The sequence below is a fragment of the Agrobacterium sp. rho-8.1 genome (assembly GCF_033957725.1).
Classification (GTDB): domain Bacteria; phylum Pseudomonadota; class Alphaproteobacteria; order Rhizobiales; family Rhizobiaceae; genus Agrobacterium.
Genome location: NZ_CP192791.1, coordinates 115,093 through 228,159, shown reverse-complemented (window position 1 = coordinate 228,159; position 113,067 = coordinate 115,093). Strand labels below are relative to the sequence as shown.

At 55.7% G+C, this 113,067-nt stretch carries 105 protein-coding genes and 4 pseudogenes (1 of these 109 only partly in view); 40 read left to right on the top strand and 69 right to left on the bottom strand.

What is annotated here, in order from left to right; translation table 11 throughout:
* The first annotated feature begins 314 nt into the window (after window positions 1-314).
* The 11 genes from traI to trbI are packed head-to-tail and all read left to right on the top strand — an operon-like array spanning window position 315 to window position 10,408.
* Entirely contained in the window at window positions 315-950 is a 636-nt protein-coding gene (gene traI / locus RMR21_RS24850; RefSeq protein ID WP_498672468.1) for an acyl-homoserine-lactone synthase, read from the top strand.
* Window positions 947-1,918 carry a P-type conjugative transfer ATPase TrbB gene (trbB, locus tag RMR21_RS24845; protein ID WP_498672465.1) on the top strand — a complete coding sequence of 324 codons (972 nt, stop codon included), beginning with the start codon at window positions 947-949 and terminating at the stop codon, window positions 1,916-1,918. The genes traI and trbB overlap by 4 nt, the downstream gene beginning before the upstream one ends.
* On the top strand, window positions 1,908-2,312 hold the full coding sequence (gene trbC, locus RMR21_RS24840) for a conjugal transfer pilin TrbC (RefSeq protein ID WP_498672462.1): 405 nt from the start codon (window positions 1,908-1,910) through the stop codon (window positions 2,310-2,312). The genes trbB and trbC overlap by 11 nt, the downstream gene beginning before the upstream one ends.
* Window positions 2,305-2,604, top strand: a complete 300-nt coding sequence (locus RMR21_RS24835; RefSeq protein WP_498672460.1) for a conjugal transfer protein TrbD — start codon at window positions 2,305-2,307, stop codon at window positions 2,602-2,604. The genes trbC and RMR21_RS24835 overlap by 8 nt, the downstream gene beginning before the upstream one ends.
* Window positions 2,605-2,613: 9 nt before the next feature.
* A complete protein-coding gene (locus tag RMR21_RS24830) occupies window positions 2,614-5,082 on the top strand; it encodes a conjugal transfer protein TrbE (protein ID WP_498672457.1) in 2,469 nt (822 codons plus the stop codon).
* The gene (gene trbJ, locus RMR21_RS24825; RefSeq protein WP_498672454.1) at window positions 5,054-5,863 is read left to right on the top strand and encodes a P-type conjugative transfer protein TrbJ; all 810 of its coding nucleotides are present in this window, start codon (window positions 5,054-5,056) and stop codon (window positions 5,861-5,863) included. The genes RMR21_RS24830 and trbJ overlap by 29 nt, the downstream gene beginning before the upstream one ends.
* The gene (gene trbL / locus RMR21_RS24820) at window positions 5,857-7,065 is read left to right on the top strand and encodes a P-type conjugative transfer protein TrbL (RefSeq protein WP_498672452.1); all 1,209 of its coding nucleotides are present in this window, start codon (window positions 5,857-5,859) and stop codon (window positions 7,063-7,065) included. The genes trbJ and trbL overlap by 7 nt, the downstream gene beginning before the upstream one ends.
* Complete coding sequence (locus tag RMR21_RS24815; RefSeq protein ID WP_498672451.1) at window positions 7,062-7,739, top strand: conjugal transfer protein TrbF; 678 nt, start codon at window positions 7,062-7,064, stop codon at window positions 7,737-7,739. Before trbL ends, RMR21_RS24815 begins: the two co-directional genes overlap by 4 nt.
* 46 nt (window positions 7,740-7,785) lie before the next feature.
* Window positions 7,786-8,607 carry a P-type conjugative transfer protein TrbG gene (gene trbG / locus RMR21_RS24810; RefSeq protein ID WP_498672449.1) on the top strand — a complete coding sequence of 274 codons (822 nt, stop codon included), beginning with the start codon at window positions 7,786-7,788 and terminating at the stop codon, window positions 8,605-8,607.
* The gene (gene trbH / locus RMR21_RS24805; protein ID WP_498672447.1) at window positions 8,607-9,083 is read left to right on the top strand and encodes a conjugal transfer protein TrbH; all 477 of its coding nucleotides are present in this window, start codon (window positions 8,607-8,609) and stop codon (window positions 9,081-9,083) included. The genes trbG and trbH overlap by 1 nt, the downstream gene beginning before the upstream one ends.
* Before the next feature lie 11 nt (window positions 9,084-9,094).
* Window positions 9,095-10,408, top strand: coding sequence for an IncP-type conjugal transfer protein TrbI (trbI, locus tag RMR21_RS24800; protein WP_498672445.1), 1,314 nt, complete (start codon window positions 9,095-9,097; stop codon window positions 10,406-10,408).
* A gap of 76 nt (window positions 10,409-10,484) precedes the next feature.
* On the opposite strand, the gene RMR21_RS24795 is transcribed toward trbI, so the two are convergent.
* Together RMR21_RS24795 and RMR21_RS24790 are read right to left on the bottom strand one after the other, a co-directional pair.
* Window positions 10,485-10,643, bottom strand: a complete 159-nt coding sequence (locus RMR21_RS24795; protein WP_498672443.1) for a hypothetical protein — start codon at window positions 10,641-10,643, stop codon at window positions 10,485-10,487.
* Between the two features lie 7 nt (window positions 10,644-10,650).
* Window positions 10,651-11,840, bottom strand: a protein-coding gene (locus RMR21_RS24790; RefSeq protein WP_498668974.1) for an IS3 family transposase whose coding sequence is annotated in 2 segments (ribosomal slippage) — window positions 10,651-11,588 and window positions 11,588-11,840 — 1,191 coding nt in all. Because the reading frame shifts where the segments join, the coding sequence is not laid out codon by codon here.
* Window positions 11,841-12,525: 685 nt separating this feature from the next.
* On the opposite strand from RMR21_RS24790, the gene RMR21_RS24785 reads away from it, so the two are divergent.
* The gene (locus RMR21_RS24785) at window positions 12,526-13,455 is read left to right on the top strand and encodes a substrate-binding domain-containing protein (RefSeq protein WP_498672441.1); all 930 of its coding nucleotides are present in this window, start codon (window positions 12,526-12,528) and stop codon (window positions 13,453-13,455) included.
* A gap of 16 nt (window positions 13,456-13,471) precedes the next feature.
* On the top strand, window positions 13,472-15,616 hold the full coding sequence (locus RMR21_RS24780) for a methyl-accepting chemotaxis protein (protein WP_498672439.1): 2,145 nt from the start codon (window positions 13,472-13,474) through the stop codon (window positions 15,614-15,616).
* A 319-nt stretch (window positions 15,617-15,935) separates the two neighbouring features.
* Here RMR21_RS24780 and RMR21_RS24775 read toward each other — a convergent pair whose 3' ends face one another.
* From RMR21_RS24775 to RMR21_RS24695, 17 genes are all read right to left on the bottom strand, one after another.
* Window positions 15,936-17,798 carry a TPM domain-containing protein gene (locus tag RMR21_RS24775; protein WP_498672437.1) on the bottom strand — a complete coding sequence of 621 codons (1,863 nt, stop codon included), beginning with the start codon at window positions 17,796-17,798 and terminating at the stop codon, window positions 15,936-15,938.
* 29 nt (window positions 17,799-17,827) lie between these two features.
* Window positions 17,828-18,652 (bottom strand): DUF3667 domain-containing protein, encoded by an 825-nt coding sequence (locus RMR21_RS24770; protein WP_498672435.1) that lies wholly within the window; start codon window positions 18,650-18,652, stop codon window positions 17,828-17,830.
* 350 nt (window positions 18,653-19,002) lie between these two features.
* Window positions 19,003-19,299 (bottom strand): type II toxin-antitoxin system RelE/ParE family toxin, encoded by a 297-nt coding sequence (locus RMR21_RS24765; RefSeq protein ID WP_498672433.1) that lies wholly within the window; start codon window positions 19,297-19,299, stop codon window positions 19,003-19,005.
* On the bottom strand, window positions 19,296-19,562 hold the full coding sequence (locus tag RMR21_RS24760; RefSeq protein ID WP_498672431.1) for a type II toxin-antitoxin system ParD family antitoxin: 267 nt from the start codon (window positions 19,560-19,562) through the stop codon (window positions 19,296-19,298). Before RMR21_RS24760 ends, RMR21_RS24765 begins: the two co-directional genes overlap by 4 nt.
* Before the next feature lie 393 nt (window positions 19,563-19,955).
* Entirely contained in the window at window positions 19,956-20,516 is a 561-nt protein-coding gene (msuE, locus tag RMR21_RS24755) for an FMN reductase (RefSeq protein WP_498672427.1), read from the bottom strand.
* Between the two features lie 37 nt (window positions 20,517-20,553).
* The gene (locus RMR21_RS24750) at window positions 20,554-21,735 is read right to left on the bottom strand and encodes an acyl-CoA dehydrogenase family protein (RefSeq protein WP_498672424.1); all 1,182 of its coding nucleotides are present in this window, start codon (window positions 21,733-21,735) and stop codon (window positions 20,554-20,556) included.
* 107 nt (window positions 21,736-21,842) lie between these two features.
* Window positions 21,843-22,946 (bottom strand): LLM class flavin-dependent oxidoreductase, encoded by a 1,104-nt coding sequence (locus tag RMR21_RS24745; protein ID WP_498672422.1) that lies wholly within the window; start codon window positions 22,944-22,946, stop codon window positions 21,843-21,845.
* A gap of 120 nt (window positions 22,947-23,066) precedes the next feature.
* Window positions 23,067-24,185 (bottom strand): LLM class flavin-dependent oxidoreductase, encoded by a 1,119-nt coding sequence (locus RMR21_RS24740; RefSeq protein WP_498672421.1) that lies wholly within the window; start codon window positions 24,183-24,185, stop codon window positions 23,067-23,069.
* Complete coding sequence (locus RMR21_RS24735) at window positions 24,182-25,900, bottom strand: dipeptide ABC transporter ATP-binding protein (protein ID WP_498672419.1); 1,719 nt, start codon at window positions 25,898-25,900, stop codon at window positions 24,182-24,184. The genes RMR21_RS24740 and RMR21_RS24735 overlap by 4 nt, the downstream gene beginning before the upstream one ends.
* Window positions 25,879-26,724, bottom strand: a complete 846-nt coding sequence (locus RMR21_RS24730) for an ABC transporter permease (RefSeq protein WP_498672417.1) — start codon at window positions 26,722-26,724, stop codon at window positions 25,879-25,881. Before RMR21_RS24730 ends, RMR21_RS24735 begins: the two co-directional genes overlap by 22 nt.
* On the bottom strand, window positions 26,721-27,731 hold the full coding sequence (locus RMR21_RS24725) for an ABC transporter permease (RefSeq protein ID WP_498672415.1): 1,011 nt from the start codon (window positions 27,729-27,731) through the stop codon (window positions 26,721-26,723). Before RMR21_RS24725 ends, RMR21_RS24730 begins: the two co-directional genes overlap by 4 nt.
* Before the next feature lie 33 nt (window positions 27,732-27,764).
* Window positions 27,765-29,420 (bottom strand): ABC transporter substrate-binding protein, encoded by a 1,656-nt coding sequence (locus RMR21_RS24720; protein WP_498672414.1) that lies wholly within the window; start codon window positions 29,418-29,420, stop codon window positions 27,765-27,767.
* 453 nt (window positions 29,421-29,873) lie between these two features.
* On the bottom strand, window positions 29,874-32,210 hold the full coding sequence (locus RMR21_RS24715) for a molybdopterin guanine dinucleotide-containing S/N-oxide reductase (RefSeq protein ID WP_498672412.1): 2,337 nt from the start codon (window positions 32,208-32,210) through the stop codon (window positions 29,874-29,876).
* 35 nt (window positions 32,211-32,245) lie between these two features.
* Window positions 32,246-33,622 (bottom strand): FAD-binding oxidoreductase, encoded by a 1,377-nt coding sequence (locus RMR21_RS24710; RefSeq protein WP_498672411.1) that lies wholly within the window; start codon window positions 33,620-33,622, stop codon window positions 32,246-32,248.
* Window positions 33,623-33,624: 2 nt separating this feature from the next.
* Window positions 33,625-34,227: a 2-hydroxychromene-2-carboxylate isomerase gene (locus tag RMR21_RS24705; protein WP_498672409.1), complete on the bottom strand. Its 603-nt coding sequence runs from the start codon at window positions 34,225-34,227 to the stop codon at window positions 33,625-33,627.
* 14 nt (window positions 34,228-34,241) lie between these two features.
* Window positions 34,242-34,811 carry a TetR/AcrR family transcriptional regulator gene (locus RMR21_RS24700; protein ID WP_498672408.1) on the bottom strand — a complete coding sequence of 190 codons (570 nt, stop codon included), beginning with the start codon at window positions 34,809-34,811 and terminating at the stop codon, window positions 34,242-34,244.
* On the bottom strand, window positions 34,808-35,839 hold the full coding sequence (locus RMR21_RS24695; RefSeq protein ID WP_498672406.1) for a ketopantoate reductase family protein: 1,032 nt from the start codon (window positions 35,837-35,839) through the stop codon (window positions 34,808-34,810). Before RMR21_RS24695 ends, RMR21_RS24700 begins: the two co-directional genes overlap by 4 nt.
* A 613-nt stretch (window positions 35,840-36,452) precedes the next feature.
* On the opposite strand from RMR21_RS24695, the gene RMR21_RS24690 reads away from it, so the two are divergent.
* Together RMR21_RS24690 and RMR21_RS24685 are read left to right on the top strand one after the other, a co-directional pair.
* Window positions 36,453-36,902 carry a MarR family winged helix-turn-helix transcriptional regulator gene (locus RMR21_RS24690; protein WP_498672677.1) on the top strand — a complete coding sequence of 150 codons (450 nt, stop codon included), beginning with the start codon at window positions 36,453-36,455 and terminating at the stop codon, window positions 36,900-36,902.
* 55 nt (window positions 36,903-36,957) lie between these two features.
* A complete protein-coding gene (locus RMR21_RS24685) occupies window positions 36,958-38,154 on the top strand; it encodes an FAD-dependent monooxygenase (protein ID WP_498672404.1) in 1,197 nt (398 codons plus the stop codon).
* 131 nt (window positions 38,155-38,285) lie between these two features.
* On the opposite strand, the gene RMR21_RS24680 is transcribed toward RMR21_RS24685, so the two are convergent.
* The 3 genes from RMR21_RS24680 to RMR21_RS24670 all read right to left on the bottom strand — a co-directional run bounded on the left by RMR21_RS24680 (window position 38,286) and on the right by RMR21_RS24670 (window position 39,988).
* The gene (locus RMR21_RS24680; protein ID WP_498672402.1) at window positions 38,286-38,717 is read right to left on the bottom strand and encodes a type II toxin-antitoxin system VapC family toxin; all 432 of its coding nucleotides are present in this window, start codon (window positions 38,715-38,717) and stop codon (window positions 38,286-38,288) included.
* Window positions 38,717-39,016, bottom strand: coding sequence for a hypothetical protein (locus RMR21_RS24675; protein ID WP_498672400.1), 300 nt, complete (start codon window positions 39,014-39,016; stop codon window positions 38,717-38,719). Before RMR21_RS24675 ends, RMR21_RS24680 begins: the two co-directional genes overlap by 1 nt.
* Window positions 39,017-39,265: 249 nt before the next feature.
* Entirely contained in the window at window positions 39,266-39,988 is a 723-nt protein-coding gene (locus RMR21_RS24670; RefSeq protein ID WP_498672398.1) for an SDR family oxidoreductase, read from the bottom strand.
* A gap of 62 nt (window positions 39,989-40,050) precedes the next feature.
* On the opposite strand from RMR21_RS24670, the gene RMR21_RS24665 reads away from it, so the two are divergent.
* The 3 genes and pseudogenes from RMR21_RS24665 to RMR21_RS24655 all read left to right on the top strand — a co-directional run.
* Entirely contained in the window at window positions 40,051-41,037 is a 987-nt protein-coding gene (locus RMR21_RS24665) for a LysR family transcriptional regulator (RefSeq protein ID WP_498672395.1), read from the top strand.
* Window positions 41,034-42,194 (top strand): AAA family ATPase, encoded by a 1,161-nt coding sequence (locus RMR21_RS24660; RefSeq protein WP_498672392.1) that lies wholly within the window; start codon window positions 41,034-41,036, stop codon window positions 42,192-42,194. The genes RMR21_RS24665 and RMR21_RS24660 overlap by 4 nt, the downstream gene beginning before the upstream one ends.
* A 10-nt stretch (window positions 42,195-42,204) precedes the next feature.
* Window positions 42,205-42,567, top strand: a pseudogene (locus RMR21_RS24655) (IS66 family transposase); the annotation flags it as partial.
* 158 nt (window positions 42,568-42,725) lie between these two features.
* Here the strand turns inward: RMR21_RS24655 and RMR21_RS24650 are convergent.
* The 4 genes from RMR21_RS24650 to RMR21_RS24635 form a co-directional block, all read right to left on the bottom strand.
* Window positions 42,726-45,002, bottom strand: a complete 2,277-nt coding sequence (locus tag RMR21_RS24650; protein ID WP_498672389.1) for an FdhF/YdeP family oxidoreductase — start codon at window positions 45,000-45,002, stop codon at window positions 42,726-42,728.
* 55 nt (window positions 45,003-45,057) lie between these two features.
* Entirely contained in the window at window positions 45,058-46,134 is a 1,077-nt protein-coding gene (locus tag RMR21_RS24645; protein ID WP_498672387.1) for a catalase family protein, read from the bottom strand.
* A 271-nt stretch (window positions 46,135-46,405) separates the two neighbouring features.
* Window positions 46,406-47,479, bottom strand: a complete 1,074-nt coding sequence (dinB, locus tag RMR21_RS24640) for a DNA polymerase IV (RefSeq protein ID WP_498672386.1) — start codon at window positions 47,477-47,479, stop codon at window positions 46,406-46,408.
* Between the two features lie 97 nt (window positions 47,480-47,576).
* Window positions 47,577-49,643 carry an ATP-dependent helicase gene (locus RMR21_RS24635; protein ID WP_498672384.1) on the bottom strand — a complete coding sequence of 689 codons (2,067 nt, stop codon included), beginning with the start codon at window positions 49,641-49,643 and terminating at the stop codon, window positions 47,577-47,579.
* A 193-nt stretch (window positions 49,644-49,836) separates the two neighbouring features.
* Between RMR21_RS24635 and RMR21_RS24630 the strand changes: the two genes are divergently transcribed.
* Together RMR21_RS24630 and ligD are read left to right on the top strand one after the other, a co-directional pair.
* Entirely contained in the window at window positions 49,837-50,148 is a 312-nt protein-coding gene (locus RMR21_RS24630; protein ID WP_498672382.1) for a hypothetical protein, read from the top strand.
* Window positions 50,149-50,182: 34 nt separating this feature from the next.
* Complete coding sequence (gene ligD / locus RMR21_RS24625; RefSeq protein WP_498672380.1) at window positions 50,183-52,855, top strand: DNA ligase D; 2,673 nt, start codon at window positions 50,183-50,185, stop codon at window positions 52,853-52,855.
* A gap of 7 nt (window positions 52,856-52,862) precedes the next feature.
* Here the strand turns inward: ligD and ku (RMR21_RS24620) are convergent, their stop codons facing one another.
* Both ku (RMR21_RS24620) and ku (RMR21_RS24615) read right to left on the bottom strand, forming a co-directional pair.
* The gene (gene ku, locus RMR21_RS24620) at window positions 52,863-53,675 is read right to left on the bottom strand and encodes a non-homologous end joining protein Ku (protein WP_498672378.1); all 813 of its coding nucleotides are present in this window, start codon (window positions 53,673-53,675) and stop codon (window positions 52,863-52,865) included.
* A gap of 12 nt (window positions 53,676-53,687) precedes the next feature.
* Window positions 53,688-54,572 carry a non-homologous end joining protein Ku gene (ku, locus tag RMR21_RS24615; protein ID WP_498672376.1) on the bottom strand — a complete coding sequence of 295 codons (885 nt, stop codon included), beginning with the start codon at window positions 54,570-54,572 and terminating at the stop codon, window positions 53,688-53,690.
* A gap of 200 nt (window positions 54,573-54,772) precedes the next feature.
* Between ku (RMR21_RS24615) and RMR21_RS24610 the strand changes: the two genes are divergently transcribed.
* The 3 genes from RMR21_RS24610 to RMR21_RS24600 are packed head-to-tail and all read left to right on the top strand — an operon-like array spanning window position 54,773 to window position 55,980.
* The gene (locus RMR21_RS24610; protein WP_498672374.1) at window positions 54,773-54,949 is read left to right on the top strand and encodes a hypothetical protein; all 177 of its coding nucleotides are present in this window, start codon (window positions 54,773-54,775) and stop codon (window positions 54,947-54,949) included.
* A 9-nt stretch (window positions 54,950-54,958) separates the two neighbouring features.
* Window positions 54,959-55,759 (top strand): exodeoxyribonuclease III, encoded by an 801-nt coding sequence (gene xth / locus RMR21_RS24605; RefSeq protein WP_498672372.1) that lies wholly within the window; start codon window positions 54,959-54,961, stop codon window positions 55,757-55,759.
* Window positions 55,756-55,980: a hypothetical protein gene (locus RMR21_RS24600; protein WP_498672370.1), complete on the top strand. Its 225-nt coding sequence runs from the start codon at window positions 55,756-55,758 to the stop codon at window positions 55,978-55,980. The genes xth and RMR21_RS24600 overlap by 4 nt, the downstream gene beginning before the upstream one ends.
* A gap of 149 nt (window positions 55,981-56,129) precedes the next feature.
* Here RMR21_RS24600 and RMR21_RS24595 read toward each other — a convergent pair whose 3' ends face one another.
* Entirely contained in the window at window positions 56,130-57,032 is a 903-nt protein-coding gene (locus RMR21_RS24595) for a LysR family transcriptional regulator (RefSeq protein WP_498672368.1), read from the bottom strand.
* A gap of 90 nt (window positions 57,033-57,122) precedes the next feature.
* On the opposite strand from RMR21_RS24595, the gene RMR21_RS24590 reads away from it, so the two are divergent.
* Together RMR21_RS24590 and RMR21_RS24585 are read left to right on the top strand one after the other, a co-directional pair.
* Window positions 57,123-58,139 (top strand): NADP-dependent oxidoreductase, encoded by a 1,017-nt coding sequence (locus RMR21_RS24590; RefSeq protein ID WP_498672367.1) that lies wholly within the window; start codon window positions 57,123-57,125, stop codon window positions 58,137-58,139.
* Between the two features lie 188 nt (window positions 58,140-58,327).
* Window positions 58,328-58,684: a cupin domain-containing protein gene (locus tag RMR21_RS24585; protein ID WP_498672365.1), complete on the top strand. Its 357-nt coding sequence runs from the start codon at window positions 58,328-58,330 to the stop codon at window positions 58,682-58,684.
* A gap of 47 nt (window positions 58,685-58,731) precedes the next feature.
* On the opposite strand, the gene RMR21_RS24580 is transcribed toward RMR21_RS24585, so the two are convergent.
* Complete coding sequence (locus tag RMR21_RS24580; RefSeq protein WP_498672363.1) at window positions 58,732-59,622, bottom strand: LysR family transcriptional regulator; 891 nt, start codon at window positions 59,620-59,622, stop codon at window positions 58,732-58,734.
* A gap of 118 nt (window positions 59,623-59,740) precedes the next feature.
* Between RMR21_RS24580 and RMR21_RS24575 the strand changes: the two genes are divergently transcribed.
* Complete coding sequence (locus RMR21_RS24575) at window positions 59,741-60,808, top strand: alkene reductase (protein ID WP_498672675.1); 1,068 nt, start codon at window positions 59,741-59,743, stop codon at window positions 60,806-60,808.
* 86 nt (window positions 60,809-60,894) lie between these two features.
* On the opposite strand, the gene RMR21_RS24570 is transcribed toward RMR21_RS24575, so the two are convergent.
* Entirely contained in the window at window positions 60,895-61,791 is an 897-nt protein-coding gene (locus tag RMR21_RS24570) for an AraC family transcriptional regulator (protein ID WP_498672362.1), read from the bottom strand.
* On the opposite strand from RMR21_RS24570, the gene RMR21_RS24565 reads away from it, so the two are divergent.
* Window positions 61,790-62,197, top strand: coding sequence for a DUF2000 family protein (locus RMR21_RS24565; RefSeq protein ID WP_498672360.1), 408 nt, complete (start codon window positions 61,790-61,792; stop codon window positions 62,195-62,197). The genes RMR21_RS24570 and RMR21_RS24565 overlap by 2 nt on opposite strands.
* A 118-nt stretch (window positions 62,198-62,315) precedes the next feature.
* Here the strand turns inward: RMR21_RS24565 and RMR21_RS24560 are convergent, their stop codons facing one another.
* The 3 genes from RMR21_RS24560 to RMR21_RS24550 are packed head-to-tail and all read right to left on the bottom strand — an operon-like array spanning window position 62,316 to window position 63,890.
* On the bottom strand, window positions 62,316-62,741 hold the full coding sequence (locus RMR21_RS24560) for a DUF1810 domain-containing protein (protein ID WP_498672358.1): 426 nt from the start codon (window positions 62,739-62,741) through the stop codon (window positions 62,316-62,318).
* A 55-nt stretch (window positions 62,742-62,796) separates the two neighbouring features.
* On the bottom strand, window positions 62,797-63,117 hold the full coding sequence (locus RMR21_RS24555) for a hypothetical protein (RefSeq protein WP_498672356.1): 321 nt from the start codon (window positions 63,115-63,117) through the stop codon (window positions 62,797-62,799).
* Window positions 63,114-63,890: an exonuclease domain-containing protein gene (locus tag RMR21_RS24550; RefSeq protein WP_498672354.1), complete on the bottom strand. Its 777-nt coding sequence runs from the start codon at window positions 63,888-63,890 to the stop codon at window positions 63,114-63,116. The genes RMR21_RS24555 and RMR21_RS24550 overlap by 4 nt, the downstream gene beginning before the upstream one ends.
* Window positions 63,891-64,260: 370 nt before the next feature.
* Between RMR21_RS24550 and RMR21_RS24545 the strand changes: the two are divergent.
* The 4 genes and pseudogenes from RMR21_RS24545 to RMR21_RS24530 all read left to right on the top strand — a co-directional run.
* A pseudogene (locus RMR21_RS24545) lies at window positions 64,261-64,980 on the top strand (OB-fold nucleic acid binding domain-containing protein); the annotation flags it as partial.
* A 188-nt stretch (window positions 64,981-65,168) separates the two neighbouring features.
* Window positions 65,169-67,379, top strand: a complete 2,211-nt coding sequence (locus RMR21_RS24540) for a PAS domain-containing sensor histidine kinase (RefSeq protein ID WP_498672352.1) — start codon at window positions 65,169-65,171, stop codon at window positions 67,377-67,379.
* A gap of 562 nt (window positions 67,380-67,941) precedes the next feature.
* A complete protein-coding gene (locus tag RMR21_RS24535) occupies window positions 67,942-69,348 on the top strand; it encodes a sensor histidine kinase (protein ID WP_498672349.1) in 1,407 nt (468 codons plus the stop codon).
* Window positions 69,348-69,722 (top strand): response regulator, encoded by a 375-nt coding sequence (locus RMR21_RS24530; protein ID WP_498672347.1) that lies wholly within the window; start codon window positions 69,348-69,350, stop codon window positions 69,720-69,722. Before RMR21_RS24535 ends, RMR21_RS24530 begins: the two co-directional genes overlap by 1 nt.
* A gap of 166 nt (window positions 69,723-69,888) precedes the next feature.
* On the opposite strand, the gene RMR21_RS24525 is transcribed toward RMR21_RS24530, so the two are convergent.
* The gene (locus RMR21_RS24525) at window positions 69,889-71,613 is read right to left on the bottom strand and encodes a putative bifunctional diguanylate cyclase/phosphodiesterase (protein WP_498672346.1); all 1,725 of its coding nucleotides are present in this window, start codon (window positions 71,611-71,613) and stop codon (window positions 69,889-69,891) included.
* A gap of 174 nt (window positions 71,614-71,787) precedes the next feature.
* Between RMR21_RS24525 and RMR21_RS24520 the strand changes: the two genes are divergently transcribed.
* Window positions 71,788-72,875, top strand: a protein-coding gene (locus RMR21_RS24520; protein WP_498668958.1) for an IS3 family transposase whose coding sequence is annotated in 2 segments (ribosomal slippage) — window positions 71,788-72,037 and window positions 72,037-72,875 — 1,089 coding nt in all. Because the reading frame shifts where the segments join, the coding sequence is not laid out codon by codon here.
* A 314-nt stretch (window positions 72,876-73,189) separates the two neighbouring features.
* On the opposite strand, the pseudogene RMR21_RS24515 reads toward RMR21_RS24520, so the two are convergent.
* Both RMR21_RS24515 and RMR21_RS24510 read right to left on the bottom strand, forming a co-directional pair.
* A pseudogene (locus RMR21_RS24515) lies at window positions 73,190-73,804 on the bottom strand (dihydrodipicolinate synthase family protein); the annotation flags it as partial.
* Window positions 73,805-74,148: 344 nt separating this feature from the next.
* Window positions 74,149-74,520 (bottom strand): nuclear transport factor 2 family protein, encoded by a 372-nt coding sequence (locus RMR21_RS24510; protein ID WP_498672343.1) that lies wholly within the window; start codon window positions 74,518-74,520, stop codon window positions 74,149-74,151.
* Between the two features lie 185 nt (window positions 74,521-74,705).
* On the opposite strand from RMR21_RS24510, the gene RMR21_RS24505 reads away from it, so the two are divergent.
* Window positions 74,706-75,104 (top strand): (R)-mandelonitrile lyase, encoded by a 399-nt coding sequence (locus tag RMR21_RS24505; RefSeq protein WP_498672673.1) that lies wholly within the window; start codon window positions 74,706-74,708, stop codon window positions 75,102-75,104.
* Window positions 75,105-75,297: 193 nt separating this feature from the next.
* Here RMR21_RS24505 and RMR21_RS24500 read toward each other — a convergent pair whose 3' ends face one another.
* Entirely contained in the window at window positions 75,298-75,888 is a 591-nt protein-coding gene (locus RMR21_RS24500) for a suppressor of fused domain protein (RefSeq protein WP_498672341.1), read from the bottom strand.
* Between the two features lie 205 nt (window positions 75,889-76,093).
* Between RMR21_RS24500 and RMR21_RS24495 the strand changes: the two genes are divergently transcribed.
* On the top strand, window positions 76,094-77,059 hold the full coding sequence (locus tag RMR21_RS24495; protein ID WP_498672338.1) for an alpha/beta hydrolase family protein: 966 nt from the start codon (window positions 76,094-76,096) through the stop codon (window positions 77,057-77,059).
* 144 nt (window positions 77,060-77,203) lie between these two features.
* Complete coding sequence (locus RMR21_RS24490) at window positions 77,204-77,287, top strand: phosphotransferase-like protein (protein ID WP_498672671.1); 84 nt, start codon at window positions 77,204-77,206, stop codon at window positions 77,285-77,287.
* A gap of 381 nt (window positions 77,288-77,668) precedes the next feature.
* On the opposite strand, the gene arsH is transcribed toward RMR21_RS24490, so the two are convergent.
* The 12 genes and pseudogenes from arsH to RMR21_RS24430 all read right to left on the bottom strand — a co-directional run bounded on the left by arsH (window position 77,669) and on the right by RMR21_RS24430 (window position 87,595).
* The gene (gene arsH, locus RMR21_RS24485) at window positions 77,669-78,379 is read right to left on the bottom strand and encodes an arsenical resistance protein ArsH (RefSeq protein ID WP_498672336.1); all 711 of its coding nucleotides are present in this window, start codon (window positions 78,377-78,379) and stop codon (window positions 77,669-77,671) included.
* Complete coding sequence (gene arsC / locus RMR21_RS24480; RefSeq protein ID WP_498672334.1) at window positions 78,372-78,797, bottom strand: arsenate reductase (glutaredoxin); 426 nt, start codon at window positions 78,795-78,797, stop codon at window positions 78,372-78,374. The genes arsH and arsC overlap by 8 nt, the downstream gene beginning before the upstream one ends.
* A gap of 2 nt (window positions 78,798-78,799) precedes the next feature.
* Window positions 78,800-79,858 carry an ACR3 family arsenite efflux transporter gene (gene arsB, locus RMR21_RS24475; RefSeq protein WP_498672332.1) on the bottom strand — a complete coding sequence of 353 codons (1,059 nt, stop codon included), beginning with the start codon at window positions 79,856-79,858 and terminating at the stop codon, window positions 78,800-78,802.
* Window positions 79,858-80,208 carry an ArsR/SmtB family transcription factor gene (locus tag RMR21_RS24470; protein WP_498672330.1) on the bottom strand — a complete coding sequence of 117 codons (351 nt, stop codon included), beginning with the start codon at window positions 80,206-80,208 and terminating at the stop codon, window positions 79,858-79,860. Before RMR21_RS24470 ends, arsB begins: the two co-directional genes overlap by 1 nt.
* Window positions 80,209-80,267: 59 nt before the next feature.
* Window positions 80,268-81,641, bottom strand: a pseudogene (locus tag RMR21_RS24465) (ISNCY family transposase).
* 121 nt (window positions 81,642-81,762) lie between these two features.
* Window positions 81,763-82,773, bottom strand: a complete 1,011-nt coding sequence (locus tag RMR21_RS24460; protein WP_498672328.1) for an IS30 family transposase — start codon at window positions 82,771-82,773, stop codon at window positions 81,763-81,765.
* A gap of 126 nt (window positions 82,774-82,899) precedes the next feature.
* Complete coding sequence (tnpC, locus tag RMR21_RS24455; RefSeq protein ID WP_498672327.1) at window positions 82,900-84,492, bottom strand: IS66 family transposase; 1,593 nt, start codon at window positions 84,490-84,492, stop codon at window positions 82,900-82,902.
* Between the two features lie 73 nt (window positions 84,493-84,565).
* A complete protein-coding gene (tnpB, locus tag RMR21_RS24450; RefSeq protein WP_498672324.1) occupies window positions 84,566-84,910 on the bottom strand; it encodes an IS66 family insertion sequence element accessory protein TnpB in 345 nt (114 codons plus the stop codon).
* Complete coding sequence (locus RMR21_RS24445; RefSeq protein WP_498672322.1) at window positions 84,907-85,254, bottom strand: transposase; 348 nt, start codon at window positions 85,252-85,254, stop codon at window positions 84,907-84,909. The genes tnpB and RMR21_RS24445 overlap by 4 nt, the downstream gene beginning before the upstream one ends.
* Window positions 85,255-85,598: 344 nt before the next feature.
* Complete coding sequence (locus RMR21_RS24440) at window positions 85,599-86,006, bottom strand: hypothetical protein (RefSeq protein WP_498672320.1); 408 nt, start codon at window positions 86,004-86,006, stop codon at window positions 85,599-85,601.
* 132 nt (window positions 86,007-86,138) lie between these two features.
* Window positions 86,139-86,951 (bottom strand): hypothetical protein, encoded by an 813-nt coding sequence (locus RMR21_RS24435; protein ID WP_498672319.1) that lies wholly within the window; start codon window positions 86,949-86,951, stop codon window positions 86,139-86,141.
* A gap of 98 nt (window positions 86,952-87,049) precedes the next feature.
* Window positions 87,050-87,595, bottom strand: coding sequence for a GrpB family protein (locus tag RMR21_RS24430; protein ID WP_498672318.1), 546 nt, complete (start codon window positions 87,593-87,595; stop codon window positions 87,050-87,052).
* A gap of 200 nt (window positions 87,596-87,795) precedes the next feature.
* On the opposite strand from RMR21_RS24430, the gene RMR21_RS24425 reads away from it, so the two are divergent.
* Window positions 87,796-88,299, top strand: coding sequence for a P-loop nucleotide/nucleoside kinase family protein (locus RMR21_RS24425; protein WP_498672316.1), 504 nt, complete (start codon window positions 87,796-87,798; stop codon window positions 88,297-88,299).
* Between the two features lie 168 nt (window positions 88,300-88,467).
* On the opposite strand, the gene RMR21_RS24420 is transcribed toward RMR21_RS24425, so the two are convergent.
* The 3 genes from RMR21_RS24420 to RMR21_RS24410 all read right to left on the bottom strand — a co-directional run bounded on the left by RMR21_RS24420 (window position 88,468) and on the right by RMR21_RS24410 (window position 91,741).
* The gene (locus tag RMR21_RS24420; protein ID WP_498672314.1) at window positions 88,468-89,634 is read right to left on the bottom strand and encodes an MFS transporter; all 1,167 of its coding nucleotides are present in this window, start codon (window positions 89,632-89,634) and stop codon (window positions 88,468-88,470) included.
* A 144-nt stretch (window positions 89,635-89,778) separates the two neighbouring features.
* On the bottom strand, window positions 89,779-90,171 hold the full coding sequence (locus RMR21_RS24415; RefSeq protein WP_498672313.1) for a cupin domain-containing protein: 393 nt from the start codon (window positions 90,169-90,171) through the stop codon (window positions 89,779-89,781).
* 142 nt (window positions 90,172-90,313) lie between these two features.
* Entirely contained in the window at window positions 90,314-91,741 is a 1,428-nt protein-coding gene (locus RMR21_RS24410; protein ID WP_498672312.1) for an ISNCY family transposase, read from the bottom strand.
* A 449-nt stretch (window positions 91,742-92,190) separates the two neighbouring features.
* On the opposite strand from RMR21_RS24410, the gene traR reads away from it, so the two are divergent.
* Entirely contained in the window at window positions 92,191-92,895 is a 705-nt protein-coding gene (gene traR / locus RMR21_RS24405) for an autoinducer-binding transcriptional regulator TraR (protein WP_498672309.1), read from the top strand.
* A 3-nt stretch (window positions 92,896-92,898) separates the two neighbouring features.
* Here traR and RMR21_RS24400 read toward each other — a convergent pair whose 3' ends face one another.
* The 7 genes from RMR21_RS24400 to RMR21_RS24370 form a co-directional block, all read right to left on the bottom strand.
* Complete coding sequence (locus RMR21_RS24400) at window positions 92,899-93,204, bottom strand: transcriptional repressor TraM (protein WP_498672307.1); 306 nt, start codon at window positions 93,202-93,204, stop codon at window positions 92,899-92,901.
* A gap of 226 nt (window positions 93,205-93,430) precedes the next feature.
* Window positions 93,431-94,696: a peptidase T gene (gene pepT / locus RMR21_RS24395; protein WP_498672306.1), complete on the bottom strand. Its 1,266-nt coding sequence runs from the start codon at window positions 94,694-94,696 to the stop codon at window positions 93,431-93,433.
* A 71-nt stretch (window positions 94,697-94,767) separates the two neighbouring features.
* Window positions 94,768-96,003: a CapA family protein gene (locus tag RMR21_RS24390; RefSeq protein WP_498672304.1), complete on the bottom strand. Its 1,236-nt coding sequence runs from the start codon at window positions 96,001-96,003 to the stop codon at window positions 94,768-94,770.
* A gap of 45 nt (window positions 96,004-96,048) precedes the next feature.
* Window positions 96,049-97,719, bottom strand: coding sequence for a dipeptide ABC transporter ATP-binding protein (locus RMR21_RS24385; RefSeq protein WP_498672302.1), 1,671 nt, complete (start codon window positions 97,717-97,719; stop codon window positions 96,049-96,051).
* Window positions 97,716-98,600 carry an ABC transporter permease gene (locus RMR21_RS24380; RefSeq protein ID WP_498672300.1) on the bottom strand — a complete coding sequence of 295 codons (885 nt, stop codon included), beginning with the start codon at window positions 98,598-98,600 and terminating at the stop codon, window positions 97,716-97,718. The genes RMR21_RS24385 and RMR21_RS24380 overlap by 4 nt, the downstream gene beginning before the upstream one ends.
* Window positions 98,601-98,611: 11 nt before the next feature.
* Window positions 98,612-99,589, bottom strand: coding sequence for an ABC transporter permease (locus RMR21_RS24375; protein WP_498672298.1), 978 nt, complete (start codon window positions 99,587-99,589; stop codon window positions 98,612-98,614).
* 4 nt (window positions 99,590-99,593) lie between these two features.
* Entirely contained in the window at window positions 99,594-101,183 is a 1,590-nt protein-coding gene (locus RMR21_RS24370) for an ABC transporter substrate-binding protein (protein WP_498672297.1), read from the bottom strand.
* A gap of 588 nt (window positions 101,184-101,771) precedes the next feature.
* On the opposite strand from RMR21_RS24370, the gene RMR21_RS24365 reads away from it, so the two are divergent.
* Together RMR21_RS24365 and RMR21_RS24360 are read left to right on the top strand one after the other, a co-directional pair.
* Complete coding sequence (locus RMR21_RS24365; protein ID WP_498672669.1) at window positions 101,772-101,966, top strand: helix-turn-helix transcriptional regulator; 195 nt, start codon at window positions 101,772-101,774, stop codon at window positions 101,964-101,966.
* Window positions 101,967-102,150: 184 nt separating this feature from the next.
* Window positions 102,151-102,357 carry a hypothetical protein gene (locus RMR21_RS24360; protein WP_498672295.1) on the top strand — a complete coding sequence of 69 codons (207 nt, stop codon included), beginning with the start codon at window positions 102,151-102,153 and terminating at the stop codon, window positions 102,355-102,357.
* Between the two features lie 15 nt (window positions 102,358-102,372).
* Here the strand turns inward: RMR21_RS24360 and RMR21_RS24355 are convergent.
* Window positions 102,373-103,562, bottom strand: a protein-coding gene (locus RMR21_RS24355) for an IS3 family transposase (RefSeq protein WP_498672293.1) whose coding sequence is annotated in 2 segments (ribosomal slippage) — window positions 102,373-103,310 and window positions 103,310-103,562 — 1,191 coding nt in all. Because the reading frame shifts where the segments join, the coding sequence is not laid out codon by codon here.
* 144 nt (window positions 103,563-103,706) lie between these two features.
* On the opposite strand from RMR21_RS24355, the gene RMR21_RS24350 reads away from it, so the two are divergent.
* Window positions 103,707-104,678, top strand: a complete 972-nt coding sequence (locus RMR21_RS24350; RefSeq protein WP_498672291.1) for a hypothetical protein — start codon at window positions 103,707-103,709, stop codon at window positions 104,676-104,678.
* Window positions 104,679-104,753: 75 nt separating this feature from the next.
* On the opposite strand, the gene RMR21_RS24345 is transcribed toward RMR21_RS24350, so the two are convergent.
* The 8 genes from RMR21_RS24345 to traA form a co-directional block, all read right to left on the bottom strand.
* Window positions 104,754-105,308, bottom strand: coding sequence for a GNAT family N-acetyltransferase (locus RMR21_RS24345; RefSeq protein ID WP_498672290.1), 555 nt, complete (start codon window positions 105,306-105,308; stop codon window positions 104,754-104,756).
* Window positions 105,309-105,433: 125 nt separating this feature from the next.
* Window positions 105,434-106,837: a hypothetical protein gene (locus RMR21_RS24340; RefSeq protein WP_498672287.1), complete on the bottom strand. Its 1,404-nt coding sequence runs from the start codon at window positions 106,835-106,837 to the stop codon at window positions 105,434-105,436.
* A 30-nt stretch (window positions 106,838-106,867) separates the two neighbouring features.
* Window positions 106,868-107,917: a class I SAM-dependent methyltransferase gene (locus RMR21_RS24335; protein ID WP_498672285.1), complete on the bottom strand. Its 1,050-nt coding sequence runs from the start codon at window positions 107,915-107,917 to the stop codon at window positions 106,868-106,870.
* Between the two features lie 226 nt (window positions 107,918-108,143).
* Window positions 108,144-108,881 carry a helix-turn-helix transcriptional regulator gene (locus RMR21_RS24330; protein WP_498672284.1) on the bottom strand — a complete coding sequence of 246 codons (738 nt, stop codon included), beginning with the start codon at window positions 108,879-108,881 and terminating at the stop codon, window positions 108,144-108,146.
* Between the two features lie 69 nt (window positions 108,882-108,950).
* Window positions 108,951-109,580 carry a TraH family protein gene (locus RMR21_RS24325; RefSeq protein WP_498672282.1) on the bottom strand — a complete coding sequence of 210 codons (630 nt, stop codon included), beginning with the start codon at window positions 109,578-109,580 and terminating at the stop codon, window positions 108,951-108,953.
* 15 nt (window positions 109,581-109,595) lie between these two features.
* Window positions 109,596-110,765 carry a conjugal transfer protein TraB gene (locus tag RMR21_RS24320; RefSeq protein WP_498672667.1) on the bottom strand — a complete coding sequence of 390 codons (1,170 nt, stop codon included), beginning with the start codon at window positions 110,763-110,765 and terminating at the stop codon, window positions 109,596-109,598.
* A 16-nt stretch (window positions 110,766-110,781) separates the two neighbouring features.
* Window positions 110,782-111,309 carry a conjugative transfer signal peptidase TraF gene (gene traF / locus RMR21_RS24315; protein ID WP_498672280.1) on the bottom strand — a complete coding sequence of 176 codons (528 nt, stop codon included), beginning with the start codon at window positions 111,307-111,309 and terminating at the stop codon, window positions 110,782-110,784.
* Window positions 111,306-113,067 carry the 3' portion of a Ti-type conjugative transfer relaxase TraA gene (gene traA, locus RMR21_RS24310; RefSeq protein ID WP_498672657.1) on the bottom strand. It continues 1,541 nt past the right edge of the window, so 1,762 of the gene's 3,303 nt are visible here — the last part of the coding sequence; its start codon lies off the right edge, out of view; its stop codon occupies window positions 111,306-111,308. The genes traF and traA overlap by 4 nt, the downstream gene beginning before the upstream one ends.

Here is a 113,067-nt window from a genome sequence, read left to right as displayed (position 1 = left end):
AGTTAGCTCCGATTCTGAGATGTGGGCAAGAGATTTTAGGTTAACCAAACTTTAACGACAGGGGATGGTCTGCCAGTCATGCCTGTGGTTTTCCCCTTGATAAACAGACATTTACATCACTTTTCTAAAAGCCCGAGTGCCAAAGGGATGTGCAGATTTGCACATGAATCTCGTCTGCCGAGCTCATCGCGCGCTCAAATCCTACGCGAGGGACTAGCGACTCGCTAGAATCACCTGAGGTGCAGATCTGCACATAGGCACACGCTCAACGAGATGATTTCTGTTCGCATGACCCAAATCAAGCGGAGATCATCATGCGGATACTGACCATCGCACCCGACCAATACGAGCGCTATCGCGACGTCCTGAGACAAATGCACCATCTTCGCGCGAGGGTATTTGGCGGACGTCTGGCCTGGGACGTCTCCATCAGCGACGAAGAAGAGCGCGACCAGTACGATGATTGCAAGCCGACTTATCTTCTGGCAATTGCCGACGGTGGAAACGTGGCAGGTTGCGTTCGTCTTCTTCCAGCTTCGGGCCCGACCATGCTGGAGCAAACCTTCCCCCAGCTTCTTGGTACGGGTTCGCTCCGCGCTCATTCCGGCATGGCCGAGAGTTCGCGCTTCTGCGTTGATACGGCCCTGGCTGCGGGAAGGGGAGGGAGCCAGCTCCATCTTGCGACGCTCACCTTGTTCGCCGGTATCATCGAGTGGTCGATGGCAAGTGGCTACAGCGAGATCGTCACGGCCACCGATCTCCGCTTCGAGCGCATCCTGAAGCGAGCGGGATGGCCGATGCAGCGTCTCGGCGAACCGGCTCCGATCGGCAACACCATCGCTATCGCCGGAAGCCTGCCAGCCGACCGCGCCAGCTTCGAGCAGGTATGCCCACAGGGCTATCAGTCAGTTCCCCGGACCGACGGAGCAATGCTCAGGAGCGCTGCGTGACCCAGCTCCGCTCCCATCCTCGCCTGGTCCGCAAACTACAGGACGCACTTGGCGACCAACTCTGCATCGCCCTCGATGACACCACCGTCATCGAGATCATGCTCAACCCGGACGGCCGCATTTTCATCGAACGGCTGGGACATGGCGTTGCACCGGCTGGCTCGATGAGCTCTGCTGCAGCCGAAGTTGTCATCGGCAGCGTTGCGCATGCCCTGCAGTCTGAGGCCGACGACGAGCGGCCGATCATCTCTGGCGAACTTCCAATTGGCGGACACCGCTTCGAGGGGCTGTTGCCACCTGTGGTCTCCGGACCGGCATTCACTATCCGCCGTCGTGCCTCGCGTCTCATTCCACTGACAGAGTATGTGACGTCGAAGGTGATGACGGAAGCACAGGCATCGGCCATTCGAAGCGCGATCGAGGCACGGATGAACATTGTCATTTCTGGGGGTACGGGATCGGGCAAGACCACACTTGCAAATGCCATTATCGCCGAGGTCGTCACTGCGTCGCCGGACGATCGAATGGTCATCCTCGAAGACACGGCAGAAATCCAATGCGCGGCGGAAAATGCAGTGTCGCTGCATACCAGCGAGACCATCAACATGGCCCGCCTGCTGAAAAGCACGATGCGCCTGCGTCCCGACCGCATCATCGTCGGCGAGGTCCGTGACGGTGCGGCGCTGACGCTGCTCAAGGCCTGGAACACCGGCCATCCGGGCGGCGTCACCACGATCCATTCCAACACGGCGATGTCAGCCTTGCGCCGACTGGAGCAGCTGACGGCGGAAGCCAGCCAGCAGCCGATGCAGGAGGTCATCGGCGAAGCCGTCGATCTCGTCGTCTCCATTGAACGAACGGGGAAAGGGAGGCGGGTCCGCGAGGTCATCCACATAGAGGGATACCGCAACGGCCGCTATCAGACCGAACATTATGCCCAGATCGATGAGGACAGCCATGTCGTGTAAAACCAATACCATTCTCACCTGTGCAGCACTGGCCGCGTTCTGTGTTGGCCTGGCAAATCCGGCGCTCGCATCCTCGGGAGGCGGCGGTCTTCCGTGGGAATCGCCGCTGCAACAGATCCAGCAATCGATCACGGGGCCAGTCGCCGGGTTCATCGCGCTGGCCGCCGTCGCCATTGCCGGCGCCATGCTGATCTTCGGAGGCGAGCTGAATGATTTCGCGAGACGGCTTTGCTATGTCGCGCTAGTCGGCGGGGTACTCCTCGGAGCCACCCAGATCGTCGCTCTCTTCGGCGCGACCGGAGCATCGATCGGCGGGGCTACCGCGCAGACCAAGCACAGCATGGCTCAACCCACGACGACGCCCGCCCCGGCAGTGGAGGGCGCTCATGGCTGAGACCGGCTCTTCTTTGGCGCGCTCGCGTGTGCACCGGGCACTCTCCCGGCCAAACCTCCTCATGGGTGCCGACCGCGAGCTCGTGCTGCTGACGGCGCTGGCCGCCAGCATCCTGATCTTTGTCGTCCTAACCTGGTATGCGGCTCTGTTCGGCATCGTGATCTGGCTCGTAGCCGTCGCGGCGCTGCGCATGATGGCCAAATCCGATCCGTTGATGCGCCGGGTTTATCTTCGCCACATCTCCTACAAGACGTCCTATCGCGCGACGTCGTCGCCGTGGCGCAAGTTCTAAGGATTCCAGATGGTAGCGCTCAAATCCTTCCGCCATTCCGGACCGTCGTTTGCGGATCTGGTGCCTTATGCCGGACTCGTTGAGAATGGCGTTATCCTGCTGAAAGACGGTTCCCTGATAGCCGGCTGGTATTTTGCCGGCCCCGATAGCGAGAGCTCGACCGACGCCGAGCGCAACGAGGTGTCGCGACAGATCAACGCGATCCTGTCGCGGCTGGGCTCGGGATGGATGATCCAGGTCGAGGCTATCAGGGTGCCAACGGGCGATTATCCGACTGAGGCTGAATCCCACTTTCCCGATCCGGTGACGCGCGCCATCGACGATGAGCGGCGAGCGCACTTTCAGACGGAAAGGGGGCATTTCGAGAGCCGTCATGCTTTGATCCTGACCTGGCGGCCGCCGGAGCCGCGGCGCTCCGGGATAACGCGGTATATCTATTCGGATGCCGCAAGTCGCTCCGCCACCTACGCCGACAAGGCACTGACAAGTTTCCTGACCTCGATCCGGGAGGTCGAGCAGTATCTCGCCAATGTCGTGTCCATCCGCCGGATGATGACGCGGGAAACCTCGGAGCGCGGCGGCTATCGCGTCGCGCGCTACGACGAGCTGTTCCAGTTTATTCGTTTCTGCGTCACCGGCGAGAACCATCCCGTGCGCCTGCCTGATATTCCAATGTATCTCGACTGGTTGGTGACGGCCGAGTTGCAGCATGGCTTGACACCAATGGTTGAGAACCGCTTTCTTGGTGTCGTGGCGATCGACGGTCTGCCGGCCGAAAGCTGGCCGGGGATCCTCAACACGCTCGACCGCATGCCGCTCACCTATCGCTGGTCGTCTCGCTTCGTCTTCCTCGACGCTGAGGAAGCAAGGGCACGGCTCGAACGAACCCGCAAGAAGTGGCAGCAGAAGGTGCGGCCTTTTTTCGACCAACTGTTCCAGACGCAATCACGCTCGGTCGATCAGGACGCCATGCTGATGGTGGCGGAAACCGAAGACGCCATCGCCGAAGCCTCCTCGCAGCTCGTCGCCTATGGCTATTACACTCCGGTCATCGTGATATTTGAAGAAGACCCCACCCGCCTCCAGGAAAGGTGCGAGGCGATCCGCCGCCTGATCCAGGCCGAAGGTTTTGGCGCACGGATCGAGACGTTGAACGCCACGGATGCCTTTCTCGGTAGCCTGCCCGGCGTCTCCTACGCCAACATTCGCGAGCCACTGATCAACACCCGCAATCTCGCCGACCTCATCCCGCTGAACTCCGTCTGGTCGGGCAGTCCGGTCGCCCCTTGCCCGTACTATCCGCCGGCCTCGCCGCCACTCATGCAGGTGGCGTCTGGCTCGACGCCGTTCCGGCTGAACCTGCACGTCGACGATGTCGGACACACGCTGATCTTCGGCCCGACCGGCTCTGGCAAGTCAACGCTTCTGGCCCTGATTGCCGCTCAGTTTAGGCGTTATGCCGATGCCCAGGTGTTCGCCTTCGACAAGGGCGGTTCAATGCTGCCACTGACGCTCGGCCTCGACGGCGATCACTACCAGATCGGCGGCGATATCGGCCCATCGACTAGTGATGAGGTGAAGGCGCTTGCCTTCTGCCCGCTCGCCGAACTGTCGACTGACGGCGACCGCGCCTGGGCCTCGGAGTGGATCGAGATGCTGGTGGCACTGCAAGGTGTGACCATCACCCCGGACTACCGCAATGCCATCTCAAGGCAGTTGGCGCTGATGGCAGAATCCCGCGGCCGCTCGCTGTCTGACTTCGTTTCAGGGGTCCAGATGCGCGAAATCAAGGACTCACTGCATCATTACACCGTCGACGGTCCGATGGGCCAGTTGCTGGATGCCGAGCAGGATGGTCTGGCGCTCGGTGCCTTCCAGTGCTTCGAGATCGAGGAACTGATGAATATGGGCGAGCGCAATCTCGTTCCCGTTCTCATCTACCTGTTTCGGCGCATCGAGAAACGCCTGACCGGCGCCCCAAGCCTGATCATTCTCGACGAAGCCTGGCTGATGCTCGCCCATCCGGTATTTCGCGACAAGATCCGGGAATGGCTGAAGGTGCTGAGAAAGGCCAACTGCGCCGTTGTTCTTGCCACCCAATCGATTTCGGATGCGGAGCGCTCCGGGATCATCGACGTGCTGAAAGAATCCTGCCCGACGAAGATCTGCCTCCCAAACGGCGGAGCACGCGAACCGGGCACGCGCGAGTTCTATGAGCGCATCGGTTTCAACGAGAGGCAGATCGAGATCGTCGCAACTGCCATTCCCAAGCGCGAATATTACGTCGTCTCAGCCGACGGCCGAAGGCTCTTCAACATGGCGCTCGGTCCGGTCGCGCTCTCGTTTGTCGGGGCGACTGGCAAGGAGGATCTCAAGCAAATACGCGCCCTGCATTCCGAACATGGGGCCGGCTGGCCTCTTCACTGGCTCCAGCAAAGGGGGATCGCCCATGCCGAGACACTCTTTCCGACCTCTTGAGGTTCACCCTGCGGTGTTCCTCGTTGCAACTGCGCTTGCGATTGCACAGCCACTTCCCGCCCGAGCCGGCGGCGTGACGGGCGAGGCAACCGAATGGACGCAGCTCGCCAACAATGCCGAATTGATCTCGCTGGTGGGCAAGTCGGCTGAGCAGGTGAACAACCAGATCACCCAGATCTCGCAGCTTGCCGAGCAGATCCAGAACCAGATCAACATCTACAAGAACATGCTGCAAAACACGGCGCAATTGCCAAACCACGTCTGGGGTCAGGTCGAGAGCGACCTCGAGAACCTGCAGAGCGTCGTCGCCCAGGGGCAGGGGGTCGCGTTTTCCATGGGAAATATCGATGACGTTCTCAAGCAGCGTTTTCAGAGCTTTTCCGAGATGAAGAGCAATTTGCCTGATGGAGCGAGTTTCTCTTCCACTTATCAAAACTGGTCCGATACCAATCGCGACACGATCGCCGGTTCCCTGAAGGCCGCAAACCTCACGGCGGACCAGTTCTCAAGCGAGGAAAGCACGATGTCGTCGCTGCGGTCGATGTCGGAAACGGCCGACGGGCAGATGAAGGCGTTGCAGGTTGGACACCAGATCGCTGCACAGCAGGTCGCGCAAATGCAAAAGCTGCGTGGGCTCGCTTCCCAGCAGATGACGATGATGAGCACGTGGTTTCAGTCGGAACAGGCGCAAAAGGATCTCGCTCAGGCACGCCGGGAACAATTCTTCAGCGGAAGCGAACGCGATATCCGCGCCGGTCAGGAGATGAAGCCGAGATGGTGATCGTTCATCCCGCCCGGCGCATTGAGCTCGCCCTTATCGCGATCGGCCTCTTTCTGATCGCGAGCACGCCGGCTCTGGCGCAGCAGGGTCAAGTGCTGACGACTTTAGAGAGCTCCGTGGTTGCAGCCGCAAAGGGCTGGGAGGCGACCGTCATGAATGCCGCGCGCTCGTTGTTCTGGATCCTGGCAGGTATCGAGGTTGGTATCGCCGCGGTATGGCTGGCGATTAACGCCGCATCGCTTGACAGCTGGTTTGCCGAACTCGTGAAACGCATCATGTTCATCGGGCTCTTCGCCTTCATCCTCGATCAAGGACCTACCTTCGCCAAAGCGGTCGTCGACAGCCTCTATGTAATCGGTGCCGGCGGTGGCTCGGCGTCGCCGGCCAATATTTTCGACGCCGGTATTCGTGTCGCAACCAAGATGTCGGAACAGGCGAAGTTCGGTCTTTGGGAAGACAACGCGCTGGCGATCGCCGCCGTTTTTGCCATGGTCGTGGTCGTCGTCTGCTTCTCGCTCGTTGCCGCCATCTTCGTGTCGGTGATGGTGGAAATGTATGTGGGACTGCTCGCCGGCATGATCATGCTTGGATTGGGTGGTACGTCCTACACCAAGGACTTTGCCATCAAGTATCTGGTCTACGCCTTTTCCGTCGGTATGAAACTGATGGCGCTGGTCATGATCGCCAAGATCGGCTCCGACATCCTGCTGGGCCTGGCGGAAGCACCGACAGCAACCTCTGAGCAGTTCATCACCACACTGGCGATCGCCGGCATATCAGTCGTGGTTTTTGTCATCGCCATGTATGTGCCACCAATTCTGCAGGGTGTCGTTCAGGGCGCCTCCGTCTCTGGTGGCATGGAATCGATCCGCCACGGCGGTCAGGCCGCATCCTTTGCGACAGGCGCAGGCTTTTTGGCGACGGCAGCAGCCAGCAGAGGATTTCAGGCGGCAAGTGCGGCGAGGGCAGGGGGAGCGTCCCTCGGTAGTGCCGCCATGCGTGGCATGGAGGCAGGCATCGGCGGTGCGACCAGTGCGGTCGGCTCAGCCGCGAAGGACAAGGCGGTCGGGTCACCCGGCGCCTATGCCGGATCTCTGCTGGGCTTGGCCAATGCCAAACTCGACAAGCAGCCGGGTCGGACCGCATCGCCTCCACCACCGCCACATAACGAGAACATATCACTGGAGGCCAATCAGCCATGACTGGGCCCAATCCGCTTGATAATCCCGATCTTTCAAATCCCTATCTCGCCGCCCGCAACGAATGGAACGAGCGCTATGGATCCTATGTTAGATCTGCCGCCGCGTGGCGCATTGTCGGCATCGCCGGCATCACCATGGCTGTGATCGGTTTTGGCTACGCGCTGTATCAGAGCACCCAGGTAAAGCTCGTTCCCTATATCGTCGAGGTCGACAAGCTCGGCACGGCCGTCAATGCCGGGTTTCCGCAGCAGATCGAATATGCCGATCCACGTGTGGTGCGCGCCACCCTCGGCAGCTTCGTGTCGAATTTTCGAAGTGTGACGCCGGACGCCGTCGTTCAGAAGCAATATATCGACCGCACCTATGGGCTGCTAAGGACATCCGATCCCGCGACCGAGAAGATCAATGCCTGGTTCCGCTCGAACTCGCCCTTCGAGAAAGCGAAGAACTCGACTGTCGCCGTCGAGGTTAACAATATCGTCGCGCTGTCGAACCAGAGCTACCAGCTTGACTGGACCGAATTCGAGCGCGATCGGCGCGGCAAGGAAACCGCCGTCCGCCGTTTTCGCGGCATTGCCACCGTGACCCTGACGCCGCCGCAGGACGAGGGCGTCGTCCGCTTGAATCCCATCGGTCTCTATCTCCGCGACTTCGACTGGACAGCGCAGCTTTGAAAGGCATGGCCCGAACATGATCATCCTACGCACAAGACCACGAGCCATGCTGATAAGCGCTCTCGCCTCGGCAACATTGGCGTATTCACTGGTCGTTCCTCTCCATGCTATTGCTGCCGAAGGCGTCACCGCCAACGAAGCAAAGGGCATGGGAATCTCAACCCAGTGGCGCGGGTCGCGCGGCTTGGTGACCAAGGGGGCCGACGGCAAGGTGATCTTCCTCTACGGCGAGGTCCAGCCATCCGTCGTCTGCTCGCCGCTGCAGGTTTGCGACATTGAATTGCAAGGCGGCGAGGTGGTTCGCGATGTGCTGGTCGGCGATACCGTGCGCTGGAAGGTAGAGCCCGCGACGTCGGGTGCTGCTGGCGGTCAGGCGATCCACCTGATCGTCAAGCCATCGGAGCCGGGTCTTGTGACCTCAATGGTGGTGACGACGTCCAGGCGGACCTATCACATTCAGCTCAAATCCCATTCGACCCAGTATATGGCACGCGTCGGGTTTGAATATCCGGAGGACGTTTCGGCAAAGCTGGCCGACATCAACGCCCGGATCGAGGCGAGCACCATTCCGGGTGCAGGCGTCCCTGCTGGACAGTTGAACTTTTCCTATTCGGTCTCGGGCAACGCAGGCTGGCGGCCTACGCGGGTCTATTCCGATGGGTCGAAGACCTACATCCAGTTTCCACGCTCGATCACCAGTCAGGATGCGCCGGTTCTGTTTGTCACGTCAGGCGGGCAGAACCGGATCGTCAACTACCGCATGAAGGGCGACATGATGGTCGTTGATTACCATGTCGATCGCGCGGTGCTCGTGTCGGGGGTCGGTTGGAAACAGGAAAAGATCACCATCAAGCGTGGAGGGCGGTAATGAACATTACTCTCTCCCATTCGCGCGCCTTGCAACCGCTGCGCAACTTTGCAGCAGCCTGCGCCATCGCCGCCCTTCTTTCCGGATGCCAGTCGATCGGAACAGAAGGGCTCGTTTCCAGCACCGCGCCGCCAGAAATCTCCGGTCCGGCGGCGAGTGCCATAGCCGGCGATATGGTGAGCCGCCTTGCCGAACAGATCGGGCCGGGAAAAGCCACCGTTGCGCTGAAAACTGATACCTCGCCCTTCGGTCAGGCGATGGAAGCGGCGCTGAAGGGATGGGGTTATGCCGTCGTCACCGACCAGAAGACCGACAGCGGCGCAACGGTCATCCCGCTGGCCTACGTGATCTTAGACCTCGATGGTCAGGTATTGGCTCGGCTTTCGACAAAAAGCGTCGAGCTCGGCCGCGCTTATTCCGTCACGGCAAGTGGCGCAACGCCCGCGAGCGCCTTGTCGCTGATGCGGCGTGGGTGAGGGAGAATCCTATGCTGCAATCTCTCAATCTCGGCGGCGCGCGTAATAGCGAGGCCCAATCCACTATCCGGCGGATCAACCGCCTGCCGGTCGTCGTCGTCATCGTTCTGGCACTCGCGTTTCTGTGCGTCATCTTCTACGGGCTTGCATCCAGAGGACTGTACTTCGGCAGGGACACCGGCCCGGAGACGAGCTCTGGCAACCCGGCCTCAACCTTTGCCGACCAGATCAAACGCGGCGTCACCGATGGGATTATCGGCGAGCCGCAGCAGCAGACCTCATTTCAGCCGACGCCGATAGAGACAAAGAAAACGGAAGAAAAGACCAACAATCCCTTCACGCCGCAGCCAGGGCAACGCGAGGTGCAGCAGCGCGGCCAAGAGATCGAAGCGGAAGCCGTCTGGCGGGTCCGTCTTCAGCGGGAACAGCAGGAACAGGTTCTACGGGAGCAACAGCGCCAGCGCATGGCCCGCCTGCAGGCGAATAACGCTGCCTATGATGCGCCGCTTGCCATTGATCGCGGCAAACTTGAAGCGCGTGCGGATACGACCGTAGGCGCGGCTGCAAGAGCCGCGACAGTTCCGACAGATACCGCAAGCTCCCCCGATCTCTATGCGGCGGCGCTGCGCGCCGGGCTCGGTGGTCAAAACATTGATCCCAACGCACAAGGTGCCAAGGAGGACTTCTTCAACGCCGATCTGAAAGAGCTTGGCTACCTGCCGAACCGTGTCGTGCCACAACGATCAGCCTTCGAACTGAAGCGCGGTTCGGTCATTCCGGCAACACTGATCACTGGTATCAATTCAGATCTGCCGGGGCGGATCACCGCCCAGGTGAGCCAGAGCGTTTACGACAGCGCGACAGGGCGTCATCTGCTCATTCCGCAAGGCACGAAGCTCTTCGGTCGCTATGACAGCAAGGTGTCCTTTGGACAGAAACGCGTTCTTGTCGTTTGGACCGACATCGTCTTTCCGAACGGCTCAACACTGCAGATCGGCGGCATGTCGGGAACGGATGCGCAAGGGTATGGCGGGTTCCAGGACAAGGTGAACAATCATTATTTGAAGACGTTCGGCTCGGCGGTGCTGTTTGCCCTGATCGGAACAGGGATCGACATGGCCGTTCCGGAAAGCTCGACGCTCGCGACCCAGGACACGGCCTCGGATGCGACGCGGCGGAATTTCGCAGAAACGTTTGGTCGCGTCGCCGATCGTACCATCCAACGCAATATGGATGTTCAGCCGACCCTGGAGATCAGGCCCGGCTACAAATTCAATGTCCTTGTCGATCAGGACATTGTTTTCCCGAGGATTGATAGAAACTAACACCGGTCAGCGGTTTATAGCGCGTCAAACCCAAAAAATGTTCTGGCTGTCTGTTGCCTTGTAGAATTTTGGTGGATTAATCGGCCCGTTGGCGATTTCGACTTGGTAGCGACTTTGCATAAGCAGCCGCCTCGCCGGAATACGGAAAATCATCACCAATCTGGACATCGTTGTCGTAGACTTTAAAAACAGGTCCATCTGCTTCGACGATCTTGTAGCCGTTTTGACCTGCCACTGAAGTTTCATCCGGCTGCGATTAGAGCCTCGGCGGTTTTTGATACGCCAAATGGCGCGGTGGGAGCAACCGGCGGCAACGCGAAGCTTCCACTTTGCGTAGCGTTGGAGCCGGTTGCGGCGATGATCCCGGCATAGTCCGCCGGGGTCTGGTATCCGAGCGATGAGTGCGGCCGGAAATTGTTATAGTCGTCGGCCCATTCCGCAATGGCGCTGCGGGCATGATCGAGCCCAAAGAACAAACTTTCATTGAGCAGTTCGTCGCGCATGCGGCCGTTAAAACTCTCGACATAGCCGTTTTGCATCGGTCTTCCCGGCGCAATGTAGTGCCACTCAACCTTATGATCCTTTGACCAGGCAAGGATGGCATTCGAGGTTAGTTCGGTCCCATTGTCTGAGACAATCATGCCGGGCTTGCCCCGTCGCTCGATAAGCGTCGTCAGTTCTCGCGCGACACGGCGGCCGGAGATCGATGTGTCCGGGATCGCCGCCAGGCATTCGCGCGTGACATCGTCGACCACATTGAGGACACGGAAGCGTCTGCCGCAGGCGAACTGGTCGTGGACGAAATCCAGCGACCAGCGGGCATTTGCCTTTGCTTCGACGAGGATCGGCGCACGCGTACCGACAGCACGACGCCTGCCTTTCCGCTTGCGCACGGAAAGACCTTCCTCGCGATATAGCCGGTAGATGCGATTGATACCAGACGGCTCTCCGTCTCGTCGAAGCAAGACGAACAATCGACGATAGCCGAACCGGCGGCGCTCATTGGCCAGATCGCGCAACTTCGCTCGCAGCTCTAACTCAGGTGGTCGACTGGATTGATAACGGACCGTCTTGCGGTCGGCAGATATGATCTGGCAGGCCCGCCGCTCCGAAAGCCCCATTGTGACCTTCAGATGCGTGACGGCTTCACGCTTGGCGGCAGGCCCTACCATTTTTTTCCAAGAAGCTCACGAAGAGCGGCAACATCCAGCATCTGCTCGGCCAACAACTTCTTCAGCTTTGCATTCTCGTCCTCAAGCGCCTTCAGACGCTTGGCCTCCGACACCTCCATGCCGCCGTATTTGGCCTTCCAATTATAAAAGGTCGCCTCGGAAATACCGTGCTTGCGGCAAAGATCAGCGGCCTTAACGCCCGCCTCCTGCTCCTTCAGCACACCAATAATCTGCTCTTCCGTAAATCTCTGCTTCTTCATAAGTCCGTCCTCGATGAGCCGGACTATAATCGAATCTGGAGGAAATTCTCAGTGGCAGGTCAGTTTACGTACTCGATACTCGGCGTTTTCCAACCCATGCTTAGCTCTCCTATCTTGCTGCCGTTCTCTATCCTATTTCGGAACTAGAAACGGCTATTCGATGATCTGATGAAAGCATATTGCTAAAATTTCTTAGATGTGGGTGCGCGCAGGTCCGTCCTAAATGTCTATTTCTCCCGTCCAACACTCTATATAGGGCTGAGACGAGGCTTAGATTCGATCTGACATCTTTCATCCTCCTGTCAATCAGCACGGGACATTCGCCCCTTTGAATTGTCAAATCCCCCCTTAACCTACTGGACAATCCGCCAGGACTCGAAATGCCTCACGTTGAATTCATCCTTCGATCTTCAATCTGGCTTTTCGGAAGTAGTGTTAAGTATCATCGGCTCGTTCCGTAATTATATGAGCAAACAATCCCATTCCTGTGATCAATATAGGGTACGCAGAAAATTTGCGATAGGACCGCTTCCAGTGTGATTATGTAGAATGGTGAAACGAGAGCTTCGTGGTGATTGCATTTTCGAATCCATCAACAAAAAATCAATATGAAAGATAATTTTGCAGTAAAACTTTAAGAAATATCTGGAATATTCTCGTGAAAATCCATAACTGGACGGGAACCATGAAACGTAGCGCACTTGCCTCTATTGCATTGACCATCTCCATGTCTGCTGCAAATGCTCAGACGATTGGTGTGTCGATGTCGGATTTGGACAAATTTAGAACGGCGTTGGTCGATGGCGTGAGTGCGCACGGAAAGACAATTCCTGGCATCAAGCTCGTGACCGAAAATGCCAAAGGTGACGGAGAGCTTCAGAAGAAGCAAATTCAGAAATTTGTGACTGACAAGGTTGACGCTATCATCGTGGTGGTTTCCGACGGAGACCTTGGACCTCAGTTGACGAAGATTGCGGCCGATGGCGGCGTGCCATTGGTCTACCTCAACAATGTGCCCTCCAACCTCGAAGACTTGCCAGCCACTCAAGCTGTCGTCGCCTCCAACGAAAAAGAGTCGGGTACGATGCAGACGAAGGAAGTCTGCTCTCGCCTTAAGGGCAAGGGTCGCGTCGTTGTCTTGATGGGTGAACTATTCAGCCCCGCAGCGCGCACACGGACCCAGGATATTGTCGATGTTATTGCCACACCAGAATGCAAGGGGCTCGAGATCGTTGAGCGACAGGCTGCCTATTGGTCGCGCGACTATGCCGACCAGCAGATGCAGGAATGGCTGGCTGCTGGCGTAAAGTTCGATGCCGTCATCGCCAACAATGACGAAATGGCGCTTGGCGCAATTCGAGCCTTAAAGAAGGCAAACGTGCCCATGAAGGACGTTGTGGTTGCCGGTATCGACGCGACGGACGACGCTTTGGCTGCGATGGTCGCCGGCGAACTCGATGTGACCGTGCTTCAGAGTGCGACAGGACAAGGCGCCGGCGCACTGGATGCAGCTGTTAAGCTTGCCCAGAAGAAGACCTTGCCGCGAGAGAACAACATTCCGTTCGAACTGGTCACGCCGCAGACCGTCACAAAATATCTGCCGAAGAGCCAGTAAATAGAAGAGGTCTGACATGCTTTCTTTATGGAATAAGCGCGGTATTCGTGCGCAGATCACCGCCGGATTTGTACCCTTGATTCTTCTGATGAGCTTGCTGACAGCAATGGCGATTTCGGGATTGAACGGGCTCGCCTCTATCTTCACATCCTACCGCGCGACCACAAGCCAAAGTCTTGCGATTTCGGAGTACAGCGACCGCTTGAACGACATTCAGATGTCAGTCGAGGCGTTCCGCGCAACGCCCGGCGAGGCGATCGTGGAACGCTTTCGTTCAGGTGTGAAGGGTTTTGAAGGCACCAACCAGCGCTTTGAGGGCAACGGTGAACTCGCGGCCGGTCTTGCGACGATCCGTACGGATATCGCCTCCTACAGCCAAGCTTTCGAGCAAATCGTCGTACTGCAGGCTAAGCGCGATGCATTGTTGTCCAAGGTCACCGAGTTTGGTCCGTGGACGAGCGTCGCGCTTAACGATGTCATGACCAGCGCGGGACGCCAGGGTGACGTACAGCTACTGCGAAAAACAGCCGCAACACTGGAAGAGCTGAACCGCAGCCTCTATTACTCCGAGCGCTTTGTGCACGGCGGAGACTTTGCAGCCTACGATACGGCGCAGACAGCACTTGCCGAAGCTGTATCCCTGAATGAGGGTGCGGTGAAAGCTGCGATGAATGAGCTGCAGAAAAAGCGCCTTCTCGGTGCCAACCAGCTCATGCAGAACTACACAGCTCGCCTTGCAGACCTGAAAACTGTGCTCCAAAACAGCGACACTATTCGTCAGACGCAGCTCAGTGTGCTCGCGCCGAAGATCTCCGACGAATTTAAGAAACTGCAAGCCAGCATAGCCGGCGCACAAAAAACACTTGATGGTTCAGTAGACGATACGGTGGCTTCCGCCAGCAATACGACGCTTGTCATCAGCGGTATCCTGATTATTATTGGACTTGTCCTGTCCTATTTCATCGGTAAGTTGATATCCTCTGCTGTGAGCAAGATGGCCCATTCCATGGAACGGCTGGCGCGAGGCGACGATCAGTTCACGATAGCCGGCACTGAGTTCAAGCATGAGTTGGGTGCCATGGCGCGCTCGCTGAAGGTCTTCCAGGAGACTGGACGCGCCAAGCTGATTGCCGAGACCAACGCCGAACGTGCGCGTCTGGCGGCAGAGGAAGAGCGCCTGCGCCAAGAGGCCGAGCGCCTGAGCGATGCCGATGTGATGGAACATGCTTTCCGTCAGATCTCCTTGGGGCTCGACGCGCTATCGAAGGGTGATCTGACCGTCAGGGTCGGCGAGGTTGATCACCGTTACGTCAAAATCCGGGACCACTTCAATAGCTCGGTGGAAAGTCTCCAGGATGTGGTCGACTCTGTTGTGCGTGCAGTGGGCACCATCCGGTCTGGCCTTGCAGAAATTTCCACCGCCTCCAATGATCTGGCACGTCGTACCGAACAGCAGGCAGCCTCGCTCGAGGAAACCGTGGCGGCACTGGGGGATGTGACACGTGGTGTGAATGAAACGGCCGAAGGCGCAAGCCGCGCCCAGAACGTGGTGACGACGGCTCGAACCACCGCCGAAAAGGGCGGTGACATCGTCTCTCGGGCTATCTCCGCGATGACGGAGATTCAGGGATCTTCGTTGAAGATCGGAAATATCATAGATGTCATCGATGGGATCGCTTTCCAGACGAACCTTCTCGCGCTGAATGCCGGCGTAGAAGCTGCACGAGCGGGGGAAGCTGGGAAGGGCTTTGCAGTTGTCGCACAGGAAGTTCGTGAGCTTGCCCAGCGTTCCGCGAAGGCAGCCCGTGAAATCAAGGATCTGATTTCTACGTCGGCGAAGCAAGTTGACGCTGGCGTCCGGCTGGTGGGCGAGTCCGGGGTCTCGCTTGACCAGATCGTTAGCCAAATCAGCGTCATGAACGCAACCATCACTGAGATTGCCGTATCATCTCGGGACCAGGCCCACAGCTTACGCGAGGTGTCCGCCGCGGGTGACGAGATGGACAAGGTCACGCAGCAGAACGCAGCTATGGTTGAGGAAACCACAGCGGCCGCCCAGAGCCTATCGCAAGAGACCGAAGGTCTTGCTGAACTTTTACGTGGGTTCAAGACAATGACCGGCCGCAGATCAGAAGACGCCTACTACGCGATGGCTTCTTGATAACCGAGTTCATAGAGGATGATGAAGTGGATTTAAGGTAATCGGCCATCCGAGCTTTGCCGTTGCGGGTCTCCGCTTTCAGACGATTGACTAGGTCAACGACATCGTAGAAGCGCCCACACGTGCCGTAACCGATGAGCGTACGCACAGTTGCAATGGCAAACTGGCTCAAATTTAACCGGACAATCAACACCCCGCAAGCGCACCAGGTTAGTGGCTTCTGCCTGGGGAGCCGAGTAAAAACGAGAAAGCTGCAGTCCGTTTTGTGCCGGTGGGCGAACCTGTCAGCACGAACGATCGCGCCGCTGTTCGTTACCTCCTACAACATATCGTAGCTGATCAGGTCGAGTTGTGGCGCACCTGTGTTGAGGATCGTATCACGTGCGATGAAGGCGTAACGTTTGCCTTCTTCCAAAGGCACTGGCATGAGCGTCGGCACTGCGTCGTTGACGTAGAGCACCACATCCTTCCCGTCCGCTGTCCGCACCTGCATTGCCGGACCGATGAAGCGCGAGCGTGGTTCGTTGACCGCCAGATTTCGGTCGTTCTTATCTGGTGACTTGGAAACTATCGTCGCCTCGAACCGCAGAAGCTTCTGGAAGACTGGGTCCTTAGCCGGGTCGAAGGGTCTTCTGCCGCTTGCACGGTCGGACCGGTTTTTCCGTTTCGCCGCATCATAGTCTGCAAAAGTCGGATAGCGCACGGACCACTCAAGTGGCTTTGATTGGTTCATTACACGGTAGGCCGCGCCCGCAAGTGTCGAACTAATTCTCTGTCCAGGTACCTTTTCAGATATCTGGTTCACAAAGCTCTGTAACCGGCGCCTTGGCGAGTCGTCATTTTCAAACAAAACCTGCAGGCCAGGCCCCAGGGCCACGCCAACTTGTTTTGTGCCCGGAGCGACGACAAGAACAGCGCCGTTGCCCACATCCAGCTTGCCAACCCGCATCTGGCGCATAAAGTCCAGCGCATACCGGTCAGGATCCCGACCTTGCAGGTCCTTGACTGCAACTGTGACCACCTCGACATTGGCGGCCGACGCGAACTGAAAGGCGATCGTTTGCAGTTTGTCGCGCACAAGAGGATCGAACGCGCCAGCCTCGTCATAGACAAAACGGTCAAATTTTGATGGCGTAGCCTCGTCTGAAAGCTTCGGCAGACGGTCGATAACAGCGGGGCCAATGGTCTTGGAGCCGCCATTGGGTTTCAACGATGGCATGTCATCGAATGGACCCGGAATGTCTGGTATCTGCGCCGTTTTGGTGTGATCGGATGGGATTGCCGGAGCTTCTGCAACGACGGTCGGCACCTCCGGCACGCTCTGTTCAGCATGTGGTGCAGACGGCTCCGCTAAAGCAAGGGATTGATCATCGTCGCAGCTTTCCCGCTGCTGTTCGCAAGATTGTGCCCAGCCTGCCTGGACGGCATCAAGCCTTCTCTTGCGTCCGGGGTGGGTTGGTCCATCGGCCTGAGGGATAAGCGTGGCAATCGCTTTCTCCGCTTGTGACAAAGTCGCCCCCATCTTGAAGAGAACGAAGCCTGAGAACTTGTCAGCTTCCAATTCTATCGGAGGCTTGCTGCCGCCTTGCAGAAGTGTGTGGCCGGAAAGATGGTGGCCGATTTCGTGAGCAAGGATAGAGGTTCCGCTCCAGTCATAGTCTCCCGTGGCGCGTGCTATCTCCTGCATGAACTGCCGGTTGTATGCAATGACTCGCTTCGGAACGCCGTCTTGCCCCATTACTATGAGTGCCGCAGCATTCGGCACTGCGCTTTCCGTGATCGTGAAATTCTGCGGCAGACCGGTGAAGCGCATGATCCGGGATACAGCGGCGGTCCCATTCGCCTCGGTTGAGATCTTCAATGTGCTCGCATCGACCTTTAACGCCTTGCCATCGTAGGAACAGGCTTGCAGCAGCTCGGAAAGCTGGGTGGTCAGTTCGGTTTCGTCGGCTTTGCTTGCGTCCGAATTATCCTTCCTCGCCTCTTTATCTCCAGAAGATGCCGGAGGCTGGTCCTGCGCAACAAGCACGCCTCGTTCAGCTTCTTCCAGTTTCGAGAACATCGAGTTGCATATCGCCTTGTCGTCCTGCGTTGGCCAGATAGTCGCAGAATTCGCGCCAGCCGCACCTGGTGTCAGGATAGATCCCGCGGCGACGCTTGCGCATAGAAATAGGGTTCTCATGGTGTCTTCCTTTCATGTCTTCGCTTCAGTCAGGAAAGTTGCGCCATGACTATTCGGATGATGGCGCGCGCATAAAGATAGAAGAGACCTTCCTTCGACAAGTAAAATAGGCCTGCTCCGATTGCGGGCCACCACCATTGTTGTCGCCAATCAATGGCGAAAAACTGTCCGAAAGCAAAAAATACGATCCCGACTTCCACAAAAGGCATATAATAGCCGGTGTAAAAGCGGTGAGACTTGACCATCTGTGCATTGGAATCGAGCAATAGAGGTGACAAATTGATGATGTTGGCGACTATGATAACGAACTGGGCATAAGTCGCCAGCACAAGGTGTTCGATAAAACTGAACCCCTGTCGCGTCCAGAAGACGATGTTTGATGCTATCAATATTGCCAGGATACCGAGCGAGAACGACCATTTTGACCAGGATTGCACCAACGCCACTGCCTTGCTGAGCCGCTCGTCCTGGGTGCCGAGATAGTCCACCTGCGCAATAACCAAGAGCAGGACGACAATCGCCGCGAGAAGCAGTTTGAGAGGATTAGTGTGGCTTTTCCGCTGCCCAAGAACATACTTACGGGCAACTGCGCCAGGCCTCGTGACAACGCGAAAGGCAGATTTTGCCATGTCAGCTTCAAACCAGCGAAGCTTCTCCCAAGCCTCGTCGTGCAGGTGCGAAGAGTTCAACCGCTGTGCTTTCTTCTGTCCGCAAATATGACAATATTTATCGCGCAGAGGCTCACCGCAGTTGCGGCAGATTGGCTCCTCAAAGAAACGATCGAATACACGGGAGATGTCGTTCGCCGTAGGTTTCTCATCCAAAACTGATCCGGTTTCTGGCGATTGTTCCATGCAGATCTCCGCGCGTCATTATGTATTTCACTGCGAACCGGGGCGGTACCTCAGTCCATGCAGTGTATAATCGGTTTCGGATCACTGCAGAGCTCACCGAAACAGCCCAGATAATAACTCAATATTAGCTCTAGCTCTGGTGAGTTATTTCACACAGATGGCCTCTGTAACAACAGGTGCGTTGGTTCAGATCCCTTCAAGGTATTCGACTCGGAAAATTCTTGATCGTGCGTTAGATGCCTATGAAATGTAGAGCGCGGCCATAGGGTCTGGGTTTTGACGCTCATAGGTAAGCCGCAGCGGCTCCTCTTGGCTAAAGCGCGAGGGTCGCCGAGCGTGACACATTCTAATCAATCGCCGAAGAGGATGGTGCCATAGTCGGTGGCACCATGCAGAATATGGATGATGACTACCTTTTCATTGTCAACGCGGTAGAAGATCAGGTAGTCGCCGTGAACGCGTCGATGAATTCTATGAAGTTCATAGCGCGGCACGAGGGAGAAGCCGCTGGGGTTATCGACAAGTTCTTCACATTTGCCCCGTAGTTCCCGAATGAATGAGAGGGCGCGCCGTGGATTGCGCTCAGCAATATGATCGACGATTTGCTCAAGATCGTTCTCGGCCTCATCGGAAAACTCGAGGATCATGCCGATTTTTCGGCCTTGTCAGCCATCGCACGATATTTCGTGTCGAGACGACTGAAGACTTCGCTTGCCGGCTTAGTCCGACCAGCGTCCGCATCAGAGATGCCGCGCATTATGGATGCATCCAGCGCAACTAGCCGGGTCTCGCGGTCTTGAACCAGTCGAACACCTTCACGCAGGACTTCGCTTTTCGAGCCGTAGCGACCTGTGTTAACGAGCTCCTGAATGTAGCTTTCTAGCTGCTTTCCCAGATCGGCGCTGATCATGCTCTCCTCCATTATGTTGTGGCGAAAGCAATATACGCGTTTATCAACTATTATCAATGAGAGGCATATTTGTTCTTTCTTTACCGTTAGCCTGTGACCATTCATGCCTCTACGATCGGCGGTATGGACTTTGATGAGCCAAGTTCCGCTGGGCAGGATCCTGCTAACAAGAAATTTGAGAACGCCGTGGCCACATCGTCCTTTGCGCTACGACATACCTAGCGTTTAACCAATGTGTCATAGGTTCGATTTTCATCAAGGCGGTCGACTCGGACTGGTGGGTCGGCGTCCAATTTCCATTAACGGCAACACAACCAATCGAACGATGAAAGTCTACTCCGACTCAAAGTTCCTGATCGAGGGTTTCGGACCTTTAGCCTGACGCCGTTCAAGTCACTCTGCAGCGATCGCTGTAGAGCGGGAGGACGCATTCAAGAGTAAAGACGCTTCCCTGATGGCCTGATCAATCCGCAACTGAATGATAGGGGACGGTTGGCCTTCGATGAAATCCCTGCCGGATGCGTAAATGGCGGTGGGCAACACGAACGCTTCGAAGAATCCGAACAGGGGACGCAGCTGGTGTTCCACCACAAGCGAATGGCGGTCGCCGCCGCCAGTTGCCGTAAGGATGATGGGTTTGCCTCGCAAGTCCGCCGGATCAAGCAGATCGAAAACATGTTTGAAAAGGCCGGTATAACTTCCCTTATAGGTCGGAGATCCGATCACCAGCGTTTTTGCGTCAATTATGGTTTTGACAATCTGTCTCGCCGCTGGATCCAGTTCCGCGACAGATCGCGCGGCTGCAAGGGACGGGCCCAAATCTTCAACGTCGAACACAGCATGGTTGGAGCCAGTTTGCCGCGCGAGTGAGACGGTGATCCGCTCCACGAAGCTGCGAGTGCTCGAAGGGCGGTTGATGTTGCCGGAGAAGCCGACGATCAGATCATCACTCATCTTATTTCCTTATCATATTTCGATGAACACTCAGCGTTTATGCCGATTTCTTCAGGGCTGCGTGGTCGCTGTGAAGAGCACGATTAGCTTCATCTTTGTTCCACCGGCTGAATGCGGCTTTGCCAAGCATTGCGACAGACGTATCTTCCTGGGGTGCGTGAACGAGAACCGACTGAACATCGCGGAAATGACGCTCCAACCCAAGATCTGCGCTGAGGCCTGGATTGCCAATGCCACGAACGGCAATCTGCACGGCATCGCGCAGCTGACGACCGGCGAGAAGGCGTGCCCTAATCAGTCTTTCCGCTTCGGGCTGACCATGTTCGAGTGCTCCGAAGATAATCTCTCTGGCACCGGTGACGAGAAGATCGATTTCGCCAGACAGCGTCACGAAACGTTCTGTTTTGGCAATTGCGTGACCCAGATTGGCTGGAACACGCTCATGCGCGAAACGAATGAAAGCAGCCTGCGCAGCTTCCGCCGCACCGAGATAGATTGCAGTCAGCGCGAGATTGAACGCAGCATGGGCGCGATTGTCCTGCTGAGCGACGGATGGATCGATCAGATCCAGCACGTTTTCAGCCGGTATTTCGACATTGACGTATTCGACATCGTGGGAGCCGGTGGCACGCATACCAAGACTGCTCCAGTTCTCGATGACATGAATGCCGGGGAGCTTGTTGGGAACGACGAAGGTGCCGACGCGCTCGGGCGTTTCATCTGTATGTGCCCAGACAAGGAAATGAGTGAGACCTTGCGCCCCGGTCACGAAACGTTTTCGACCGGAAATGGACCAACCATTTGCGGTCCGGTGCGCAATCGTTGCTGGTAAGCCGCCGCGTGCTGGCGAACCGAGTTCCGGCTCGACGCGAGCAGCATTGAGCAGCAGCGGCTGCTGTTTGCTTTCGGATAACAGACGGCGGTAGAGGTCTTCCGGCCAGTGATTTTTGACCGCCTGACCCAAGTGGTTGAAGATCGTCATGGCGCTGATCAGTGCAACCGAAGGGTCGCCACGCCCCAAAGCCGCAAGAATGAAGGCCACATCCTTGAGTGAAGCGCCTTTGCCTCCGTAGCGTGTTGCAACCGTGCTTTCGAGAAGCCCGCTGGCATGCACGGCACGAATGCCAGCCCAAGGAAACGCGCCACTGCGATCTGCCTCCGGTGCGGCCTGCGCTACGATCTGCACTGTGTCTTCAAGGATGGCGGTATCGTAAGGCATGCGCGTCGCACTTTCTGGCTTTGTAATAAGTTCGGTAATCAGCGGCCTTGAGAAGCGTCCCGGAGAGGCCGGTTTCGGCCCGAAAACACCTCTACGGGCCTTCAGCGTCAGGCCGCAGCTTTTTTCTTCGCATCTTCCCGCTCACGAATGCCCTCGCGAACGAGCGGAAGAATGTAGCGACCGTAATCCACGGCATCGTTGTAATTGTCATACCCACGGATCGAAATGAGATCGCAGCCCAGGTCGATATAATCGAGAATGGAGTCCGCAATCGTTCGCGCAGAGCCCACAAGCGCCGTGGTCGCGCCTCCAGCATTGGTGGCGGTCACAGTCGGATACCAGAGAGCCCTGTCATGCACGTCGCCACGTTTGGCGATATCCAGAAGCCGCTGGGAGCCGACATTGGCAGGCGATCCAGCATTGATCGGGGCGCGCCCGAGGCCTTTCTGTCGGTTCGCATTCAACTGATCGAGGACACGATGCGCCTTTTCCCAGGCAAGCTCATCCGTTTCCGCGACAATGGGCCGAAATGTAACCCAAATCCGCGGGCGGTCGGTTCTGCCTGCCTTTTCGGCTTCTGCATAGACCCTGTCAATCTGCTGTTTCGTTTCGGCAAGTGGCTCGCCCCATAGACCGAAGATGTCGCACAGAGAGCCGCCGATACGATAAGCCGCGTCGGAAGAGCCGCCGAGCGAAATCGGGATCAAGCTATTGGTCGGGCGAACATTGCTGCGAAACTGCTTGAACTGGTAATACTTTCCGTCGAAATCGAAAGGTTCTTTCAAAGTCCATGCCAGACGCAGGATGCGGATATACTCCTCTTGCCGCTCATAGCGTTCTTCCTTGTTGAGGAAATCGCCTTCGCGGGCCTGCTCTTCATCGCTGCCACCGGCGATGAAGTGGACGACGACACGCCCACCGCTCAGCTGATCAAGCGTTGCAAGCGATTTTGCGGCCACCGTCGGATAGACCGTATTCGGGCGTAGAGCGACGATGATCTTGATGTTTTTGGTATGGGCAAGCACCGTCGCGCCCAGCGTGAATGGATCGAATGACGATGAAGAATAAGGAATGAGTGTGTAGTTGAAGCCGTAATCATCAAGAGCACGGGCGTAGCGCTCCAGAAACGTAGGATCGACCGGCGCGTCCGGACGTGGGTTCAGGTCGTTCGATTCGTTGGGAAAGCTGACGCTGATGAATTCCGCGGACATGATGGCTCCTTGAAGTCTTTAATGTGATGGCGAGATTAGAACTCGCTCTTCAGATGGGGAAGACAGGTCTTTCTATTTCTATCGAATTGGTAGAAAATATTCCCTGTTGGCACCGGTGACTTAGAACCTCGACGCTTCAGACACATCTGCATGAGGACGAGTATTGGACGTCCATCCGAGAGAGGGAGCGACCGTCTTGGCAAGGTCGGCCAGCAAACGAAGATTCTCTGCAAGTCCAAAGCCAGGTGGAAGGAACAGTACGATTTCATCGGCTGCCGCAAGGCCTGGATCATCGAGCACGGATGCGAGAACCTGCTCGGGTGTCCCTCGAAATACGGGAGATATCTGGAAGCCAGCGGGCTGGATTTCTTGCGCCAGCGCACCCTTGGGACGTGATGCTCCGATTCCCGACGTTCGACGCTCCAAGTCGTAGGCAGCATATTTGTCGCGAAGCTCTGCGCTGGTCCCAACAAGTATCGATGCTGCCACTGAAACCGGGGGCGGCTCGGTTGTCCAGATGTTGTGCCATGTGCTTCGATAGGCCTCAATAATCCGGGCTTGGTATTCCCCGAATGTTTCGCCTTCTGCCGCATCGTGCTGAACGGTGCCGGTTATCAGTCCTATACCCAGTTCTGCCGCCTGAATTGCCGAGTCGACGCTCGCAACGCCCTGTTTGATACGGGAGCGCAAGGTCGGGCTATGGGGCGTGACCCGCAGCTCGGTGCCCTGCGACGTTGTTCCGTCAGACTTGGTTGCCGTATGCAGAACCTCACCGGAGATCGCTGCAAGAAACCGTGCCTGACGACGCTTCGCCTCGGTTCGCGCATCCGTGTCGACGGTGCCGAAAACCGCATCGAACGCTGCCGACGCTCCGGTAGAGATGGCGAGTTCCAAACGGTGGTCAATCAGGAAATCGGTCGTTCCAGCGGCTTCCGCAAGCAGGATCGGGTCTTGGTAGCGCATGGGGATAACGGCAGACCCAAGAGAAATATGTTTCGTGTGCTGACCGACGGCGGCAAAAAAAGGGAGCGGGGACGACAAGTAATGATCGAAGTGGCGTTGATACGCCCAACCGGATTGATAGCCAAGGTGCTCTGCTTGCCTGAACAATTCAATTCCGTCACGCAAGCCCCGCGCGGGACCATCGTCGTCGTTGAAGGAGACGCGTGTATTGAAGCCAAGACGCTGCTTTGGGCGAAACGATGCTGGAATGCTCTTGGAGAGTGTTGCGACGTTCATCCGGCGTATTCCTTTTGAGGAATGCGCTTGACGACAGGTGCGGGCGGGCGGGCTGTTTCGGCAATACCCGAAGGTATCGAATTCAAGAGCGAAGCAGTGTATTTGTGTTTTGGATTCTCGAAGATGTCGGTGATCGCACCGTGTTCAACGATGCGCCCCCGCTGCATCACGGAAACGCTATGGGCAAGTTGTCGGACCAAAGCGAGATCGTGCGAGACGAAAACGTAGGTCAGGCCAAGCTTTGCCTGCAGGTTCAGCAATACCTCTACGATATCGGCCTGAACACTGACATCGAGCGCCGAGGTCGGTTCATCAAGCACGATCACATCAGGTTTCAGAACGAGCGCGCGGGCAATTGCCACGCGTTGACGTTGCCCACCGGAAAGGGCGGAGGGCTTGCGACCCAACAGTTGTTCGCTCAATCCGACATTGGCGAGTGCTTCACGCACGAGGTCTGTCCGTTCTTTCGGCGTTCCTATCTTGAAGCGGTCCAGCGGTTCACGAACGAGGTGCTCAACCTTCCATGTCGGATCAAGCGATGTGTAGGGGTTCTGGTAAACCAGTTGAAGATGGCGCCATACCGCACGAAGCGACGTCGGATTTTTGCCTGTGACCTCGTCTCCTGCGACGGCAATGATGCCGTTGTCCGCGTTTTCGAGACCAAGCAGAAGGCGGATGGTCGTTGTCTTTCCGGATCCGGATTCACCAACCAGCGCATGGGTCGTACCGGCAGGAACCGTAAACGAGATGTCGTCCACCACGGTCAGCACATTGCCATCGACCGTGAAGCGTTTCGTCACACCCTTGACCGCGATCTTTGCCGGCTTGTCGTTGGCATGCAGCCGAAGGCCGGGGTCGCGGAGTTTGGCGTAGCGGTCGGGATTGAGCGCAGGCACATCGCCATGAAGCTTCTTGGCATAGGCAGATGATGGCGATGAAAAGACTGCCGCCGTCTTGCCGGCCTCCTGCACCGTACCGTTCTTGAGAACGACCAGATTATCTGCGCGTTCTGCCGCGATCGCCAGATCATGGGTAATAAGAAGCAGACTGATATTCAGTTCATTCTGAAGGCGCGAAAGAAGATCGAGGATGCGCTTCTGGATGGTGACGTCAAGCGCAGAGGTTGGCTCGTCGGCGACCAACAAAGCTGGGCGTGGCAAAATAGCGAGCGCAATCAGTACCCGTTGAAGCATCCCACCCGAAAGCTGGTGCGGATAGGAGCCGTAAACCCGTTGCGGATTGTCGAGGCCAACCTTGGCGAAGGTTTCGAGGATGAGCGTTTTGCGCAGTGCTGCGTTCGGTTCGTCCGTCAGTGCAGCGGCTTCCAGCGCCTGAGAGCCGATGGTTCTCACGGGATTGAGAGCGTTGCCAGGATCTTGCGGGACGAAACCGATTTCACGGCCACGAGAGGGCCTCAAACGCCGCTCGGGCAAAGTCAAAATATCCTGCTTGCCGAAAATCACCTTTCCGGTGGCCACTGCACCACCGGGCAAAAGCCTGAGCACGGCCTTGGCGATCGTGGATTTACCGGAACCGGACTCTCCGATCAGGGCAAGGCTTTCACCCTGTCCGATTTCGAAACCGACATTGTGAACGACCTCCTGCCGCCCATACGAAATGGAAAGGTTTTCGACTTTCAGCAGCGCCGGTCGCGGTGACGGAACCACCAGTTCTGGAGGGATTGGCGCGGTTTTCAGTGCGTTTTGCGAAGCCATTGGCTGATCCTGTTGACAGAGAGGACGGTCACGATCGTAACGAGCGCGGGGGCATAAACGAGCCAGGGCCACTTGAGGTAGTCCTTGCCGATCGAAATCAGCAGGCCCCAGTCGGAAGAGGGTGGCGGATCGCCGTAGCCGAGAAAGGCAAGGCTAGCGATGACCAGAATGGATTCTCCGAACTGTAATACGGAAAGCGGCAACAGGGAGCGCGAAGCGTTGGGAAGCACATGCTTCAAAACGATGTACCAGCTCGATCCGCCAAGCAGGAAAGATGCTTCCACGAATGTCGCCTGCCGGGTTTTGATAACCTCGGATCTAGCCACGCGGGCAAAGAAGGCGATTGCTGAAATACCGGTGGCAATGGCGGCGTTGATGGTCTCGAAGCCAATGGCGGTAACGACGATGACGGCCAGCAGAAACTTCGGAATGGACAGCAGCACATCGACGAAACGGGCGAAGACGACATCGACCCACCCACCGAGAAATCCGGCCAGCAGACCGATCAAACCGCCCATTAGGACACCGATCACCACGGCAACCAACGCGCTCGAAACCGATGAGGCAGTGCCGTAGACGACACGCGTATAAAGGTCTCGTCCGAGGTGATCCGTGCCGAACCAGTGCGCGAAACTGGGACCAAGCAGCTTGTCTGCCGGAACTCCGTTGACGGGGCTGAGACTGGTGAAGAACTGCGGTGCGATGGACCACGCGATCACGATGGCGATTAAGAGAAAGGATAGCGCAACGGTTGGCTGTATGCGAATGGTTTTCAACCGTTCCAATGGACTGCTGGATGAGCCGAGCTGGGATGTGAAGCTCATGGGTTGGCTCCCGTTTTCAAGCCATCGACCGGTTCATCGGTTCTGGCAAGTCGACGTTTTTTACCGACAAAAATTTTCACCCTTGGATCGAGCAGAGGATAAAGCAGATCGGCGATGAGATTGACTACCACGAAGACGACTGCGCCTAGAGAAACGATGGCTTGCAAAACCGGCAAGTCCTGCGTGCTGACAGAGCGCTGCACCAGACTGCCGATGCCGGTGCGTCCAAACACCGTTTCAGTGATCAGCGAATTACCCAGCAACTCCCCAACGGTCAGCGCTATAACGGTCACGACCGGCAGCGAGGCGGGTTTGAGCAGGTGGGTGGCAAAGAGGCGCTTCGGCCCGATGCCGCGGCTGCGGGCAACCGCCGCGTAATCCTGCTCGGCCTCATGATCGAGATTGGCGATCAGCACTTCCGCGATCTGTGCCGAAAAGGGAATGCCGATGGTGATCGCTGCAAACAGTGTGGCCCAGAAACTGTCCGGTTCGATGACGCGGAAAACCCTGAGCTGGAAGCCGAACAGGTGAATGAGAAACAGGCCGATGACGAAATTGGGCGTCGACAGAAAAAGCGACGGAAAGGCGCGCAGCAATCCCTGTCCGTAGCGCTTCGGCACGACCTGTGTGGCATAGGCAACGCCAAAGGCCAGTATCAGCGCAACAGTCAGTCCGGAGGCCGCCAAAATCAACGTCGATGGCAGAACTTCCGCGATCAGTCTCGAGACAGGCCGGTTAGAGCGCATTGAGATACCGAGATCACCTGTCAGGAACGCTGACAACGAATGCCAGAGTTGTACGATGACGGGCTTGTTCAACCCTTGAGCCGCGATGATCTCGGCGATTTCCTGTTCGCTAAATCCGTTTTGCGGATTGCGCAGAACGCTGGTGATCGGGTCGCCAGGCAAGATAGTGACGACCACGAAGGTGAAGACATAGGCCATCAGGATGACGATAACCGCCTGTCCAAGCCGCTTGCCGGCATAGGTTAAGTAGTCAATGTTCATGCTCGAGCCTTACGTAGATGCGTTGCGAGGGGACTACTCGGCGATGTAGGCCGTGTAGTAGCTGGCATAGGCAACGCCGTTGTAGACTTCACCCTTCAGGTTGGGTGACTGGACATAGATGCGCTGGACGATCTGCGTGCGTGGGATGAAGTAGCCCTGATCAAGAACATATTGCTGCAGGTTATCCAGCAGAGGCGTTCTCTCATCTACCGAAGCCGCTCCCGCAATCTTGTCGCGCAGGTCGTTGAGCTTGGTGTCGCGGTCATCGAGTGCGAACCAGTTTTCACCATTATTGGAGTTCGTCAGGATGCTTGCGACCGTGCCGGCATCGATAAAGCTGCGCGTAACTTCATATGTCGGCACGGCAGCCCCGCCGAACTTGACCTTTTCACCGAACGTCACGACATCGTAGGCTCTGATGTTGACCTTCCAGCCAATCTTCCCGAGCTGCTGGGCAATCAGTTCATCGACGGATTTCGAGGTGGCGAGATAGGGGTTGGAATGGATGGTCAGTTCCAGCGACTTGCCGTCCTTTGTGCGAATTCCGTCAGCGCCTTTTTTCCATCCCGCTTCGTCCAGAAGCGCCTCGGCTTTTTCGGGATCATAGACCAATAGATCGCTGTGATCGGTGGCGCCGGGAACGTTGCTCTGAATGAACGAGGTCGCGAGCTTCCAATCCGGCGTATAAACGGTATCGATGATTTCCTGACGGTTGATACCCGCCTGCAATGCCTGGCGCACCTTCACGTCGTCATAAGGCGGCAGCTTGGTGTTGACCGCCCAACCGTTGACAAAACCGAGGTAGCGTGGGGTCGCGACGGTGAAGCCTTCTTCCTTGAGTGACTTCAGTTCCTGAGGCGAAGCGTTGTAGGCGATATCTGCCTGACCGGACTGAACGGAAGCGACGCGGAGCGACGGTTCCGTCACGAGCTTGTAAGTGATGGTATCGAGATAGGCCGGGCCTGTGTGGCCCACCGCTGCCGGACCCCAATTATAGTCCTTCCGTTTGATCAGCGTGACGTGGTCGCCTTCCTTCCAGGACTCGACCACGTAAGGCCCGCTGCCGGAGGTTTTGGAAAGATCGGCCTGTGCCGTCGCCGGTTGGGCAAGTGTCTTCGGCGATATCAGAATGGAGCCGTGATAACCGAGTGTCGGAATGAAACCGAGCGTCGGTTTTTTGAAGTAGACCTTTACCGTCGATGCATCGATTACTTCGGACCGGTCATAGGTTTTAGGGAAAAGACCAATGGGGTTGATACCCTCGTTTTTGCGGCCCGCGTACCAGATGTCGAGATTGGCAACGACCGCTTTCGCATCCAGCGGTTCGCCATCGGAAAACGTTACGCCATTCTTCAGGTAAAGGGTAAATTCGGTTGCAGTATCGTTCTGCTCCCATTTTTCGGCAATCCATGGGCTGACTTTGCCTTCGGCATCCACATAGAGAAGCTTGTCCGCGACGTGTCCCCAGATATGACCCTGAAAACTGGAGATCGCGCTGTTGTTGGGGATCCAGTTATCGCCCAGAGAATCGATGAGAAACGTGATGTCTCCACCATCCTTGGGGGCATCTGCAGCATGCGCCGCCAGGGTGCCGGTGGTCGATATGAGCAATGCAGCGGACGCCACTATCGAGGCCGCCGTGAGCAGGCGGCGACGAGAAAGAGAAAGCAGCGAGAAACGTTCTGTCATGGTATGATCCTGAAAACCCTGGAATATTGTTTGTCTGGGAGGACTTCGGCTAACGGCGCCCTTCCGCATCGGGCGGAGAATTTTGGCGCAGCAATTCAGCTTCGTTCCACTTCGTGCGGAGCGAGCGATTGCCGAAGATGTGACTGTTTTATGGGCGGGCTTCGCTTGCTTTAGCGAACAGCTTCCGGGCGTTCGCAGCACTGGGAAGCACGCCCGCTTCTACATATTCCGACCATGACGCTGCCCCTTGCATTCGAGTGTCTGTTTATGCCCACAGGGTAACAGGTGAATATAAAGTAGAAAGACTGGTTGTTCTTTTTCTATGGATTTAGTGAACTAATTTGTCGCTTTTCGGCGGACTGTTTGGATTGCTGTTTCAGTTGGATTTTAAGTGCCAACCATCCCGGAATAGTCATGCGCTTTATAGCGGCTGGAATTTCTGTCAGAGGCGGCCTATTGGTCGCCATCGATCACGACTGCATCATCGCTGCGTTGGATAAACGTCATGGCCTCGAAAATACGGACAGGATGTAACGGGCCGGTAAATTGCTCGAGTTCAACCTTGGTCAATTGACCGGTAGATCCCTGAGACAGTTTCGACGTGCCGATATCATGCGTCAGAATATTGGGATTTCCGTGGATGCACATGGTGTTTTCCGCGGACGGATCATGCGGTTCGAACCACGCTCCCGTCGCAAGCTGCATCACGCCCGGTCGCAGGTCTACGCTTAAAATGGCTGCCGCCAGGCAACTGCCGCGCGCGTTGAACAGCCTGACAATATCGCCATCCGAAATACCACGCTCCGCTGCATCTGCTGGATGGATGCGAACCGGTTCCCGACCCTTGATCTTGGTGGAGCGACTGAAATCACCGTAATCTAGCTGGCTGTGCAAACGCTGATGCGGCTGATTACAGATGAGGTGAAGCGGATAGAGGCGCTCTGTATCCGATTCCGCTTTCAGCTTGGATGGATACCACTTCGGATGCCCACTGCAGTCTTCGTAACCGAAGTTTTCGACTGTCTGTGAAAAGATTTCGATCTTGCCGGATGGTGTCTGAAGAGGAAACGCACCGGGGTCGTCACGGAACGCGCTTGCGGGGCCGCCTTGATCTGCTTTCACCGGCAGCAGCAACTCACCGCGTTTCCAGAAGGCCTCGAAGTCCGGCGCGTTATGATCGGTTGCTTCAAGCGCTTTGCGTGTCGTTTCGTACAGGAAAGAGAGCCACTCCCGGCTGCTGCGGTTTTCGGTGAATTCTTCGAACCTTCCGAGTGCATGCGCGATGCCTGAGAATATCTCGTAATCATCCTTTGCTTCGCCGACCGGCTCGATCAACCGTTTCATGGCGATCATGAGCGGGTCCCGATCGGCAGCGCCGATATCGTCCCGCTCTAGGGTCGTTGTGGCGGGTAGCACGATATCGGCGTTTCGCGCCGTCGATGTCCAGGCGGACTCGTGCACGATGATCGTTTCCGGCCGCCTGAACGCCGCTCTCAACCTGTTGAGGTCTTGGTGGTGATGGAACGGGTTGCCGCCCGCCCAGTAGACCAGGCGGATGTCGGGATACTGCAGCGTCCGTCCGTTATAGTGGAACTTGGCCCCGGGGTTGAGGAGCATGTCGGAAATGCGGGCGCAGGGAATGAAGTCCGGCACCGGGTTCTTGAACTGGTTGAACGTGGGCAACGGCACAGCGAGAAGATTTTTACCGATATTGCCGAGCGCACCGAGAGAATAAGAATATCCGCCGCCATCCAGCCCGATCTGCCCGAGCATGGCGGCAAGTACAATGCCCATCCAGACCGGCTGCTCTCCGTAATCTGCCCGTTGCAGCGAATGGCTGACCGTGATCAAGGTTCTGGACCGTGCCATTTCGATGGCCAGTTTCCTGATGCCATCCGCATCGATACCGCAAATGCTTGCCGCCCATTTCGGGCTCTTCATTACCCCATCCGCATGACCGAGAAGATAAGCCTCAAATCGGTCATACCCGACCGTGTAACGGTCGAGAAATCCGCGATCATGAAGCTTTTCCTGAACCAGAACGTGGGCAAGACCAAGCATCAGCGCAACGTCAGTGCCGGGTATGATGGACATCCATTCAGCGTCGATTTCTACTGGAAAATCATCGGAAAGCGGACTGACGGAGACGAACCGCGCACCACGCGCGCTGGCACCGGCGAGCTTTTGCCGGACGTGGTGTTTGCTGATGCCGCCGCCATGAACATCAGCGTTCTTGATCGCCATCCCGCCAAAGGCGACGACCAACTCACTGCTGCGTTCGATTGCATCCCATGTGACACTCTTGCGATCGAAGCTGTCATAAGGCCCGATCACATGCGGGATGATGACCATTGCCGCGCCGGAACTGTAGGTATTGACCGACCGCACATAGCCGCCCAGAACGTTCAAAAAGCGATGTACCTGGCTTTGTGCATGGTGGAACCGTCCCGCGCTGGACCAGCCGTAAGAACCACCGAAAACTGCTTTGGGTCCGTGGTCCGCGTAGACGCGACGAAGCTCGTTGGCTACCAGTTCGTTGGCCTCGGCCCAGCTTACCTCCACGTAGTCGTCTGCACCGCGTTTCTGCTCGTGGCCATTTTTTCTCTCAAGCCAGCCGCGCCTGACCGCCGGGCGCCTGATGCGCACAGGGCTATCCGCTACCGATGCGAGATTGCCAAGCAGCGGCGAGGGATGCGGGTCGTTCGGATGCGGCCGAATTTCCAACCGGCCATTTTCGACGCGACCGGAAAACGCGCCCCAATGGGAGCTGTGTGGTTTGAAGGAATTCATCACGCATCCTTGCGATCAGGCCGGTAAGAAGGGCCCTATTGAGGCAACATCTTGCCGGGGTTCATGATACCGGCAGGATCGATGGCCTGTTTTATGACAGCCATCAGATCGACCGCATCACCATGCTCCTGTCGCATATAGGCAATCTTGCCGGTGCCGACACCGTGTTCACCAGTAGATGTCCCATCCACAGAAATGGCATATTGAACCATCTTCTTGTTGATGGCGGCAACTTCGGCCAGTTCCTCTGCATTGTCGGGATCGACAGCAAAGACGACGTGATAATTTCCATCGCCGACATGGCCGAGAATGGCAGCGGGAACGCTGCAATCCAGCAAGAGCTCACGGGTTTTCAGAATGCAGCCGCTCAGTTCGGATACCGGTACGCAAACATCCGATGACCAGCCCTTGGCATTCGGACGTTGAGACACGACGGCGTAAAACGCATTGTGGCGCGCTTTCCAGAGGCGGTTTCGGTCTTCGGGCGCATTGGCCCACTCGAAATCCTTCCCGCCGTTTTCCTCGATAATCGCGGATACCATGTCAACCTGTTCCTGCACACCGGCAGGCGAACCGTGAAACTCGAAGGCTAAAGTGTCTTCGATCTTGAGGCTGAGCCCGGAATAGGCATTAACTGCTTTGATCAGCCCCCGGTCCATAAGCTCGACGCGGGCAACGGGAATGCCCAATTGCACGACCTGAATCGCAGCAGCGACCGCCTGTTCGACGCTTTCGAACGAGCAAAGTGCAGCGGAGATCGTTTCCGGGATGCCATAGAGCCGCAGCGTCACCTCGGTGATGATGCCAAGCGTGCCTTCCGACCCGACGAACAGCCGCGTCAGATCATATCCCGCCGCGGACTTTCTAGCGCGCCCGCCTGTTTTGATGATCTGGCCATTGGGCAGCACCACGGTCAGTCCCAGCACGTTTTCGCGCATCGTGCCATAGCGCACGGCATTGGTTCCCGAGGCGCGGGTTGCCGACATGCCGCCGATGGACGCATTCGCGCCCGGATCGATTGGGAAGAACAACCCCATGTCTCGCAGATGCGTGTTGAGCTGCTCGCGCGTTACGCCAGCCTCCACGGTGCAATCCAGATCCTCACCGCTGATACGGGTTATCTTCGACATGCGGGAAAGGTCGATGGATACACCACCAAGCACTGCAGTCAGATGGCCTTCGAGAGAGGTCCCCGCGCCGAACGCGATGACCGGCACACCAGACACTGCGCATAGCTTGACGATCTGCGACACCTCGTCGGTCGATTCAGCAAAAACGACGGCGTCGGGAAGCGCCGTTACATGATGCGCCTCACCGCGACCGTGCTGCTCGCGCAGCGCCTGTGAGGTGGAAAAACGCTCGCCGAGAAGCTCTTGCAAAGATTGAACGAGCGTAGGGGAAAGCTGCGTCATGCTCAGGCGACCAGCTTCTTGCCTTTGAGATGAAGTTCCAGGAAAGGGAGGCTGTCCTGCCCCCAATAGAGTTCGTCTTCATATCGGTAAGTTGGCAGGCCGAATACGCCAGCCGTTTTCGCAATTTCCTTATTGGTTCTCCAGACGTCCTGCACGCTTTCGCTCTGTGCTCTCAATTCGAGTTCAGCGCCATTCAGGCCGATGGCGTCGGCGATGGATCGGCGAACGTCGGCATTGCCGATATCTTCGCCACGCTCCCAGGAAGCCTGCTGAAGTGCTGCGGCCAGCTTCAGCCAGTCCTGACCGGCCTCATTTGCCGCGATCACCATGAAGCCTGCGGGTGTCGGATCGGAAAGAGCAGCGCGATTTTCGAAGTTCAGCACTTTGCCGCGAAGGGCTGCCCACCGCTTCAAATCTTTCGTCCAGTATGCGCGGCGCGCCTCAGGACGGTTGCGAGAATAGATCCCGCCATTGTCTTCGATCAGGGGAGTAACGAACGGACGGATCGTCACATCATGTGCTTGCGCCAGAGCGACGAATGGTTCAAGGCCGATGAATGCCCAAGGCGAGCCGAGGCCGAAGAAGTAGTCGATAGTTTTCGTCATGGGTCTTATTGCTTTCATGAATGATGCTTTGAGGATGTCGTCATGTCGAAGACGGAGAGTGCGCAATCGCGTGCGACGAGAACCGCAATCGGATCTCTGTCGACGGCAACGGTCGCGAGTGCTCCTTCGTAGAGAAGTGTCAGATGCGCCGCAGCCTGCGTCGACTGGCTTTGTGTCTGCGACATAATGGAGCTGAAAATCTTGCCGACCGATGCCTTGTGAGCCTGAGCAACGGTGACCACGCGTTCGGAAGCGCCGTGCTCTGCGACCGCAAGTGCGAAGGCACAGCCGCGAAATTCGTGGCTGTTGGCTTTCTCATGGAGTTGTTCAAAAATCAGCCTAATCTGTTCTCTCGGGCTTTCTGCGTTTTCCAGCACGTCCCGCAGCGACTGGATCACCCGTTCGTTTCTCGCTTCGAGATAGGCGGCGACGAGGTGATCCTTGGAGGGGAAGTGCCTATACAACGTCGCCTTGGCCACATTGGCCTCGGCGATGATGCGATCTATGCCGACTGCGCGGATACCTTCCCGATAAAAAAGTACCCCGGCGGAGTTCAAGATGTGGTCCGAAATGGTTTCTCTCATCGGGATGCTTCAGTTCGATTCTGCGATATCGTTTGGGGCAGGCCATTGACCAGCGCATTGATTGCTTCAAGCCGTGGACGGTTCGAAAGATCGCCTTCATTGGCCAGCTTCGCGGCAAGTGCTTGGATCGCTGCGTTAAACGGGGTTGCGACACCATGCAAACGACCGAGCAGAACGACCTCGCCGTTCAGGTAATCGATCTCATTCGAAGTCCCGCGCTTGAAACTTTGCCATGTGGATTGCTGTCCCGCCTCTATGCCGCTGTTGGGAGCAACGCGCCATTTCGAAATGTCCTTTTTGCGCTCGGATGGAGAGGCGAACTGATATCCTGCCGATGTCAGCGCGAGACGGGTTTCTTCAACGATAGCTTCGGCAATCGGGGATCTGAGCTCGGCTGGGCCATCGAAAAGTTCGAGCGCATTGAGAACGTTATGGAGAAGTTTTGCGGATTTCCATCGGCGAATATCCGGCGTGGAGTCGGCAAGATAATCCGCGCGGTTCAAATCTCTGGCAATCTTTTCACTGATTTCGTCTTCCCCGAATGGGAAATGGCCAACCGTAACGATGCCCACCTGCGGGTCGCCCCCGACAACGACCTTGCCCGTCTCAGTAAACCGTGCTGGCGTCAGGATGCTCGCGCCATAAACACGGCTGAACGTACGCAACGCTGCCGCCTCTGTCGCCACTCCGTTCTGGAACGTTACAATCGGGAGCGTGGTTGCCGCCGCAGACTGGGTGTCTGCAATTGTGCGCCATGACCAGTATGCCAAGGCGTCTGTCGCATCCTGCGACTTTACCGTCAGCAGTAGAATATCGTTGCTCGTCAACACGACGAGATCGGCTAGATCGAAAGCATTCAGGCTGACCTGCCGGGTCTCGTTGGGGCGTTGATAGCTCAGGCCCTGCTTTTTCAGATGCTGGATTTGCGCGCCACGTCCGATCAGGGCGTAATTGATCCCCGCGAGTTCGAACTGCGCCGCAAGACTTGCTCCCACCGCACCAGCACCCATTATTACGTAACGTGTCATTTCTCCTCCAGGCCGAACCCTTCGCAGGCAACGATGAATTTGCGTGGCCGTATTGCCGCGAGCCTGGGTGGAAAATTATCGAAGTTTCTCAAATTCAGAAAGACAGGTCGTTCTTATTCTACTCGGTTTATAGAATACTCTTGCTGCGCAAACGAGATCGTCGCGACCTTTTTTCTGTCTTAGATGGGGTAGAGTATGCATGGTTTGCTTACCCACGGCGTTTCATAAGCGTGGAAATAATGCGTCGCAAACAAAGCGTGATTCCTTGCGAAAGGTGTAGTTGTGCAAAAGGTTTCTTCCTGCATCGCCGTTCAAATTAGAATGATGCGCCTTTAGGGTTCCACGCATCCGGTGGCCGTTGATTCCATCCGTCTTGCGAGCTCACCCGTATGCAATGTAGGACCTAAGCCTGATTTATCAGACACTTAGCTTCGCGACTAAAAACGTCGACGGCTCATATCCCGTTCAAGAGCTTTATGAATCTTGAATCTGCGCGAGCCGTACCTGATAAGGCGCGGATGAGGCTGCAAATGAAGGACATGCGGCGGCCTCGGTACCCCTCTCTATTCCTCGATTTTTGGCTAGCTGTATCTATGGGGGTGGCGTAGGAAGGATCATGCCACACCAAGAAGACATTCATCCAGAAGCAGCCGTCGCACCGGGATACTTGGCAAACCATGCAGCCAAAGTTTTCAACAGGCTAGTGGACAACGCTCTTCGCCCGCACGGCTTGTCCATGGCTCTGATTGGCCCCGTTCTTCTCTTATCCTGGAAAGGGCCGATGCTCCAGCGCGACATCGTGCGCTCATCTGCAATCAAGCAGCCCGCAATGGTCGCTCTTCTCGATAAGCTGGAAGCGATGGGATTGATCTTCCGGACGCCTTCAGAAAGCGACCGCCGCGCCGCTATGGTAGAGCTGACCGAAAAGGGAAAGGAAGCTGCGGCAATCGGGCGTGACGTTTTGATCGCGACCAATCGAGAGGGACTGGAAGGCTTCTCAAGGGATGAAGCAGATTTGATGATCGCCCTGTTCCAGCGTCTCATCGCAAATTTCGAGAGATAAGAGCGGAACAAATATATCAGAAGTGATGTTCTTTTGCGAAAAGGAGATCATTTTTATGGGCGCACGCATTCTTATCACCGGTACAAGCATCTCAGGCAATACCACAGCATGGTGGCTTGCCCATCACGGCTTCGATGTCACTGTTGTCGAAAAGGCTCCGGAGTTTCGAGATGGAGGGCAGAATGTCGACATTCGCGGCGTCGGCCGTGAAGTCCTTCGAAGGATGAACCTCGAGCAGACAGCTCTCGAACACGGAACCGGGGAGGCCGGTACGGCCTGGGTCGATGAGGAAGGTAAAACCGTCGCCGAGTTTATCACTGATGATCTCGGTCAGGATGGACCTACCGCTGAAATGGAAATCCTTCGGGGAGATCTTGCGCGGTTGATTTATGAATCTGCTCGCGAAAAGGCGACGTTTCGTTTTGGTGACTCAGTCGAGGGCATAGATGAGATAGAAAACGCGGCCATAGTAGCCTTTTCAAGCGGAGCAACGGAAGAGTACGATGTTGTCATCGTCGCCGAGGGTGTTGGATCATCCACTCGTGAGTTGATTTTTCCAAACGAGAACGAACCGCGCTGGATGGATTTGACGATTGCATATTTCACTATTCCTAGAGAGGTCGATGATGATCAGCGCTGGCGTTGGTATAACGCTACAAAGGGACGAAGCATCTCCCTACGCCCCGATATGGTGGGGACCACCCGCGCCATGCTGTGCGTGCAGCAGCCACCGGGCGGCGAACATGAATGGAGCGTGGGAGAGCAAAAGAGATATCTGAGGGAGCGCTTCCACGATGCCGGATGGCAGGCTGATCGCGTGCTCGAAGGATTGGAACGGACGGAAGACTTCTATTTCGATGTGCTTCGCCAGGTCAGAATGCCGAAGTGGTCGAAGGGCCGCGTTGTTCTGACGGGAGACGCCGCATGGTGCGCCACACCAATTGCCGGTATTGGTGCGACGCTTGCTGTTACCGGCGCGTATGTTCTCGCAAGTGAGCTTCACAGGCATTCCGATATTTTGATCGGCCTTAAAGCATATGAGGAAGCCATGCGACCAATGGTCGAAAACGGGCAAGGCGTTCCGAAGATAGCACCCCGCCTGATGAACCCGCACAGCAAGCTCGGCATCACGTTGCTTCACGGCGTTCTCAATCTGGCAAGCCAGCCCGGTATCAACAAGATTGCTTCGAAGCTTCTTGCGGGCGAACAAAAAGCTCCTGATCTCTCATTTTACGATAATGAGCACTGTTGAGGATTAGATTTAGGACTTTGAGTCAAAACAAAAGGCGCGGCGATTTGGATTTAAGAATGCACAATCGTCGTTTTCACGCCGCCTAAAAATGGTTCGCCGGTTCGAACCCATTCAAGGCGAGTAGATGTTGCTCAGCCTTTACCGGTGCGAAGCGGGTTGATTATCTCTATGCCGTAAAAGTCTTTCTCATTGTCTGTCACGACGATGCATCCGTTCGCCTGGGCGGTGGCCGCGATGATGGTATCAAGGCCACTGCGTGATCGACCGATTGCTTTCCCTTCGGCCATCAATCGCGCCCATATGAGAGCCGCCGTTTCGTCGAAGGGGAGGATACGATTGGCAAAGAGACGCTGCGGCCCTTCATCACCAACAAACCAGCTCTCGAGAGAAATCCGCTTCTTGCCGGCAGGCTTCTCCAAGATGCCTTTGTGGATTTCAGCCACCGTAAGGGAAGCGATAAAAAGATCCTCGTCGTTCTGATCGGCCATCCATGTCATCAAAGCGACCGATGGCTCCGGCTTCGTGATGTTGCTCAGGATATTGGTATCGAGAAGGTAACGCATTAAAGATCGATCTCACGACCTTCTTCACGCTGACGAGAGATTTCAACGTTAGCGCCGACAAGTGGCGAGCGGCGAAGCGCGGCGAGAATTCCGCCTTTTTTGGGCGGTTCACCATTGATAGTATCATTTACAGCCGCACGTAGTTTGGCGGACTCAGGGCTATTTTCTGCGAGGCGGCGCGCTAGCATTCTGATGAGGTCACGATCGGCGTCGCGGCCCAGTACCTCGAAACGAGCGAGCCCGCGGTCACTCAAGCGGGATCTGTAGTTTTGAATTGCGCGGGTCTGGGAACTGGACATTTTGACCTCCTGGCTATTCCCGGTAATATAGCTGGAAAGACTTCACCCCACAAGTCCAGCACTGGACTTTGCTTAAATTTACAAACCGGCAAATCTCCCGGTCGACGGTTCGATTCCGACCAAGGCGGTGGAGATCAGCCTTAAGATCGCAAAACCATGTCGCACAAGCTTAGAATAAAACTGGCTACTCTATGCTTTTATGTTTGGAGCTAACCGGCGCGCAGTTGGTGCGAGTAAGCGAGCGTACAGTCACCATGGCGCTCGGCTTCTTTCGAAAAAGAACCCGCCGGTTGGCCCCGACGCATCTTGGCCCGCCAGCCAGACAATTGTGTCCGCAGCCTGCTCGACTGTCCGATATCCGGTGTGGTTGTTGAAATCCGTCTTCGTGTAGCCAGGATCGGCGCCATTTACCTTGATCCCGTCCTTCGCAAGGTCCTTGGCCAAAGACAGGGTGATCGCATTCAGCGCCGTCTTGGAGCTGTTATACGCGAGAATGTTCACGGCGTGGTAGGGGTGCGTGGGATCAGAAAGCCATGTCAGCGATCCCAGACCGCTGCTGACCATGATGACATTGGCTTGGCCGGACGCACGAAGGATAGGCAAAAACGCCTGTGTCGTTCGGATCGGGCCGAAAACATTGGTCTGATACACAGTTTCGATTTCACTGATTTCCTGTGCGCTCGGAGCGGCATAACTTCCTGGAATACCAGCATTGTTGATTAATACGTCGAGCTTCCCATCGGTGGCGGAAACCGTTGCCGCTGCGTTCTTGACGCTATCGTCATCCGCCACATCAATAGCAATCAGTTGCACATCAACGCCCTGGGAGGCGAGCTTTTGGGCCGCACTTGTACCCCTCTCGGCGTCTCGGCTCCCGAGCCAGACCCGATAACCGAGCCGGCCAAGCTGGCGGGCTGTCTCGTAGCCGATGCTCTTGTTAGCGCCCGTAATCAACACAGACTTAACCGTCATGTGACTTCTCCTGGTTTGAACATGGTTGCAGGTTTCGTTGTTCAACGACTTGCCTAGGCCCGATGGAGGCAAATCTAGCATTGATCGATTGTTTGATAAGATACCCAAAACCGGCTAGTCTGATCGCCATGGCGAACAGTGATCAACTTCCTATGGACGATCTGTCCATCTTTCTTTCGGTCTGCGAGACCGGCGGTTTCCGTAGGACTGCTAAGCGCCTTGGGTTATCGCCATCAACGGTCAGCGAGAAGGTTGCCTTGCTGGAAGCTCGGTTGGGGGCTCCTCTCCTCATAAGGACCACGCGAAGCGTTAGTCTTACGGACGTAGGGCGCACACTTTCGGAACGTCTGTCGCCGCTGATGCGCGAGACACGTGCAGCATTGCAAGACGCCATGAGCTCTCAGGACAAGGTGAGGGGTCAACTCAAGTTGAATGTCACCGGCGCCGTTATGGTCGACATACTACCCCCAGTCATCGATCGTTTCCTGATCCGTTTTCCAGAGGTACGAATTGAGCTTGTCGTTGAAGACAGACTTGTCGACATCACGGCGGCGGGATGCGACGCTGGTATCCGCTACGGTGAGCATCTGGCGCAGGATATGATTGCTGTTCCCATCGGCCCGAAGTTTCAGCGTCTGGCTCTCGCAGCATCACCTGGTTACCTTGATGCGCGGGGCATACCTTCGCAGCCGAGCGATCTTCTGGCGCACGAATGCATTCGCCTCCGGTTCTCAAGCGGTGCGCTCACTGCCTGGGAATTGGAGTGCGGTGACCAGTTCTTGACAGTCGACCCTCCCGGTCGTGTCATAATCGGTGTCGATGCGGCACCTGCTGCTATTGATCTGGCGCGCGGTGGACATGGGATCATCTGTACTTTTGAAAATTGGCTTGATCCCGCGTTGAAGACCGGTGATCTCAAGCCAGTCTTGCCACAATGGTGGAGCACGTTCGATGGCCCCCGGCTATACTTCTCGAGCAGGCTCATGTCGGCACCCCTCAGAGCGTTCATTGATCTGGTGAGAGAACAGAGAAACAAGGATAGCGCATGATCCTGACGATCGCCATTTCGGGTTATCGGTCCCTTCGTAACCTCGTCCTGCCGCTTGAAAAGCTCACCGTTGTAACCGGTGGGAACGGGGCAGGAAAGTCGAGTTTCTATCGTGCGCTACGACTTCTGGCAGATGTCGCGCAGGGACGGGCTATCGCATCATTGGCGGCAGAGGGTGGCCTGCAATCAACGATATGGGCTGGGCCGGAAGCTTTTTCGCGCAGCATGAAGGACGGCACGGTGCCGGTGCAGGGGACGGTGCGGAAACATCCAATCGCACTCAAGCTTGGATTTGCATCAGATGACTACGGTTATGCGATTGATCTGGGATTGCCTGTGGCTCCACCCCAGTCGAGCTATTTTGCGCTTGATCCCGTCATCAAGGCAGAAGCGGTGTGGGCAGGTGAAGCGTTGAGCCGCCGAAATGTGTTCGCAGAACGTGCAGGGCCGGTCGTGACCGCTCTTTCTGCAAGCGGTCAACGTCAAGTGTTGCTGCACGATCTCGCATCATTCGAAAGCATGATGACGCAGTCCGCTGACCCTAAGAACTTACCCGAACTTCTGTATTTGCGTGCCCAAATGAGTGGCTGGCGTTTTTACGATCACTTTCGAACAGATCCTTCTTCGCCTGTGCGACAGATGCAGATTGGAACCCGAACATCGGCCCTGTCATCCGATGGTGCCGATCTGGCAGCAGCTATCGCGACGATCCAGGAAATTGGCGATGCGGCGGGCTTTGATGCCGCTATTGAAGATGCTTTTCCTGGCAGCACAATCGAGATCAAGACGGAGCGAGGGCGTTTCGAACTGCTGATGCGCCAGAAAGGCTTACTGCGGCCGCTTTCGACTTCTGAACTCTCCGATGGCACTTTGCGTTATGTGCTTCTGGTGGCAGCGCTCACCACACCGCGCCCTCCCTCCCTGATGGTGCTGAACGAGCCTGAAACCAGTCTGCATCCCAGCCTCCTTGCGCCCCTGTCTCGTTTGATTGTCCGAGCGTGTGACCGGTCTCAGCTACTCGTCGTCTCCCATGCGGATGAGTTGGTGTCGCACCTTGATGCCGAAGGAAGGGCCTTAATGGTGAGGCTCTCCAAGGTGCTTGGCGAAACGGTGGCTGAAGGGATCGATGAACCTGCATGGAATTGGCCTGCACGATAAGCAGTTCGCCTACATCGCCAATTACTGGGATGGTCTCCAACTCTTCCTGAAAGACGGTCACATCGAGATCGACAACAACACCGTCGAGCGAACCATCCGGCCGATAGCCCTAAATCGCAAGAACGCACTCTTTGCGGGTCACGATGCCGGAGCCGAGAACTGGGCGACCATCGCCTCGCTCATCGAGACCTGTAAACTCAATTCGGTCGATCCGTTGGCCTACATGACCGCCACGCTCACCGCTATCGTGAAAGGACAGGAATTCCTCGCCGATATCCGCACCTGGGATGGTGGTATCCGCCAATTCCTCATCGACGAGCAATGCGATCAGGGAAAGATCGAACGCATCATGGCAGACGAACCGAAATCATAACCCCTGCGGCCCTCGCCGGATGGATACCTTAATCGAATAGGCGATGACCGATATCCGTAACACGATCACAGGTTTGATCAATGTATGAGCAAGACACCGCTTACGATACACCACCACACCGTGTGACTAAACAATCAAGCTTTCGGTAACCTGAATAATCAGGCCTCTATCCGAACCGGGATCGCCTTTGACGCAGGTGTTTTTGATAACATGTCATGGTGGTCGATGGCGTTCAACACGTTGGCTTCTGGATAGTATGCGCCGATAGTGCCCTTTGGCAGATTATGAGAGGTAATGGCCAGCCCGCCAAGTTCACGACGCATGCCGTCCCCAAAATCGCTGACCAGTGTTACAATCTGACCCGGCTTCAATCCTGCGCTTTGAATATCCTCGTCCGACATCAACACGACATTCCGCGTGCCCTCGATGCCGCGAAAGCGGTCGCTGTATCCATAGATCGTGGTGTTGAACTGGTCGTTGGACCTTAGGGTCATCAATCTATAGCGACCGACTGCATCGGTGAACGTCAGCGCGTTAAGTTGTTCAGGAGCCGTGAAAACAGCTTTTTTATCGTCTGTGTTCCAGATGCGATTATGCGCATCGTTGCCACGATAAAAGCCGCCTGGCTGGAACATGCGTGCATTGTAGTCTTTGAAATCCTTAGGATATGTTAGTTCGATCAAATCGCGGACGAGGCTGTAGTCGCCTGTCCAGTCGTCCCATTTCAGTTTCGGGTTGGGATCCAGAGTTGGCTTGGCTATCCCGGTGACGATGGCCAGTTCGCTTTTCAGATGTTTCGAGGCTGGACTATGCTTTCCAACCGATCCGGAGATGTGGGAAAAACTGTCCTCTACCGATACGGCTTGATTTCCCTTGGCTTGGTCGTCAATCTCTGCACGGGAGAGGCAAGGCAGGATGTACGCCTGTTTACCTGGGAAAAGATGGCTGCGGTTAAGCTTTGTTGACACCATGACCGTCAGGTCTTGCGTTGCCCAGGCACGCTCCATTTCCTTCTGCTCTGGAACGGCTCGAACAAGATTTCCACCCAATGAAATGAACGCCTTGATTTTGCCCGCGATCAGGCCCTTTACCGCATCAACGATCGTGGTGCCATCCTTGGTCGGCGGATCGAAATCAAACAATTGCTTGAGTGTGTCCATCGGTATCAGCTTCGTCTTTTCGGCGATGCCAACTGTGCGCTGCCCTTGCACGTTGGAGTGCCCCCGCACCGGGCAGCAGCCAGCACCCTCGCGCCCGATGTTGCCACGCAAAAGCAGGAGATTGACCAGCATTGCGACATTGAGCGCGCCTTGCGAATGCTGGGTCAGTCCCATTCCATACACGCCAATGACCCGTTCAGAGCCGATATAAATGTCTCCAGCACGTCTGAGTGCTGCCTCCGTCAGGCCGCTCTCTCGCTCGATGTCGCTCCACGATACGTTTCTGACGCTGTCGATGAACTCATCAAACCCCGTCGTGTGTTGGGTGACGAAGTCGATGTCGATGATGCGAGGCGCGCCGTTTGCAACCCCTAAGTCGTCCGCCTCTACCACAACCTTGCAGAGGCCCATCATGGCAGCGATGTCGCCTCCGGCTTTGACCTGAAGATATTCGTCAGAAATCTGCGTTTCGTGGCCCGTCAGCATATCGAACGGGCTTTGCGGATTGACGAAGGACACCAAGCCCTGCTCGACAACCGGATTGAAGGTCACGATGCGTGCGCCACGCTTTTTCGCTTGCTGAAGGGGATGTAGAAATCGTGGACTGTTCGATCCCGGATTCTGCCCGAAAAAGAAAAAAGCGTCCGCTTTTTCAAGATCTTCCCAGATGATGGTGCCAACCGGAGAGCCGATGACCTTATTGAGACCGACAGAGGTTGTCTCATGGCACATGTTGGAGCTCTGCGGCAGATTATTGGTGCCGTAGACCCGCGCTAGCAGTGCGTAAAGATAGGATGCTTCCAGTCCCGCATGACCGGACGAATAGAACACCACATCGTCATGGGGCAATTCCTTCAGCGTGGCGCCAATCTTTCCGAAAGCATCTTCCCATGTCACCTCGACATAGCGATCTGTCTGGGGATCATAGCGCATGGGATGTGTGAGCCGCCCGGTCTGCTCCAGATCATAGTCTTTCCAGTCTCTCAGTTCTGAGACTGTGTGCTTATCCCAGAAGTCGGGCTTACAGCGCGCGCTGGTTAAATCCGAAAGTGTGGCCTTGGCACCATTCTCGCAGAACTCGAACGGATGATAATTGACGGGTTTCGGCCATGCGCAGGAGACGCATTGGAAACCACCCGGCTTGTTCTGGCTGGCAAGTGTTTGAAGGATCGCTGGCGAGGGGAACGTGTCGCCAAACATGTGAGCGATGGATTTCACCGACCCCCACCCGCCAGCAGGACCTTCTGACTCTGGGTTGGGGATGCGGTCAGTCATGATTGATCTCACAGTCTGGGGTTATGGATGAGGAAGAAACGGTTTATCTGCCGACCTATTGTTTTGGTTCGTGAATAGGGCAGCCGTTGAAACGCTCACGGAATTTTGCTGAGTGCTCGTAGGGGGCCTTTCGGGCGCGATTGATGTTGCCAAGCGGCTGATGTGCTGTGAGCCCTGTCCAGACACTGAAACGCATCTCTTCATCGACTTTTCGCACCTGCTCATCACTCCAACTATCTTGAGGCCCAGCGGTTATCGTCGCGACCGTGACGAAAGGCGCTTCTTTTTGGTCCCATTCTACGGTTGGGTCTTCAATGGGTTGAGCCTCGATGTCGCGACAGAGCTGAACCTGAAACTCCCATTCTCCAGAAATGGTTTTCATCTCTGCCTGAACCGTGTCGCGGATGGCGTTTTCGCCAACAATTGTGTCAATTTCCTTGCCGGTCAGCTCGGTCAGATAGGAGGAGACGGGTTTTAGACTGAACTTCGCAACGTAATCCCCGTAACGGAAGGGTGTCACGCTATAATAGGTTTCCCCCAACGGATCGACGTTCGGCGCGCCGCCCATGGATTGCACGGTGGAACTGGAAAGGCCGACGGCATCCATCGCGTTATTGACGACCTGCAGCACACTCGACATGACCTTTTTGGTGCCTTCCATCCTGTCGGTCGTTTTGGCGAGCAGTTTCAAGCTGCCAAGAAATTTATCAGCAGTCTTGGCCTGAAATATGGGGCCGTTGACCATGACGAAATCCTGGCTACGCCCAGCCGCGTCGGGAAGGCGGTCGCCATCAACGCCCACCACTTTCAAAGCCAAGCCGCGAGGCAGTGAAATCGCGTCAGGGAGTATGTCGCCAGCATTTGTCGATATGCGCATGAAGACTGTATAGCTGCCAGGATGGGCGAACAGGCCTTGGGCCAATTCAGGTGGAAGGCCGTCTTTGACATGAAGTTTGCCCTGAAGAATTCCGTGCGATTTGGCATGAACAGATCTCACCGCGTGCCCACAATTGTTTGCGGTCTTTTCCAGGATCGTATCGAAGGTTTCGTTGAGACCCTGAATCGTCTCCTGTTCGTCGGGCTGGATTTCTTCAAGATCGGGAGAAAAGCGAACGGGTTGCGACATCGACATTTAAGGCTCCTCTGAACTGAGAAGAAAACGTCATGAGACCGGGTTAGTTCCTGTTCATTAACCCGTATGGCGGTCGCCGAGAGAACAATTGCTATTCGTTACCGGGACCTAAATTCTACTTTCCAACTTTCTATGATCTCGACCAGCTTTCGAAGAGCGTCGTCCTAGTTTGAAGGATCCAGATCAGTCGTTGCCATCAACTGGCTCGGTGTGGGTCATATCGCAGTTCATTTTCAGCATCCGTGTAACCTGACCAGTCGGCCTGCTGCGTTCACAATCCGAGATCAAGCTGTGGAGCTTGGGTACTGTCTTCGGTGCTGAGGGAGGAAAGGGTGATACCCAAAAGACGCACCGACCTTTTGAACGGGAAGACAGACCCCAGCAACGTGTCAGCGATCTCAAGGATCATCTCAACACCTGAAACCCTTGCGGCCAAGGTCTTGCTTCGTGTCGCCTGGGTAAAATCCGAATACTTGATTTTGACGGTCACTGTTTTGCCGTTGATGTCGTGCGCTTCGCAGTACCGCCAGACCTTTTCGGCCAAGGGTCGCAATTCGGCTTGAGCGAGATCGAGCGTGTCGATGTCCTCGACAAACGTATCTTCGGCACCGACGGATTTTCGGATGCGGTTGGCCTTGACCTGCCGCTCATCGATGCCGCGGGCAATGCCGTAGAAATATGGACCTGATTTTCCGAAGTGTTGTTGCAGGAAGGCAAGGGGTTTGGATTTCAAATCCAGACCCGTTTCTATGCCATGTCGCTTCATCCGCTCTGCCGTGGCGGGGCCAACCCCGTGGAATTTCTTGACGGGGAGGGCCTCGACAAAGCCTGGGCCGTTCTTCGGAGTGATCACCGCCTGACCATTGGGCTTGTTCAGGTCGCTCGCCATCTTCGCCAGAAACTTGTTGTAGGAGATGCCAGCAGAGGCATTGAGACCTGTGACCGCCTTGATCTTGGCACGGATTTCGAGTGCTATCTCGGTAGCAACCTCCATACCTTTCAGGTTCTCGGTAACGTCGAGATAAGCCTCATCAAGTGACAGCGGCTCTATGACGGGTGTGTACTGCGCAAAGATCTCGCGGATCTGCTGCGAGACCTGACGATAGACCTCGAAACGAGGCGGCACGAAAATCAGGTCAGGGCATTTTCGTTTGGCAGTGATCGATGGCATAGCTGAATAGACGCCGAAGGTTCTTGCCTCGTAACTCGCGGCTGCCACAACCCCTCGGGCAGCAGATCCCCCGACCGCCAGCGGCTTGCCACGGAGCTCTGGGTTGTCACGTTGCTCCACGGAGGCGTAGAACGCATCCATATCCACGTGAATGATTTTGCGAACCGGGTGCATGTCTGGTCCTTACCGATTGACCTTGTGCTTGCTGGAAAAGTTGATGCGCTCCAGAGGTGGATAGGTGAGCCTCCCATCCTCTTCAACGCGGACGCTCCTATTTCCACATGCCGCGCATGCGTGCGCCGACATCGATGCGGATCTGCTGGGCACTGCGTTCAGATGCTGCGGCCGAGACTTTCGGCCACGCCGTCGGTTCGAAATACTGCAGCAGCGTCGCCGGGATGAACCGCGTACGCGATGCATAGACGTGCCTGTCGCCCTGCGAGTTCTGACCGTGCGTGAAAAATCGTTGCGGCGTGATGAGCGACAGGCTGTCCTTGGCCCGCGTCATGCCGACATAGAGCAGACGCCGTTCCTCCTCGATCTCCTGCGTCGTCCCTGTCCCAAGGTCTGACGGTATGCAGCCATCGACAACGTTCAACATGAAGACCGATCGCCATTCCTGTCCTTTGGCCGAGTGAATTGTCGACAGGATGAGATAGTCCTCGTCAAGCAACGGCACGCCCGCCTGATCGCTGGTCGCATCGGGTGGATCAAGCGTCAGTTCGGTGAGGAACCGTTCGCGCGAGGCGTAGCCGCTGGCAATCTGCTCGAGTTGCAGGAGGTCGGCCTTGCGGGTATCAGCGTCTTCATGGATGCGATCGAGATGTGGTTCGTACCACAGGCGGGCCTGCGCGATATCCGACGGCCACCCTTCCTGGGATTTGCGAAGGCCTCCCAGCAATTGGACGAATGATGTCCAATCCTCGCCCGTTTTTGGTGGTGGCGGAATTTCAGCCAGCGCCAGGAGAGGCTTCGGATCTGAGGCGATCGTGTCAAGAATGGTGCCAGCTTTCTTCGGTCCAATGCCGGGCAACATTTGCAGAAGACGAAAACCCGCAACCCGGTCACGCGGATTCTGGGCGAAACGCAATACGGCCAGCATGTCCTTCACGTGGGCACTGTCGAGAAATTTTAAGCCGCCAAACTTGACGAAGGGGATGTTGCGACGGGTGAGTTCGACTTCGAGCGTTCCGCTGTGACTGGATGTCCGAAACAAGACAGCCTGCTGCTTTAGCGTCATTCCGGTCTCGCGATTTGCCAGCACCTGCTCGACAATGAAATTCGCCTGTTCGGTCTCGTCTTTGACGGTCACGAGTTTGGGGCGCTCCAGCGACTCCCGTTCGGTCCACAGGTTCTTGGTGAAACGCTCACGGGCCAGTTCGATCACTCCGTTGGCCGCGGCCAGAATGGGCTGGGTCGAACGATAGTTGCGATCGAGTGTGATGACATCGGCGGCAGGGCTAAAAGATGTCGGGAAGTCGAGAATGTTGCGAACCGTCGCTGCCCGGAACGAGTAGATTGATTGGGCATCGTCACCAACCACGGTCAAGCCACGCCCGCCGGGTTTGAGCGCCATCAGGACAGACGACTGGAGTTTGTTGGTATCCTGATATTCGTCGACCATGACATGGTCAAAGCGGTTGCCGATGTCGTCGGCAAGATCGGGATCGCTGACCATCTGCGCCCAGTAGAGCAAGAGATCATCATAATCGAGCACGTTCTGCGCCTGCTTGGCCTCCACATAAGCTCCGAACAGTTCCTTCAATTGTTCTTCCCATGTGGCGACCCACGGATAGTGCTGCCGCAGGATCGCGTTCAGCAGCGTTTCCGAGTTGACCGCGCGGGAGTAGATCGCGAGGCAGGTGCCCTTGGTCGGAAAGCGGCTCTCTGTTTTGGAAAATCCGAGCTCGTGCCGCACGAGGTTCATCAGGTCGGCGCTGTCTTCCCGATCATGGATGGTGAAGTCGAGGTTGAGACCGATCTGCTCGGCATACATCCGCAGCAGTCTCGCACCGATCCCATGAAACGTACCGGACCAAGCGAGCGCATCTGTTAGGACGGCGGAATTGGCTCCGAGGACGTTGCGGCAGATACGCTCGACGCGGCGGGCCATTTCCGAGGCGGCTCTGCGCGAAAAGGTCATCAGCAGAATGCGGCGCGGGTCCGCACCATTGACGATCAGATGGGCCACGCGATGCGCTAATGTGTTTGTCTTGCCGGATCCGGCGCCAGCGATGATCAACAGCGGCCCTGCCGTGTTGCCCTCAGCGAGCCCGACGCCATGCTCGACCGCCTTGCGCTGCTGCTCGTTCAGTTTTTCCAGATAGGCAACGGCCATAAGAGCTCGCTTGATGCAGAAAGTGGAAGGGAAGCGTTATGAACAAATGCGGAACATATAATGTCACTGGATGATTTGGAAGATCATTTTTCATATCTCTAAACAATCATTCATCGTGAGAGCCGTCGGTTCGAACCAACCATGATCCAAGGCGTTGAGGTCTGTGAGAATGAGCAATGGGAAGGAAGAAATCATGGCTGACGATAGCACCACCACAATCCGAGCCACGTTCAACACACGCACTGCCGCCGATCTAGCGGTGGAGCACCTCGTCCAGCAGCACGGGATTTCGCGTCCTGACATCTTTATTCAGTCAGCCACCGCGGAGAACACATCAGGGTCAGTTGCATCTGGTGGCGATGTCTCGAAAAGCGGTGCGGTGCGCGACGATGCCCCTCTCGAAGGTGAGATCGAAGTGTCCGCCGACATTCCGTCCGACAAGATTTCTGCGGTTCAGCGTAGTCTTGGCGAGGCTGGGGCACTTCGGGTATCGGGTGCTCCATAAGGCGGTCCCGCGTTGGTGAGGAGGGGTGGATGCCATGGCCGACAATCTTAGCAAGTACCGATCCAAACGCGATTTCAAGCAGACGCTTGAGCCGAGTGGAGAGGTTCAAGTCAAGGCATCCAACCGTCGCCGTTTCGTCATCCAGAAGCATGACGCGACACGGCTACATTATGATCTCCGCATCGAGCTCGATGGCGTGTTCAAATCCTGGGCAGTAACCCGAGGTCCGTCTCTCGATCCTGGTGACAAGCGGCTTTCCGTGGAGGTCGAAGACCATCCCCTTGACTATGGTGATTTTGAGGGAACGATACCGAAGGGTCAATATGGCGGCGGCACAGTCATGCTGTGGGATCGCGGATACTGGGAGCCCGAGGGGAACAAGACCCCCGAGGAGGCGTTGGCGAAGGGCGATTTCAAGTTCACTTTGGAAGGTGAACGCCTGCATGGAAGTTTTGTTCTTGTGCGGATGCGCAACGACCGCGACGATGGCAAGCGTACCAACTGGCTGCTGATCAAACACCGTGACGATTATGCGGTCGACGAGAATGGAGCAGCCGTACTGGATGACAATCTGACGTCCGTCGCTTCCGGTAGAACCATGGAGGCAATCGCCGCTGGCGAAGGGAAAAAGCCCAAGCCGTTCATGACGAAAGGCGATACGGTTAAGGCAGACGCGGTATGGGACAGCAATGACGGTCTTGCCGCCGACGAGCGCAAGGCTGGCACGAAGACGTCGTCGAATAAAAAGTTGGCTCGACCAAAGGCAGCCAAGTCCACCAACGCTGAATCGGCGATGCCGAACTTTATCGCCCCGCAGCTCTGCGAGAGCCTAACACGTCCACCGGCGGGCAAAGGCTGGATCCACGAGATCAAGTTCGACGGCTACCGGGTGCAAATGCGCGTCGCTGGCGGCGAGGTGACGCTAAAGACCCGCAAAGGTCTGGATTGGACATCCAAATGGCCTGCTATTGCGGAGGCGGCGTCGGCACGCCCTGACTGCATCTTAGATGGTGAAGTATGTGCGCTTGACGAGCGGGGTGCGCCTGATTTCGCTGCTTTGCAGGCAGCACTGTCTGAGGGGACGACCGACGATCTTGTCTATTTCGTGTTCGATCTGCTGTTTGATGGTGACGAGGATTTGAGAAAGCTTCCCCTGACGGAGCGCAAGTCGCGTTTGGAAACCCTAATGTCCGATGCGGGCGAGGATCCTCGCCTGAGGTTTGTCGAACACTTCGAGACGGGTGGCGATGCCGTACTGAAGTCGGCCTGCAGGCTGTCGCTAGAGGGTATCGTCTCCAAGGAGGCAGATGCTCCTTATGTGTCCGGCCGGACGAAGACATGGGCGAAATCCAAATGTCGCGCTGGTCATGAAGTGGTCATCGGTGCCTATGCCAGGACCAATGGAAAATTTCGGTCGCTGCTGGTTGGCGTCTTCAGCGGCAAGCACTTCGTGTACGTCGGCCGGGTCGGGACTGGCTATAGCGCCAAGACCGTCGAACAATTGCTGCCGCAGCTTCAAGAGATGGAAACGGCCAAATCTCCTTTCACAGGAATTGGAGCACCAAAGACGTCAGACGATATCGTCTGGCTCAAGCCACAACTCGTCGCCGAGATCGAATTCGCCGGATGGACCGCGGACGGTCAGGTTCGACAGGGTGCGTTCAAGGGGCTGCGCGAAGACAAGCCCGCACCAGAGGTGGAAGCAGAAGACCCCGCGACGCCCTCGGATGTGGATGTCCCCGATCCTGAGACCGACAAGCCTCCACCCAAGCGTTCCCGGAGAGGCGCAAAGGAAGAGGTCATGGGCGTCATGATCTCAAGCCCCGACAAGGCGCTCTGGCCCGACGCGGGTGACAGACAACCTGTCACCAAGGTTGACCTTGCCCAGTACCACGAGGCTGTCGGAGCGTGGATGATAAATCATATCAAAGGTCGGCCATGCTCGATCCTTCGTTGCCCTGATGGCATTGGCGGGGAGCAATTTTTCCAGCGCCATGCTGCCCCCGGCACGTCGAACCTTCTGGAGCTCGTGACGGTCTTTGGTGACAAGAAACCCTATCTGCAGATCGATCGCGTTGAGGGCCTTTCCGCCATCGCCCAGATCGGCGGGATCGAACTTCATCCATGGAACTGCGCACCGGATCAACAGGACGTGCCGGGTCGTCTGGTTTTCGATCTCGATCCAGGCCCGAACGTCGAGTTCCCAGCAGTCGTCGACGCCGCCCGCGAAATCCGCGACCGGCTGGAAGAACTGGGCCTTGTCAGTTTTTGCAAGACCACTGGCGGCAAGGGCTTGCACGTCGTGACACCTCTCGCTGTGCCCAAGGGCAAAAAGCTGAGCTGGGACGAGGCCAAGAGCTTTGCGCATGATGTCTGTCAGGATATGGCGTTAGATAACCCAGACCTCTACCTTATCAAGATGGCGAAGAACCAGCGGGAAGGGCGGATATTTCTGGACTACTTGCGCAACGACCGGATGGCGACGGCGGTCGCGCCATTGTCTCCGCGAGCACGTGAGGGTGCGACGGTATCGATGCCCCTGAACTGGACACAGGTGAAAGCCGATCTCGATCCGACCCGATTCACGGTTAGGACCGTGCCGGGCCTTTTGAAGAAGAGCACTGCCTGGCAGGATTATGGTGAGGGACACCGACCGCTGGAGCAAGCCATTAAGCGCTTGAGCAAAGCCCGGAAGGCCGGTGGCTGATCTCCACTCATTTCTTGTTCCGGGTTTCCCTCGCAACTGATTTCTTGAGCGCGTCCATGATGTTGATGACATTGCTTGTGGCAGGTGATGAAGGCGACAGTGCTTTCTTGCTCTTGGCTGGCTTTTTCTGGGTTTTCTTTTTGGCCTTGATAATGTCGAGCAGGCGGTCCTGGACGGGATCGACAACCATTTTCGCGTCCCACGGTTTGGTCTGCTTCTTTATGAGCTTCTGTATAAGCGGCAGAAGCTCGCTGTCCGGCTTCTCATCGCCAATCGCATCAAAATAGCTGTTCTCATCACGGATCTCGTCGCCATAGCGTAACGTCCACAGAACGATACCTTTACCGCGTGGTTCCAACATGACGGCGCGCTCCCGCCGCGCGATCACGAGCCTCGAAATTCCAACCATGTCCTGAGATGCCATCGCATCACGGATCACGGAAAAGGCTTCCTGTGCCACTTTCTCATTGGGAGACAGATAATAGGGCGTGTCGAGCCAGATCCATTCGATGGTGTCGCGTTTGGTGAATGTCGAGATATCGATCGTCCTGGTGCTGTCCAACGCGACATTATCAAGCTCCTCGTCTTCAAGGATGACGTAGTCGTTCTCGCCACGCTCGTAACCTTTGATCTCGTTTTCTTCCTTCACAACCTTACCTGTGACGGAATCGACATATTGGCTTACGACCCGATTGTTCGTCGCACGGTTGAGAGTGTGAAACTTGACTTTTTCACTGTCCGACGTGGCGGGCATCATCTGAACTGCGCAATTGACGAGGGAGAGCTTCAGGTAACCCTTCCAGTAGGGACGAACAGCCATGTTGATCTCCTCTTAACTGGCGCGGCGCGTGCGCGCGACGGGTTTTGCCGTTGCCGTTGCCTTTTTGACCTTCGCCGTACCGGAACCCTTGTCGACATTTTGCTTTGACTTGGTTTTTCTGGCATCTAGACCTGCACTTTCGCGCAACGCCTGACGGAGATCGATGACATTGTCTGTCGAGCTTTGTTTCTTCTTAGGCACTGAGCGTCCGTCGATCTTGGCCTTGACGAGTTCTGCCAACGCTTCCTCATAACGATCATCGAAGGTGCTGGCATCAAAGCGCCCCTTCTTTTTGTCGATGATCATCTCTGCGATCTCAAGCAGTTCAGGATCGCTCTTCATATCCGGGAGATCCTCAAATGCTTCTTGTGAGGATCGAACTTCGTAATCGAAATTAAGGGTCGAGGCGATCAGACCTTTGCCATGCGTACGGATAAGGACAGTGCGCAGGCGGCGAAAAAGCACTGCGCGCGCGATGGCGGCAACCTTCGCCTCTTTCATGCCGTCGCGCAGCAGGACATAGGCCTCGGCGCCCATCTTGTCGGGTGTCAGATAATAGGGCTTGTCGAAGTAAACGGTGTCGATCTCCGCGCACGGAATAAAGGATTCGATCGTTAGCGTCTTGTCGCTATCGGGGACAGCAGCGGCAACGTCATCCGGTTCGAGAACAATGTATTGTCCATTTTCGGTCTCATAGCCTTTGACCTGGTCTTCCCGTTCGACGGGGTCTCCGGTTTCGCCATCGATGAACTCGCGCTTGACCCGATTTCCGGTCGCTCTGTTAAGCGTGTTGAAAGCGATACGGTCCGACGCCGATGCTGCGGTGTAAAGCGCCACCGCGCATGACACTTCGCCGAACTTGATGAAACCTTTCCAGTTTGCTCTCGGGGAACTCATGATACGCGCACTCCTCACACAACCAACCCGGTTCAACCGAATCAGTGAGCGAATCGTTCCTTGCTAAAACGAATCGTTTTTCAATGACTTAGGCGCACGTGGTCTCCCTTTGCGAGTCTGTCTTAGGTCGCTGATTCGAATGCATCTTTTGACAGCAGCGCGCGTTTTCCTTGGGACAGCAACCAAAAGGGAGATCTGTGATGACCAAGCGCGAATTGATCGATACCGGCACTGACAAGCGTTACGTACGCCGCGATGAAGACGGGAAGTTCAAGGAGAGCGACGATGTCTCCCGTTCGCTTTCGGCCGATGCGCGCCATGACGCAAAGAATGATACGAAGTCAGGCGAGGGCGACAAAGGTGATCGCAAGCGCTGACGCAAGCCGGTGAAGATCGCCACCTACAATGTTAACGGCATCAATGGTCGCCTCGACATCCTGCTTCGTTGGCTGGATGAAGCACACCCGGACGTCGCTTGCCTCCAGGAACTGAAGGCACCGTCCAACAAATTTCCGCGCAAAGAGCTGGAACGTGCAGGCTACGGCGCGATATGGCATGGCCAGAAATCGTGGAATGGTGTCGCCATCCTTGCACGTGGTCAGGAGCCGCTTGAGACGAGACGCGGCTTGCGCGGCGGTCACGACGACGACCAAAGTCGCTACATCGAGGCTGTCATCGACGGAATGGTTGTTGGATGCCTCTATCTGCCGAACGGCAACCCCGTCCCAGGGCCGAGGTTTCAATACAAACTAGACTGGTTTGCGCGACTGCATTCCTACGCGGACGAACTACTCGAGCTCGAGGTGCCGGTGGCGCTCGTCGGCGATTTCAACGTCATGCCGACCGATCTCGATGTCTACAAACCGGAGCGTTGGGTAGATGACGCGCTGTTCCGGCCCGAGGTCAAAGCGGCTTATGCAAATCTGGTGGCTCAAGGTTGGACGGATGCGCTACGGCATCTCCATCCGAACGACCGGCTCTACACCTTCTGGGCATATTTTCGGAACGCATATGCGCGCGACGCCGGACTTCGGATTGACCACTTTCTGCTGAGCCCAGATCTAGCGGGAAAACTCGTGAAAGCCAAAGTCGACAAGCATGTTCGTGGCTGGGAGCACACCAGCGATCACGCGCCTGTCTGGATTGAACTTACGGAGAAAACCGTCAAACAAAGGAGAGAGAAATGACCGATGATTGGAAACGTGAGGTTCGCTCCAAGCTCGAAGAGCTGGTCGATGGTCTCGTTGTAACCGGCGTCAGTTATGAGGACGCTTGCAGTGTCATTGTCGTGGAGGTGAACAGCCTGCTGGTCGCACATGAGCGTGATCCAGATCCTGCAGATGATGATGTGATCGAGGAGCCGGCCAACGACTGGCCAGCGGCGGAAGACAAACGACCTGTCGATTGAAGGTTTGTGTCGGCCCCGAAGAAAAATCCTTCAGGGGCCGTTCGATTTCCTGCTGAGGTGGCTGACTGTTCGACGCCGACACACGCTTCGGCATTCCGCAAAGATGGTGTTCCGGTGCATTCAAGTCAACGTGCATGTCTCGACGTAGGTTATAGGGCTTCCGTCAGGATGCTCAGGAAGGCTCTTACAGCGGGGTTGGTCCGGCGGCTTTCCGGCCAAACGGCTGTGATGTCGTGACGTTCGACAGAGAAATCGGATAGGACAGGGGTCAGTTGACCACGGTCTACCCATGGCGCTGCCATGAAACTTGTCACCATTCCGATTCCCGCTCCCGCTGCGATCGTTGCTATGACAGCCTCGCTCGCATCGACGATGATTGCCGACGACGGCACGATCTCGATTTCTCGCTCTTTGAGCTGGAACGGCCAGCGAAATAACTGCCCACTGCTCTGATAGCGCAGGTTGACCGTCTGGTGCTGCTGAAGATGATCAGGATGGGTTGGCGCACCATTCGCGGACAAGTATTCTGGGGAGGCGTAGCAGCTAAGCAGATGCGGCGAGAGTTTCCGCGATAGAAGCTGGGAGTCGGGAAGGTCGCCGATGCGAACAGCCAGATCTATGCCCTCTTGGATGAGGTCCGCCCTCTGATCATTCAGTCTGAGATCGATCGAAACCTTCGGATGACGTGCGCGAAACCTGGGCAGTAAAGGTGCGATGACATGCAGGCCAATCGGAAGTGAAGCGGCAATGCGCAAGGTTCCCGCCGGTTCGGAACGCGCGGACTTTGCGGCCTGCTCGATCTCCTCGGCATCCCTGAGCAGCCTCAGTGCGCGTTCATGCAGGTCACGTCCTTCATTGGTGAGGGTAAGAGATCGCGTCGTTCGGGTGAACAGCGAAACGCCAAGGTGGCTTTCCAGTCGCTGGACGCTTTTACTGACCGCTGATGGCGAGATGGCAAGCGACCGCGCTGCCGCCGTATAGCTGCCCAGCGATCCGGCGCGCGCAAAGGCGATCAAGCCGGTCAACCGTTCGATTCCGATTTGTTCCTTCATGGCACTATTAAAGCGAAATATAGCGCCATTATCAACCACAAAGGATGCGCGTACATCAGTTCAATAAATCTCAATTTGAAAGAGTTTGATATGACCGAGATGATGAAAGCAGTTCGCCTGCACGAATTTGGTGGCCCGGATGTCCTGCGTTACGAAGAGGCTCCACGGCCTGTTGCCGAACAGGGCGAGGTCCTTGTCCGGGTGCATGCTGCAAGTCTCAATCCCCCTGATCTTTATCTGCGGGATGGCTATCGTGCACTTCCGCCGGAGTGGCGACCCAGTCCGGTTTTTCCGTTGATCCTGGGCACCGACATCTCTGGTATCGTCACCGCAGTCGGGGACGATGTCCAAGCATTCGGCGTTGGCGACGAGGTCTATGGCATGGTGCGTTTCCCCCACGATCTCATGACCGGCAGCAATGCCTATGCCGACTATGTCAAAGTCCCGGCCTCCGACCTCGCAATGAAACCTAAAGGCATTGATCATGTGCAGGCTGCCGCTGCTCCAATGTCGCTGCTGACGGCATGGCAGTTTCTCGTAGAGCTTGGCCACGATGAGCCGAACCCGTTCCAGAGCTTCAACCATGCACCAGTCGCGCTTGATGGCAAGACCGTGCTGGTGAATGGCGCAGCCGGCGGGGTCGGACACCTGATGGTTCAGGTGGCCAAATGGAAGGGCGCTCGCGTGATTGCGGTTGCTTCCGGAAGGCACGAGGAGCTTCTTGCAGATCTCGGCGCAAACACATTCATTGACTACACCAAGCAGCCAGCCGAGACGGTCATGCGGGATGTCGATTTGGTGATCGACGCGGTTGGTGGCTCCAACATGGAGCGCTTCATGAATGTCATCAAAAAAGGTGGAGCGCTCTATCTGGTCAACCCTCTCGGCTTCTCCGGCCATGAAGAGGCTGAACGACGCGGCATCGTCGTCTCAACGGCTCAGGTGCGCTCCAATGATGCGCAACTGGCACAAGCTGGCCGCCTGCTCGATGACGGCACGATCCGGGTGGTGATCGACAGCACGTTCCCAATGGCTGAGGCTTCCGCGGCCCATGATCGGGCAGGGCGGGGAAGCATGCAGGGGAAGGTCGTCCTCATTAACGAATGACGACGTTTGGCGCCGGAAAAGGTTTCCGCCATCTGAAGCCTTTTCCACTCCCCCTGGAGGAAACCAGTCGCGCTTGCACGATCGTTCAATACCCAGTTCGACGTCTGGCGTAACTGTTGTGCTGACTGGCTTTGATTGAATTGCATTCCTTCGTCGCGGTCGCGTTCAAACCCACAAAGGATACGCAAATGGAATCCATTAATCTCGACAAAAAGCTCAGCCTGTTTTCGAGCCACTGGGACCCGCATGTGATCGCTGATTACAATGAAAATGACTTGATGGTCGTTAAGTTCAAGGGCGAATATCCGTTCCACAAGCATGACACGACTGATGACTTCTTCCTTGTGTTGGAGGGAGAGATGGAGCTCGACATCGAAGGCGAGCCGTCTCGAACAGTGAAAGCCGGCGAGCTGATTGTCGTTCCAAAGGGAGTGGTGCATCGACCACGGGCTAAAAACGAGGTGAAGGTTCTCTTGATAGAACCGAAGGGCGAACCGAACTCAGGCGATTCCGGGCGCGCACCAGCGCTTAAACCTCGTCTCTGATAGGCTTGCGGCCGCTTGGACAGGCCATGCAGTGTAGACGCTGTACGTCAGCTCAAATAGGCAGCAAGTTCTTCCGGTATACCTTGCGGAAAGGCTTCTTTAAGATAATCGAGAAAGGCTGATACGCGCGCGCTGAGCAGACGCCGCGAAGGATAGAGCGCCCAGAGCGCCGTTTCGGCACCCTCGACATCGCCCCAGTGGTTGAGACGACCGGAGGCGATGTCTTTGCTGACCAAAGAAAGCGGCAACCGTGCCACGCCCGCACCCATCAAGACCGCATCCCGCAGCATCGTGTTCGACGACATACCAAGCACCGGCGTCGTCGCAAGCTTTGCTGGCCCGGAAGGCGTCACCACATTCCAGGTGTCCGGCCTGCCGACTAAACTGCGAACTACTGATGGCACAGCGTTATCAGGTTCCGGCCAGGCGATGCCTGGAGCAGCGACGACGACCTGTCGGTCACGCAGAAAGGGCCGACCAACGAGATTGACATCGGGTTGAGGATTGAGGCGGATGACAAGATCGTAAGCCTCCTCGATCATATCCACGGCGCGATCTTCCACGACGATCTCGACCCGCATCTCGGGATATTTTAGCAGAAAGCCTGCCGCTAGCTTTCCCAAGGCTGCCTGTGCAAACATGAGCGGGGCGCTGATGCGCAGACGTCCACGCGGCGATTGACCCCCTGATGCGATAGCAGTTGCCGTTTCTTCCAGCTCCGTCAGCAGTTGCGTGGTCCGCTCGAACAGGGCTCGACCTTCTTCCGTCAATTTGAGGTCTCGTGCGCCGCGCTCGAAGAGCCGAAGACCCAGGCTCGCCTCAAGATCGGCCACGCGTCGAGACAAAGTGGCCTTAGGTCGACCAGCCATGCGAGCCGCTTTGCCGAATCCACCATGGCGGGCAACGAGATTGAAGTCAGTCAGTGCTAGAAGGTCCATGCGTTCCACCTGTGAGACAGTGCGTCCATATATAGCGTCTATTGGAAGTGATGTGGACCGATTAATTTCAGGGCGCCTTCTCAATCACGGCCTCAGCGGCTGAACAAGGAGTAATATGATGACCAATCTCTGGAGCCCGATAACACTTGGCGGGATCACTCTGCCGCACCGTTTGGCCATGGCACCGATGACCCGCAGCCGCGCCAAGCCTGACGGGACACCCGGCGACCTCGCGCAGGAATATTACGCACAGCGCGCATCGCTCGGTCTGCTGATCAGCGAAGGAACCCAGCCGTCTGACGATGGGCAAGGATACCTGGCGACGCCGGGTATCTATACTGACGAGCATGTCGCTGGCTGGCGCAAGGTCACTGACGCCGTCCATGTGGCAGACGGACGACTGTTCATCCAGCTCATGCATGTCGGCAGACGGTCTCACCCTGATAACACGCCGCATCATCGCCAGCCCGTCGCACCTTCCGCAATCGCGTCCGGCGATTCCATGTTCACGATGGGCGGGATGCAGCCGGTGCCCCTACCTCGCGCACTGGAGACAGAGGAAGTCCAGCAGACAATTGCGGATTTCGCCTATGCCGCAAAGCGAGCTATCGAAGCCGGTGCAGATGGTGTCGAAATCCACGGTGCGAACGGCTATCTGGTACACCAGTTTCTCGCCCCGGACAGCAACCATCGCACCGATGAGTACGGCGGCACGATGAAAAACCGGGCGCGCTTTGCAATTGATGTCGTCCGTGCGGTCGTTGATGCCATCGGCCCACAGAAAACCGCCATTCGCCTCTCTCCGGGTGTTCCGACGGGTGGCATCGCCGAAGCTCAGGACAATGACGATCTTTACCGGTATCTCGCTTTTGAATTCGGCAAGATCGGTTTGGCCTATCTTCACATCCTCTATGCTCGCACAGATCCGCTTTTAGAAGATATCCGCCGCTCTTTCGATGGCCCTCTGGTCGTGAACCGCCCCGGTCGTTTGCGTGAACAGATCGGTGCCGATGTGGCCGCGGGACTTGCCGATATTGAGGCGCTGGGCGTCATGGCGCTCGCCAACCCCGATCTTGTGCCGCGCCTCAGGACCGGCGCGCCGCTCAATGACGTGAGACCTGCTCTCTTTTATGCAGGTGGCGGCGCTGAAGGTTATACGGACTATCCCGTAATCGATGCAGCATGATGTATAAGCGGGCGGATAGTATTCGCCCGCGACCGTCCTTCAATAAACTTGTATCGCGTCCGATGGCAGGTCGAACACAATCAAACTTAGTCAGAGCTTGCAGAACGCATTACCAGCCAGTGACCTGGCGTCATACCGAAAGCTTTGCGAAAATGGCGGGTAAAATGTGCCTGGTCAGCAAAACCCGCATCTGCTGCCGATTGCGCCAAACCGTTCCCGTTAACAATTGACCGTTTCGCCAATTCAAGTTTGCGCATGATGAGGTATCGATGCGGGCTGGTACCTAGCAACCGGCGAAACTGCCGGGCCAGCTCGTAACGATCCAACCCCGATGCAGCCTCCAGCGCTTCAGAGCGCACGATATCGCTGCAATGCCCTTCGATGAAGTCACGGGCACGAAGAACAGCCAACCGCGCCGACTTGGCGATGCTTTTGGGCGGTGCACCTGCTTGGCGGGAAAGACCCGATGCCAGCCGCACCACAACGTCGTCCATTATCAGGTCACTTGGTTCTTCGCTCAGATCGGCAAGAATCTCTGCCAGTGCCTGCCAGAGGCCGACATCGGCAACCACCGGATCGGGAACAAATGGAAGGGCGTGGCGGTAACCATCGACGGCCCCAATCAGGTCAGGAGGCAAATAGATCATCCGATAGATCAACCCATCCTCGGTACCTGCAGCACCATCATGCAGCTCGTCGGGATGCAGCACGATCACGTTTCCAGGGCTGCTGAAACGCTCGGTGCCGCGATAGCGGAAGGTCTGTACACCATGGAGCGTCAGCCCTAGCGCGTAGGTGTCGTGCCGATGCGGCGAAAAAGCATTGCCATGAAATCTGGCTTCGATCCGCTCGACCCCATGTGAGGGCGCGGCGACACGCATGCCGTCGGCAAATCCGACTTTGCACGAACGTTCAAGACCGCCCGCCTTGTTGGGAGCTAGGTCTTCTTTTCCCTCGATACCCTGAATGGAGTTCAACCGCATGTTTGACACCAAGATCGCAATCGTTATCCGCGATGACCTCGCAACTTGGCAAAGGTTGAATGTCACCGCCTTCCTGACCAGCGGCATCGTTGCCCAGACACCAGCCATCATCGGCGAACCATACCGGGATGCGGTTGGTCATGTCTACAATCCCATGACGATCCAGCCAATCGTGGTCCTCGCCGCGGATCAGGATACGCTGCGCACGATCCATAGGCGGGTTCTCGACCGCGACGTTACAGTCTCGGCTTATATCGAGGAGATGTTTTCAACAGGGCACGACGCTGCCAACAGGGAGGTGTTCGCCCGGTTCGGCCCAGACAATTCGAAACTGGTAGGACTGGCACTTAGAGCCGAAAAGAAGGTGGTGGATAAGATCGTAAAGGGAGCGAAAATGCATCCTTGACGTATCGGAATTCAGGTTTGGGCACTGCGACACCGTTGGAATAGCTGCGCTACAGCACTTTCACGCAGCCGAACCCTTGTTTGAGTCGCGACTTTTGCAAAAGTCGGTAAGGATCTGATCATATATTGTTCTTCAACACTGCAAGCGTGGCTTGATCGCCTTCACCTCCATAAAAGACGTGAAGGGCGGTCTCGAATGACGAACCACTCTGGGCGGCTATGCCAAACAACGTCATGCTGGAATGAAACTTGAGGTCATCGGGAGAGCCAAGAATGTCGTGCGCACTGAGGCGGGGATGGCTGAGCATGGCGCGCGTGCACTCCTCCAAACGGGCGCCCAACACAGGATGTTTCAGGTAGGCTTCGGCTTCAGAACGTCCAGAGATCGCGTAAAAGCGGGCAGTTTCCGATCGACCAAGTCCGTGAATTTGCGGAAAGATGGACCACATCCAGTGAGACCTCTTCTGTCCGTCACTCAACTCCCGCAATGCTTTTGCGTACGTGTCTTGTTGTGCTTTGATGAACCGCGCCAGATCAAATTCCATCCCTGTGTCCTTCGCTCAGCGGGTCAGAGTCTTGTCTTCCGGGTGCCATGGCATCTCAGTCCATTTCCAACTGTTCGAACCAAGCTGCGTAAGGAGTATTCTTGGCAAGGTGCCGGTTAAAATCCGGCGCCTCGTCATGCCACCAGACTGGACCGCGTTCACCAAGCGCGACCTTGGCCGCATCCACTTTCTTGCGGGCTTCGATCATCGCTGGCGAGCCCGCCGATGCATCGCGAACCGCCCGGCGTGCAGCCATCAAATCCTTGACCAGTGCCGCACGAGTGAGTTCATCGAGATTGGGATTGCTGCGACGCCACAGCCGTCCTTTCACGACGAAGTATCGACCATCGGGCGTGTCCGGACACGTCTTGCTCATTCGAACCCAAGCGTCCCTTGCGCTGGTTGCGCATCCTGAGATGGCTTCGCCTCAATCCGCCGGGCCAGTTCGGTCTGTGCGCTGAAGCGCACGTCCACATCCCGATCTGCGATGAAGGCGTTCAGCGCCTCGATGCTGATGCGATCCCACGGTTTCCCTCGATCTGGTCCGGCGGGTACACGCGGTAGAAGGCCTGGTTCGGCGCTCCATGCCAGGCAATTCTCAAGTGAGGTTTGGTTCAACATATCTCGGAGATGATGAGCTGTAACGTAGGCGTCGGGCATCGCTCGATGTGCTGGGAGGCCGATATCATGTACCAGTCCTATGGGCATTCGTTGATAACGCAGCATCTGGTTGGAAAACCGTGGAAGCTCTGGCCAGACACGCAGCGCGCATTTCCATGTGCAGATCCAGGGCGTTTCGCCTGTAAACCGCCGTGTGCAATATCGTTGCTCGAAAGCGGCTCGATGAGCTGCCAAGGCGTCGATACGGCCGGGTGGACGGAGAACGGTTGATGCTATTTCCTTCCAGAACGGAGCATCCGCGACTTGGACATCCAGGATATGATGGATCGCTATCGTGTCGGGCGAGATCGGACGGCCAGGGTTGACGAACAGCGCCCCGCGCTCATTGGTGACCTCCCACTTTCCAGTTTTGTCGATGACGACATCCTGCCAGCCGATCTCACAAACGTCGTGTGGGCCATTGCCGCCTGTTTCGAGATCGATGACGCGTACCCTGGCTTCGACCACTTCGGTGCTACCTTTCTTCAAACTCCAGCATTGGTAAGCGCGATCGGCGTAGGATGGTTCCTGAATATCAGGCCTTACGATCAGCGGGGCTTGCACGCATCGACAGCCAATGCTGAGGGATTGATCAGACTCAACTGAAATTTATTTTGTGCGTGTCACCCAGCATCGTTTCAAATCTTACTCGCTGATTCAATTCGCGAATCTCTCGAGTTGCTAAAAATAGAGGACTGCATTCCTAATTTAGCGCCTCTTGACTCTTATTGGGCGCAGGAACAGAACGTGAACTTCAACATTGAAAACGGCATGAAGCTGCTCCCGTAAACGACACGAACCGTAAGGATTGCGTGAACGATGGCTGCTGCGCGCGAGCATGTCATAGCGGATCTGCGTGATGGCATCGCTTCAACTCGAACGCCGCGATGCGCTCTGGGCGATCAAGGCGTTGCGTAACGAACCGTTACAGCTCTTTGCAGCCGCTGCAAACCGCGAGCAGAAATCAATTGCCGAGCAGGCGGAGCCTGAAGTCGAGCTCCGGCAAATGACCGAAGGCCTTAATGTGGTTGCGGACTACGGACACGTCGGCCTGACATTTCGCGAACATCCAATGGCATTCCTGCGCGAGAGCTTGGCCAAACGCAGCATGGTGACGTGCGAAGAGGCGATGTCCGCCCGCGACGGCCGATGGGTTTATACCGCAGGTCTCGTCCTAGTGCGGCAGAAGCCGGGGAGCGCGAAAGGGGTCATGTTCATCACGATTGAGGACGAGATAGGTCCTGCGAACGTCGTCGTCTGGCCAAGTCTATTCGAGAAGCGACGCCGTGTCGTTCTGGGGGCGTCTATGATGGCGATCAACGGACGACTTCAGCGGGAAGGGGAGGTCGTGCACCTTGTGGCACAGCAGCTGTTCGACCTGTATGCGGACCTCTCTGGTCTCGCTGACATGGATGTGGTGTTTAATGCACCATCAGGACGTGGAGACGAGTTCGCTCACGGCTCGGCAGGTGGTGGGGATTCTCGCGATAGACAAAAACCGGTGCCCGAGGCGCGGGACATCTTCATCCGGGATTTACACATCGATGCGCTGAAGGTGAAGAGCCGCAATTTTCAATAATCAGTGGCAGGAAGATATTCCTTTAGCGCCAGTGTGATCGCTGCATCGCAGTGACTGCGCCTTTGTTCTAATGTTATATCGTCTGTCCGTATTTCCTCTACTCTTCGGCCCGTGATGGATATAACGTGCCGCATTCTCCAGAAGTAGCTCCAGAGGATGACAATTGAAGTTCGTTGATGCAAATCGGCGTGAAACGAAAACCAGGCAGCGCCATGAATCCCGAGTTTCCTCATCCTTCCCAAAATGCCCCGACGATACGAGAGAGGTTTCTCGAAGCCGTGCTGCAAAGCGCGATCGATTACGCAATTATAGCTCTGGACCTCGACGGGCTCGTCACCAGTTGGAACGAAGGCGCACGCCTTATAATGGGGTGGACCGAAGAGGAAATGATGGGAGCACCCGCTGCGGTGTTCTTTACGGACGATGACAAGCGTGAAGGTATTCCGCAAAGGGAGATGACCTCCGCACTCGAGAAGGGGCGTGGCAACGATGAGCGCTGGCACCTGAGAAAGGACGGCACGCACTTCTGGGCATCGGGCGAAATGATGACGCTGAGGGACGACGACGGCCGAGTTCAGGGCTTCATCAAAATCATTCGAGATCGGACGGAGCAACGCGAACGGGACGAAAAGATCAGGGCTGACGCTGAGTTCATGCGCAAGGTTCTCTCGTCCTCGGACGATTGCATCAAGGTCCTCGATCTCGACGCGAGGCTTACCTTCATGTCAGAAGGCGGAAAGCGAGTCATGGAAGTTGACGATTTCGACGCTATCGCCGAATGCCCTTGGCCTGATTTCTGGCAAGACAGCGGCAACGACGCGGCCAAGAAAGCCGTCGAGGCGGCGAAAGCCGGGCAATCAGAACGTTTTATAGGGATGGCGAACACCGCGCGTGGCAATCCACGCTGGTGGGATGTGCAGGTTACGCCAATCCTCGGGGCTGACGGGAAACCCGAGCGCATACTCTCGATTTCGCGCGACATCACCGCGACCAAGGTCGCGGAGGAAACATCGAGAGAAACGCAGGCGAGGTTAAGGTCCACTCTCAAAGCGGGCGGGCTTGGTTACTGGCAACTGAACATGGAAACCATGGTCCTTGAGGCATCTGACATCTGCAAGCTGAATTTTGGTCGGTCGCCGGATCAGCCTTTTACGTACAGCGACCTTAGGGAAGCTGTTCACCCAGATGATCGGACACGGATGGCGGCAGCCGTTCAGGATACCATTTCCACAGGGTCGGACTACGACATCCAGTATCGTATCATCAAGCCGGACGGGGACACGGCATGGGTGTTGATACGCGCTCAGTTGATCCGGGGCGACAAAGACAACCCGACCTATATTGCGGGGGTCTCGCTAGACATCACCGATCTCAAGACAACGGAAGAAAGGCTTGCTCGTAGCGAAGAACGTCTGAATTTGGCGCTCGGCGCGTCGAGCATTGTCGGAATCTGGGACTGGGACCTAAAAACGAACCTTATCTACGCCGATCCGAACTTCGCAGAAATTTACACCGTCGATCCTATCCGGGCCGCCCAAGGTGCTCCTCTCGAAGAGTACGTCAAGAATTTCCATCCAGACGATTTGCCAACTTTCGAGGCAGAGCTCGCTCGATTGTTCGAAGGGCAGGAAACCTTCAACTCTGAATATCGCATCCTTCAACCGGATGGTGGCGTAAGGTGGGTTCATGCCCGCGGCCGCCTTATACGAGATGAGGCAACCAAGCCCATTAGGTTTTCCGGCGCTTCCGTCGAGATCACCGAACGCAAGATGTTTGAGGAAACGCAGTCACTGCTGATGCACGAACTGGGTCACCGGGTGAAGAACACCATGGCGGTCGTGCAGGCTGTAGTGACGCAGTCGCTCAGGAATGTGACCTCTGTTGAAGAGGCCGCAGGTAAAGTCAAGTCAAGACTGGCGGCGATGGCGGTCGCGCACGACATCCTCATCAATCGCAACTGGCTTAGCGCGACGTTGACGGACGTCATTCAGGGGACGGCCAGTGCAACCGGGTTGGGGGACGACAACCGCTTGCGGCTATCCGGACCTGCCGTCAAGCTTGGGCCTCAGCAGGCATTATCAATAGGTCTGGTTATCCACGAATTGCTGACCAACGCCCTGAAATATGGCGCTCTGTCCAACGAGACAGGTTCCGTTAAAATCGCTTGGGAAGTAACTGGTCTACCGACCACTCATTCTCTGAAGTTCGTCTGGCAGGAGATCAACGGCCCTTCGGTCATCGCGCCAGCTCGACGAGGCTTCGGCTCCAGACTGATAGCGTCGAGCCTGCAAGGGTTCGGAGACCTAGATATCCAATATCTGCCAGGTGGTATCCTGTTGGAGCTCGTGGCCGCGCTCTCGAAGCTCGAGCCCCTCAGCGATGAGCCGATGAGCCGGTAACGGAGATACATCGCCGGGCGAAAATATCACGGTCGCGGCGCTACGTCCGCCGCGTTTCCAACGATATACCCTCGTCTGGAAAGGGGTCGCTTCCCCTGCTGCGTATTTCCACACAGTCACACTTCGTTGCAGGCGTGGTGCCCATTTTGTCCCAGAACCCCATACCAACCCTGCTGGCTATTTGGAACAAACTCCGCCTGCTGGGCGGGGAAGATGGAGTCGTGCTTCTGGTCGGGTCGAACTCTGGCGAGCCCGACCCGAAAACGTCGGCACCATCGTTAATTGCCTTCAGTATTCTGGAGAGCATGTTGCGTCCGGGATTGCTTCCCTGATTTGGAAATGCCAACGCGGATCGGGCGCTGAAACGCTCTGATCTTTTCAGTCGTCTAACCTTCGTCGAGTCCGAAATAAACCATGTGACGCAGTAGGGAACCTTTGCACTGATCTCACGTTTGTGCCTACTTGAGTGGCAAGCTTTTACATTCAGTTTCATTATTCCGTCTCCGGGAGACGAGACTGACAACGCTCACGTTTTTTAGATAGCAGTCGAGCGCGGTCCTGAATGCACAACTCCATTACCGATTTTTCCATAATCGTCCAAGGAATGCCTCAGCCTTACCTCGTTCTCGACGCGGAACTTGTTATCGTGGGGGCTAGTGACGCTTACCTCGCGCTGACAGACCGGACACGCGATGACATAGTGGGGCAGAATATCCTTGAGGCCTTTCCCGAGAATCCGGATGCTATCGGAACGGTGGAACAGGGTCCGCTGGAGGTGTCTCTCCGGCACGTCCTCCATACACGCAGGCCTCATGAGATGGCGGTCATCCAGTATGACATACCACAACCGGGAGGCGGTTTTGTCCAGAAATTCTGGACACCTGTCCATACGCCTGTAATCGGGGAGAATGGTGAGGTTCAATACATCATCCAAAATCCCATGGACGTTACCGAAAGCGTCCTGCAGGCCAGGGAGGCGGACGCCCGTCTGCGCGTCGCGCATCATGCCGCAAATCTCGCTTCCTGGGAGTACGAACCAGAGACGGACATCTGGCGGCGAAGCCATGCGGTTGACGAGCTGTTCGGGTTTGCACCTGGAGAAGGTGGTCCCGTGGCAGCGCCGTTCTTTGCACGTATGCACCCGGCTGACCTACCGCGAGTTGCCGAGTTGGTAAATAGTTTCCTCGGGTCGCCGGACCAGACAATCGTCAACTTCGAATACCGCATCGTGTTGTCCGACGGTGAAATGCGCTACGTCACCTCACGTGGCGAGGTCCTCCGGACTTCGAAGGGGAAGGTCAGATTGATCGGCGTGATGATGGATGTCACGGAAGACCGAGCCAGGGAGGCCGCCCTGGCGAACGCAGTCGAAGCCCAAGGCGTGTTGATTGAACAGAAGGACGCCCTGCTTTCCGAAGTCAATCACCGCGTCAAAAACAGCCTTCAATTAGTCGCCAGCACGCTCCGCCTTCAATCGCGTCGTATCACCGACTGGACCACTGTCGAGGCGTTCAGTCAGGCGTTATCCCGTGTAAGGGCGATTATTTCCGTCCACGAGCGGCTGTATCGGACAGATAACTCGCTGACGGTGGAAATCGCCGATCATCTCCGAAACCTTTGCCTCGACCTTACTGGAGACAAGGCCTCCACCCACGTCATGGTCGATGCGGATGAGATGCAACTACCGACAGAACGCGCAATACCAATTTCGGTAATAGTGAATGAGCTGGTTATGGCGGTACTCAACGATACGATCACCAACGGCCGACGACTTACAGTTTCCCTCAAGGAGAACGGCGATGAAGAGCTGGAACTGGCTATCATAGGAAACGAAGGCACCTCTGGGTTATCTGAACTCGGGACTCGCCTTGTCACCTCAATGGCCGCACAGATCGACGGACGCTTTTCAGACGACGTGTTAGGAGATGGATATCGTGTCGCTGTCCGGTTCCCGAAGGCGGTGAGTTGATGCCTTTGCGTGTTTTGATAGTCGAAGACGAAATGCTTTTAGCTCTCGATCTCGAGGACATGTTGACCGATGCGGGTTTCGTGGTTGTCGGACAGGCCTCCGACATGGATCAGGCGCTGACGCTCGCCGATAGAATCGAAGGCCGCATCGACGTGGCGATCATGGACGTAAATCTAGCGCGAGGGACGAATGGCGTTGATACCGCAGCGGCGTTGCGCCGTCGTTGGAACGTGCCGTCACTGTTTGTATCAGGCAACCTTGATGAACGGACTAGAGAACGCGCGATGGAATGGCAGCCGATTGGTTTCGTGGGCAAGCCCTATTCCGAACGCGAAGTATTGTCTTCACTCGGGGCTATCGTCGGCCTTCAGTAGGCGATTGTGTTTCGGCGTGGAATATTGACCCCTCTGGCGGGGTGGTTGGTGCGGACAAAAAGTTGGACTGCTTTATACGTTAAGGCCAAGACTTTTTCGGTCGGATTTGGATCAACGCAAGCTGTAAAACAGGCTGGAATTTGGACGATAGTCAAGACACGTGGGTCTATCTTACAACGGGCCTGATCTTTTTCGGGGGCAGGCTGGTAGGTCCAAGGATATCAACAATAGTTTGAAACGGTGCAGGTTTTCCATAGAGGTACCCCTGACCAAAACGGCAGGCAAGCCCAATGAGTGTCCGCTCCTGCTCAACCGTCTCTATTCCCTCGGCAATTGTCTTGAGACCCATTTCATGGCTCAAGCCAATTAACGCACGCGTAATGGCGACATCACTCGGTTTCTCGTTGATGTTTTGTACGAACCTTCGGTCGATTTTGAGGGTGGTGATGGGATAACGCTGCAAGGAACTCAGGGAAGCGTATCCTGTTCCAAAGTCATCAAAGGCAATTCCAATACCCAAATCACGAGCCAACGTCATGGCTTCGAAGGAGCGATCATCGTCTGCGAGTGCGATGGTCTCGGTAACCTCAAGTTCGAATTTGTCTGCCCTCACCGAATGGCGCTGGAGAGCATTGGCGATTTTGGCAATCAAGTTCGGGGCGCGCAGCTGGGCTGGAAAAAGATTTACGCTGACCTTTATATCATGCCCAACTGCCTGCAACGCGCCAGCGCGCTCAGCGGCTTGGTCGAGGGTCCACCATCCGATCTCCAGCGCCAACGTGCTCTGATCCAATGCCGGTAAAAACGCCCCTGGCGAAAGCAAACCACGTTTTGGATGGTGCCAACGGAGCAAAGCCTCAAGCCCGACGATCCTTTTATTCAGAAGGTTTACCTGAGGCTGATAAAATAACTCCAGTTCGCCTCCACGCAACGCTCGAAGGAGCTCGTCACGTATCTCCCTGCGGGCCGCGGTCTCCCTGCGCATTGTAGGGTCGTAAAGGCGGATGACGTTCCCGCCTTCCGCCTTGGCTCTGTATAGCGCAAAGTCTGCGCTTGCGATCAGCTCGTCAGTGTCAGTTCCATGAGAAGGAGCAAGGGCGATGCCAATGCTTGTCCCTATTTCGTGGATCTGCCCTCCCAACTCAAAAGGTTTACGGAATGCTTTCAGAATGGTTTGCGCCAGCGCGTGGGCTTCAAATGGGTCGTTTACACCCTGAAGAAGCACCGCAAATTCATCACCCCCAATGCGAGCAATTTGCACTTTGGGATCGAGCATATGAGGAAGACGAACACCGATAGCTTGAAGGAGGCAATCACCGACTGCATGTCCGTGGGTGTCGTTGACCTCTTTAAATCCGTCTAGATCAAGGAGGATGACCGAGGCGGTACTGCCAGCCTCCAGACATTCCGAAAGAAGGGTTGAGAACCGATAACGGTTTGAGAGTCCCGTCAGCGTGTCCTGGCTTGCTAGTCTAAGCAGCTTACCGTCTCGTTCCCTTCGACCAGTAATGTCTGTGATGACAGCGCCCGCACAAAACCCCTTTTTACCGCTCCAGACGGAAAGGGTGATCTCAATGGGGAACTCCGTCCCGTCCTTCCTCAGAGCGGAAACCTCTACCGGCCGCCCCTTGAGTTGTGGAGCCTCTCCGCCGGCCACTCGCTGCAACCCTGCCATATGCGCTCCCCGCATTCGCGTAGGGATGATAATCGTGATCGGCTGCCCGATCATCTCGGATTGCTCGTAGCCAAATAATTTGCATGCAGACGGATTGGCGAACTCAATATCGCCTTTGCTATCAATGGAAAGCAGAGACAGGTTCGTTGCCTTTGCGAACTGCGCGATAGTAAAGGCGACCTGTCGGCGGCTTCGTGCGACAACTGTAGTTGACATCGGTTAGGGCTGCCCCGGAAAAAGGTGGCGAGACGAACGTGAAACGATAACGCGACTTACAGTTGCTCTATATCAGTGAAGTTTCATTTAATATTCTGAATGGGTAATCCCCCCGCAAATTAACGGGCTTCAAAAGTAGAATTTTCTCGGGCTTTATGATCGAGGAGATTTTTGATGAAGACGAGCAGATTTAGCGAACCGCAGATATTGGCCATCCTGCGCCAGGCAGAAGGTGGTGTTCCAGTTCCCGAGCTATGCCGGGAGCACGGGATGAGCACTGCCTCATTTTACAAATGGCGGGCCAAGTATGGGGGCATGGACGCATCGATGATCAGCCAGATGAAAGCTCTGGAGGATGAGAACCGTCGGCTGAAGAAGATGTATGCGGAGATGAGCATGCAAGCGGAACTGCTCAAAGAGGCTTTGGGAAAAAAATGACGCGGCCATCTCAACGCCGAGAGATGGCCGGGAAAGCAGTGGCATTACGCGGGGTGAGCATTGCGCTTGCCTGCCGCACCTTCCAGGTCAGCGAGACCTGCTATCGCTACAGCGCCAAGCTGAACGACGAGAACGAGCAGATCGCCGATCTCCTGATCGGGCTGACGCGGGCAAAGAAGACTTGGGGCTTTGGCCTGTGCTTTCTATACCTACGGAATGTCCGAGGACATCGCTGGAACCACAAGCGTGTCTACCGCATCTACCGCGAGCTGGAGTTGAACCTCAGGATCAAGCCACGCAAGCGTTTGAAGCGGGACAAGCCCGATGCGTTGACCGTGCCGGAAGCTCCGAACCTGGTCTGGTCCATGGATTTTATGGCGGATCGTTTGGAGGACGGTCGGCAATTCCGACTGTTGAATGTCCTGGACGACTTCAACCGGGAGGGGCTGGGTATCGAGGTGGACTTTTCGCTGCCTGCTGAACGCGTCATCCGCAGCCTGAACCGGATCATCGAATGGCGCGGTAAACCGTTCGCCATTCGTGTGGATAACGGGCCTGAGTATGTCAGTGGCAAACTGATGGAATGGGCCGAAACGCAAGGAATTGCGTTGAGCCACATCCAGCCCGGAAAGCCGCAACAGAACGCCTATGTCGAGCGCTACAACCGCACCGTCCGACATGAATGGCTTGACCAGTACATCATTGAAAGCATCGAGGAGGCGCAGGAATTCGCCACGCAGTGGCTATGGACCTACAACAACGAACGGCCCAATATGGGCATCGGCGGCATAACGCCTGCACAGAAACTAAAAATGGCCGCGTGAGTTCTACTGCGGAGCCCCGTTAAGAATGGGGGGATTACCAATGAACCTGTCCCAGATGGGAGATAGGAAAGAAAATTTGGTCAGATCGACATTCAGGATTTCCAAAGGCGTAATCGATGATTCATAGGCGACCATGTTTTGCCAGGGGGTCTGTGATGACAGTGAAGCATATGAGCTGAACGAGGTGCAATGGTCGAGAGGATTGCAACTCTTTTGCCCGGAAGGTTGGTGATCCGAGTCGCACAGGTTCGGCTAAGAGGCATTTGCTCGTCCTAGCGCTTGGTCGATCATCAACCAGACAGCGTCGGGAGTTGTCACGCCTTTGCTACCAGAAGGCCATACTTCTTCAGGATTTCCTCAATCTTTTGATCCTGTGCAGCATCGGGAAGCAATGCAGGCTGGCGACTTGCGCCGACAGATGCGTCCTGCAAATAGAGCGAGCGCTTCACCATTGCTGGCGGAAAGCCATGGGCATAGAGTTCCGTTCGGAAGGCCGTGTAGATCGACTGCTGCCGTGCTGCTTGCGCAAGGTCTCCGGAATTGAAGCCGTTGACTATGCCTGCGAGTACGTCCGGCATAGCGTTTCCAAGACCGGAGATACAACCCGTGGCACCGTTTTGCAGCGCCCAGAGTACGAGATGATCAGGGCCGGAATAGACCTCGAAACCTTCGACGTCCTTTGAAACCTGCAAGTAGGCTTCCAACGTTTCTTGCGAGCCGCCGGAATCCTTGATCCCGGCTATATTGCCATGGGTCGCCAGTATTCGCGCAGTCTCAGGTTCGATGTGGTTTTGTGTGCGTGCTGGAATGTCGTAGAGATAGACTGGTGTGCTGACCGCATCTGCAACCGTCGAAAAGTGACGCACCAGGCCGTCTTGGGTGCAGGCGATGAAGAATGGCGTTATCACGGCAATGCCGGTCGCGCCTACCGTATGATGAACATGACGGACTGAGCGAAGTCGACTCCGACAAAAAGCACCAGCGCGCCGGTAGCGGCAAGGACAAACTTGTGTAGCATCTGTACCTTAACAGGGGAAAGTCGCGGGGGCAAAAGTTCGAGGGCACAAACTTTTATCCGGGCGGAGGCTGCCCCCCGCGACGCACGTGAAATGCGCAGAGATCGGATTGGTCCGATGGCTCCTATAACCCATCGCCTTAACCAAGCATCATCTCGCTAAGGGCAACCCAACCCGGCCGATGACCTCTTTCATGGTAGGGTAGTAGTGGTTACTCCTGCGGCGTCGTGGATTGCCACTGGAATAATGTACCAACGCTAAATCACGGTTCCTTGATGGAAGACAATTTTCCAACCAAAATCAGTGGAGCGCCAAATTGTTGAACGGCGACTGACACGGCGGGGTTCATCCAGAATGTAAGAGACCAGGTAGAGATCGTCCGCCAACACAGTCAGGCTGAAATCGCGGCATGGCCAGTCATGTGGCTCGGAGGCAGTCGCATAGCGTTCTATCAGCGTCTCAATGACCACACTGCGTTGATAAACCTTTCCACTCGCGCCTATTTCCCAAAAGTTGGGATCGATCATCGAATCGAGGTCTTTTCTTGAAGTACCGAACTGTCGACGATGAAAGATCGGCTCACGGATAGAGAGCTCGTCCAAGATAGCGGCAAGTTTCTGATCATCCATCGCGCAACTATTACCGCCTCGCTATCATGCGACAAGTACTTTTGTCCGCTGTGGGCCAAGAGAAGACTAGCGGATAGGTGCCACTTTTTTTGTTTTCAGAGGTAGCAGCCTTTGTAGGGGCCTTCATCGGAACTATGGTGGACAAAAGCTCATCAATAAATCCCAACAATGGAAAGGATTTTTCAATGGACATTAAACGTAATGGCTTCAAGCCGTCAGCAAAAGGTCCGGAAGATTGGTTTACTGGAATTGTACGGATTGATAGTCCGTTTCAGGCAGAAGCACCGTCTAGGGTCGGTGGTGCGACCGTCACCTTTGAACCAGGTGCGCGTACTGCATGGCACACTCATCCCCTCGGACAAACCTTGCTCGTTACCTCGGGGCTTGGATTGGTCCAGCGCGAAGGTGGGCGGATAGAAGAAATCCGTCCAGGCGATGTTGTTTGGTTTCCACCCGGCGAGAAGCATTGGCACGGTGCAACCGCCACGACTGCCATGTCCCACATAGCCATCAACGAATTCCAGGACGGCCGGGCGGTAGACTGGATGGAGAAGGTTACGGACGATCAATATCTCGGCAAATAGGTGTTAGCTCAACACCATTGGTCGCGGGACTCTCAAGCCTATCGTGATGTGCTTATCAACGGTGGTCAGGAAATATCCAGTCTGAGGTTTCAAGCAAAATTACTGTTTTCCCCGACGGATGCGGACATGATGGTAGCCGATGTATCGATAGTGGCTATTGCTTCAAAAAATCAGACTGAACGCGCCGTTATAGCTACACGGCGGATAGACGATCAATATTTTCCCATTCGATATCTTCTCTTTCAAACAGGTCCTCTAACACATCAGTAGAATTTTCCTGCGCGTAAGAAATCTCCCTTTCGGATACCGGAAGCACCTGTAGCCAAGACACACGCTGACCAGAAAAGACCTTCTTGTCTTCCAGACCATCATAAGCAAAAGGAGTTGTAAGAAATGCGTGCGGCACATGGCCTGAGTTTCGAAACTGCCCGATCAAGTTGTGCAAGAAGATGCCGGGTCGCGCAAATCCTTTAACCTTCCCTACAAAGACAGCAGCTCGAAACAGCGCTTGCTCCATATCAGCGTCTTGACCTGTTTGTGCAGAGGCAATGAATTCAACTCTGGTGTCCGGATATTCTGCCCCGTCATCTTGGAAAAGAGGGTAACTTGATGTGCCGATTGTGCTCATTGTTACCATACCCGGCGATGGGTAGTCAGCCATGCTTGCAACCGCGATGAAAAATGGATCGTCCTTGGTTTCTCGATGGATGAAAATTTTCGGCCGGTTTCCGAACACCTCTTCGAGATGCTTTGCGATAGCTTTCTCGCAAGGACTGATTTCCATCGTTCCATTTCCTATTGGTTGCATCTTATTGGTTTATCTAACCGCATTTGAGAAATTCCGCTATCATCGACAGTATGCGACCTATTCTCCGAGCAACCCAATTTGGCTGTATTGCGCCAAAATCAGTGATAGCCGCTGTCTAAAAAACAGGAACACAAGTGTCGCTTTAATCGTAACTTCTAGAAAAGGCCCGCAAGGAAGTTTCATGCGTCCATTCAATGTCGTCATTGCGACCCTAGCCTTTTCCATTTTTTCGGGGGGCGCGACCGCTCAATCGTTGCCTGATCCTGAAATGTTCGATCCAGCGAAGGTGATCGCCGGAATCAGGATCGAGCGATCTGATTGCGCGAAGATGGAAGCCCGGCAGACCGCTGTTTGGGTCAAGGTCGAAGGCAAGGGTTATTGTCTCCGCTATTACGCGTCGGGATTCAGTTCGGGCGGGCCAAATCCTGTTGTCGCCGCTTGGTTACCCGGCGACGTCATGGGAGGCCCCAAAAGCGTAGGTCACCAAAAAGGGATCGGGGTTGCCTCAATGATAGCGCAGTCCAAATCCTTATCTGATCGCTACGGGGTTCCTTGGATATTTGTGGCAAGGCCTGGCAGCTACGGCAGTGCCGGGAAGCACTACGAAATCAGGCATAAGCCACTCGAAGCAAAACTTGTCGCCGCTCAGATCGATGCTTTGAAGGAACGGTATCGTATCGAATACTGGGCCTTGGGAGGGCATAGTGGGGGCGGGACCTTGGTTGCTGAGTTCCTCGCACGTAGGGATGATATCCACTGCGCCGTCCTTTCTTCCGCAGCTGCTGCCTATCGTGAACGGCTGAAGCAGCGTGGGTTCACGAAGCGGCTAAATTCGGAAGTCTTTTTTGACCCCTACGACGCGCTCGATCACATACCAGGCCAGTCTGATCGACGCATTTTCGTGCTCGCCGATCCGCGTGAAACGAACATACCATTCGGCACTCAAAAGCTGTATTTTGATGGGTTAAAGGCGAAAGGACATGCCGCTTGGATGTTGCCGCTCCAAAAAGCACTTGCTCCGAAATATCATAGCCTCGTGGACTTTGGAGAAGCCGCCACAGGGATGTGCGCGAACGGCACGCAGACCAACACTATTGTTCAAACCTTACAGGCCATGCCTTCTCAGTCAGAACGCATTACGAATTGATCATTATGAGGTTTTCGCAAAATTAGGACTGTAGCGACGAATCTTCGAAACGACCAATATCCGCGAAATGCGATGAAGGCACTAATGCGCCATTTGCGGACATTGATGTGTGATGTGCCTTCTTGAAAAAGTGGGGAATGGCGAATGACACAAATTATTTCTCTTCATGGCGCGTCGAGCAGCGGCAAGTCAACCATTGCGAGAGTGCTGCACTTTTGCCGCCACTAGCTGATGGAGGCGTCTCCGGTCGGCGAGGGTAATCTGCGTATAGCGTAGGGACATGCCAAAATCTCCAAAGTGAAGCCATTAAAATTACTGGAATGTCGCACTTGGAAATAGAATGTACCCGGCTACAAAACAATGTGGCAGCAACTTTGAAATGTCGCGGATTTCGCAGAGTTAAAATGTCGGTTGTAGCTGTGCCAGCCGGTTAAAGATACAACACTTGCGCCGACGGTCAGCCCCCGACCGGACCGGCTGGGCCGGGTTGCAATGGTAGGGAGGGGGCGGGTGATAGAACACCGCTTCGGCTTTAGCTTCCTCACTTTCATAATCGAGCTATGTCTCGAACCACCATTCAGCGCCTGGCATGGTGGCGGTTTGATCCTGTCAGATCGACCTAAGAGAGACCCGTTTCTCCAGCTCGACTGTTTCTTCTTTCCGCTCACTATAACGATTGGTCAGATAGGACGACGCATCTCGGGTCAGAATCGTGAACTTCACCAGTTCCTCGCACACATCGACTACCCGATCGTAATAGGACGACGGTCTCATTCGGCCTTCAGCGTCGAATTCCTGAAAAGCCTTCGCCACGCTGCTCTGATTGGGGATCGTAATCATTCGCATCCAGCGACCGAGGATGCGCATCTGGTTCACGGCGTTGAACGACTGGCTTCCACCGGACACTTCCATGACGGCCAACGTCTTGCCCTGCGTTGGCCTTACAAAGCCGAGCGACAGTGGAATCCAGTCAATCTGCGACTTCAATATTCCAGTCATTGCGCCGTGGCGCTCCGGGCTGATCCATACCTGGCCTTCCGACCAAAGAGAGAGATCGCGCAGCTCCTGCACTTTGGAATGACTGACAGGCGCTTCGTCGGGAAGCGGCAGTCCGGCCGGATTGAAGATCCGGACCTCACAGCCGAGGTGTTGGAGGAGCCGGCGAACCTCAAAGGAGAGGAAGCGGCTATAGGACACTTCCCGCAACGAGCCATATAGGATGAGGATCCTCGGCTTGTGCGTCGAGAACATCGGACGCAATGGTTCGAGTTCAATCGGCTGGAAATGCTGTTCGTGTAGTGCGGGCAATGTCTCAGACAATACGGTTTCCCTTCTGGTCGAGGACTTGTTCGCCGTCTTCCTTGGTAAAAGGCCCTTTGAGCGCGTCGGCTGGCAGAATATCGAGCACCGCTTCGGAAGGACGTGCAAGCCGGGTACCCATCGGTGTGACGACAAATGGTCGATTGATCAGAATGGGCGTAGCGATCATCGCTTCCAGTAATTGTTCATCGCTCAGCTCCGGATTGTCGAGACCGAGTTCGGCATAGGGAGTTCCTTTCTGACGGATCGCTTCGCGAACGGTTAGACCAGCATTCGCAATTATCTTCGAAAGCTGATCACGTGATGGTGGGTTCTGAAGATAATCAATGACCGTGGGTTCGATTCCAGCCGCGCAGATCAGCGCAATCGTGTTGCGCGACGTTCCGCAGGCCGGATTGTGATAAATGGTTGCGTCCATGGTCAGGTCCTTTCGGGGATGGTGTTACGGGCGACGGCCGGCGATGTCTCGTACCAACCCTTTGATCTGTTCACGATCCAGACGACAGATAGCATCACCGGCACCTCGATCAGGACGCCAACAACCGTAGCCAGGGCAGCACCCGACTGGAAACCAAAGAGGCTGATTGCGGCGGCAACCGCGAGTTCGAAGAAGTTGCTGGCCCCAATCAGCGCGGATGGGCCAGCGACGCAATGCCGTTCTCCGGCCATCCGGTTCAGGAGGTAGGCAAGTCCTGAGTTGAGGTAAACCTGGATGAGGATCGGCACGGCGAGAAGCGCGATGATGGTAGGCTGTGCGATGATCTGCTCGCCCTGGAAGCCGAAAAGTAGAACCAACGTCGCCAGAAGCGCCACAAGCGACATCGGCTGGAGCTTGGCAAGAACGGTATCGAGCGCGCGTGTCGTTCCGTTGATCGTCAAACGGCTGCGCAGCACCTGGGCTATGATCACGGGCACGATGATATAGAGCGCAACCGACAGCACAAGCGTTGCCCATGGCACGGTGATGGCCGACAGTCCGAGCAGAAGACCGACGATCGGAGCAAAAGCGACAACCATAATAGCGTCGTTTAAGGCAACCTGCGAAAGGGTGAAGAGCGGTTCGCCACGTGTCAGGTTGCTCCAGACGAAGACCATTGCGGTGCAAGGAGCCGCCGCAAGAATAATAAGTCCGGCGATGTAGGAATCGATCTGATCAGCTGGCAGATAGGGTCGGAAGAGCCAGCCGACGAACAGCCACCCTAGCAACGCCATGGAAAACGGTTTGATCGCCCAATTGATAATCAGCGTGACGCCGATCCCGCGCCAGTATGAGCCGACCTGGGCCAGCGATCGGAAATCAATCTTCAGTAGCATAGGGATGATCATCAGCCAGATCAGGACTGCGACGGGGATGTTGACCTTGGCAATCTCGGCGGCGCCGATGGTCTGGAAGACACCAGGCATAAAATGGCCGAGCGTCACGCCGACCACGATGCAGAGAAATACCCAAATGGTCAGGTAGCGTTCGAAAGCAGACATCAGCAAGACCCTCCTGGGGCCGCACACGATGTCAGTTCAGCAATCAATGGCGCGCAAAGCTCTGTCGAACCGCCGCAGCAATCCTTGAGCAGAAAAAGTGTGACGTCGCGCAGAGTATCGAGATCGGCACGATAGATGATTGATCGGCTTTGTCGCTCGCTTTTGACAAGGCCGGCGCGTAACAACGTTGCGAGGTGAGCAGACATCGTATTTTGCGGGACGTCGTTGAGCCGCGCGAGCTCACCTGCAGGAATGCCATCGGGTTCGTGGCGCACGAGCAGCCGAAACGTTTCCAGTCGTGTTACTTGGGCGAGCGCGGCAAGCGCTGCAATTGCATCAGTGTTTTCCATATATCCAGAATAATGGATATAATAATTCTGTCAATCTGAAAGACGCCACACGATGAACATCACTCCGCAGCATTGATGCGCGCGAGCGCCTTTTGTCGTCTTGCGATGACTTCCGGATCGTTCATGAAATCTGTCCGCGGACCGGGTTTGCGGCCTCTCGATTTATAGCCGATCTTGTCGCTGTTGGTCTTCACCTCAGGCGCTTGAAATTTATCCTGCTGCTCTTTGATGTAAGCGAGCACATCCCCAAGCCGCTTGTTCTCTACGACCGCTGTATGCGTCACGCGCTGGTCCTTATCGAATATCCTGTATGCCAGAGAGTGACCTTTCCAGCGGATATCCAGACGGCCATCCGCATACGCGTAGGTTTCTACATACTTTCCGGCCAGGCAACGCGTGACATCGTTCTCTTCAAGCATGATGCGTTTGCGCTCATACGAGAATGCCAGCTGCATGCTGACACACCGTAGTTCTCGCTTGCAGAGCACATCCTGCATTCTACTCGCTGCTATGTTGATAGGTCGATGAAGATCGTCGCAACGGGCAGGGGGGACCGCAAAGCGCTCATTGTAACGCTTCATGAACGCGGGAAGAAAGGAGTTGCCGGTTTCCATGTCGCTGATATCCGCAAGCCGTAATTCCTTGACTAGTCGATCCTGCAATGTCCTGTTCATTCGCTCAACACGGCCCTTGGCTTGGCTGGAGTTCGCGCAAATGATCTCGATATGCAATTCCGAAAGTGCACGTCCAAACTGGGTCATGCCTTGGCCGCCCTTGGGATCTTTCCGGGCGACCCGAAAGACCGAGTGCTTGTCAGAATAAAAGGCAACGGGAGCGCCATGTTGCCTCAGATAAAGCTCAAGCGCCTCGAAATATGTAAAGGCACTTTCGGAGCGAACGAAGCGCACCTGCATCAGCTTGCCCGTCGCGTCGTCAACGAATACCAGCAGAGAGCAGGCCGGCCCACGGTCCTCAAACCAGCGGTGGTTTGACCCATCGATCTGAACAAGCTCGCCATACGCTTCGCGTCGCAACCGCGGCTGATGAAATGTTCGACGCTGTTTCCTGGAGAGCCAGATTCCCGCCACCTGCATCCATTTGCGCAAGGTCTCGCGTGAAACCGTCACGCCGTGCTCTTACTGGAGCTTCTCGGCCGCAAGCGTCGGCCCAAAGTCGAGATAGCGTTCGCGGATCAGCATCAACACATAGTCGCGTATACCATGGCCGATCCGGTTGTTCGAAGGCCGACCGATCGCCTGATGTCGTAATGAGGCCGCGCCGGTTTGTTCGATCCGGCAAAGCAGTCGCTGCACATGGCGTATGCTGACTGCCAGAACATATGCCGCAGACACCACAGTCATGCGGCCATCAATGACTTTCGATAGAACCTCGATCCTTTGCAGGTCGCGTTCGCTCATCGTAATCAATCCCATCTGCAATCTCCCAGACGTCAATCAGACGCGGAGAGTGTGACATTCCAACTTTGCAGAAACAGGACACTTTAACTTTGCGGTGTGAGTTCATGCTGAATCGCGACTTACGGGGCATCCAAAGCTAACTTGCGTGCCGCATCTGCGCGAGAACTTTCTTGCGAAAAACTTCTGCAGGCGTTCGATAGCCAAGGCATTTGCGCGGCGTTGCGTTGAGCTGGCTGCAAATTTCTATCAGGTCCGCGTCGGTGACCGTCAGGGGATCGACTTCTCTCGAAAGCCATTTTCGCACCCGGCGGTTGGTATTCTCGACAGTGCCTTTTTGCCACGGCGATTGTGGATCACAGAACCACGTTTGCGTACCGATACTTGCATGAAGATAAGGCCAGTCAGCATACTCTGTTCCGCGGTCGAACGTGATTGATCGGCGGGCGAGGTGGGGCAGGGCTTGCAGCGCACGAACAAGGCCATCCATAACGGGCCGGGACTGTCTGTCGTTGTTGCGTAGAAAGATTGCAAAGCGGCTGACCCTTTCCACAAGCGATGTCACGTTTGCTTTTCCAAACTTCTTTCGAAACTGGATAAGATCGCATTCCCAATGGCCAAATTGTTTGCGATCGGCAACGACATCTGGCCGGCGCAAGATGTTGAGTTCTGGGCTAAATCTTTGTCCGTGCTTGCGTTTTGCATGTCGTGGTCGCCGTCGAGCGCGATGCTCTGGCAGATGCCGCCATAGCTTGATCGCATGTCCATCGGACGAGTATGCAAACTTATAGATCGTTTCGTGACTGACCGAGATAGGATGGCGCTCCAGGCGCATACGGCCAGCAATCTGCTGCGGCGACCAACCATGCATGATGCGTTCGATCACCGACTGTCGAACGTGAGTGAACCGTGCCAACTTGCGGAGTTTCGCACGTCGTTCACACGACATCGCATGCGCAGTCACGCAGTAATAGCCGGTCAGATCTGGCACGACCTTGTCGACAAACGTGTTGCGTTTGATGTCACGAAAAACCGTTGAGCGATGCCGACCGAGCTGCTCTGCGATTGCATCAACACTCAGCCCGGCCGTTCGCCAGCGGGCGATCTTACGACGTTCATCGAGATCGATGTGGGAGTAAGGGCGTTCCATTGCATCTTCCTTGTGGCTGATAACCCATTGGTATCATTCGCAAGTCGCACTTCAAGCTTGAACCCACCCGGCTACATACAATGTCAAAGCTGATTAGAGTTGCGGTAAGCGGCAAGCTGAGACCGTTCAGCGCGTGTAATTCCAGGGCATGAGTGCATCGAGATCGCTGCTGGGCCAACCATTGGCTATGCGCTCGAGTGTCTGGGTGAGCCAGGCCTGCGGATCGACATTGTTCATTTTCGCTGTTTGAAGGAGCGTGGCGATTGTTGCCCAAGTCCTTCCACCGCCATCGCTGCCGGCGAAGAGGCTATTCTTTCTGGTAATTGTCTGGGGCCGGATTGCACGCTCGACTATGTTGTTATCGAGCTCGATGCGGCCGTCGGTGAGAAAGCGCTCGAAGATGGAGCGACGCGAGGTGGCATAGCGGATCGCCTCGGCCAGCTTCGACTTGCCAGAGATCCGCGGTAGGGTCTTCTGCCAGAGGGCGAAGAGCTCCGTGACAACCGCAGCAGATGTCGCCTGGCGCGCGGCGACACGGGCGTCAGGGCTTTGCCCGCGAGCCGTTTCTTCCACCTGCCAGAGCTTCGCCATCAGTTCCACCGTCTCTGTGGCGATCTTGGAGCTGTCTGAGGCGTGGAGCTCGTAGAACTTGCGCCTGCTATGGGACCAGCAGTAGGCCAGCATCACGCCGTCATTGCCTCCGTCAGATCTGGCAAGCTTGTTATAGGCACCATGTCCGTCAACCTGCAGAATACCGCGATAGCCACTCAGATGCCGGGCGACCCGATCGCCAGCACGGCTATCTTCGAAGCGATAGGCAACCATCGGCGGGCTACTGCCACCGAAGGGTCTGTCATCGCGGGCGTAAGCCCAAAGCCAGGCCGTCGTGGCCGATCCGGATCCGGGCGCGAGTGTGGGCAACGTCGTCTCGTCAGCGAAGATACGCTCAGCCTTCTTGATCTCGGCGAGAATGTAGTCGGCGAGGATATCAAGTTCAAAGCCAAGCTTACCCATCCATTGAGCCATCAGCTTCCGGTCAAGCTCGACCTTGTCGCGGGCATAGATTGCCTCCTGCCGATAGAGCGGAAGGCCATCGGCATACTTCGAGACGGCGATCTGGGCGAGAAGCGCTTCCGTCGGAATGCCCGCCTCGATAATGTGCGCGGGTGCGGCGGCCTGAATGACGCCGTCTTCATTTTTGAAGGCATACTTCGGTCGGCGTGTGACGATGACGCGGAACTTCGCCGGCACGACGTCAAGTCGCTCCGAGACGTCTTCTCCGATCAGCACCTTCTGTTTGCCGACGTGTTCGGGCAGTTCATCCGGCTCGATCACCACTTCGACCCGTTCCAGATGCGGTGCGAAGCCTTTGCGCGGCCGCGGCGGACGTTTGCTGTCGGGATGGGTTGCGCCCTTGTTGACCTGGGCTCGGATCGCAGCGATGCCGGTCTCGATTTCCTCGAAGACAAAGGCCTGCTGCTCATCATCGATGCCTGGAGAGCCGAGTTTTTCTGATCGCCGGCCAAAGCGGGCACGATCAAAGGCTTTCAGGATCTGGGTCAGTCGTTCGATGCGTTCATCAGCATCGGCGTTTCTGGCTTTCAGGTCTGCGACCTCGCTCTCAAGAGCATCGGTGCGCGCTGCCTTCTGGGCCATGGCAAGGACCATAGCTTTCAGGGTCTCTATATCATCCGGGAGCTGCAGATCGGGCGGCGTCATGACGTCTACTAGAGCATATTTTGCTCCGATTTTCCTGCCCTTTCAGGCGGTTGATTCACTTTGCCGCAGGCATTTACCCAACAATCTCCGGCGGCTTCACCGCCACCGAACGCACCCGTTTCCAGTCCATGCCGTCAACGAGCGCCATGAGCTGGGCATGGTTGAGCTGGACTCGGTTGTGGCCTATCCGCGGCCAGCAAAACTGCGCCTTCTCCAGCCGCTTGGCGTAAAGGCAAACCCCGGATCCATCCCACCAGACGATCTTGATCCGGTCGGCCCGTTTCGCCCGGAAGACATAAAGCGAGCCGTTGAACGGATCACTGCCAGCATCCTGCACCAGCGACAGCAGGCTGTCCGGCCCTTTGCGGAAGTCGATGGGATGGCTGGCCAGGAAGACCTTTACACCTGCGGGGATCATGCTGAGCGAACCGCTCGGATGACACGCTGCAGATGCGCTTCTTCAACATGCCGGCCGACCCGCACGACGATACCGTCAATGTCGATTTCGACGAGGGGGTCGGGGTCAGGTGCGACGCTCTGCGGATCAACTGGTGCTGCTAGTCCAGACTCATCACTGCCCAACAGTTCTCTACGCCAGCGGTAGAGTTGAGACGGCAAGATACCGATCTGCCGCGCCACGGCAGACATGTTCACACCAGCCTGACATGCCTGCTCAACCGCTGTGGCCTTAAACTCGTCGGACCAGAACCGCCGCAACTGTCGCGGCGACCCGTCAAGGCGATCGGGCACTGCCTCGATCATTCGCATCAACCCAAGGCTAGCCGCAGGTCTAGACATAGATCCTCACATTCAGAGAACTCGTATGCCCGACATACCCTACTCAGCATCAGACGCGCCAGATGGGGTCTCCTTGCCGCTTACGAGTTGCGACGCCGCCAGCCCGTTAGAAATGCGACACTAACCGGCATCTTGCTCTGCCGGTCAGCCCCCGACCGGACCGGCTGGGCCGGGTTGCAAGGGTAGGGAGGGGGCGGGTGATAGAACACCGCTTCGGCTTTAGCTTCCTCAGCCGTTATAACTGCTTTGCGCCGATTTCGGACAAGCACCCTCGACGACTTCGCACTAATGCCGTTATTCGCCTCTCCTCATGAGCGGTCAATTTTTACGGCTCTAGCCAGTACATATGCGCGTTTGATAAATAGACAAATAGACAGTTTTGCTTTTTCCTGTACTGATCTGGCAATGAGAAAGTTTTGGCTAATACCTTTTAATGTTGCTGCTCGCGCCGCCGCAGCCTTTGCTGCCATCTGGTGGATTTTGATATCAATATCGCTAACAACATGGTTCTTTATGATCCAGATCGGAGTTTCGGGCTGCGAGCATGGAGAATTCGGTAATTTCGAGTGCTCGTCTTTTCTCTGGTATGCAGGAATATTTCCAATGCTAACGGGGTTCTGGATCGTTTCGTTTGTTATCTTGTCTGCCACCGTTCCAATCGGGGCGACTGAACTGCAGTTCGCGATTATGTTTTGGATCGGCACGGCAATTCTCATAGTTTGGTGTATCCGAAGTCCGTTGCTATTATTGAAACGCGTTTTGAAGGGATTGCAGTAGGGCCGCCGGCATAAGGTCTTGCGCCCGACAACATATAGGATAGCGGCACGACCGCTTTGGGCCAACAGCGGTCATGCGCAGCAGGCAGCCAGCGCGACAAGATCATTCCTTAAGGGACGGCTTAGTTTGAACCGTTGATGCAAATGCATAACTTGGCCGCGATAAACCACCAATAGCCGACCAAGTGCGCCGAGGATCATATCGGCATCATATTCGCAATAAGAGCCCGCAAGGACGTGGCGTACATCCGGGCTAGACCGTCGGTCAAATTTAGCTATTACCGTGGTCTCAGGAGTTCGGTTGTTAAGCCAATCGTCCGACTTCATCATGTGTTGACGCAGTTCATCCAGCAAAGTCTGTGAGTAAAAGAGTTCTCCGCGCTTGGCTCGCCTGTATGCCTCATGCGCTGCCGCTAGCCCCTTGCTTATGGAAAAATCGATGTCATCTGCCGTTACTGCGAAATTTAGACATTTGGAATGATCAACGAGGCCAGCGACAATCTTTTCAGGGTCGTGATGAATGATCACAGGCAGCCCATACCATGGTGAAGGCGAGAGCGCTTCAGCATCCAGATAGAATATATCGACTTTGTTGAATGGGCTAAAATGCGAAACACAGTGACGAGCGCCCGGTATCCACTCGTTGAACAGGAAGCCAGGCCATTGTTTCGGAAAGTCCCGACGATGGTCTACAAACCAGTTATGGCGTTCATGACGTACAACAACGCGAAGGTCTATATCGGAGTAGGCGTCCGAATTTCCCGCTGCAAGTGAGCCTGAAACGAATAGGCCCAGTACATCGGGATCAATACTAAAGTGCTCAATGGCGACCGAAATCAATCGGTCTCTTGCGTCTGCCAAAGCTGTTAGATCAAGGTTAGCCATAACGCGATCCTACCAAAAGACATGATGACTGCAATGGGCCAAGTTGCGGTCTTCGGCTTTGCGCCAATTGCGGTCATTACCTTTTTGTAGCGCAGTTTTCAGGCATCGCTCGGCGGTGGCTGCCAACCTGTCACAGCCGCCCATCGATCTGCGCGACGAATGACATTCCAGAAAAAATCATCTTTGCCGTCAGTGTAGGCAGCTCTGTCAGTCCCATGGCATTCCGCCAATGTGGACTTCAGTGCCACGTAAGGCGCATGTTCATCAACGTGCTCTCGCATGTAATCCCGGAACAGCAACGCCCATTGTTCGTGCCAACTCCCGGATCGTCGCACATGAATGTGCGTACGTTCGTCGCCGGGGAGTTCTCTGAAGTACCGCTTTGTAAGTTCCGGGTTGGTCGAACGCCATGTGTACCCACATCGTTCCAAGGGGGCGACGAGCGCTTCCACCGGACCGAAAGTCTCAACGGATATCTGAATGTCTATTATCGGCTTGGCGGCGAGGCCATGAATTGCGGTTGAACCTATGTGGTCAATTCGCATCGCCAGCGGCCCAAGCTCGTTTCGGAGGCGTTCGGCTTTGCTACGAAATTTTGAGGTCCAACCACTAGACCATGCATTTATGACGATAAGCTCACTCACAGCCGATTGAAGCTCCGTTTAACTGCCGTATCCGACCCATCATGGCATTAGGCCGAAACCATTTCTAGTATGTTACAGTTGATGAGCCGTATGCTGTAAGAGTGACCGCTTCGGGCTAAAGGCGTCTTCCGCTTCGCGCCAATCGGAGACATTGAAAGATAATTCGGTTAGGTTGGGATTGCCGGGGGCGGGGATGAACAATGCTTATAATTTTTGGCGGACTGCCTGGATCAGGAAAAAGCACCGTTGCTCAATCGTTGGCACAGAGAATTAGGGCGCTTTATCTGAGAGTGGACACGGTCGAACAGGCAATCCGTACATCCGCACCATTGGCGGAAGGACTGGATGTTGGCCCAAGCGGGTATGTAACAGTCTATCGATTGGCAACCGATAACCTGCGGCTCGGGCACATGGTTATCGCAGACTCCGTGAATCCCTTGGTTACAACCCGAAATGCATTTCGAGACGTAGCTACTGAGTCTGGTACGAAATTCATCGAAGTCGAAATTGTTTGCTCTGACGCTGCGGTCCACCGCCATCGCGCCGAGACAAGACCACTGTCTGTCGATGGACTATCCCCGCCATCATGGGCAGCAATCCAGAACAGGGACTATGAGGCTTGGATACCCGATCTGCGCCTAGACACTTCTCTTCTGTCTGTCGAACAAAGTGTTGCGGAGATCGTGAGGAAACTCGCTGGATGACCGCAATGGGCCAACTGCGGCCTTGGCAGCGTTGCGCCAATTGCGGACTTCGCTTTTCAATCGAAACTTAGTATTCTAAGAAGGTTCAGTCATAGTTGATCTTATCGACAACATGGCTGCTCGGGGCTGCATTGCTGACTGATAGTCGCCCTCTTAGGCATCTGATTTTTATCGCGAGTGCTTACGAAACATTGACGTGAAAAGTAGAAGAGCGGCGAAAGCAGCGACAACCGAGGCCACCCGGATAACTGCTCGGAAATCGTAGGCTTGCGCTATTAGGCCGGTCGCGGGGCCCGCAAGAATGCCGCTAACACTCAGAACATTCCAGTAAAGCGCGGTGGCCTGTGCCGGGCGATCACTGGAAAAAGATTGCACGAAACTGATGCCGATGCTGGCATAGAGGCCGTAATACAGGCCCTCCAAGGCCGCGCCTGCCAACATCTGTGGATAGGAGAGCAGCAGGATCGTTACGGTTGCCAGCAGCGCCACTGCGACAAGTGGCCCTTTCAGGCCAAAGCGGGAGATTATCATTGGCGTGGTGAAGATCGCGAGGACCTCCACAAAGGTCTTCATGCTGAAGGCCGTGCCTGGCGCATAACCCGGTAGCCCGACTTCCCGCACGTAGAACAAAGGCAGTGCGCTAAATGTCAGAGAGTGTGCTGAGGAAAGGCAGAACACGAACGCGGCCGCCAACCACAGGCCGACGTCCTTGTTGGAAGAATTTGCGTGCACTGATCCTGACTTCGGACGAAGTGTCATATCGCGCGGGATAATTATCCACCATATCAACGCCCAGCAGCATGCTAGGGCAAAAGCGAGCTTGAAGACGGCAGCTTCGCCGAAGCGCTCAGCGAACAGGAAGGCGACCGCCGGGCCTATCATCCAGGCGGTTGATGTCGTGGCGCGCAGGAATGCATTGGACCGCCCACGCGTAATCTTGCCGCGTTCTGCTACGACCGCCCCGAGGCTGAACATGGTGGATACCGCACTACTGCTCAAACCAAATCCAAGCACGCCGAATGTCAAAACGATCCAGAAGGACGGTGAAATTGACAAGGCACTCGTGGCGAGAAGATAACCCGCCAGTGCGACACCGATCAGCGGAAAAGGAGCAATTCCTGCATCCAGCCAGCGACCAAAGGTGCGGGTGCAGATTATGCCGAGCACGGTAACGCCCGCCGCATAGAGGCTGAGTGTCCACGGCGCGCGCCCCAAACCCTCCACAATGTAGTAAGCCATGAACGGCCCGATCATGGAACTGCAGGTCGTACCGATAAACAACACAAGCAAGAAGGGGTAGAGCGAGAGCGAACGGCTGCTTATCGTCGCACTCATAGAAATGCCTTTCGAGATACTGTCATGCATATTTCCAAAACGGACAAATTCAGATCGGTAGGCAGGAACTATGACAGCCGTATAACAGGCTAGTTGTATATGAAGAAATGGATGGTTGGCTCGTCCGCTTCGGGCCAGTAGCAGTCATTCTGCAGACGGTAGTTCAAGGCCGTTCGGCAATGAAACCCAAATGACTGTCTGGGCCTCCGGTGAGTGCCGCGACAGGTGGCCTCTTCCGTATGTGTCTTCAATGAGCACGAAACTGCCCGCCCCGACGTGACGCACCTCACCATCGCTGGTCTCATACTCCACAGAACCGTCAAGCCTAACGGTCAGCACCGGTTCCGGAACCGTATGCCATGTCACTTCTCGCATCCCGGCAGGAATATGCGTAATGCGCACGCGGGAGGCTGAGTAACTGGCTGTGACATCGAAGGGTTCGGCATCAGGATGAACCGGCCGTTTCGTCGTCGGTAAATCTATCTCTTCAAAATGAGACTCGCCGTCTGGCGTAACGTAGATGCGCAGGCACTTCATCGGAAGGCTCCCTTTGACTAAGAAGAACAAAGGCTCGGAAGAGCAAAGAAATCTAACACAACACACTGATGACACTACTGTTGCAGATCGACAAAGCAATCCAGAAATTATGAGTGGTGGTGGGGCAGGGCAAAAGCTGCCTTCATTCAGCTGCTTCCATTCGCGCGAGCGCCTTTTGTCGTTTCGCGATCACCTCCGGATCGTTCATGAAATCTGTCCGCCGACCGGGTTTGCGTCCGCGCTTTTGATAACCGTTGCTTTGGCTACCGTCTGGAATCTCAAACATACTGTTGGTCTGTCCGGTTCGCCGTGGACCACGCTTGCTGCGCTGTAGGTCGCGGTCTTGCTGAATCTCGGCAACGAGTGACAGCATGTCATCCAGTCGCTTGTTCTCAACCACAGGCGATCGATGAACCGATCGCAACGTGTCGAACGTTCTATAGGGTAGGGTGAAGCTCTCATGCATGATCTCGAGCCGGCCATCCGGATAGTCGCACACAATGACTTTCTGGCCTGCGAGCGCCGTTGCATGTTCCGTAGGATCGAGGATGAATATCACCTTGTCGTAGCGCAACGTCAGTGATTGCGACAGGGTGCGGACTTCCTCGCGGCACATCGCACCGTCAAGGTTCTCATGGGCGGCGAGGGGACGGTGCATATCTTTCGGATTACGTGGTGGCTTGCCGAAACGCGCGTTGAAATCGACAATGAATTCTGGAGCATAATTATTGGCAGCCTCTATCGTGTCGATACCGCGGAGCCGCAGCTCCTTAACCAGTCGATCCTGCAGGGTCTGATTGGCCCGTTCAACCCGGCCCTTGGCCTGTGGGGTATTGGCGCAGATGATGTCTATGTTCAGCTCATAGAGTGCGCGTCCAAACTGCGTCAAACCACTGGTCCGATCTTTCTGCGAAGCATGCGTAGAACGAAACACACCATGCTTGTCGCTGTAGAAAGCAAGCGGTTTACCCCATTGTTGCAAATAAGCTTTTGTCGCATGCAGATAGTCGAATGTGTTCTCAGATCCGGCAAAGCGCAGGTGCAATAGCTTTCCGGTGGCGTCATCGATGTAGACGAGCAGGGCGCATTTTGGGCCGCGGTTCTCGAACCACCTGTGATGGGATCCATCGATCTGCACGAGCTCGCCAAAACAATCACGCCGGCCGCGTGGTTGATAAACTCGCTTCTTGCGTTCTTTCCGTGAGATCCAGATGCCCGCATCAGTCATCCATTGGCGTAACGTTTCCTTGCCGATCGCCAGTTGGTGAAGTTCAATCAGCTTCTCGCGCGCCAACGTGGGGCCGAAATCAACATAGCGCGCTCTGACTAGATCAAGAACCGCGTTGCGGAAATCGTCGCTGTGACGCCGGTTGCTTGGTTGCTGGCGTTTCTTCGAGACGAGACCTGGCGTGCCGTCATTCTCGTATGTCTTCACTAACCGGTGCATCTGGCTTCGGCTGATGCCCAACACACCGGCGGCCTGGACGACGCTAAGACGCCGATCATTGATCTTCTGGATGACTTCGAGGCGATACAATTCTTTCTGCGACATGGTGATCAAAAAGGACATGACGACTCCGAACGCTTCTGACCGCAGTCAGGCTGAACATTGCCGCGCATCCTTGCTCCCAACGTTGATATTGACCAGCGTCGTCGTGCGAGGAGAGTGTCGCATTTCTATCCGGCCCAACTGTTGCATTACTAAATGGGCGCTACATACAATGATTGCATAACAAACATTATGGAACTAACGGCTCATTTTGGAAGTGTTGTTTTTGACGTAAAGCCGTACAAAGTATGGCGGTTAGTGCGCTAGGGAACCCCGGGGCATCCGCACGAAGGAACAGCGTCACCCGACCGACTTCACAAGAAATTGTTTGCCAGTTTCACGCAGCAACGGCAGCCTCTTCTTTTCAACCGTTGACACAGAATACAATTTCACAACAATTTATGGTTTATAATTGTAGTTATTGTTTATCGATGAAACGGAGCCGCCGAGGCGTTCAAAGAGAGCACACAATGCAGCAATGGATTGACAAGCTGACAGATCTCACCGCACTCGAACTCGATCAGGGAAAAATTGAAGACGCTCTGAACCAACTTGCTGAACTGAGCGGTTTCAGTGGATACGCCTATCTCAACATCCAGCCTAGCCATACCCTGGCCTTGTCGAGCTATCATCCAGATTGGCAATCAGCCTATTTCAAGCGGAAGTATGTGTCGATCGACCCAGTCATAAAGCGGGCTAAATCCGTGAAGCGCGCTTTTACTTGGGGTGGGGAACAGGAAATGCTGCGGCTTTCGAAGGCCGAACGGTCGTTTTTCGCATCTGCAGCTGAGTTCGGGATCCGATCGGGCCTCACCGTTCCCGTTAGAACAGCAAATGGGGCGATATCAATGTTTACCATGGCCTCTGAGAGGCCGTCACTCCTTTATGACCAGGAGATCGATGCGATCGCCGCTGCATCAGCGGTCGCACAACTTCATGCCAGAATTACTTGTCTTAAAGCGAAGCCCACAAGCGAGACCGAGGCATATCTAGAACCCAAAGAGGCGACTTACCTCAGATGGATTGCTGTCGGCAAATCGATGGAAGAAGTGGCGACACTAGAAGGGGTCAAATACAACACGGTGCGCGTAAAGCTTGCAGAGACCAAGAAGCGATTTAACGTGCACACGACAACGCATCTGCTGGCACTTGCAATCCGGCTAGAATTAATCTGAATCTTAATTCAGAGATACGTCCGGAATATAGCCAAGAATAATGATCAACGTGTTGACGACACTCTGCTGCGCATGCATCGCAATGCTTGCCTCAATCGAACAAAGATGCTGACTGCCCCCAACCGTTTTCCCCGTCTTATAGTCGTCCGGCAAAGCTTGGAAAAGTTTGTCGGCTTTGTCGACCAAAATCCGGTGGGTGCGGATAGCATCGACTGTCAGTATCTCTAGATCGGTCACTGAAAGTCCACGCGTGAGCCCTACAACGGGTCTAATAAGCTCAGCTTGTTGCATCAAAATATCGGATTTCATTCGATCCCTCCCCGGGATTTTTCTTGGATTCTTCCGCAATCTGCATTTGCTTTGAGCGTCCATCACATGTCGAGGCTGATCATCAGTGGACCCAGACGCAAACAAATGAACTGACATTAGGTCATACAAAACGCCGACCTTTGATTCCCACGCGTAAGAGTTCCGGTTGTTTTTATTTCGTCACTGATTCTACAATGTGAAACGTCTCATACTTTGCAAGATAATTTCATCTTTGGCCCCGAGTGGCACTTCCGTGCTCTGTCGCGAGGCGACACAGCATCAGAGCGGTTTCATAAGATTTTTCGAAAGCAGGAATGGGCAGGAATTCGAAACGCGAATGGAAATTATACGCGCCCGTAAAGAAATTTGGTGTTGGCAATCCCCGGGCAGACAGCTCTGCCCCGTCTGTTCCACCACGCATCGGAATGAGTCTCTTGTCGATTTCTAGTTTTTCGAGCGCATTGAACAGCAGCACAGATGCACGGTTATCGTCCGCAAGATAATCGCCTATGTTGCGATATGTATCGGTGACATTGTGTTTTACTATTCCATTAGGATAGAGCGATCTGATCAGGTCAGCGACCTCACCGATCCGCTTTTTGCGTTCTTCGAATTCATCCTTGTCGAAGTCGCGTATCATGACCTTGAGACGAGCTTCGCTATCATTGGCGCAAAGATCCTTGAACCAGAAATAGCCTTCGCGGTGTTGTGTGCACTCGGGTGTATCCTTGCGGTCGAAATGCGCGATGAAGTCGATCGCCATGAGAAGCGGATTGACCAAAACACCCTTTGCAGACATCGGATGCGCGCTGACACCGGTAAAAACGATTTCCCCGGAGGCGGCATTGAAATTCTCAACAACGACTTCACCCAGTTCGCAGCAATCGATAGTGTAGGCGAAGTCGCAAGGAAACCGCTCTAGATCGAGCGCCTTTGCCCCCCGCAAGCCGATCTCCTCATCGGGCACAAATGCGACGATAATATCGCCATGGATCTGAGTCGGGTCGAGACGCGCGATAAGCGTCATGATGACGGAGATTGCCGCCTTGTTATCCGCACCGAGCACACTCGTTCCGTCGCCGACAATAATATCCTGATCCTGCCATGCGACGATTTCGGGGTGATCTTCAACACGAAGCCAGATATCTTTTTCGTCATGAAGACAAATATCAGAACCATCAAAGCGTTTGATCTGCGGTGAGATGATAGCAGACAGTCCCACATCAACCGTATCGAGATGCGCAATAAACCCGATGCGGGGAACGCCCGGGCAATTGCCACGCTTTGTCGCCGTAACGATGGCATGGTTGTCGACTATAACATCGTCCAGACCAAGGTCTTCGAGTTCCTTGGCCAGCAGTTGAGCGAGTTCCAGTTGACCCGACGTTGATGGCAGATGCGTCGAGCTGGCATCACTTTGACTCTCGATGGCGACGTATCGAAAGAACCGCTCAACAAGCTCCTCCCTGATGGTAGTAAAACTGTGCCGCATCGTAAATAACCCCATTATCAACATTTCAAACTTACGAATACATATCGGTTGTGCAAGGCATGTTCGCAGCCTCACAAACGCAACACCCCTACCCCGTCAACCAGTTCGATTTGGGCGCCAAGCTTTTCTGATTGTGTCTTGAACCGTCGAAGTATTCGATCCGCGCTCTCACCGGCAACAAGATATGGAACCAGTCTTTGCTCCAGCTTGCCATCCTGCAAGCCTTTGTCTCCACCTATGATGACGGGATGAAAATGGATGTCGATGAGAGTATTGTCGTGGCTGTAAGCGCAGATCCCGACCACACTCTCCCAAACCTCTGGCGCATGCCATGCGGATTTCTCCGACCGGACGTGGAAGATAAAATTGCCAAGGCTATAGAAAATCGGCCGCCGACGGTAGATTTCAACCGGTTGCAGCACAGGCGCGCCATGGCTGACGAACATCGCAGCGCCAGCGTCGATGCAATGCCTTGCAACAGCGCCAACCCAGTCGGGCACCTGATACCAGTCGGATGCCCAGTGGTGATGGTGAAGATAGGCAACAACCAGGTCACCGTCACTGGCGGCGGCTGCAATCGCCTGCAGATTGCGCTCGATGTCACGGCCATCGATCCTGACATTCCTGCCAAAGCTGCCGGATTTTTTGAAGATGGCTCGCCCGATCGCCAACTCGTCCTGCGGATGGATTAAGGGCGGGTCATCCGGCTGGCTATCATTGGTCAGATCTATGGCAGTGTAGCCAACCTTCTCCCTGATAGCGCGAAGCTGGTCAAAGGAGGGATCATCGACCTCGATCACCTGCGACAACCGCAGCCGGTTGACACCTGGCCGTTCAGGCCGGTCTTCACCTGGATCGGCGGCATACATAAAGTCGGGACCAGGCCCACCATCCATGGCAACCATCGCCACACGCTTTTGCCCGACCATTCCTCGGGCCGCCCGGGATGCCTCTGCATGATTGCGACCAAGACCCCCATGCAGGAATCCGCGTTTTTCGACCTCTTCAAGAGTAGAAAGAACGCCGGACGGTCCAAGGTCGAATGCATGGTTGTTCGACAGCGACAAAGCCCCAAAACCTGTATCGCGAAGGGCGTCCAGAACGAAAGGTTCACTACAGCCGAAAAAGGAACCTTTGAGTGGCCAACCTCCATGGTTTCCAAGGATCGTCCCCTCGAAGTTTGTGAAGGAAAGATCCGCCTGCCGAAGCAGGGTCTGAACTGCCAGAAACTCTGGCGCTCCCACAGTGCGGAGGTCGTGTTTGATGAGCGACTGGCCAGTGACGGCCAATGTGAAACTGTCAGTCATATGTCACCTGTTGTAACGGCAGGAGCCGTTTATGTCTGGAAAGCATCAGTTCGCGAACCGGCGCGGCCGGGCGTCGATGAGGGTGCGGGTGTAGGGATTTGCCGATTGCGAGAACACATGATCGCAGGAACCACTATCTGCCACGCGTCCATCCCTTAAGATGGTGACGGAGGTGCAAAGCTGCTGCACCACGGCCAGATCATGGGAGATGAAGACCATCGTAATGTCCTGCCCGGCGATCGTTTCCTTCAACAGGCTGACGATTTCGGCCTGTACCGACACGTCAAGCGCCGACGTCGGTTCATCCGCGATGATGATCTGAGGTTTTGCGAGCAGCGCCCGGGCTATGCAGACACGCTGTTTCTGACCGCCGGACAGCTGATGCGGATAACGGGTAAGAAATCCGGTGGAAAGGCCAAGTCGCTCCATCATTGCGGCTGCCTCGTTTGATCCTGCCTCGATTGGCCGGGCTCCACCAAAACGGACGCTTTCGCGTAAAGTCTCGCCAATGCTTCTCCTCGGATTGAGCGACATCGCCGGATCCTGAAAGATCATCTGCACACGACCAAGCAGTCCGCTGCGGTGACCGGATTTCGACACATCGAATGCCTGTCCGCCGAGCGTGATCCTTCCCGCGGATGCCGTTTCCAGTCCAGCTAGGATGCGGCCGAGCGTCGTCTTGCCACTGCCGCTCTCGCCAACGATGCCGGTGATTTCGCCCCGCGGCAGGTTTAGGCTGACATCGTTCAGGGCATACCTCGACGCACCCTGCCCTCGCCCTTGTGGCCATGACAAGCCTCGCGAGGCGAAGGATTTGGAAATACCTTCTGCAACGAGAAACGTGTCACTTTTCTCTCCCTGCGCAGCCGGTCTGTTTACGTTGTCTTGCGCCTTCGTACGGTCGGCTAAAATCCGCAACCGTGGAACGGCAGCGAGAAGGCTACTTGTATAGTCGTGTGTCGGGGTATCCAGGATGATCGCGGTGTGATCCTGTTCAATGACCTGCCCCTTTCGCATTACCAGAACACGATCTGTGACTTCAGATACAACGCCCATGTCATGGGTGACCAGTATGATCGACACCCCCGTCTCATCGACAAGTGTTCGCAGCAATTTGAGGATCTGTTTCTGCACAGTGGCATCCAGAGCCGAGGTCGGCTCGTCGGCAATAATGATATCGGGTGATCCGGCCAAGGCGATGGCGCTCACTGCCCGCTGCCTTTGCCCGCCAGAAAACTGATGCGGGTAGTGGCTGTACCGTCGCTGCGGATCGGGTATTCCGACCTTCGTCAAAAGCTCGACAGCACGGCTCCGTGCCTCGCGTCGCGACAGGGAGATATCATGGGCGAGGATGGTTTCCTCAACCTGCGCACCGACACACATTAACGGGTCAAGCGAGGCGGTATGATCCTGGAAAATAGCGGATACCCTGCACCGCCGTATCGTGTCACGCGGTTCTCCAACAGCATTGATGGACGTCCCATCGAGCTCGATCGTTCCCGACACCTGTTTCATTCCCGGTGGCAGGAGGCCGAGCACAGCATTTCCCAATGTCGACTTTCCGGCCCCGGACTCTCCGATGATACCGAGTATTTCGCCCCGCCGGAGTTCAAAACTCACATCATTCAGAACCGTGGAAGAACCTGACGCTGACACATGGTCCAGACCAAAATTGCGCACCTGAAGCAGGGGGGATGTTACCAATGTCACTGTCATACTGAATAGCTCCCTGGATCGAGACGGCGACGATCATCCTCACCGACGAAGTTGATGCTCGCGATCAGGCCGAAGAGAGCAAGACCGGGAAAGAGGCTGATCCAATACTGGCCAGTCAGAAGATACTGAAAGCCGTTGGCGACAGTTGAGCCAAGCGAGGGCCTGTCGATCGGAACACCAAGCCCAAGAAATGACAGTGTAGCCTCAAGTGCGACTGCATGGCCCACCTCGATCGGGATCAAGGTCACGGCTGGTGCTATGCTGTTTGGCAAGAGATGCCGGAAGATGACCCGCGAGGTTGGTAACCGCAGCAGCCGTGCCGCATCCATATAGGGTTTGTTCGTCTCGCTGAGTGCCACACTGCGGGCCAGCCGTGCATAGGTCGCCCATTGTGCGATCACCAGCGCCAGAATGATGCGGTCAATGCCGGGGCCAAGGGTGACGATGGCAATCAATGCAACAAGAATCGTCGGAAGGCTGAGTTGCAGATCGACAAGCCGCATAATAGTGACGTCCACCCACCGGCCAAAATACGCAGCGCTGACACCAGCCGTAAGACCGATCAGGGCCGCGATGGCAGCACTTGTAACTGACACCACCAAACTGATCCGTAAGCCATAGAGTATGGTGCTGGCGATATCCCTTCCAAGACCATCCGTGCCGAGCAGGTACAGATATCCGCCACTGCCGACAGTGCCGGGGGGAGATGATGCTTCCCACCCATATATCTGCAGCGGATCATAAGGGTTTTGCGGCGCGATCACAGGCGCTGCTATGGCCGCGAGAACGAACATTGCGAGCAGGATTTTCGAGAGGCTTACCTCATACCCCCAAGGACGGATATTGAAACGCTTGTTCAGGGCTTGAATGTGAGCTTTCATATTGGTCACTTTCACGAGGACAGACGCACGCGCGGATCGAGCACGGCGTAATAGAGATCAACGAGCGCGTTCAGCGCCACGAATACGACAGCAATCAATGTCAGCATTGCCATCACAACCGGCCGATCAAGCAACTGGATGGAGTCGATCAGCAGCTTGCCGACACCCGGCCATGAAAAGATCGATTCCACCACGACGGCAAAAGCCAGCATGCCGCCAAACTGCAGACCGATGATTGTGACGATCGGAACACTGATGTTCGGCAAGGTGTGGCGAAATAGGATTCGTCGTGGGGAAATCCCTTTGGCGCGGCAAAACCGCGTGAAATCCTGCGTTTCGACTTCGATTGTGCCCGAGCGCGTGAGGCGTGCAATGAGGGCGATGTTGGGTATAGCAAGCGCCAGCACCGGAAGGACGAGATGCCACACTCCATCCATCGTCAGCGTGCTCCACTCCCGTCCGAAAAGGCTGAGCGTTGCGCCCCGGCCCCCGGCTGGAAACCAGCCCGTGAGAATGGCACCCATCAGGATGAGCATCATGCTCAGCCAGAATGACGGGATGCTCAGCGCAAAAACACTGCCGCGCAGAATGGTCCGATCTAACATCGTTCCGTTGTTTCGTCCCGACAGAAGACCGAGACCCACTCCGGCCGTTGCTGCAATTACCATCGCCACACATGCCAGTTCCAGCGTCGCAGGCAGCTTGCTCATTACCAGTTCGAAGGCTGGCAGGTGGTAAATATATGAGGTTCCGAAGTTGCCGCTCAGGGCGTTTCGAAGAAAAACGCCATATTGGTGCCAGATCGGTTGATCCAGTCCAAGAGCGATCGTCGCACGACGGATATCCTCCGGCGTTGCCGTCTCGATGTTGACGACATTGAACACCGGATTACCAACACTGTGAATGCCAATAAAACCGATCAGCGACATGGCGAAGAGCAAAAGCAAAGCCTGTGACAGCCGTGCAGATACAACGGATATGAGACCCATGTTCCTACTCCGTCGCGGCAAGCGCTTGCATCGCGGTCGTCCATCCGCGGGGATGCATCACGTAGGAAGCAACACGCGGGCCATAACCGACAATGTGGTGGAAGTGATAGAGCGGAATGATCGGCTGGTCGGCCATCACAAATTCGGTTGCCCTGGCAAGCGCTTTGTCACGCTCAGGCCCATCCTGTATGCTTTCTCCTTTTGCAAGCATCTCGTCGAAAGCGGCATTACGATAGTGACCGAAGTTCAAGGCCCCGGTACCAAGCTTGGGGTTCGGGGATGCTAGAAGCGAACTAAGTATAACGTCCACTGCCTCCCCAGATGTTCCACCATACCATAGGCCATAATCGCCAGCCGCCCGCTTGGTGTTGAAGACAGAGAACGGCGATGTCGTCGGCTGAACCTTTACTCCAATGCGCGCCCAGCTCTGGGCGATTGCCTGAAGGCTTTCGCCATCGCCAGGATAGCGGCCTGCTGGGCCTGCCAGCACGACCTTGAAACCATCAGGAAAACCAGCTTTTGCCAGGAGGGCTTTCGCTGCATCGTAATCCGGTGCCTCAGGTTTCAGGTTCTGCGATGTTCCGGGCAAGCCGTTGGGAAAGACCTGTGATGCAGCAGTGCCGTAACCGGCAAGAATTTTTTCGACCATAACACCACGGTCGGTTGCCAGACCAAGAGCGCGGCGCACCTGTGGGTCCCTGAACGGATTTGGTATCGGCGCCCCGGATGTATCGGTCACGCCGGGAAGCGTCTCTTTCTCGACGTCGAACTGCAAGAAATTAATACGCGCAGCACCAACGCTGGCAATCTTCGGCCCACGCTGCGTCAGAGACGCCACGTCGCGTGCCGGGATAGCGTCAGCTATATCGACATCACCGGTCGTCAGCGCCGCGACGCGTGCGGCAGGACTTTCCATCACCCGAAAAGTCACGGTCGGCCATGCAGGTTCACCGCCCCAGTAATCATCATTTCTTGTGAGTTTCAGCGTCTCGCCGGAGCTCCAGCTCTCGAATTTATAAGGCCCTGTACCCACCGGGGCGCGATTTGCGTTGAGTTCCTCCGTTGTCTGAAACCCTTGTGCAGGTCGCTTCATCACGAAAATCGAGGAGAACATCAGGGGTAGATTGGGAACACTGCCATTCGTGTCGACCACCACGGTCAGAGGATCGGGGGCTGAAACAACTTTGATACCGTTCACGTAAGAGCGAAAGCCGCCGCCCGGTGATTGCAGGAAATCTCGGATACGCTCGATCGAATAAACAACGTCATCAGCTGTAAATGGAGCGCCATCATGAAAGTGAACATCCCCCCGAAGCTTAAACATCCACTGCGTATCGGACGTCATAACCCATGAAACGGCAAGACCAGGTTTCAGCGCCAGCTGTTCATCCTGGTACACCAGCCGCTCAAAAATATGCGACAGAAGCGAAGTGTTCTCGTTGAGGTTTGCGTAATGTGGATCAAGCGTCATCAACTTGTAAGACGTCGCGATCGTGAGATCATCTTGCGCCTGTGCGGATAGAACGCTTCCAAGCGTGAAAGATGTCACCAACGCAGACAAAACAAGCTTACGAAATTGATTTCCCGGTTGCATTGAAGAGTTCCCTTTTGTTGAATTGTCGGTAGCCGGAGCCAGCGCGGTGGACTGCGTCCACAGCGGCATCTTTTGCCGGAGGAAGTTCTGGAAGATCAGATTTGTGTGCGAGGAATAGTCGCGCTTGAACCGCGATCCTGACGATAAGTATTCCCGGATCTCGGCACTGACAGCGACGAGCCCTTTATGGGAAAGCAACAGGTCAGATGTCGCGTCATTTGCAAAGGTGACTTGCTGGAATTCTGCTGCGGATCATGAGTGCCACGATGTACAATTGCTCCTACCGCGTCACGAAAAACGTCTGTCGAGACGTCTGTTTTGGCGGCCCGCTTACAATTTGAGAGGACTATGCCCACGAGAAAGGCGTTGAAATCTCTCAGGGTGACGGTAGACAAAGTTCTGCTATTATCGGAATCAGTCATGATCCGAGCTCCATACAGCTTGGTAGTGGTGAGATCGGTTAGATGTCGACGCATCAGACCGTTCGCTATGCGGTGTTTATTCCCTACAAAATGACAGAAGTCAATCAGAAAGTTTGCCTTGACCAGCGAGAACCTCACAATTGAACAATGCCGTGGCGCGCGGGCTATGTTGGGCTGGAGCCAAGCACAGCTTGCTACTGAATCGAACGTTTCTCGTCAGACAATCGCTGATTTTGAGCGAGGTGCGCACATACCAATCAACAACAATATTTTGAGTATTATAACGGCTTTTAAGAATGCAGGGATCGAGTTTATAAGTGAAGAAGGAGTAGGCGTCCGCTTCAAGAAGTCGAAAAGTTAACGAGAACATTTTTAGAATTGATGTTGTTGGCCAGATACCTCTCACCGTTGATTTACACCAAGCTTCTCCCATTTTTTTGGCATCCTTAGGCCAGCTATCGGGGAAAAAGTGGAGAAGTATTTTCACACCATCAACGAGTATCTCCAACCTTTGGGGGAGAGGTCATAAATGACGGAAAATCTTCGTGAAAAAACTCATTTCCCTGATAATCTTGGCAAGCTTCTCCTGTTTCAACCTACCCTCTACAACTCGCGCCGAAAGTGCCGTAACTGAACTGCTTCAAAAATATCTGGCCAATGGCCGCATCGGTGAAGCTGACGAGCAGATGTTGGCTTTAGCTACCAAAGCGACCAAAAATGCTGACGCACAGTTGGGGCTTGGTCTCGTCTGACCTGCCACTGAAGTTTCATCCGGCTGCGATTAGAGCCTCAGCGGTTTTTGATACGCCAAATGGCGCGGTGGGAGCAACCGGCGGAAACGCGAAGCTTCCACTTTGCTTAGCGTTGAAGCCGGTTGCGGCGATGATCCCGGCATAGTTCGCCGGGGTCTGGTATCCGAGCGATGAGTGGGGCCGGAAGTTGTTGTAGTCGTCGGCCCATTCCGCAATGGTGCTGTGGGCATGATCGAGACCAAAGAACAAACTTTCATTGAGCAGTTCGTCGCGCATGCGGCCGTTAAAACTCTCGACATAGCCGTTTTGCATCGGTCTTCCCGGCGCAATGTAGTGCCACTCAACCTTGTGATCCTTCGACCAGGCAAGGATGGCATTCGAGGTTAGTTCGGTCCCATTGTCTGAGACAATCATGCCGGGCTTGCCCCGTCGCTCGATAAGGGTCGTCAGTTCTCGCGCGACACGGCGGCCGGAGATCGATGTGTCCGGGATCGCCGCCAGGCATTCGCGCGTGACATCGTCGACCACATTGAGGACACGGAAGCGTCTGCCGCAGGCGAACTGGTCGTGGACGAAATCCAGCGACCAGCGGGCATTTGCCTTGGCTTCGACGAGGATCGGCGCACGCGTACCGACAGCACGACGCCTCGCTTTCCGCTTGCGCACGGAAAGACCTTCCTCGCGATAGAGCCGGTAGATGCGATTGATACCAGACGGCTCTCCGTCTCGTCGAAGCAAGACGAACAATCGACGATAGCCGAACCGGCGGCGCTCATTGGCCAGATCGCGCAACTTCGCTCGCAGCTCTAACTCAGGTGGTCGACTGGATTGATAACGGACCGTCTTGCGGTCGGCAGATATGATCTGGCAGGCCCGCCGCTCCGAAAGCCCCATTGTGACCTTCAGATGCGTGACGGCTTCACGCTTGGCGGCAGGCCCTACCATTTTTTTCCAAGAAGCTCACGAAGAGCGGCAACATCCAGCATCTGCTCGGCCAACAACTTCTTCAGCTTTGCATTCTCGTCCTCAAGCGCCTTCAGACGCTTGGCCTCCGACACCTCCATGCCGCCGTATTTGGCCTTCCAATTATAAAAGGTCGCCTCGGAAATACCGTGCTTGCGGCAAAGATCAGCGGCCTTAACGCCCGCCTCCTGCTCCTTCAGCACACCAATAATCTGCTCTTCCGTAAATCTCTGCTTCTTCATAAGTCCGTCCTCGATGAGCCGGACTATAATCGAATCTGGAGGAAATTCTCAGTGGCAGGTCACGTCCGCTCGGCGCGAGCGTTCGAAAAGCTATCTCAATCGCTCTACCGTCATGGCTTTGGTTCCAAGTCCGATGGATATGAGATGTTTCTTGGGGGTGGTTCGAGCGAAATTGCCAGAAACGACAATCCCGAACCCATCACATACGAACAATTTCGCGGCATTCTCGCGACTTTCATCGCTGATCTGAGTGCTGCCGACAATGCTCTCGCGGCCGTTGGTGACAAGCCTGCAAAGTTGAAAATCGATCTCTCTATTGCGCACTTTGATTGGAATGGCGACGGGAAGGTGGGGTCGGAAGACCACATTGGACGTCTTGTCTCGAATAAGGACGAGAATGGCGACGCTGTCCCGTTCATTGTTGGTTTTGACACCGCCGACGCAAAATGGCTTCAAGGGTACGACAATTTGCTGATGGCTGTCGCCAAGGCGTGGCTTTCCCATGATTTTTCCGAAAGCTGGAACGGCAGCTTTGGCGTTGTCTTTCCGCGGGCTGTCTCGACTATGTCGCAAGCCAACGGAAAAGGCGCCGAAGACCCTACGATGTTCGGCGTCAACAAGGCACAGGCAGATGATCTCGCCGACTTTGTTACCTTGGTTCATACGATCCGCTGGCCCGTTGCTGACAAGGTCATGTGGGGAGAAATGCGCGATCACCTAAAAAAGGTCATTGTTCTTAACCGAGAAACCTGGGCACTCATCGACAGGGCGACCGATGACGATCATGAATGGTTGCCGGGGCCAAAACAAAAGAGCGGTGTCCTGCCGTCCTTTGACGTCACGCCTGAACGCATTCAGGCATGGCTCGCAGTGCTCTCGCAGTTTGAAGCAGCCCTTGATGGGAAAATTCTTGTTCCTCACTGGCGCTTTGACAAAGGCGTTAACCTTGCAAAAGTTTTCGAGGATCCTAGGCCGCTAGATCTTGTGCTCTGGGTAACAGGACCGGCTGCTGTTCCATTTCTGCAGGATGGCACTGCTATGAGCAGCGATGAATGGAATCAAATCGCCACCATCTTCGAAGGGAATTTCGCGGCCTACGCTTTCTATTTCAATTAGTGGGTATTCCCACTGGAATGCATCCCCCACTATCAGAGCGCTTCGGAGCCGAAACAGGCTTCCCAACTGTCGGATTTAATCGGAAAAATTCTCGTGACCATCTGCACAACGGACATGCGTAGATTGGCCCCCGAGCAAGCTCATCATGCGTATCTCAGCAATTTCCCTACCGTCATCCAGAAATCCGCTGGGATTGCAACCTATCTCTAGAAATCCATGCTGCCGGTAGAAGCGTAAAGCAGCTGGATTTTCGGCGCTGACACTGAGTTCGATCTGCGCTACCCCCTCTTTACGCGCAAAATCCAGCACAGCATCCAGAAGATTTCGAGCGAGACCTGTGCCGCGAAAGCTGCCACGTATGTAGACCATCACAAGCTCGGCACGATGCCTCATCTTTCTCGGACGGTAGCGCAGTAGTCCCATAATACCGACTGGCTGACCCTGATCAATTGCGACAAAGACGGGATCGTTCAGCCTTTGACGCCATTCCTCGTTCGATCGTTTTTCCCAGTCCTCGACATGGCTGGCAAAAGAAGCCGGCTCCTTTCGAAGAGCTTCCAGCCGAATCCGCCGGAAAACATCAACATCTTCGGAAAACATACGCCTGATCAACAATCGATCGACTTCCATGAGGGTCTCCGGAAATAAATCATCCTTGCCAAGGTGGGAATTTCAAACGTGATTTGGCATTTTTCGCCGAACGCGTTTGTCGTTGCAAAGATTTCCAACTTGCAGCCCAACAGGTCACGCAAAAACTAGGACCACTGCCATTCGACGGAGCCACGGTGGATTTTGTTATCACTGATATCCGCTGAAATTTGCGCCCATATGGGATCGCTCGTGAAACTAACCATATCTCCGGCACTATCCATGAGAGAGCAGGCAGCATATTTAGCAGTGCCCCCCGCAAATCCCTGCTCTTCTATCTCCACGAGCGGACTACCATGCTTTGGACGCAAGATACGATGGCCCCACATGCCTGGCATGACATCGGCACGCATCGCTTCAAGAACTTTGAAGTCACCTGCGGATTCAAGCGCGGTAGCAACAACATGCCGCATGAGGGGGTAATATACTGTCTGGCGGCATCCTCCGAGGACACGAACGCCGGGAAGCATTGACGTGACGAGAAACGTCATCAGGAGGTTCGGGACGAGTTTCCGTTGACGCAACGCCGTTGCAATGCTTTCAGGGTCTAAGCAGACTTCAAATTTCCAACGAGATTCACCTGAGAGTACACCCCGCTCCAAGCGCAGAGGAAATATCCTGCCGTCCTGAAGCCCCCAGAATAGATCGGTCGTTCGCCGAACCCATCCTGCCCACGTCCCAGAGTTCAATTTTTCAATCGCGCGCAAAATGCTCTTTGGGAAAGAGAAAGTGTCCATGAACTGCGACGACAACCATGATCCCTGATCTTCCAGATGGTCGGCCACGAGATCGGCAATATCGATATCGTCAAGTTGCAACACGCTGAGAGAGGCCGGAAACGCTTTCTGCCACAAGTCTTGATTGGCGGCCTTGATCGCCTCCGCCGCAGACGGAAAAACACCATCTGGTAGAACAGCCTTCAACCGCGTCACCGCGTCGCTTGAAGCGTTGGCGCCATTGGATGTTATCAACTCAAAACGATATGGCCCATTGAACCCGCAAACACTGTGGGGATCCATCCGGCTTCGGGATAGACCGAAAACATTCACATACTCGTCACCAACGGTCAGCCACCCCGGGCCCTTTCTGGACTTTTCCGTGAACTTTACCGTCGAGCAGCTGTAACAGAGGTGCCAGCGGCGAGCATGGGCAGAAAGACCGAGAGCGCTGAACACATGAGTGTAATAGGCATCTGGATCGATCAGCAAATGGCAATGCGGCCCGGTCTGGATAACAGGGAATTGCGCGACCTGCCGGCTCGCATCTTGTGCATCGATCTGGCAGAAACCTGCCCTAATGGCCGCAGCCTCGATTGTTTTTTGTAGCCGTGCCATCGCATGCTGGCGAATATCATTTTCGCCGCGCACGACATCATCGTAGACAGTATATGCGTAATCCGCGAGCGGAAGCGCCCAAAACCGTGCAAGTTCGGGCATAAGGACGGAGAGTGTTTGCCGCACATGTTCGGCAGTCGTGAATTGCTGTTCAGCGCTGAAATGCTCTTGGCTCATTTCATAACTTTCAAACGAGGACGCAACCGTTCACACTGCACGTCGTACGGTCTGAGGCATCCGCCAGGACCAGCCCGGTGGTATGGGGTCACTCTCGTCATTGATCAGAATAAATGGCAGTTGCTCGTAACAGAACTCCTTGGGTACCGCCGGGTTTGTCATCGATGTGACCAAAGTAGATATGGATTGCTTCGAGTTGGATGAGACAATCGTGTAAAAATTTCCGCTGTTCCATGTAACGACGCTGTAGCGGAAGAACGATTTCAGAGCAGATCGCGATGTCTCCAGATCGACCTGAAAATCAAACATCAAATCCAGAACACCGCGCTTTTTCTCGATGATCTGGTCTGGTGCAAAAAACCTCGTCTTGAAGACCGAATCCTTTTGATGCTCACGCTCACGATAGGCGTCAGGGTCTGATTGGAGAAGCTTCTGCACCTGAACCAAAATGCCGTTATGCCGAACCCGTTGCGCTATGAAGCCGATCTGATTTTTCCTGTCGCGCCCGTACATCTGGAACGTCGTATCTTCAAGCAGTATGTCATATCCGTCGCGGAAAGGCTGAAGCGTATGATCGGCCGCATACCGCTGATCGTCCAGTTCGAAGAAGGGACCGTGATAGAAGCTCGCGTGGTCGCTGCCTCTGTTGGCAAAAAAACAGACGCGATTGCCGTTTGTGGGGCTGCAATTGATCGTTTCGATGCGCCCGTCACCCAGCTTCGCCAGCGCGCGTGCAAGCGTCCCGGCACCAGCACCCAATGTGTAGATCGTCGCGGCACGGCCCATGCGCGCCCATGTCTCAAGCCCGAACGATAAAATCGCGGTGGCCAGACGGCATTCCTCTTCGAGACGATATGGAATGCTTGCGAAATAGTGGCTGTCGAAATGTCCCCAAAGACGTCTATGGGTGTCCCAGAATACCATGGCGTCAAGATCATGCGCCAAAAGATCCACCTCAGGCTCCGGCGCTCCGATGTGAGGAGCGCCATCGATCCCACTGGCTGTTCTCTCAAAAAAGCTTGCAAATGCGTTGAGGCGCGGAGCCCTCTTCCATGCTTCTATGGTCGTGCTGTTCACCATGATGCGATCCTCGACACCGAGTCCAAAACAAGCGCCGCCCCGCTCCATTTTCGAAGTGGCAAAATTCATGGATCAACCAGAGGGTTGAGCTGAGGCGGAACGTGATTGCACAGAGTTGATCGACGGTGCGGCTGACTGCAATCTGTTGACTTCGACAGATTGACTTGCAACTTTAAGGCCGCAAACAGCCTGGGATTGCTGGCCGCGAACGTACAATCCAGTGTGGTTAGATACGGATTACTTCAAGAAAGCTCGCTCTTGCGATCGCTTGATAGATCGTTGCGGCATCAAGTTTGCGACGGGCTGATCCAAGATAAAGTCGCACGGCACTTTCAGACAATTGTAAACTGTAGGCGATGCGTTTTGGGACCACACCTCTCCCAAGCAGTTGCAGGCACTCCTGTTCACGTCGGGAGAGTTTTCGGTAGGCACTGGTAATCCGTAGACCCGACACGGTAAGAACCTGCTCATGCAGGTAATGCGAAAGAAGCTGAAGATCGTGTTTGCTCGAAGCACATAGTTTCAGCCATTCTTGTCTTGGTAAGTTTGACGTTGCGGAAAACAGGCTACGCTGTCCGCCGGGACCTCTGACCGGAACAGTAAAACCGTGCCATCCAATGCTAAATTCGCGTGCTTCCTTGAAAAATTGCTTGGTCTTTGGAGACTTTCGATCAAGTCGCGACCAGTCGACAGGGAGAATACCGCTCTGACAAATATCGAGGACTGGGTCGAGCGCAAAATAGTTCTTCTGGATATACCGAACCGTCCATTCCTCCGGATATGTTGTGCAGTGGAACGGATAGAGGTTTGTGTGACCAGGTGACTGGACCAGCAAAAAAACCAGATGATCGAATTCATAGCGATCTCGGATATCGGATATTGTCTTATCAAGCTCTGTTTTGCTGGCCACCCTTTGCAGGGCGGTTAACGACACGGACAATTTCGAGGGATGTCGATTTTCCATATGTAGTCCTTTAGCAGCCCGGATCGTGACACTCGTCGTAACGTCGCGGGTGCATGGCACAAAAGCGGTTTATCTGGTGTCACCAATCCCGGACAGATCGACGCGTATGCCCGCCCGGTCCGGGTCATTCCCAGGTTTGGCTCCAGAGGAATTCTGGCTTTCATCATTTCGACGCGGATTTTCGACGTCCTCAACGATCTGGTCCGCAGGGACTTGGTCGACCGGCTCAATTGTTGAATGCGCGGGCTCCGCCGCCCGAAAAACAGCAGTCCCCTCGAAGTATCCCGTCTGCCAGGCGATGATTGCGTCATCGAACACCTGTGGCAGGACATCCTTGGCGGTCGGGTTGCCATACCATTTGGTGACGACCCGATAGACCTTGGCGAAGAGTGCCGTGCCCATGCGCATGTTCTCGCAAGCATCAACCAGGTCCGCCTTCATCTGGCCCGCCTCCACGATGCCGAGCCCAGCAGGATATTGCGTGATCCCGACGCGAACGGTGTTGCGGCCGAGGTTGTCTCGGATGAGCGCCAACGCCTCCTCCGCTGTCCTCGGCGCGGGTACGAGCACCACTCGGTAGCCTGAGCGAACCGTGACCGCGAGCGGATCCGGTGCCCCTGCCCGCTCGATGAACTGTTCGACGATCGCCGGCTTCAGGCCGGGATAGCTGCATTCTTTGATGAGAGCGGCATCAACCATCACGAATATCTCTCCTTACGTATTGAGCGCTGTGACGACGGGCAGTGCGAACAGTTTTGCCCAGGCGACCACGCTCGCGTTCTGAATGGCGACGATCGACGTTCCCGCGGTCCACCATCCGTTGCCCGGGGCGACGATTGCGGTGGGGGAATGCAGCATCGACTGCAGGACCGGCCAGAGGAGGAGCTGTTCGTAGCAGATCAGCACGGCGACCTTCCGGCCATCGTTGTGCACAACTGGACTGCCAAAGAGGTTGGCGCGGGCTCCACCATCCTGCCCGGTCCATGCCCGCCATGGCTGCCACATGGACACCGGGACCGGCATGCGTTGGCGATAGATAATTCGTGCCTCGTCAGCCGAAACCGTCACCAAGACGTTGTCGTAGCCGCCCGGATCGATGACGGCCGCGCCGGCGATCACAGTGAGTTCCGAGCCCCGCAAGCCTTGGCTCCAGAGCTTTTCCACGGTCGGCGTCCAGAGGCCGAGCGCGCTTTCGGGAAGAACCACGAAGCGGCTTTCCACTCCCGCGACCGCGCGCACCGTTGCGATCAGGTCGCGGTGATAGCCGAGCGAGCCGTCTCGTCCGAGTTTTTCACCCATTTCGAGGTCGACACCCTTCCATCCTTCCGGTAGATTCGGTGATGTCCACGTAGCGGCGGACCAGAGCCAAAACCCTCCCAGGATGATGGCGGCAGCCGGCCAACATCGTGATGTCATTATCGCGAGGCCGGCTGTCATCGCGACCAGCCCCCACCATCCCCATCCCGGAAAGAGCACACCAGTAGCGGTGAGCGGATGCGCCCAGCCGGTTATGCCCAGGGGCGGCAGGCCTAAGAGCATCGCCGCCGCCAGATAGCGCGCCGCCATTGCCATTCCCGTTCGATCTACTTTCGGAAACTTGCCTTCCGGCCGCGCCTTCCAGAGCGCCGCATGCACGCCGGCGAAAGAGAGTGAAGTAGCTGTCCAGAGCAGAAGCCCAGGCCAGAGATCGGCGCCATAGAAGGTGGCGACACCCTGCGGCAGCCCACGCGAGGCAGCCAGAAAGTATCCGGCCGACACGAACACCGCCGTCAGCCGCGACGGCGACATCGCCCATAGCGTCGGGAACAACACAGCGACAGGAAGGGCCAGCACATGACCGCTCCAGGCAGTCCAGCCGCAAGCGACGGATACCGCGATGAGCAGGCAGGGTCGCCGCCAGTTATGGATCGAACGTGAGGACCGGCCGCGCCAGGCCGAGAAGGCCCGTGTCGGGAACCGGTCCAAAATACCGACTATCATAGGAGCTCGCAAAGGATGAGTGAAGAAACAGATGTCTCAGTGGCACGATGCCGGTTTTGAACGGTGTGATCGGCCGGCCCTCGCCATCGCTCGCTCGAACGATCGATGAGGCAAGAGGCCTGCCGTCGACAGTGACATTTGCGCCAATTCCGAAGTGCTGTCCGGGAAGTGCCGCCACTGTCTTGATCAGCGGCGCAAAGCCACCGGGGCAGAGGCCACGCCTGACATAGCCGCGGCGGCGTGCCTCCTCGAATGACGCGGTCGCCGGTGGGCAGATGAACACGAGATCGCCGGCTGCGACCGGACGCTGCAGAGCGACGATACGCCAGAGCCCAAGCGGCTCGCTCGGTGTCAGGTTCAAACGAAAGCCGCCCATATAGGCGATTGCCGCCAGACCAGCGATCATCACGCCCGCGCCGGCCAGGAACAGGAGCGCGCGCCGCCTCATTGTTTCATCACCGGCGTCTGGCGCTGGGCGAGACGCAAATCCTCGACTTGGCGCAGGGTCTGGGCGGTGCGCTCGTGAGCGGCGAGCTGCTGGGACGTGCGCATGATCGGCCAGGCCTCCTTCAGACGCTCCTTCTGCTCGGGCTGCATCCCGTCGGAGAGTTTGTCGAAGAGCTTTCCGGAGGGTTCGCGCGCGGCATTGGTGAGCATGGTACGCTCGCCAAAGCGTTCGGTGACGGCTTCGTTGAACCTGTCAATTTCCAGCTTGGTTTCCCGATTGCTCAGTGCATATCCAAGAGCCGCTGGCAGATCGTTGCGGTCGATCGCATCACGCACGCGCTCCAGCATCACATGTGCTGCCGGCGACAATGCTGGGATGTCGATCGACACGCGCTGTCGCAATACCTGCTCGTCCGCCTGCAGCCGCTGCACGGCGGTCTCGCGCATCCTCAGATACTGCTCGAGATCGCGCTTCAGGGCCGGAACATTGAGGTCTGCAACGCGACGGTCCTCGCGCTCAGTCTTGCTGGCAAGAATGCCGGTCTTGCCCCTTAGCGGTCCGATCGACGCCGGGGCGGTCGTCAGCGTCTGAAGCGCCAGTTTGGCCGTTTCCTTATCCACGAGCACCGCATTGAAGTTCATCGCCCGGAAGGCAGTCTCCGGATCGGCAAAGACGTAAGAAAAACGGGTCGAGACCTCTTCCCATTGTTTCTTAAGGGCTGGATCGGTGTCGAGCTTGTGCTCCACCGTATCGGCGACGGAACTGGAAAATGTCTTGATGCCTGCGACCATGGGCGCGGCCTCCTTCATCGTTTGGGATTTCGGGGGATGGTGCAGACCGAGACGCTCTGCAAAGACGGCAAGGCGCTGGCCTAGATCGACCAATTTCGTCTTCTGGCGCAGCGTCCAGTCAAGTTGGTCGCGTAGCAGCGTCCGCGCCACCTGGACGATGTTGAGGCCGCGACTTTCCGCAAACCGCAGCGCCTCGCGGTAAAGCTTTCCGCGATCGTAATCGAGCGTGGTCTCCTTGGTATTCTTTCGGGAAAGGACCTTGGCCAGGCCGCCGTTGAAGGAGAAGGACCGGTGGCCGTAATAAAGCTGCAGATCCTCGCGATGGCGGGTCATCGCCACATAGGTCAGATGCCGGTCGAGGGAGAGGCTTGCCAACACCTTCACGCGGTCGACGGTGGCGCCTTGGCTTTTGTGGATCGTGGTGGCGTAACCATGATCGAGATTGCTGTAGAAGCGTTGCTCGACGATGACCTGCCGGCGCTGATCGCCCTCTCCCACGACAGCAACGATCCTGTTCGGTGCGACTTCCACGACATGAGCGATCATGCCGTTCTTGACGCCGAGCGATCCTTCGTTCTTCAGGAAGACGATCTGGTCGCCCGCGTCGAACTGCCTGACACCGTCAGCCGTTTTGAAGACATGGCCCTCACCGACAATTCCGCGTTCGACGAGTTTTTCCCGGGCCATAATGTTCAGCATCCGCACGTCACGACGCAGATGCGCGAGGATCAACGTTGTCTTTGTCTGATCGTAATCATGGTTCCAGTCACCGATCAGCCGCTCGACCGCCTCGGCCTTGAGGCGCATTCCCGTGATCCTGGCATTGGCATCATAGGCGGTCAGTGCCTTTTCCACGTTGCCCCGGGCCAGATCGAGTGATGCCTTGCGCATCCAGTCCTCGCGCTGGCGATAGATCGTCTCGAGTTCGGCATAACCGATGCGGTCGACGATGGCGCGGAAGGCAGCC

Bases quoted from the DNA above. Each gene is read 5' to 3' on its own strand.
- traI (WP_498672468.1), top strand. From the start codon at position 315: ATGCGGATACTGACCATCGCACCCGACCAATACGAGCGCTATCGCGAC.
- trbC (WP_498672462.1), top strand. From the start codon at position 1,908: ATGTCGTGTAAAACCAATACCATTCTCACCTGTGCAGCACTGGCCGCG.
- RMR21_RS24835 (WP_498672460.1), top strand. From the start codon at position 2,305: ATGGCTGAGACCGGCTCTTCTTTGGCGCGCTCGCGTGTGCACCGGGCA.
- RMR21_RS24830 (WP_498672457.1), top strand. From the start codon at position 2,614: ATGGTAGCGCTCAAATCCTTCCGCCATTCCGGACCGTCGTTTGCGGAT.
- trbJ (WP_498672454.1), top strand. From the start codon at position 5,054: ATGCCGAGACACTCTTTCCGACCTCTTGAGGTTCACCCTGCGGTGTTC.
- trbL (WP_498672452.1), top strand. From the start codon at position 5,857: ATGGTGATCGTTCATCCCGCCCGGCGCATTGAGCTCGCCCTTATCGCG.
- RMR21_RS24815 (WP_498672451.1), top strand. From the start codon at position 7,062: ATGACTGGGCCCAATCCGCTTGATAATCCCGATCTTTCAAATCCCTAT.
- trbG (WP_498672449.1), top strand. From the start codon at position 7,786: ATGCTGATAAGCGCTCTCGCCTCGGCAACATTGGCGTATTCACTGGTC.
- trbH (WP_498672447.1), top strand. From the start codon at position 8,607: ATGAACATTACTCTCTCCCATTCGCGCGCCTTGCAACCGCTGCGCAAC.
- trbI (WP_498672445.1), top strand. From the start codon at position 9,095: ATGCTGCAATCTCTCAATCTCGGCGGCGCGCGTAATAGCGAGGCCCAA.
- RMR21_RS24785 (WP_498672441.1), top strand. From the start codon at position 12,526: ATGAAACGTAGCGCACTTGCCTCTATTGCATTGACCATCTCCATGTCT.
- RMR21_RS24780 (WP_498672439.1), top strand. From the start codon at position 13,472: ATGCTTTCTTTATGGAATAAGCGCGGTATTCGTGCGCAGATCACCGCC.
- RMR21_RS24775 (WP_498672437.1), bottom strand. From the start codon at position 17,798: ATGAGAACCCTATTTCTATGCGCAAGCGTCGCCGCGGGATCTATCCTG.
- RMR21_RS24770 (WP_498672435.1), bottom strand. From the start codon at position 18,652: ATGGAACAATCGCCAGAAACCGGATCAGTTTTGGATGAGAAACCTACG.
- RMR21_RS24765 (WP_498672433.1), bottom strand. From the start codon at position 19,299: ATGATCCTCGAGTTTTCCGATGAGGCCGAGAACGATCTTGAGCAAATC.
- RMR21_RS24760 (WP_498672431.1), bottom strand. From the start codon at position 19,562: ATGATCAGCGCCGATCTGGGAAAGCAGCTAGAAAGCTACATTCAGGAG.
- msuE (WP_498672427.1), bottom strand. From the start codon at position 20,516: ATGAGTGATGATCTGATCGTCGGCTTCTCCGGCAACATCAACCGCCCT.
- RMR21_RS24750 (WP_498672424.1), bottom strand. From the start codon at position 21,735: ATGCCTTACGATACCGCCATCCTTGAAGACACAGTGCAGATCGTAGCG.
- RMR21_RS24745 (WP_498672422.1), bottom strand. From the start codon at position 22,946: ATGTCCGCGGAATTCATCAGCGTCAGCTTTCCCAACGAATCGAACGAC.
- RMR21_RS24740 (WP_498672421.1), bottom strand. From the start codon at position 24,185: ATGAACGTCGCAACACTCTCCAAGAGCATTCCAGCATCGTTTCGCCCA.
- RMR21_RS24735 (WP_498672419.1), bottom strand. From the start codon at position 25,900: ATGGCTTCGCAAAACGCACTGAAAACCGCGCCAATCCCTCCAGAACTG.
- RMR21_RS24730 (WP_498672417.1), bottom strand. From the start codon at position 26,724: ATGAGCTTCACATCCCAGCTCGGCTCATCCAGCAGTCCATTGGAACGG.
- RMR21_RS24725 (WP_498672415.1), bottom strand. From the start codon at position 27,731: ATGAACATTGACTACTTAACCTATGCCGGCAAGCGGCTTGGACAGGCG.
- RMR21_RS24720 (WP_498672414.1), bottom strand. From the start codon at position 29,420: ATGACAGAACGTTTCTCGCTGCTTTCTCTTTCTCGTCGCCGCCTGCTC.
- RMR21_RS24715 (WP_498672412.1), bottom strand. From the start codon at position 32,210: ATGAATTCCTTCAAACCACACAGCTCCCATTGGGGCGCGTTTTCCGGT.
- RMR21_RS24710 (WP_498672411.1), bottom strand. From the start codon at position 33,622: ATGACGCAGCTTTCCCCTACGCTCGTTCAATCTTTGCAAGAGCTTCTC.
- RMR21_RS24705 (WP_498672409.1), bottom strand. From the start codon at position 34,227: ATGACGAAAACTATCGACTACTTCTTCGGCCTCGGCTCGCCTTGGGCA.
- RMR21_RS24700 (WP_498672408.1), bottom strand. From the start codon at position 34,811: ATGAGAGAAACCATTTCGGACCACATCTTGAACTCCGCCGGGGTACTT.
- RMR21_RS24695 (WP_498672406.1), bottom strand. From the start codon at position 35,839: ATGACACGTTACGTAATAATGGGTGCTGGTGCGGTGGGAGCAAGTCTT.
- RMR21_RS24685 (WP_498672404.1), top strand. From the start codon at position 36,958: ATGGGCGCACGCATTCTTATCACCGGTACAAGCATCTCAGGCAATACC.
- RMR21_RS24680 (WP_498672402.1), bottom strand. From the start codon at position 38,717: ATGCGTTACCTTCTCGATACCAATATCCTGAGCAACATCACGAAGCCG.
- RMR21_RS24675 (WP_498672400.1), bottom strand. From the start codon at position 39,016: ATGTCCAGTTCCCAGACCCGCGCAATTCAAAACTACAGATCCCGCTTG.
- RMR21_RS24670 (WP_498672398.1), bottom strand. From the start codon at position 39,988: ATGACGGTTAAGTCTGTGTTGATTACGGGCGCTAACAAGAGCATCGGC.
- RMR21_RS24665 (WP_498672395.1), top strand. From the start codon at position 40,051: ATGGAGGCAAATCTAGCATTGATCGATTGTTTGATAAGATACCCAAAA.
- RMR21_RS24660 (WP_498672392.1), top strand. From the start codon at position 41,034: ATGATCCTGACGATCGCCATTTCGGGTTATCGGTCCCTTCGTAACCTC.
- RMR21_RS24650 (WP_498672389.1), bottom strand. From the start codon at position 45,002: ATGACTGACCGCATCCCCAACCCAGAGTCAGAAGGTCCTGCTGGCGGG.
- RMR21_RS24645 (WP_498672387.1), bottom strand. From the start codon at position 46,134: ATGTCGATGTCGCAACCCGTTCGCTTTTCTCCCGATCTTGAAGAAATC.
- dinB (WP_498672386.1), bottom strand. From the start codon at position 47,479: ATGCACCCGGTTCGCAAAATCATTCACGTGGATATGGATGCGTTCTAC.
- RMR21_RS24635 (WP_498672384.1), bottom strand. From the start codon at position 49,643: ATGGCCGTTGCCTATCTGGAAAAACTGAACGAGCAGCAGCGCAAGGCG.
- RMR21_RS24630 (WP_498672382.1), top strand. From the start codon at position 49,837: ATGGCTGACGATAGCACCACCACAATCCGAGCCACGTTCAACACACGC.
- ligD (WP_498672380.1), top strand. From the start codon at position 50,183: ATGGCCGACAATCTTAGCAAGTACCGATCCAAACGCGATTTCAAGCAG.
- ku (WP_498672378.1), bottom strand. From the start codon at position 53,675: ATGGCTGTTCGTCCCTACTGGAAGGGTTACCTGAAGCTCTCCCTCGTC.
- ku (WP_498672376.1), bottom strand. From the start codon at position 54,572: ATGAGTTCCCCGAGAGCAAACTGGAAAGGTTTCATCAAGTTCGGCGAA.
- RMR21_RS24610 (WP_498672374.1), top strand. From the start codon at position 54,773: ATGACCAAGCGCGAATTGATCGATACCGGCACTGACAAGCGTTACGTA.
- RMR21_RS24600 (WP_498672370.1), top strand. From the start codon at position 55,756: ATGACCGATGATTGGAAACGTGAGGTTCGCTCCAAGCTCGAAGAGCTG.
- RMR21_RS24595 (WP_498672368.1), bottom strand. From the start codon at position 57,032: ATGAAGGAACAAATCGGAATCGAACGGTTGACCGGCTTGATCGCCTTT.
- RMR21_RS24590 (WP_498672367.1), top strand. From the start codon at position 57,123: ATGACCGAGATGATGAAAGCAGTTCGCCTGCACGAATTTGGTGGCCCG.
- RMR21_RS24585 (WP_498672365.1), top strand. From the start codon at position 58,328: ATGGAATCCATTAATCTCGACAAAAAGCTCAGCCTGTTTTCGAGCCAC.
- RMR21_RS24580 (WP_498672363.1), bottom strand. From the start codon at position 59,622: ATGGACCTTCTAGCACTGACTGACTTCAATCTCGTTGCCCGCCATGGT.
- RMR21_RS24575 (WP_498672675.1), top strand. From the start codon at position 59,741: ATGACCAATCTCTGGAGCCCGATAACACTTGGCGGGATCACTCTGCCG.
- RMR21_RS24565 (WP_498672360.1), top strand. From the start codon at position 61,790: ATGTTTGACACCAAGATCGCAATCGTTATCCGCGATGACCTCGCAACT.
- RMR21_RS24570 (WP_498672362.1), bottom strand. From the start codon at position 61,791: ATGCGGTTGAACTCCATTCAGGGTATCGAGGGAAAAGAAGACCTAGCT.
- RMR21_RS24560 (WP_498672358.1), bottom strand. From the start codon at position 62,741: ATGGAATTTGATCTGGCGCGGTTCATCAAAGCACAACAAGACACGTAC.
- RMR21_RS24555 (WP_498672356.1), bottom strand. From the start codon at position 63,117: ATGAGCAAGACGTGTCCGGACACGCCCGATGGTCGATACTTCGTCGTG.
- RMR21_RS24535 (WP_498672349.1), top strand. From the start codon at position 67,942: ATGCACAACTCCATTACCGATTTTTCCATAATCGTCCAAGGAATGCCT.
- RMR21_RS24530 (WP_498672347.1), top strand. From the start codon at position 69,348: ATGCCTTTGCGTGTTTTGATAGTCGAAGACGAAATGCTTTTAGCTCTC.
- RMR21_RS24525 (WP_498672346.1), bottom strand. From the start codon at position 71,613: ATGTCAACTACAGTTGTCGCACGAAGCCGCCGACAGGTCGCCTTTACT.
- RMR21_RS24510 (WP_498672343.1), bottom strand. From the start codon at position 74,520: ATGGATGATCAGAAACTTGCCGCTATCTTGGACGAGCTCTCTATCCGT.
- RMR21_RS24505 (WP_498672673.1), top strand. From the start codon at position 74,706: ATGGACATTAAACGTAATGGCTTCAAGCCGTCAGCAAAAGGTCCGGAA.
- RMR21_RS24500 (WP_498672341.1), bottom strand. From the start codon at position 75,888: ATGGAAATCAGTCCTTGCGAGAAAGCTATCGCAAAGCATCTCGAAGAG.
- RMR21_RS24495 (WP_498672338.1), top strand. From the start codon at position 76,094: ATGCGTCCATTCAATGTCGTCATTGCGACCCTAGCCTTTTCCATTTTT.
- RMR21_RS24490 (WP_498672671.1), top strand. From the start codon at position 77,204: ATGACACAAATTATTTCTCTTCATGGCGCGTCGAGCAGCGGCAAGTCA.
- arsC (WP_498672334.1), bottom strand. From the start codon at position 78,797: ATGGACGCAACCATTTATCACAATCCGGCCTGCGGAACGTCGCGCAAC.
- arsB (WP_498672332.1), bottom strand. From the start codon at position 79,858: ATGTCTGCTTTCGAACGCTACCTGACCATTTGGGTATTTCTCTGCATC.
- RMR21_RS24470 (WP_498672330.1), bottom strand. From the start codon at position 80,208: ATGGAAAACACTGATGCAATTGCAGCGCTTGCCGCGCTCGCCCAAGTA.
- RMR21_RS24460 (WP_498672328.1), bottom strand. From the start codon at position 82,773: ATGGAACGCCCTTACTCCCACATCGATCTCGATGAACGTCGTAAGATC.
- tnpC (WP_498672327.1), bottom strand. From the start codon at position 84,492: ATGACGCCGCCCGATCTGCAGCTCCCGGATGATATAGAGACCCTGAAA.
- tnpB (WP_498672324.1), bottom strand. From the start codon at position 84,910: ATGATCCCCGCAGGTGTAAAGGTCTTCCTGGCCAGCCATCCCATCGAC.
- RMR21_RS24445 (WP_498672322.1), bottom strand. From the start codon at position 85,254: ATGATCGAGGCAGTGCCCGATCGCCTTGACGGGTCGCCGCGACAGTTG.
- RMR21_RS24440 (WP_498672320.1), bottom strand. From the start codon at position 86,006: ATGAGAATTGCCGTGCCGATCCAAAACATAATCGCGAACTGCAGTTCA.
- RMR21_RS24435 (WP_498672319.1), bottom strand. From the start codon at position 86,951: ATGGCTAACCTTGATCTAACAGCTTTGGCAGACGCAAGAGACCGATTG.
- RMR21_RS24425 (WP_498672316.1), top strand. From the start codon at position 87,796: ATGCTTATAATTTTTGGCGGACTGCCTGGATCAGGAAAAAGCACCGTT.
- RMR21_RS24420 (WP_498672314.1), bottom strand. From the start codon at position 89,634: ATGAGTGCGACGATAAGCAGCCGTTCGCTCTCGCTCTACCCCTTCTTG.
- RMR21_RS24415 (WP_498672313.1), bottom strand. From the start codon at position 90,171: ATGAAGTGCCTGCGCATCTACGTTACGCCAGACGGCGAGTCTCATTTT.
- RMR21_RS24410 (WP_498672312.1), bottom strand. From the start codon at position 91,741: ATGTCCTTTTTGATCACCATGTCGCAGAAAGAATTGTATCGCCTCGAA.
- traR (WP_498672309.1), top strand. From the start codon at position 92,191: ATGCAGCAATGGATTGACAAGCTGACAGATCTCACCGCACTCGAACTC.
- RMR21_RS24400 (WP_498672307.1), bottom strand. From the start codon at position 93,204: ATGAAATCCGATATTTTGATGCAACAAGCTGAGCTTATTAGACCCGTT.
- pepT (WP_498672306.1), bottom strand. From the start codon at position 94,696: ATGCGGCACAGTTTTACTACCATCAGGGAGGAGCTTGTTGAGCGGTTC.
- RMR21_RS24390 (WP_498672304.1), bottom strand. From the start codon at position 96,003: ATGACTGACAGTTTCACATTGGCCGTCACTGGCCAGTCGCTCATCAAA.
- RMR21_RS24385 (WP_498672302.1), bottom strand. From the start codon at position 97,719: ATGACAGTGACATTGGTAACATCCCCCCTGCTTCAGGTGCGCAATTTT.
- RMR21_RS24380 (WP_498672300.1), bottom strand. From the start codon at position 98,600: ATGAAAGCTCACATTCAAGCCCTGAACAAGCGTTTCAATATCCGTCCT.
- RMR21_RS24375 (WP_498672298.1), bottom strand. From the start codon at position 99,589: ATGGGTCTCATATCCGTTGTATCTGCACGGCTGTCACAGGCTTTGCTT.
- RMR21_RS24370 (WP_498672297.1), bottom strand. From the start codon at position 101,183: ATGCAACCGGGAAATCAATTTCGTAAGCTTGTTTTGTCTGCGTTGGTG.
- RMR21_RS24365 (WP_498672669.1), top strand. From the start codon at position 101,772: ATGTTGGGCTGGAGCCAAGCACAGCTTGCTACTGAATCGAACGTTTCT.
- RMR21_RS24350 (WP_498672291.1), top strand. From the start codon at position 103,707: ATGTTTCTTGGGGGTGGTTCGAGCGAAATTGCCAGAAACGACAATCCC.
- RMR21_RS24345 (WP_498672290.1), bottom strand. From the start codon at position 105,308: ATGGAAGTCGATCGATTGTTGATCAGGCGTATGTTTTCCGAAGATGTT.
- RMR21_RS24340 (WP_498672287.1), bottom strand. From the start codon at position 106,837: ATGAGCCAAGAGCATTTCAGCGCTGAACAGCAATTCACGACTGCCGAA.
- RMR21_RS24335 (WP_498672285.1), bottom strand. From the start codon at position 107,917: ATGGTGAACAGCACGACCATAGAAGCATGGAAGAGGGCTCCGCGCCTC.
- RMR21_RS24330 (WP_498672284.1), bottom strand. From the start codon at position 108,881: ATGGAAAATCGACATCCCTCGAAATTGTCCGTGTCGTTAACCGCCCTG.
- RMR21_RS24325 (WP_498672282.1), bottom strand. From the start codon at position 109,580: ATGGTTGATGCCGCTCTCATCAAAGAATGCAGCTATCCCGGCCTGAAG.
- traF (WP_498672280.1), bottom strand. From the start codon at position 111,309: ATGAGGCGGCGCGCGCTCCTGTTCCTGGCCGGCGCGGGCGTGATGATC.